Here is a 112,645-nt window from a genome sequence, read left to right on the forward strand (position 1 = left end):
GACGAAGCCATCATCACCTACGTACGCCGCAACTACGGTTCGCTGATCGGTGAAGGTACCGCTGAGCGCATCAAGCAGGAAATCGGTACTGCTTACCCGGGCGGCGAGATCCGTGAAGTCGACGTACGCGGCCGCAACCTGGCTGAAGGCGTACCGCGCAGCTTCACCCTCAACTCCAACGAGGTGCTCGAAGCGCTGCAGGAATCCCTGGCGACCATCGTCCAGGCGGTCAAGAGCGCGCTGGAGCAATCGCCACCCGAGCTGGCTTCGGACATCGCCGAGCGCGGCCTGGTGCTGACCGGTGGTGGCGCGCTGCTGCGTGACCTGGACAAGCTGCTCTCCCAGGAAACCGGCCTGCCGGTAATCGTCGCCGAAGACCCGCTGACCTGCGTCGCTCGTGGCGGCGGCAAGGCCCTGGAAATGATGGACCGCCACGCCATGGACCTGCTCTCCACCGAGTAAGGGGTTCGCTAGTGGCTCGCTGTCGTGCCGCCTTCGGGCGGCACGCGCATATTCGAGCATTGCAGTACACTCGGCCCAACCTTCGCCTGACCGGTTTGCCTTTCGCATGAATTCGCGCGCTTTCCGCCCCTGTGGCGCACGAGGAGCAGGTCATTAAGCCGCTCTTCGCCAAAGGTCCCTCGCTGGGCATTCGTCTGCTGGTATTTGCCGTACTGTCGGCGGTGCTGATGGTGGTCGATGCCCGCTTCGAGACGCTCAAGCCGCTGCGCAGCCAGATGGGGCTGGTGCTCACGCCTTTCTATTGGCTGGCCGATGTGCCCGTACGCGTCTGGGATGGGGCAACTCAGCAGATTTCCTCGCGCAGCGAACTGATGGCCGAGAACGAGAAGCTCAAGGCCGAGGCCCTGCTGCTGCAGCGCCGCCTGCAGAAGCTGGCAGCGCTGACCGAGCAGAACGTGCGTCTGCGCGAACTGCTCAATTCCGCCGCGCTGGTGGACGAGGAAGTGCTGGTCGGTGAGCTGATCGGCGTTGATCCCAACCCCTATACCCACCGCATCCTGATCGACAAGGGTGAGAAGGATGGCGTGTTCCTCGGTCAGCCGGTGCTCGATGCTCGCGGGCTGATGGGCCAGGTGGTCGAGATCATGCCCTACACCTCGCGCGTGCTGTTGCTCACCGACAACACCCACAGCATCCCGGTGCAGGTCAATCGCAACGGTCTGCGTGCCATTGCCGTCGGCACCGGCAACCCGGAGCGCCTGGAGCTGCGTCACGTCGCCGATACCGCCGATATCAAGGAGGGCGATCTGCTGGTCAGCTCCGGCATGGGCCAGCGCTTCCCGGCCGGCTACCCGGTGGCCACGGTCAAGGAAGTGATTCATGACTCCGGCCAGCCTTTCGCCATCGTCCGTGCCGTACCGACCGCTGCGCTCAATCGCAGCCGTTACCTGCTGCTGGTGTTCTCCGACCGGCGCACGCCCGAGCAGCGCGCCAACGATTCCGCCGAGGCCCAGGAAGCCGCCGACCGCGAAGCCGAGCAGGCGCGCAGTGGCGAGCCGGCCGCTGACGCACCGGCCGCTGACGCCCCTGCACAGGAGACCAACTGATGGCTGGCGTACAGCCCCGTAACGGCTGGGTGATCTGGCTGAGCCTGGCGCTCGGTTTGTTGCTCAGTGTTTCGCCGTTGCCCGAATTCATGCAGATCGGTCGCCCGCTGTGGGTCGCCTTGATTCTCACCTACTGGGTACTGGCCCTGCCGCATCGCGTCGGCATGACCACCGCCTGGATTCTTGGCCTGGCGCAGGACGTACTGTTCGGTACGCTGCTCGGGCAGAACGCCTTGATTCTCACCCTGATCACCTTTCTGGTGCTGAGCTTGCACCAGCGCCTGCGCATGTTTCCCATGTGGCAGCAGAGCATGGTGCTGATGGTGGTGTTCGGTCTCGCCCAGCTGGTTCAGCTGTGGCTCAATGCCCTGACCGGTAGTCGTCCTCCAACCCTGGCCTTCGTCCTGCCGGCACTGGTCAGCGCTCTGCTGTGGCCCTGGATCTGCGCCATCCTGCGCGGTCTGCACCTGCGCCTCAACGTCAACTGAACGCGGCCTGCCGCACGGCTGGCCGCGGTTCGCCAAGGGAGATACCCGCATGGCCGAGCTGTTTCTGGCCTCCGCCTCGCCCCGTCGCCGTGAATTGCTGGCTCAGATCGCTGTGCCTTGCGTCACGCAAATCGCTTCGATAGACGAAACCCCATTGCCAGATGAGCCGCCAGCAGCCTATGTAGAGCGTCTGGCGCATGAGAAAGCGCGCGCCGGTCTGCTCGCCTTGGGCGGGCGTGACGATGCCGTGGTGTTGGGCGCCGACACCGCTGTGGTGCTCGATGGACGCATTCTTGGCAAACCGGCGGACCTCAATGAGTCGCGCGCCATGCTGCAGGCCCTGTCCGGGCGCAGCCATCAGGTACTGACGGCCGTGGCGTTGGTCGGTGGTGGCCGCGAGGCGGCGCGAGTGGTCAGCAGCGACGTGAGCTTTCGTCCTATCAGCGAGGCGGAAATCGAGGCCTACTGGGCCAGCGGCGAACCATGTGACAAAGCGGGCAGTTATGGTATCCAGGGGTTGGCGGCCGTGTTCGTCAACCAATTGCAGGGCAGCTATTCGGCAGTGGTCGGTCTACCGCTGTGCGAAACTGCAGAGCTGCTTGGCGAATTCGGTATTGCCTGCTGGCAGTTGCCGACGCAAGGGCCGCGTTAAACCCCAGGCGGTGGCAGCATAGGTAGTTTTTTGGACGTGCCCGAAAGCTTGAGTCCGCGGGGCGGTGCAGTGGCCCGGCCGGCATGATCACCAGGATGGATGCATGAGCGAAGAGATTCTGATCAATATCACGCCGATGGAGTCGCGCGTGGCGGTGGTGGAAAACGGCGTGCTGCAGGAAGTGCACGTCGAGCGCACGCAAAAGCGCGGCATCGTCGGCAACATCTACAAGGGCAAGGTGGTGCGCGTGCTGCCCGGCATGCAGGCGGCCTTCGTCGATATTGGCCTGGAGCGTGCGGCCTTCATTCATGCTTCCGAGATTTCTACCCGCGAGGGCACTGCGGTGGAGCCGATCAGCGCCCTGGTGCACGAAGGGCAGAGCCTGGTGGTGCAGGTCACCAAGGACCCCATCGGCAGCAAGGGGGCGCGTCTGACCACTCAGTTGTCGATCCCTTCGCGTTATCTGGTGTACATGCCACGCACCAGTCATGTTGGTATTTCCCTGAAGATCGAAGACGAAGCAGAGCGCGAGCGCCTCAAGCAGGTGGTCGCCGATTGCGTCGCCGCCGAAGGCATCGAGGAGGCCGGCGGCTTCATCCTGCGCACCGCTGCCGAGGGTGCAGGTGCTGATGAAATCCTGATCGACATCCGTTATCTGCGCCGCCTCTGGGACCAGATCGGTGCGCAGATCCAGAACTGCAAGGCGCCCACGGTGATCTACGAGGATCTGTCCCTGGCGCTGCGCACCCTGCGTGACCTGGTCAGCCCGCGGACCGAGAAGATTCGCGTGGACTCGCGGGAAACCTTCCAGAAAATCACCCAGTTCGTCGCCGAATTGATGCCGGAGATCGCTGATCGTCTCGAGCACTATCCTGGCGAGCGGCCGATATTCGACCTGTACGGTGTCGAGGACGAAATCCAGCGCGCACTGGAGCGCAAGGTGCCGCTGAAGTCCGGCGGTTACCTAGTGGTCGATCCCGCCGAGGCGATGAGTACCATCGACGTCAACACCGGTGCCTTCGTTGGTCATCGCACCCTCGAAGAAACCATCTTCAAGACCAATCTCGAGGCAGCCACGGCCATTGCCCGCCAGCTGCGTCTGCGCAACCTGGGCGGCATCATCATCATCGACTTCATCGACATGGAAGACGAAGAGCACCAGCGCCAGGTACTGCGTACCCTGGAGAAGCAGCTCGAGCGTGATCATGCCAAGACCAACATCATCGGCATCACCGAACTCGGCCTGGTGCAGATGACCCGCAAGCGCACGCGCGAAAGCCTCGAACAGATTCTCTGCGAGCCCTGCAGTGCCTGCCAGGGGCGCGGCAAGTTGAAGACGCCGGAGACCATCTGCTACGAGATCTTCCGCGAAATTCTGCGTGAAGCCCGCGCCTACCAGGCGGAAAGCTATCGCGTGCTGGCCAACCAGAAGGTGGTCGATCGCCTGCTCGATGAAGAGTCGGGCAACGTCGCCGATCTGGAGGCCTTTATCGGACGTACCATCAAGTTCCAGGTGGAAACCATGTATTCCCAGGAACAGTACGACGTGGTGCTGCTCTGAGCACGGGGGCTGTCGAGGTGAACGCCCTGGCGCGCCTGTTTACGGCGCTGCTGCGCTGGGGCCTGGGTCTTTGTGCCGCCTTGCTGGTGCTGGCTGCGCTGTATGTCAGCCTGGGCCGAGAGCTGGTGCCGCTGGTGGCTGAATATCGGCTCGAACTGGAAGATCGTGCCACGGCGCAGCTGGGTGTACCGGTGCGGATCGGTCGCCTCGAAGGTCGCTGGCAGGGCTTTGCCCCGGTGCTGGAGGCGCATGACGTGCGCCTGGGTAGCGAAGAGGACGGCCTGAGCCTGGAGCGCGTACGACTGGTGCCGGATGTGGGCGGCAGCCTGCTGGCCCGCCAGCCGCGTATCGCTCACCTGCAGTTCGACGGTCTGCAGCTGAATGTGCAGCAGAACGCCGATGGCGGCTGGCAGCTGCAAGGGGTGCCACAGCGCAGCGGTCCCGAGTTGAATGTCGAACAGTTGCTGGAGCAGTTGCAGATCGTGCACCGCATCAGTCTGCTCGACAGTCGCGTGGTGCTGCAGCCGCTCGATCAGCAGCCGCTGCTGCTCAGCTACGTCAACCTGAGCCTGCGCTATGGCAGCAACAGTCAGCGCCTCGACGGCCGCCTGCTGTTGCCTGATGGTCAGCCTGTGGCGCTGCGACTGCGCACGCGCATGCAGCCCAGGACCTGGCGCGAGGCGCAGTCCGAGCTTTATCTGAGCCTGCCGCAGAGCGACTGGGCGACCTGGCTGCCGGCATCGCTGCTCGGTGACTGGCAGCTACAGCGTCTGCAGGCAGGCGGAGAGCTGTGGCTGGAGGGCCGTGGCCTGGCCTTGGACAAGGGCGCCTTGCGTCTGCATGCCCCCGAGCTGGTCGGCGGCCAGGCCAAGCATGAGGCAGTGACGCTGAAGGACCTGGCCTTCAATGCCTTCTTCTCTCAAGACAAGCAGGGCGTGCGGGCGCAGATCGACTCCCTGGCCCTGACCCATGGTGAGCAGCGCATCGGCGAGCTACACCTGAATCTGAAGCAGAGCGATGAAGGCGAAACCGACGAGCGCTGGGCGCTGAGCGCCGATCGCCTCGATCTGGCGGCCTGGGCGCCGCTGGTGCAGGCGCTTATGCCGATGCCCGACCAGGCCCGCGATGTTCTGGTCGCGCTGGCTCCGGTGGGCGCGGTGAACAACCTGTTGCTCGACTACTACCCGCAGCGTGAAGGCGCCGAGAGCCTGCAGTTCGCCGCCAATCTGGACAGGGTGGGCGTTCAGGCCTACCACGGTGCGCCGGCTGCCGATAACGTCAGTGGCAGTGCCTCGGGCAATATGTTCCAGGGTGAGCTGCGCCTGAACAGCGAGAATTTCGCGCTGCATCTGGATCAACTGTTCCCCAAGCCCTGGCGCTATCGCCATGCCCAGGCGCGGTTGAGCTGGGACTGGAGTGAAACAGGCCTGACCCTGTACAGCCCCTACATGCGCGTCGACGGCGAGGAGGGACAGGTCGCCGGTGACATGCTGATTCGCCTGCTGCGCGACCCAGAGGCCGAGGACTACATGGACCTGCGTGTCGGCATGCGTGACGGCGATGCGGCCTACACCGAGAAGTACCTGCCGAGTCGCGCGCCGGGTATGAGCGCCGAGCTCGACCAATGGCTGAAGACTGCCATTCGTGCTGGCCATGTCGAAGAAGGCTACTTCCAGTATCAGGGCTCGCTGAACAAGGGGGCCTCGCTGGGGGCACGCAGCCTCAGCCTGTTCTTCAAGGTCAAGGATGCCGAGCTGGCCTTCCAGCCCGGTTGGCCGTCGCTGCGCGAGGGCATGGGTGAGGTGCTGATCGAGGATGATGCAGTGCGCGTGCGTCTGCAGAGCGGGCGCTTGCAGGAAAGCACAGTCAGTAATGTCGTGGCCAATATTCCGCTGTTGCACGACGGCAAGCCGCCGCGCCTGCAGCTCGATGGTGAGGTGCAGAGCAGCCTGAGTGGTGCCATCAAGCTGTTGCAAGAGGCACCACTGGGAACAGCGGAAATCTTCGACGGCTGGCAGGGCGAGGGGCCTCTGGCCGGGCGCCTGCAGTTGGATATTCCGTTACAGAAAGGACAGCCGCCCGGTGTGGTGGTGGACTTCGCCACCGAGGGTGCCAACCTCAAACTGGCCAATCCCGACCTGCAACTGAGCAAGGTGCAGGGGGCGTTTCGCTTCGACAGCGCTGCCGGGCTCAGCGCGCCGGACGTTCGCGCCGAGGTCTTCGGGCGCCAGGTGCGCGGCAATATCCGCGCCGAGGGCGCACGTGGGCAGGCGCGTACGTTGTTCGATCTACGTGGGCAGGTTCAGGTCGATACCCTCAGCCAGTGGCTGGGTGGGCCGGCGAAACTACCGGCCAGCGGACTATTGCCTTATCGCCTGCGCCTGACCCTGGATGGCGATGACAGCAAGCTGCGCGTCGATTCCAACCTGCGCGGTGTGGCGATCGATCTGCCGGCGCCCTTCGGCAAGGCGGCGCAGCAGGAGCGTGATACCGATTGGCGCATGACCCTTGCCGGGCGCGAGCGTCGTTACTGGGCGAATTATGGCGAGCTGGTCAGCCTGAGTCTGGCCGCGCCCCCGGGGGCGCTGGCAGATGGCCGCGGTGAACTGGTGCTTGGTGGCGGCGCTGCCGGCTTGCCGCCCGGCCAGGGGCTGCGAGTGCGTGGGCGTCTGGACGAGCTGGACCTGGATGCCTGGAAGCAGCTGGGCACCGATCATCCGGTCAAGGTGGACGCTGACAGCCAGCGTCTGCTGCGTAGTGCGCGGCTGGATATCGGGCGTTTCCGCGGCTTTGGTCAGGAGGTCGAGCAACTGACGCTTGGCCTGGAACGAGAAGCTCAGGGCTGGGCCTTGCAGCTCGACAGCGAGCTGGCGACGGGGCGTGTGCTGCTGGCTGATGCCGAGGGAGCGCCTATTCGTATCGATCTGCAGCATGTGCGCTTGCCGGCGCCGGACCCCGAGGCGGCGAAGGCCAGCGATGCGCCCGATCCCTTGACCGATTTCGACCCCAGTCAGATTCCGGCGCTGGATATCGCCATCGCGCGCGTGCAGCGCGGTGACAAGGTGCTGGGCGCCTGGTCGCTGAAGGTGCGTCCGGAGGAGCAGGGCGTGCGCTTCGAGGAGCTCGACCTCGACCTGCAAGGGCTGAAGATCGGCGGTAGTGCCGGTTGGCGTGGTACGCCGGGCAACACCAGCAGTTGGTACAAGGGGCGCCTGCAGGGCAAGGATCTCAGCGATATTCTCAAGGCTTGGGATTTCGCCCCCAGCGTCACCAGTGAAAGTTTCCGGGTGGACGCCGACGGTAACTGGCCCGGTTCGCCTGCCTGGTTCTCGCTCAAGCGCTTCTCCGGCAATCTCGATGCCTCGCTGCGCAAAGGTCAGTTCGTCGAAGTGCAGGGCTCGGCTCAGGCGCTGCGCGTGTTTGGCCTGCTCAACTTCAACTCCATTGGCCGCCGCCTGCGTCTGGATTTCTCCGACCTGCTGGGCAAGGGGCTGAGTTACGACCGGGTCAAGGGTAACCTGCAGGCGACCAATGGCCTGTTCGTGACGCATGAGCCAATCACCCTGAGTGGGCCTTCGAGCAACCTGGAGCTCAATGGCAATCTCGACATGCGCAACGAGCGCATCGATGCCAAGCTGCTGGTGACCCTGCCGGTGACCAACAACCTGCCGCTGGCGGCGCTGATCGTCGGCGCCCCGGCGGTTGGTGGGGCGCTGTTCGTGGTGGATAAATTGCTCGGTGACAAGGTCGCCCGCTTCGCCAGTGTGCAGTACGACGTCAAGGGCCCGATGCAGGACCCGGAGATCAGCTTCGACAAACCCTTCGAAAAACCGCAATGAGGTTGCGTCTTGGCGTAGGCTGTTACACCAAGCCGCAAAGAGTGCCGCCATGAATCTCGCTGTAATCCAGATGGTCAGCCAGGACGACGTGCAAACCAATCTGCGCCTGGCTCGCCGTATGCTGGAGCGTGCCGCACAGGGTGGTGCGCGCCTCGCCGTGCTGCCCGAGAATTTCGCTGCCATGGGCCGCCGCGACCTGGCTGCCATCGGTCGCGCCGAGGCCTTGGGCGAGGGACCGATCCTGCCCTGGTTGAAACGCGCTGCTCGTGACCTCAGTTTATGGATAGTGGCCGGCACCTTGCCGCTGCCTCCAGACGATGATGCTGACGGCAAACCGCACGCCTGCTCACTGCTGATCGACGATCAGGGCGAGCGTGTGGCCCGTTACGACAAGCTGCACCTGTTCGATGTTGACGTGGCCGACAACCGTGGCCGTTATCGCGAGTCCGATGATTTTGCCCATGGTCAGCGCGTCGTGGTGGCAGATACACCGGTGGGGCGCCTGGGCCTGACGGTCTGCTACGACCTGCGCTTCCCTGAGCTGTTCGGTGCACTGCGCGAAGCCGGCGCCGAGCTGATCAGCGTACCGGCAGCCTTCACCGCCGTGACCGGTGCCGCGCATTGGCAGGTCCTGACCCGTGCCCGCGCCATCGAAACCCAGTGCTATGTCCTGGCGGCCGGGCAGGGTGGTGAGCACCCCGGTCAGCGTCTGACGTTCGGTCACTCGGCGATCATCGACCCCTGGGGTCAGGTGCTGGTCGAGCAGGATCAGGGGGAGGGGGCCTTGCTGGCCCCCCGCGATGCCGCCGAGCAGGCGAACATTCGCCAACGCATGCCGGTGCAGCAGCACCGCCGATTCTTTTCATCGGACGTACCGCGTCCGATCGTTGTGGAGTGACCATGAATACGATGTTGCAATCCGTCAGCGAGCATCTGCTTGCGCCCGGTAACCTGACGTTCGACAGCCTCAGCAGCGTACTGGGCGAAGTCGCAGGTCCCGGCATCGATGCCGCCGACCTGTACTTTCAAAGCCAGGTTTCGGAAACCTGGGTATTGGAGGATGGCATCGTCAAGGAAGGCAGTTTCAACCTTGATCAGGGCGTCGGTGTGCGTGCCCAGTCCGGCGAGAAAACCGGTTTCGCGTACAGCAACGCCATCAGCCTCGATGCGCTGACGCAAGCTGCCCAGGCCGCACGTTCGATCTCGCGTGCCGGCCAGCAGGGCCGCGTGCAGGCTTTCGTCAGCCCGCAGGTGACCCAGTTGTATGCCGAGGGCAACCCGCTGGACGTGATGGGCCGCGCCGAGAAGGTCGAATTGCTGCAGCGTATCGATCGTGCCACGCGCGCGCTCGACCCGCGCATCAAGCAGGTCACCGTGAGCCTGGCCGGGGTCTGGGATCGCATTCTGGTGGCGGCCCACGACGGCAGCCTCAGCGCCGATATCCGCCCGCTGGTGCGCTTCAATGTCAGCGTCATCGTCGAGCAGAACGGCCGCCGCGAGCGCGGTGGCCATGGCGGCGGCGGACGTACCGACTACCGCTATTTCCTCGATGAAGACCGCGCCATGGGCTACGCCCGCGAGGCGCTGCGCCAGGCGCTGGTCAACCTCGAAGCCATCGCAGCACCCGCAGGTAGCATGCCGGTGGTGATGGGCGCCGGCTGGTCCGGCGTGCTGCTGCACGAGGCGGTCGGCCACGGCCTGGAAGGCGACTTCAACCGCAAGGGCAGTTCGGCCTACAGCGGTCAGGTCGGGCAGAAGGTCGCTTCCAGCCTGTGCACCATCGTCGATGACGGCACCCTGGCTGGCCGTCGCGGCTCGCTCAGCGTCGACGACGAAGGTACGCCGACCCAATGCACCACGCTGATCGAGAACGGTGTGCTCAAGGGCTACATGCAGGACAAGCTCAACGCCCGCCTGATGGGTGTGGCCGCCACCGGCAACGGTCGTCGTGAATCCTATGCGCACCTGCCGATGCCGCGCATGACCAATACCTACATGCTGGCGGGCGAGAGTGACCCGGAGGAAATCATCCGTTCAGTGAAGAAGGGTATCTACTGCGCCAACCTTGGCGGCGGCCAGGTGGACATCACCAGCGGCAAGTTCGTCTTTTCCACCAGTGAGGCCTACCTGATCGAGGACGGCAAGATCACTGCGCCGGTCAAAGGCGCCACCTTGATCGGCAATGGCCCGGAGGCCATGAGCCGCGTATCCATGGTCGGCAATGACCTGGCCCTGGACAGCGGCGTCGGCACCTGCGGCAAAGACGGTCAGTCGGTGCCGGTGGGCGTCGGCCAGCCGACGCTGAAGATCGACGCGATCACCGTTGGCGGCACCGGTGCGTAAAGCGAAGCAGGTTCAGCGCAGGCCGCGCTGGATTTCGTCGAGCTCGCGGATGTACTTGAACACCTTGCGCGCGGCAGCCGGTGGCTTGTTACGCGCGGCTTCGTGCTGAGCATGACGGACCAGGCCGCGCAGGTGCTGGACGTCAGCCTCGGGGTAGAGCTCGACGAAGCTTTCCAGCGCGCTGTCGCCTTCGGCGATCAGGCGGTCACGCCAGCGTTCGAGGGCATGGAAGCGTTCGTTGTACTCGCGGGTGGAGCTGTCCACCTGGTCGAGCATGGCGACGATCGCGTCGACATCCTGTTCACGCATCAGCTTGCCGATGAACTGGATGTGACGTTTGCGCGCGGCATTGGCGGTATGTTTCGGCGCTTCGGCGAGCGCGCGGCGTAGGGCATCGGTCAGCGGCATCTTGGCCAGCAGATCCGCCTTGAGTGCGGTCAGTCGCTCGCCAAGGTCCTGCAGGGCATGCAGTTCGCGTTTGACCTGGGATTTGCTCTTCTCCAGGGAGAAGTCGTCGTAGGAATCAGACATGGGGTGGGTCCAGAGGGAAACGCCGCCATGATAGCAGTAACCGTGACTGCCGGCCCGCGGGCGGGCAGTCGAGAGCAGGCCTTGGATTTCGTATAAAGAGTGCCTGCGCCAAGAGAATCGGGAGTGGTTATGAGTGAAGTAGAACGCATCGGGCCGCAGGCCTTGCCTGTGCTGCAGGAGCAGGTCGAGGCCATTCTCGCCGAAGCCAGGCGCCAGGGTGCCAGTGCCTGTGAAGTGGCGGTATCGGCTGGTCAGGGTCTGTCCACCACGGTGCGGCAGGGCGAAGTGGAGACCGTCGAATTCAATCGCGACCAGGGTTTCGGCATCACCCTGTACGTGGGTCAGCGCAAGGGCTCGGCCAGCACCTCGGCCACCGGTAGCGAAGCCATTCGCGAGACCGTGGCGGCAGCCCTGGCGATTGCCAAACATACCAGCGAGGACGAGTGCGCCGGCCTGGCCGATGCCGCGCTGATGGCCCGTGAGCTGCCTGAGCTCGATCTCTATCACCCCTGGTCGATCACCCCGGAACAGGCGGTGGAGCAGGCGCTGGCCTGCGAAGCCGCGGCTTTCGCGGCTGACACGCGGATCAAGAACGCCGATGGCACCAGCCTCAACACCCATCAAGGTTGCCGCGTATATGGCAACAGCCACGGCTTCGTCGGCGGTTACGCCAGCACCCGCCACAGCCTGAGTTGCGTGATGATCGCCGAAGGTGAAGGGCAGATGCAGCGCGACTACTGGTATGACGTCAATCGTCAGGGCGAACTGCTGGCCGATGCCAAGGGTATCGGCCAGCGCGCCGCCGAGCGTGCGGTCAGCCGTCTGGGGGCACGCCCAGTGCCGACCTGCGAAGTGCCGGTGCTGTTCGCCGCCGAGCTGGCTGGTGGGCTGTTCAGCCACCTGCTGGCGGCGATTTCGGGTGGCAACCTGTATCGCCAGTCCTCCTTCCTCGAAGGAGCCCTCGGCCAGCGCCTGTTTCCCGAGTGGTTGACCCTTGACGAGCGCCCGCACCTGCCACGTGCGCTCGGCAGTGCCACCTTCGATGGCGATGGCCTGGCCACCTACGCCAAGCCGTTCGTGGAAAAGGGCGAGCTGGTGTCCTACGTGCTCGGCACCTATTCCGGGCGCAAACTGGGCCTGCCGAGCACCGCCAACTCTGGTGGCGTACACAACCTGTTCGTCACCCATGGTGACGAGGATCAGCAGGCGCTGATTCGTCGCATGGGCCGCGGTTTGCTGGTCACCGAGCTGATGGGCCAGGGGCTGAATCTGGTGACGGGCGATTACTCGCGTGGCGCGGCGGGCTTCTGGGTCGAGAACGGCGAGATCCAGTTCCCGGTGCAGGAGGTAACCATCGCCGGCAATCTGCGCGACATGTTCCGTCAGGTCCTTGCAGTCGGTCGTGATCTCGAGCGTCGCGGCAATATCTGCACGGGCTCGGTGCTGATCGAGAAGATGACTGTCGCCGGTAGCTGAGTGCCGCCATTCTCTGACAGTAAGTAACGCGCGGCCTTGCGGGCCGCGCGTATCCCGCAAGCTGCGGTCCGACTCAGGTGAGAGCGGACCAGCTTCCGAATGAAAGTCCACATATTCTGTGTATTGATTATTTTTCTCAAAAGAGAATAAATATCATTTCATTGATAGGTGGACACCCATGTTCTATCCCTTCTTCACGCCTTGCTTGAACTGCTGGCATTGGCAGGGCTTTCTCGTGCGCTGCGCTCTGCGCCCCGATGAACCCCGCCTGCTCGATTTCCACGAATGGCACGGGCGGCAACTGGTGGAGCGCGGCCTGCTGGATGCCTGGCGGGTCTCGCGCATCACGCTGGCGCTGTTACTCGACACCGCCTCTGACCCGGCATTGCCCTGGCATTGGCGTGCCCTCTGCCTGGATCGTGCCTACCGGCCCCTGCGGGTCATGCAGCAACAGGCCAACGATATTCCTCGTCAGCGCAGCCTGAACCTCCTGCTCAATCGTCTGGCGACCCTGCGCCTGCAACCCTCCCTCTCATTCCATGAATCGGCACAAGGACATTCCTATGAGTGACACCCGCGGTGACTTCCGTATCGAGCGCGACAGCATGGGCGAACTGCAGGTGCCGAGCACGGCGCTCTATGGTGCGCAGACCCAGCGCGCAGTCAACAACTTCCCGGTGTCCGGGCAGCGCATGCCGGCACCCTTCATCCGTGCGCTGATTCTGGCCAAGGCCGCTGCCGCGCGGGCCAACGTCGAGTTGCAGCAACTCGACCCAGCCATGGGCGATGCCATCGTTGCGGCCTGCCAGCAGCTGCTCGAAGGCGACTTCATGGCGCATTTCCCGGTGGACGTGTTCCAGACCGGCTCCGGCACCAGTTCCAACATGAACGCCAACGAGGTGATCGCCACCCTGGCCAGCCGCATTCTTGGTGACCAGGTCAGCGCCAACGATCATGTCAATTGCGGCCAGAGCAGCAATGACATCATCCCCACCACCATTCACGTCAGTGCCGCCATCGAGTTGCATGAACGCCTGCTGCCGGCGCTCGGTCATCTGCTCAAGGTGCTGTGCGACAAGTCGCTGGAGGTTCAGCCCTACATCAAGACCGGCCGCACCCACCTGATGGATGCCATGCCGGTGCGCATGAGCCAGGTGCTGGACGGTTGGGGGCAGCAGATCCAGGCCAATATCGAGCATCTGCGCGCGCTGCAGCCGAGCCTCCAAGCGCTGGCGCAGGGCGGCACCGCCGTGGGTACCGGAGTCAACGCCCATCCTCGCTTCGCTGAGCAGTTCTGCCGTGAGCTGGGCGGCCTGACCGGCGTGAACTTCACCACCGCGGGCAACTTCTTCGCGCTGATCGGCTCGCAGGACACCGCTGTGGCCGTCTCTGGGCAGCTCAAGACCACGGCTGTTTCGCTGATGAAGGTCGCCAACGACCTGCGCTGGATGAACTCGGGGCCACTGGCGGGGCTGGCGGAGATCGAACTGGAGGCCCTCCAGCCCGGCTCCTCGATCATGCCGGGCAAGGTCAATCCGGTGATCCCCGAGGCGGCGGCCATGGTCGCGGCGCAGGTGATTGGCAACGACGCGGCCATCGCCATCGCCGGACAGTCCGGCAACTTCGAACTGAACGTGATGCTGCCGCTGATCGCCGACAACCTGCTCTACAGCATGCAACTGCTGAGCAACGTCAGTCACCTGTTGGCCGACCGCGCCATCGCCAGCTTCAAGGTCAACCAGCCCAAGCTCAGGGAGGCGCTGGAGCGCAATCCGATCCTGGTCACGGCGCTGAATCCGCTGATCGGCTATCTCAAGGCCGCCGACATCGCCAAGCAGGCCTACCGCGAGGGCAGGCCGATCATCGAGGTGGCACTGGAGCACACCGATCTGTCGCGAGCGCAACTCGAGCAACTGCTTAATCCGGAAAAACTCACCGAAGGCGGCCTCTGAGCCGCTTTCTTTTCGGCGTCTGTTCACGCGCCAGGTTCGGCCATGCAGTCAGTGCACGTTATTGGCACGTGCAGGTCGAGACGGCAGAGCGTGGAAAGGCTCTCATCAGGAGGTCTGTCATGGAGCACTGGAAAACCACCATCGAAGCCGGTAACCGCTGTTTCTCCGAGGGCGACTGGGTACGGGCTCGCGAGCTCTACCTGCAGGCGCTGGCAGAGGCTCAGGTGATGTTCGGGCGCTGGCCTGATCACAACATGGCGGTGGCGGCCTTTGTGATTTCCCATCACAACCTGGCCGATCTGCACCTGGCGCTGGGGCAACCGGAGGAGGCCGCGGAAAACCTCTGCGCCAGCCACGAGCGCCTGCTCCAGACCCTGGCTGACAGCCAGCGGCCGCAGGCGCTGCGCGAGATCGCCCTGCATCACAGCCGCCGTACCTACGTGGAGCTGTTGCAGTTCATCAGCGAGCACGGCGCCTTCCCGCGCACCGATCGCTTGCTAGGAGCCACGCAGCGTCATGCCTGGCAAGGTCCCACCGTCAAACCTGCCAGTCATGGCCGCTACTATCACTGAAGGAGAACGCTCATGCCTCATCGCCTGCCGCCACTGCCTTACGCCTACGATGCCCTGGAGCCGCATATCGATGCGCAGACCATGGAAATCCATTACAGCAAGCACCATCAGACCTACATAAACAATCTGAACACGGCACTGGAGGGAACGTCCTATGCAGAAGTACCGGTGGCAGAGCTGCTGATTCGCCTGGACGAGATGCCGCCAAGCCTGCACGGGGCATTGATCAACCAGGGCGGGGGGCATGCCAACCACGCGCTGTTCTGGACGGTCATGTCGCCTTCCGGAGGGGGCAAGCCTGCTGGCGAACTGGCGGCGGCGATCGATGCCGAGCTGGGTGGTTTCGCGGCGTTCAAGGAGGCCTTTACCAAGGCCGCGCTGAGCCGTTTCGGCAGCGGCTGGGCATGGCTGAGCGTAACGCCGCAGAGGACACTGGTAGTGGAAAGCAGCGCCAATCAGGACAGCCCGTTGATGCACGGCAACACGCCGATTCTGGGGCTGGACGTCTGGGAGCATGCCTACTACCTGCGCTACCAGAACCGTCGGCCGGAATACATCGGCGCCTTTTACAACGTCATCGACTGGGACGAAGTGGCGCACCGATACCGACAGGCCCTGAGCTGAACAGGCGGATAGCGAACACGATGCGAACCTTGCTCACTTCCTTACCCGACCTCAATGGCCGGGCTTTGCGCTATCTGCTCGGCGGCGTGATTCTGCTGTGTGGCAGTCTGCTGCTGTTCATCCAGGTTGCCGTGCTGATCGACCAGACGGTTCAGCCACAATTGCTACGGGCGTTGCAGGGCGGCGTGCTGTGCGCCACCGGCACGGCGGTCGGCGCCTTGCCGGTGCTGTTCATGGGCGAGCTGTCCGGGCGCTGGCGCGACAGGCTGCTGGGCTTCGGTGGCGGTGTAATGCTGGCGGCGACGGTGTTCTCGCTGCTGGTACCGGCGCTCGAGGTTGCCGGCGATCAGGGTTTCACGTCCTGGGGGGCTGGGGCTCTGGCCAGCATTGGCCTGCTGCTGGGCGCCGCGGCCCTGCTGGGATTGGGCCGCGTGCTGGCGCAACGGCAGAGCATCGGCGCGGCCGAACTGCAACGGGGCGTTCTGGCGCCTGGCACACTGCTGTTCGTCATCGCCATCATGTTGCACAACGTACCCGAGGGCATGGCGGTTGGCGTGGCAGCGGGAGCGGGCTTGAGTGGCGCCGATGGCCTGGCGATCGGCATCGCCCTGCAGGACGTACCGGAGGGCCTGATCGTCGCCCTGGTGCTGGCCAGTGCCGGGATGGGACGTGGCAAGGCGGTACTGATCGGTGCGGCGTCAGGCCTGGTCGAACCGCTGTTCGCGGTGCTCTGCGCCTGGCTGGTCGGCGTTTCGCACATGCTGTTGCCCTGGGGCCTGGCATTGGCTGCGGGGGCGATGCTGTTCGCGGTGATCCACGAAATCATTCCCGAAGCGCATGGCAATGGTCATGCAGGCGATGCCAGTCTGGCGCTGGTGCTGGGCTTTTGTCTAATGATGGTGCTGGATACGGCCTTGGCGTAGCGGGAGGCGTGCACACTGCCCTCCAAGACTTTCTACTCACCTTCGTCGAAGTAATTTTCGATCAGGCCGACCAGTGCAGCGAGCGCCTCGTGCTCCTGTTCGCCTTCGGTCAGCAGGTGCACATTGGTGCCCTTGCCGGCAGCCAGCATCATCACCGCCATGATGCTCTTGCCGTCTACCAGGCTTTCGGCACTGCGGCCGATGCGCACCTGGCAAGGGTAGGTGCTCGCTACACCGACGAACTTGGCTGCAGCACGGGCATGCAGACCAAGTTTGTTGATGATGGTGATTTCACGTGCTGGCATCGCGGCAGGATTCCTTAGCTGAGGTCGCGGTGACGCACCTGGACGTTCTTCAGCGAGTCTTTGAGTGCCTGGCTCAGGCGGTTGGCCAGGTACACCGAGCGGTGGTGACCACCGGTGCAGCCAATGGCGATGGTCACATAGGCGCGGTTGCTGGCGGCGAAGCGTGGCAGCCATTTTTCCAGGTAGGCGAGGATGTCCTGATACATCTCCTCGACCTCCGGTTGCGCGGCCAGGTAGTCGATCACCGGTTGATCCAGCCCGGAGTGGTCGCGCAGTTCCGGCTTCCAGTAGGGATTGGGCAGGCAGCGCGCATCGAACACCAGGTCGGCGTCCACCGGCATGCCACGTTTGAAACCGAAGGATTCGACGAGAAAGGCGGTACCGGTCTGCGTCTGGCCCAGCAGGCGTAGCTTGAGCGTGTCGCGCAGCTGGTAGAGATTCAGGCGGGTGGTGTCGATCTTCAGATCGGCCCGGTCGGTGATCGGTGCCAGCAGCTGGCTTTCGTAAGAAATGGCCTCGGCCAGCGAGCGGTTGTCGTTGGTCAGCGGGTGGCGTCTACGGGTTTCGGAAAAGCGCTTGAGCAGGGTTTCGTCTTCGGCGTCGAGATACAGCACGTCGCAGCGGATGTTGCGCTTGCGCACTTCGTCGAGCAGTTCCGGGAAGCGCTGGAGCTGGCTCAGCAGGTTGCGCGCATCGATGGAGACCGCCACCTGTGGCAGCAGCATGTCGCTATGCGGCAGGAAACGCTCGGCAAGATCCGGCAGCAGGCCGGCCGGCAGGTTGTCGATGCAGTAGAAGCCGTTGTCCTCAAGTACATCGAGGGCGGTGCTCTTGCCCGAGCCCGAGCGACCGCTGACGATGATCAGGCGCATGTTTATTGACCGTTCTGAATGTCCACGACGACCTGATAGAGATCTTCGCCGCTGTTGGCCTGGCGCAGACGTTCACGTACATCCTGGCGATCGAGCATGCTGGCGATCTGGCGCAGCAGTTCGAGGTGGGCATCGGTGGCCGCCTCCGGCACCAGAAGCACGAACAGCAGATCGACCGGCACGCCGTCGATGGCGTCGAAATCGACTGCCGTCTCCAGGTGCAGGACTGCACTGATCGGGGCACTGCAGCCAGCCAGGCGGCAGTGGGGAATGGCAATGCCGTTGCCGAAGCCGGTAGAGCCGAGCTTCTCGCGGGCGATGAGGCTTTCGAATATGTCCTGGGCATCCAGGTCGGGCAGATCGCGCGCAACCAGGTTGGCGATCTGTTCGAGCACGCGTTTCTTGCTGCCGCCCGGCACGTTCACCAGGGAACGGCCGGGGGTCAGGATATTTTCAAGTCGGATCATGGATAGGGAATGTTAGCGGGCCGTGGCGCCTTGCAGGCGTTCGAGCTGCTTTTCCTTGTGCTTGATGAGTTGACGGTCGAGTTTATCGGCCAACAGGTCGATGGCAGCGTACATATCCTGGTGTTCGGCGTTGGCGACGACTTCGCCGCCGGCGATGTGCAGGGTGGCTTCGATCTTCTGCTTGAGTTTTTCGACCTCCATGGTCACCTGTACGTTGGTGATCTTGTCGAAGTGGCGTTCCAGTCGGCCCAGTTTCTCGCCGATATAGTCACGCAGGGCGTCGGTCACATCCAGCTGATGTCCACTGATGTTGACTTGCATACCGCTTTCTCCTTGTTGCCTTGTGTAAGAGACGGGTCTGGTTCGACCCGCCGCCGGAACACGTTGGCCTGAAGGCCTGAGGCCTTCAGTCGATCTGGCCTACATCAGTCGCTTGCGCTCACTGGAGGGCGCTATGCCGAGGGACTCGCGATACTTGGCGACCGTCCGACGGGCGACTTGGATGCCTTGTGCCTCCAGTAAACCAGCGATCTTGCTGTCGCTCAACGGCTTTTTCGCGTTTTCTGCTGCAACCAGTTTTTTGATGATCGCGCGGATCGCGGTGGACGAGCATTCGCCGCCTTCGGAGGTGCTGACGTGGCTGGAGAAGAAATATTTCAGCTCGTAAATGCCACGTGGGGTGTGCATAAATTTCTGCGTGGTAACGCGTGAAATCGTCGACTCGTGCATACCCACCGCTTCGGCGATGTCGTGCAGCACCAGGGGCTTCATCGCCTCGTCGCCGTAGTCGAGGAAGCCGCGCTGGTGCTCAACGATCTGCGTGGCCACTTTCATCAGCGTTTCGTTACGGCTCTGCAGGCTCTTGATGAACCAGCGTGCCTCCTGCAGCTGATTGCGCATGAAGGTGTTATCAGCACTGGAGTCGGCGCGTTTGACGAAGCCGGCGTACTGCGGGTTGACCCTCAGACGCGGCATTGCCTCCTGGTTCAGTTCCACCAGCCAGCGTTCGTTGTGCTTGCGCACGATCACGTCAGGCACGACATATTCCGGCTCGCTGGATTCGATCTGCGAACCCGGGCGTGGATTGAGGCGCTGGATCAGGTCGATGACTTGGCGCAGTTCGTCTTCCTTGAGCTTGGTGCGGCGCATCAGCTGGGCGTAATCGCGGCTGCCGAGCAGCTCCAGATAGTCGCCGACCACGCGCTGGGTCTCGCTCAGCCAGGCTGTGCCGGCAGGCAGCTGGCGCAGTTGCAGCAGCAGGCATTCGCGCAGGTCGCGGGCGCCGATACCCGCCGGTTCGAACTGCTGGATGCGGTGCAGTACCACTTCCACTTCGTCCAGTTCGACATCCAGCTCGGGGTCGAAGGATTCGGTCACTTCCTCGAGTGTTTCTTCGAGGTAACCGTCGTTGTTGATGCAGTCGATCAGGGTGGCGGCGATCAGCCGGTCTTTGTCCGACATGGGCGCCAGGTTCAGTTGCCACAGCAGGTGGCTGTGCAGGCTCTCGCCGCTGGACGTGCGGGTGGTGAAGTCCCACTCGTCATCATCGTTGCTGGGCAGGCTGCTGGCGCTGGTCTGGTAGATGTCTTCCCAGGCCGTGTCGACTGGCAACTCGTTGGGAATGCGCTCGCCCCACTCGCCTTCTTCCAGGTTGTCCACCGTAGGGGCGGTTTCCTGGTAGCTCTCTTCCTTGCTCGGAGTCGGGGTGGCGCTTTCGGCGCCATCAGCCATCGGATCGCTGTTGTCGAAGTCGTCGCCGTCTTCCTGGCGCTCGAGCATGGGATTGGATTCCAGTGCCTCCTGGATTTCCTGTTGCAGGTCCAGGGTAGACAGTTGGAGGAGGCGGATAGCCTGTTGCAGCTGCGGGGTCATCGTCAGCTGCTGGCCCATCTTGAGGACTAGCGATGGTTTCATTGCAGACCTTAATTTACTGGCGAGTTACGCCTTCCACATCAGGGCGCCGAAGCGCCGCCAGGAAGCAAATTATATGCCTGAATTTCTCGTTTTTGCCTAGGGGTTGCAATATTTCTGTAGCGAAATAGTGGGCGACCTACAGGCGGAATTCGTGGCCCAGATATACCTCTTTCACCGTCTGGTTGGCGAGGATGGTCTCGGCGTTACCTTCGGCGATCAGCTGCCCATCGTTGACGATGTAAGCGGTCTCGCAGATATCCAGGGTTTCGCGCACGTTGTGATCGGTGATCAGGATGCCGATGCCCTTGGTCTTGAGGTGATGGATGATTTGCTTGATATCGCCCACCGAGATCGGGTCCACCCCGGCAAAGGGTTCGTCGAGCAGGATGAACTTGGGGTTGGTCGCCAGAGCCCGTGCAATCTCCACGCGGCGTCTTTCACCGCCGGACAGGCTCATGCCGAGGCTGTCGGCGATATGGTGGATATGGAATTCCTGCAGCAGGCTTTCCAGTTCCGCCTGACGCCCGGCGCGGTCCAGGTCCTTGCGCGTTTCCAGGATGGCCATGATGTTGTCGGTCACCGACAGCTTGCGGAAGATAGAGGCTTCCTGCGGCAGGTAACCGATGCCAGCGCGCGCGCGACCGTGCATGGGCTGATGACTGACGTCGAGGTCGTCGATCAGCACGCGGCCCTGGTCGGCGCGTACCAGGCCGACGATCATGTAGAAGCAGGTGGTCTTGCCTGCGCCGTTGGGGCCGAGCAGGCCAACGATCTGACCGCTTTCGATGCTCAGGCTGACGTCACGCACGACCTGGCGGCTCTTGTAACTTTTCGCCAGGTGTTGGGCTTTGAGAATGGCCATTACTGCTGCTGATCCGCGGGTTTGTTCTTCGGTTGGATGACCATGTCGATACGCGGGCGCGGCGTGCTGACGTTGCCGCCTGTTGCGCGGCCGGCGTTGACGATCTGGCGGCGGGTGTCATAGACGATCTTCTCGCCTTCGAAGGTATTGCCTTCCTGAATCACCTTGGCCTGGTCGATCAGTACGATGCGCTCATTGCTGGCGAAGTACTGGATGGTCTTGCCGTAGGCCTTGACGATGTCCTTGTCCACGGCCGGCTTCTGCTCGTAATAAGCCAGGTTGCCCACCGAGGTGAAAACGTCGATATCGCCACTGGCGGTCTGGGTGATGGTGACGGTGTCACCCGTGATCTTCAGGGTGCCCTGAGTGATGATCACGTCGCCGCGGTAGACGGCTACACCTTGCCGGTCATCCAGTTCGGCGCTGTCGGCCTGGATGCGGATCGGTTGATCACGATCCGATGGCAGTGCCCAGGCAGCCGCGCTTCCCAATGCGGCGCCGAGGCTGAGAATCAGGGGGAGGGTATTAACGAACCTCATGCTGGCCTCTTACGTTGGACTGCAGGAGCATCCTGCCGTCATTCAAGTACGCTTTCATTCCTTGTGCCGTGGTCACCCCGTTGGCCGCGACGATTCTAACGGCTTGCTCGGTCTGCGCATATTCCTTGTCAGGAATAACGGTCATACGACTGCTGGTGATAACGGTGGGGCGGTTCTTGGCGTCGGTGCGGGCGATGCGCACGTCGTCGATCAGTTCTACCTCGACGCCGCCAGGCGAGACTTCGGCGCGCTGGCTGGTGACTTCCCAGGGCAGTTCGGTGCCGCGATAGAGCTCCAGCTTGGGGGCGTCGATCAGGGTGATGTCGGTGCTTTTGATGTGCTCGAGCTTGTCCGCGGTCATGCGGTAGTGCAGTTTGCCGTCATCCTGGAACTGCACGGTGCGCGCGCCGACCGCATAGAAGTCAACGACGTTGTCGTCGCTGGCCCGCTGGGCTTGGCGTGCGCTGTCCGGGGCAAGGTTCCAGTAACCGAGTGCGGCCACGACGACTGCAATCAGAGCAAAGATCAGGGTGTTGAGGATTTTACGCGGCATGCTGTTCTCTACAGGTAGGCGGCCTGGGCCGCATCCAGTGTGCCCTGGGCACGCATGATCAGTTCGCAGAATTCCCGTGCCGCACCGTCGCCGCCGCGTGCCTGGGTTACGCCATGGGCGTGCTGGCGGACGAAGCTGTCGGCGCTGGCCACGGCCATGCCCAATCCGACCCGGCGAATGACCGGAAGGTCCGGCAAGTCGTCGCCAAGATAAGCGACCTGTTCATAGCTTAGGCCGAGTTCGGCAAGCAGGCCGTCGAGTACCACGAGTTTGTCCTCGCGGCCCTGGAACAGGTGCTGGATGCCCAGGTTGTTGGCACGGCGCTCGACCACCGGGGTTTTGCGCCCGCTGATGATGGCGGTGCGCACGCCCGAGTTGATCAGCATCTTGATGCCGTGGCCGTCGAGGGTGTTGAAGGTCTTGAATTCGCTGCCGTCTTCGAGGAAGTACAGGCGGCCGTCGGTAAGCACGCCGTCGACGTCGAAGATCGCCAGTTTGATGGCGCGGGCGCGTTGCAGCAGGTCGTTCATCACATCACTCCGGCGCGCAGCAGGTCATGCATGTTGAGGGCGCCGACCGGGTTGTCCAGGTCGTCGACCACCACCAGCGCATTGATCTTGTGGTCTTCCATGATCTTCAGGGCCTCGGCTGCGAGCATCTCGGCACGAGCGGTCTTGCCGTGCGGAGTCATGACCTCGTCGATCATGGCCTGGCGCACGTCGATGCCCTTGTCCAGGGTGCGGCGCAGGTCGCCGTCGGTGAAGATGCCGGCGAGGCGGCCGTCTTCTTCCAGTACAACGGTCATGCCCAGGCCTTTCTGAGTCATTTCCAGCAGAGCGTCGCGCAGGCTGGTGCCGCGGCGCACGCGTGGCAGTGCATCGCCTGCGTGCATGACGTTCTCTACCTTGAGCAGCAGGCGCCGGCCAAGGGCGCCGCCCGGATGGGAGAAGGCGAAGTCTTCGGCAGTGAAGCCGCGCGCTTCCAGCAGGGCGATGGCCAGTGCGTCACCCAGCACCAGGCTGGCGGTGGTCGAGGAGGTCGGCGCCAGGTTCAGTGGGCAGGCCTCCTGCGAGACGCGAGCATCGAGATTGACCTCGGCGGCCTTGGCCAACGGAGAATCGGGATTGCCAGTCATGCTGATCAGGCGGATGCCGAGGCGTTTGATCAGTGGCAGCAGGGTGACGATCTCGGCGGTCGAGCCCGAGTTCGAGAGCGCCAGGACGATGTCGTCCTTGGTGATCATGCCCATGTCGCCATGGCTGGCTTCTGCCGGATGGACGAAGAAAGATGTGGTGCCGGTGCTGGCCAGGGTCGCAGCAATCTTGTTGCCGATATGCCCGGATTTGCCCATGCCGACCACGACCACACGTCCCTTGCAACTGAGAATCAGCTCGCAGGCCTTGATGAAATCGGCATCGATGCGGGGCAATAGCTCCTGTACCGCTTCAAGTTCGAGGCGGATGGTGCGCTGCGCGGAATCAATCAGGTCGCGGGTCTGGTTCATGCTGGGCAAGGCTGTCGGGCGAAAAAAGACGAGGATTATAAACGGAAAAGCTTGTCGTGCTCACCTTTGCCGTATGCAGGGTAGTGCCGAAGCTGTCGCAAGTCTGAACGCTGCGCCGTGGTGCTATTGGGCGGCATGTTCGGCAACTGCTATAGTTTGCGGCCATTTTGGCCCCTCTGGCTGGCGCGTGTCCTCGCTTCTGGAGGCGGCGTCTGCCAGGAAGGCCTGATTTTCAAGGAGTTCAGATGAGCGCCGAGCACGAGTACGCGATCGAGTTGCAGGGCGTCAGCTTTCAGCGCGGCGCGCGGTCGATCTTCGACAGGGTCGATATTCGCATACCGCGCGGTAAAGTTACCGGCATCATGGGGCCTTCCGGCTGCGGCAAGACGACGCTGCTGCGCCTGATTGCCGCCGAGCTGCGCCCGTCCGCTGGCGACGTTCGCGTTTCCGGCGTCAGCCTGCCGAAGCTCTCGCGCGACGAACTGTTCGACATGCGTAAGCAGATGGGCGTGCTGTTCCAGAGTGGCGCCCTGTTCACCGATCTCGACGTCTTCGAGAACGTGGCGTTCCCGTTGCGCGTACACACCAAACTCCCTGAAGAGATGATTCGCGACATCGTCCTGATGAAGCTGCAGGCCGTTGGGTTGCGTGGGGCGCTGGAGTTGATGCCGGACGAACTGTCCGGTGGCATGAAGCGCCGCGTGGCGCTGGCCCGTGCCATTGCCCTCGATCCGCAGATTCTGCTGTATGACGAACCGTTCGTCGGTCAGGACCCCATCGCCATGGGCGTGCTGGTACGCCTGATCCGCCTGCTCAACGACGCACTGGGTATCACCAGCGTGGTGGTCTCTCACGACCTTGCGGAAACCGCGAGTATCGCCGATTACATCTATGTCGTCGGTGATGCGCAGGTCCTGGGGCAGGGCACGCCGGCCGAACTGATGGAGTCGGATAATCCACGCATTCGTCAGTTCATGAAGGGTATTCCGGATGGCCCGGTGCCGTTCCATTTTCCAGCGCCGGACTATCGCGAAGATCTGTTGGGGAGAGGTTGATGCGCAGAATTTCACCGCTCGAGCGGCTGCGGCTGTTCGGTCGTGCGGGTATCGATGTAGTGGCGACGCTGGGGCGCTCGGTGCTGTTTCTGGTCGGGGCGCTGTTCGGCCGTAGCCGCGCCGGTAAGCCTTTGCAGCTGCTGATCAAGCAACTGTTCGCGGTCGGCGTGATGTCGCTGGCGATCATCGTCGTCTCCGGCATTTTCATCGGCATGGTGCTGGCGCTGCAGGGCTACAACATCCTGGTCAGTTATGGCTCCGAGCAGGCCGTGGGGCAGATGGTCGCCCTGACCTTGCTGCGTGAGCTGGGCCCGGTAGTCACCGCGCTGCTGTTCGCCGGGCGTGCCGGTTCGGCGCTCACCGCCGAAATCGGCAACATGAAATCCACCGAGCAGCTCTCCAGCCTGGAGATGATCGGCGTCGATCCGCTCAAGTACATCGTTGCGCCGCGTCTGTGGGCCGGCTTCATCTCCATGCCGCTGCTGGCGATGATCTTCAGTGTCGTCGGCATCTGGGGTGGGGCGATGGTCGCGGTCGATTGGTTGGGCGTTTACGAGGGCTCGTTCTGGGCCAACATGCAGAACAGTGTTTCCTTTTATGACGATGTGCTCAACGGCGTCATCAAGAGCATCGTCTTCGCCTTCGTGGTGACCTGGATCGCCGTGTTCCAGGGCTACGACTGCGAGCCCACGTCCGAGGGCATCAGTCGCGCGACCACGCGCACCGTGGTGTATGCCTCGTTGGCCGTGCTTGGCCTGGATTTCATTCTGACCGCTTTGATGTTTGGAGACTTCTGATGCAAAACCGCACGCTGGAGATTGGTGTCGGCCTGTTCCTCATGGCCGGCGTGCTGGCCCTGCTGCTGCTGGCCCTGCGCGTCAGCGGCCTGAGCGTCGGCAGCGCGGGCGATACCTACAAGGTCTATGCCTATTTCGACAACATCGCCGGGCTTACCGTACGTGCCAAGGTGACCATGGCCGGGGTGAGCATCGGCAAGGTCACTGCAATCGATCTGGATCGTGATAGTTACATGGGGCGGGTGACCCTGGAGCTCGATGGCGGCGTCAATAACCTGCCTGAGGATTCCACTGCGTCGATCCTGACCGCAGGGCTGCTCGGCGAGAAGTACATCGGCATCAGCGTTGGTGGTGACGAGGAGGTGCTCAAGGACGGCAGCACCATCCACGACACGCAGTCCTCGCTGGTGTTGGAAGACCTGATTGGCAAATTCCTGCTCAATTCGGTCAATAAAGATGAAGCCAATTGATGAGGGCTCCTGACATGTTCAAGACCGTGCGTAATTCCCTGCTGGTATTGCTGGCTGCCATGCCGCTATTGGCCGTCGCTGCGCCAAGCGCCCATGAAGTGGTGCAGCAGACCACCGACACCCTGTTGGCTGATCTCAAGGCCAACAAGGACCGCTACCGCAGCGATCCCAATGCGTTCTACGAGTCGCTCAACGAGATCCTCGGCCCGGTGGTCGATGTCGATGGCGTTGCCCGTGGCGTGATGACCGTGCGTTACTCGCGCCAGGCCTCGCCCGAGCAGATGACGCGCTTTCAGGAAAACTTCAAGCGCAGCCTGATGCAGTTCTATGGCAATGCCCTGCTCGAGTACGACAATCAGGACATTCGTGTGCTGCCGGCCAGCGGCAAGGCTGAGGGCGAGCGCGCTTCGGTCGGTATGGAAATCCGTGATGGCAAGGGCGTGGTTTATCCACTGTCCTACACCATGGTGTCTCAGGACGGCACCTGGAAACTGCGCAACGTGGTGATCAACGGGATCAACGTGGGCAAGCTGTTCCGCGATCAGTTCGCTCAATCGATGCAGAACAACCGCAACGATCTGGACAAGGTCATCGATACCTGGGCCGATACCGTGGCTCGTGCTCGCCAGGCCCGAGGCGAGTCGTGAGTCAGGCGAGCATCACCGAACGCGCCGCTGGGCAATTGCAGCTCAGCGGTGTGCTCGATTACAGCACCGGGCCGCTGCTGCGCGAGCAGGGTGCGCGCCTGATTGCCGCCAGCAGCGTGACGCGTCTGGCGCTCGATTGCAGCGCAGTGGAAAAGTCCAGCAGCGTCGGTCTGGCGCTGTTGCTGGCGTTCATGCGCGATGCACGCAAGGCCGGGCGTGAGCTGACCATCAGCGCGCTGCCCGACGACATGCGCGAGATCGCTCAGGTCAGTGGTCTGTTGGAGTTGCTGCCGCTGCAACAGTGAACCCTTTTCCGTCGTTCCGTCAGTGCCGCCACTGGCGGGGTTCGCAGGCGGGAGGCTTTTTTGTATGATGGCCGACCCGCGGGCTCAGGTGCCCGAATGCGTCAGTCGAGGTCGAGCATGCAGGCTGCAGAAGTAAAAAGCCTCCTAGAGGAAAAACTCCCGAATACCCAGGTGGAAGTCGAAGGCGAAGGCTGCAACTTCCAGCTCAACCTGATCAGCGACGAACTGGCCGCCCTCAGCCCGGTCAAGCGTCAGCAGCAGATCTATGCCCACCTCAATGCCTGGATCGCTGATGGCAGCATCCACGCCGTGACCATGAAATTCTTCAGCCAGGCCGATTGGGCCGCGCGTTCCTGAGCCTACGGGCGACGAGATTCCTATGGATAAACTGATCATTACCGGCGGCGCTCGCCTCGATGGCGAAATCCGCATTTCCGGTGCGAAGAACTCTGCTCTGCCGATTCTGGCGGCCACCCTGCTGGGCGACGCCCCCGTCACCATCTGCAACCTGCCGCACCTGCACGACATCACCACCATGATCGAGCTGTTCGGTCGCATGGGCATCGAGCCGGTGATCGACGAGAAGCTGGCGGTGGAAGTCGACGCCCGTGCGATCAAGACGCTGGTCGCGCCTTACGAGCTGGTAAAAACCATGCGCGCCTCGATTCTGGTGCTCGGCCCCATGGTCGCGCGCTTCGGTGAGGCGGAAGTAGCGCTACCGGGCGGTTGTGCCATCGGTTCGCGTCCGGTCGATCTGCACATCCGTGGCCTCGAGGCCATGGGCGCGATCATCGATGTCGAAGGTGGCTACATCAAGGCCAAGGCGCCGGAAGGCGGCCTGCGCGGTGCGCACTTCTTCTTCGATGTGGTCAGCGTGACCGGCACCGAGAACATCATGATGGCCGCGACCCTGGCCAAGGGCCGCAGCGTGCTGGAAAACGCCGCGCGTGAGCCTGAGGTGGTCGACCTGGCCAACTGCCTGATCGCCATGGGCGCGAAGATCCAGGGCGCCGGCACTGACACCATCATCATCGACGGCGTCGAGCGCCTGCATGGCGCGCGCTTCAACGTCATGCCCGACCGTATCGAGACTGGCACCTACCTGGTCGCCGCAGCCGTTACCGGTGGTCGGGTCAAGGTCAAGGACGCCGACCCTTCGACCCTGGAGGCCGTGCTGGCCAAGCTGCAGGAAGCGGGTGCTGAAATCACCACCGGTCCGGACTGGATCGAGCTGGACATGAAGGGCAAGCGCCCCAAGGCCGTCAACCTGCGTACTGCTCCATATCCGGCGTTCCCCACTGACATGCAGGCGCAGTTCATCGCCCTGAACGCGGTGGCCGAAGGCACCGGCACCATCATCGAAACCGTGTTCGAAAACCGCTTCATGCATGTCTACGAGATGCTGCGCATGGGCGCCAGCATCCTCGTCGAAGGCAACACGGCCGTGGTTACCGGTGTCGACAAGCTCAAGGGCGCGCCAGTGATGGCCACCGATCTGCGTGCATCGGCGAGCCTGGTGCTGGCCGCGCTGGTGGCCGAGGGCGATACGCTGATCGACCGCATCTACCACATCGACCGTGGGTACGAGTGCATCGAAGAGAAGCTGCAGCTGCTCGGCGCCAAGATCCGCCGCGTGCCGGGTTGATGGCGATCTGCTGCGCGTCGGTCCTGCTGCGTTAAAAACAGGCTCGGAATGCTCATTTACAACTTGTAAACTCCGCTTCCTCGCCTGTTTTTGCCTTGCATGACTCTAGCTCGCGAGATCGCAGATAGTGTGGCCACCCCTCTCGGGAGGCCGCTTCCGCTCAAGGAAACCGTTCCATGCTGACCATCGCCCTGTCCAAAGGCCGCATTCTCGATGACACCCTGCCGTTGCTGGCGGCGGCGGGTATCGAGCCGACCGAGAACCCGGACAAGAGCCGCAAGCTGATCATCCCGACTACTCAGGATGACGTGCGCCTGCTGATCGTGCGTGCTACCGACGTGCCGACCTATGTCGAGCATGGCGCGGCCGACCTCGGTGTCGCCGGCAAGGACGTGCTGATGGAATATGGCGGCCAGGGCATCTACGAGCCGCTGGATCTGCAGATCGCCAAGTGCAAGCTGATGACGGCTGGCAAGGTCGGTGCGCCGGAGCCGAAAGGCCGCCTGCGCGTGGCCACCAAGTTCGTCAACGTCGCCAAGCGCTACTACGCCGAGCAGGGTCGTCAGGTCGACATCATCAAGCTGTACGGCTCGATGGAACTGGCGCCGTTGGTGGGCCTGGCTGACAAGATCATCGATGTGGTCGACACCGGCAACACCCTGCGTGCCAACGGCCTGGAACCGCAGGAGCTGATCGCCACCATCAGCTCGCGCCTGATCGTCAACAAGGCCTCGATGAAGATGCAGCACGCGCGCATCCAGTCCTTGATCGATACCCTGCGTGGCGCCATCGAGGCGCGACACCAAGGCTGATTCCTCACCGCGACTTCTGGTCGCGGCAGCCTATCCGTGTCATAGCCATTTTTCTTGGGTGCCCGCACGGTGGGCTTGCTACATTACGGGCGCCCGAGAAAACGCCATTTAGATGAGGCTTTCGCTATGACCGCACCCGTTGCCATCCGCCGACTCAACGCTGCCGACACGGACTTCGCGCGTCATCTGGATCATCTGCTGTCCTGGGAAAGCGTCTCCGACGATGGCGTCAACCAGCGCGTGCTGGAAATCATCCAGGCCGTGCGTGAGCGCGGCGATGCCGCCCTGGTCGAGTACACCCAGCGCTTCGATGGCCTGGAGGTCGCCGCCATGGCCGACCTGATCCTGCCGCGTGAGCGTCTGGAACTGGCCCTGACCCGTATCAGCGCCGAGCAGCGTCAGGCTCTCGAAGTGGCCGCCGAGCGCGTGCGCAGCTACCACGAGAAGCAGAAGCAGGATTCCTGGCGCTACAGCGAAGCCGACGGCACCGTGTTGGGGCAGAAGGTCACCCCGCTGGATCGCGCCGGCCTCTACGTGCCGGGCGGCAAGGCGTCCTATCCGTCCTCGGTATTGATGAACGCGATTCCTGCCAAGGTCGCCGGCGTACCCGAGGTAGTGATGGTGGTGCCGACCCCGCGCGGCGAGATCAATGAGATCGTCCTCGCCGCTGCCGCCATCGCCGGTGTCGACCGCGTGTTCACCATCGGCGGCGCCCAGGCCGTGGCTGCACTGGCCTATGGCACCGAGAGCGTGCCGCCAGTGGACAAGATCGTCGGCCCCGGCAATATCTACGTCGCCACCGCCAAGCGCCACGTGTTCGGCAAGGTCGGTATCGATATGATCGCTGGCCCGTCCGAAATCCTGGTGGTGTGCGATGGCCAGACCGATCCGGACTGGATCGCCATGGACCTGTTCTCCCAGGCCGAGCACGATGAGGACGCCCAGTCGATCCTGGTCAGCCCGGATGCTGACTTCCTCGATCGCGTCGCCGAGAGCATCGCCAAGCTGCTGCCGACCATGGAGCGTGCAGAGATCATCAGCACTTCGCTGGAGGGCCGTGGTGCGCTGATCCAGGTGGCTGACATGGAGCAGGCCATCGAGGTGGCCAACCGTATCGCGCCCGAGCACCTGGAGCTTTCGGTCGCCGACCCAGAGGCCTGGCTGCCCGAGATTCGCCATGCTGGTGCGATCTTCATGGGCCGTTATACCGCAGAAGCTTTGGGTGATTACGTGGCTGGCCCGAATCACGTGCTGCCCACTTCCGGTACCGCTCGTTTTTCCTCGCCGCTGGGGGTGTACGACTTCCAGAAGCGCTCGTCGATCATCTTCTGCTCGCCGGATGGTGCGTCGGAGCTGGGCAAAAGCGCTTCGGTGCTGGCCCGTGGCGAGTCGCTGACCGCGCATGCGCGCAGCGCCGAGTACCGCATCAAGCCCTGAGGGTGGGGTGCGCCGTACGCACCTTGTGAATGTTTTGGTGCGCACTGCGCACCCTACGGGATCACGCTTCGCAGGTTGAACGAAGCGATATCCATCGCCCATGCAACGTATTTCGAGGAGAGAAGGGCAGATGAGCAAATTCTGGAGCCCCTTCGTCAAGGACCTGGTGCCTTACGTGCCGGGTGAGCAGCCCAAGCTGAGCAAGCTGGTCAAGCTCAACACCAACGAGAACCCCTACGGCCCGTCGCCCAAAGCCATCGCCGCCATGCAGGCCGAGGTCAATGACAACCTGCGCCTGTACCCGGACCCCAACAGCGACCGCCTGAAGCAGGCGGTGGCTGAGTATTACGGCGTGCAGCCGACTCAGGTGTTCGTCGGCAACGGCTCCGACGAGGTGCTGGCGCACGCTTTCTACGGCCTGTTCCAGCATGAGGCGCCGCTGCTGTTCCCGGATATCAGCTACAGCTTCTATCCGGTGTACTGCGGCCTATACGGCATCGAGTACCAGCAGGTGCCGCTGGACGAGCAGTTCCAGATTCGCGTCGAGGACTATGCCCGGCCCAATGGCGGCATCATCTTCCCCAACCCCAATGCGCCGACCGGCTGCCTGCTGCCGCTCGAGGCCATCGAGCGTCTGCTGCAGAACAGCCCGGACAGCGTGGTGCTGGTAGACGAGGCGTATATCGACTTCGGCGGCCAGACGGCCATCGCCCTGGTCGACAAGTATCCGAACCTGCTGGTCACCCAGACCCTGTCCAAGTCGCGCTCTCTGGCGGGCTTGCGCGTGGGTATCGCGGTCGGTCATCCGGACCTGATCGAGGCGCTGGAGCGGATCAAGAACAGCTTCAACTCCTATCCGCTTGATCGCATGGCCATCGCGGGTGCTGCGGCGGCGTTCGAGGACCGCGCTTATTTCGAGAAAACCTGCCAGCAGGTGATCGAGAGCCGTGAGGCGGTGGTCGCCGGTCTACAGGGGCTGGGCTTTGAGGTGTTGCCTTCGGCAGCGAACTTCGTCTTCACCCGTCATCCGGACAAGGATGCCGCGACTCTGGCAGCCGGGCTGCGTGAGCAGGGGGTGATCGTGCGTCACTTCAAGCAACAGCGCATCGCTCAGTTCCTGCGTATCACCATCGGTACCCCGGAGCAGAACCAGGCCCTGCTGGACGCCCTGCAAAGCCTTTGATCCAGGCGGCTCTGAAGAGAGCCGGTGACGCGTCAGCGTCACCGGCTTTTTTCATGGTGCAGAGGGGGATTACTCGTGGTGCGGTTGGCCAAGGAAGGTCAGCGAGGTGAACAGGCCGCGGCTCTCGATATTCGGGTCGTTCTCCACCGGTACATAGACCGAGGTGCTGATGATGTTCAGTGCCTCGTTGCGCACCGTTACCTGGGCGCGGCCCTCGGCATCGGTTACCGCGTTGACCTGATGCGGTGCGCCGCGATAGTCGCCGACCAGCTCGACGCCTGCCATCGGCTTGCCGTCCACCAGCACGCGCACCGGCAGCGGCTTGCCGGGGCCGACCTTGAGCGGATCGACTTGCGGAACGATGACCAGTTTCAGCGGCTCGAGGTCGGGCAGCTTGGCGCCCTCGCTGTAGATCGCCAGGCTGTACTTGTAGGTGTGCAGCGACTGGGTCGAGTTCGTCACCTGGCTGCGGCCCTGGTTGATCCATTGGCCTTCCGGGGTCTTCGACCAGGCGCCATTGTCCAGGGCCACGCCGAGCACCGCGGGTTTCTTCAAAGGTTGCAGGCGGGCATGGTCAGACAGGCGTTCGACTGTCACCGGAATCATTCGACCTGCCGCGTCATAGGCCCAGGCGCCACTGATCTTCTCCGCCTTGAAGGCATCGTCCTCGGCGCCATGGCCGTAGACGACTTCGATATTGCCGCGGCGCTCTTCGGTCCAGAGACCGTGGGCGAGAGCGCTGCTGCTGGCGAACAGGCCGGCGAGAAGCAGGTAGGCAGGAATACGCATGTGAATCTCCGATTCAAAGGTTGAGGGTCAGGCTGACGCTGAGATTGCGAGGGTCGCCGGGCATTACCCAGACGTTGTTGAACGAGCGTTCGTAGTACTTGCGGTTGAACAGGTTGTTGAGGTTCAGGCCCAGGTTCAGGTCCTTGGTGGCTTGCCAGCGCGCCAGCAGATCGACCGTGGTGTAGGCCGGCAGCTCGAAGTTGCTGCCGGTCTGCCCGGAACGGTCGCCGACGTAGTTGACTGCGGCGCCGAGTTCCGAGCCCTGCAGCGAGCCACCCTGGAACTGGTAGACGCTCATCAAACTGGCGCTGTTGCGGGCGATGCCGAGCAGATCGCTACCCTCGGGGATGCTGTTGTCCTTGGTTACCTCGGCGTCGATGTAGGCGTAGGCGCCGATCACCCGTAGGGCATCGGTGAGCTGGCCGCTGACCTGCAGGTCCACGCCCTGGCTGCGCGCCTTGCCGGCGGCGATGCTGTCGCCCGGATTGTTCGGGTCGGCGGTCAGCACGTTTTCCTTGTCGATATGGAACAGAGCCACAGTGGCGCCGAGGCGGCTATCGAGCAGGTTGAGCTTGAGGCCGGTTTCGTAGCCGAGGCCCTTCTCCGGTTTGAACACCTGCCCCTGGGCGCCGATGGCATTGGGTTTGAACGACATCGACGCATTGGCGAACACGCCGACCTCTGGCGTCAGCTGATAGAGCACGCCCGCGCGCGGGGTGGCGACATCCTTGCTTTGCTCGTTGCTGACGCGGCTACTGCGGTTCAGTGCGGTCTGCTCGAAACGCTCCAGGCGCACGCCGAGCAGGCCGCTCCAGCGGTCATTGAAGCTGATCTGATCCTGCAGGTTGAGGGCGTAGCTTTCGGTGTGCTCGTGGAAGTCGTTGGGATTGACGATGGGGGGCTTGGGCTGACCATAGATCGGGTTATAGATGTCCTGGCCATAGCCCAGCCCGGTGACGCTTTGCGGATACTTCTGGCTGTTGCGGTAGTTCTCGTACTCCAGGCCCAGCAGCGTGTGGTGCTGCCAGCCGGCCAGCTCGAACTGCCCATGCAGCTCGGCCTGGGTGATGCTGTCGTTCCATTCGAAGCTGCGCTCACGATAGAAGCGCGTGACCTGATCGCCAATCAGGCGCGAAGGCTCGGAGCTGTTGCCATCCAGCGTGCCCTGGCTGTAATGGCTGGCCAGACGCAGTTTCCAGGCGTCGTTCAGGTAGTGCTCGAGGCTGACCTGCAGCAGTTGGTTGTCGTTGCGGATCTTGCCGTCGTTGGGTTCGCCGAGAAAGGTCGAGCGCTTGACCGAGCCCATGTTGCCGTCGACGGCGGGAATGCCACGGTCGAAAACCGAGTCGGTGCGCGAGAGCTCGCTGTCGATCATCAGCAGGGTGTCGGGCGACAGCTGCCAGCTGAAGGTCGGGTTGATGATCTGTCGCTGGTTGCCGACGTGGTCGCGAAAACTGCCGTTGTCTTCGACTGCCAGGTTGACCCGCGAAAGCAGGGTGCCGTCCTCGTTCAGCGGCGTATTGACGTCGAGGCTGCTGCGGTAGCGATCCCAGCGTCCGGCGCTGGCCTTGAACTGGGTGAAGGGTTCCAGTTGCGGGCGCTTGGTGACGATATTGACCAGCCCGCCTGGGTCGCCGCGGCCGTAGAGGGCTGCCGCCGGCCCCTTGAGCACTTCCAGGCGCTCGATGGCCGATGCGTCCGGCGAGCTGTAGCTGCCGCGGTTGATGGCAAAACCATTGCGGTACAGCTCGCCGGTAGTGAAACCGCGCACGCTGTAGTTGAGGAAGGTCAGGCCGCCGAAGTTGTTCTGCCGCGAGACGCCGCCAGCGAAATCCAGGGCGCGGTCGATACGGCTGCTGCCGAGATCGTCCAGCACCTGGGCGGGGACCACGCTGATGGCCTGGGGAATTTCGCTGATCGGCGTGTCGGTGCGGGTGGCGCTGGATGAGCGTTTGGCGCGGTAGCCCTGCACAGGGCCATCGGCTTGTTCACTGGGGGCGCTGATGATGCTGTCAGCCAGTTGGGCCGGAGATTCGGCGGCAAGAGCGCAGGGTGTTAACAGGCTGCCGGCAAGCAAGGCGGTAGTGACGCGCAAAGGGGGAGTCTCCGGATGGTTGGTATTAATGTAATAACATTACAATAACCTCAATCGAGAAAAGTTCCCACTTGAAATTGCTCGCCGATCAGTTGCCGTTAACGGGAGGGCGAATACCGATCTCGGCGGTCAGCTGCAGCGGTTTGCCGTTGCGTAACACGTCGATGCGGATCTTGTCGCCCGGTTTGGTACGCGCAACCTGATTCATCGAGCGGCGACCGTCGCTGGCCGGCTCACCATCGATGCTGAGAATCAGGTCGCCAGGCTGCAGGCCGGCTTTCTGCGCCGGGCCGTCGCGATAGACACCGGCGACAACGATGCCGGGGCGACCATCGAGGCCGAAGGACTCGGCCAGCTCTGGCGTCAGTGGTTGCACCTCGACACCGAGGTAGCCGCGAATCACCTGGCCGTGCTCGATGATCGCCTGCATCACTTCCATGGCCAGTTTCACCGGGATGGCGAAGCCGATGCCCTGCGAGCCGCCGGACTTGGAAAAGATCGCCGTGTTGATGCCCACCAGGTTGCCGTGCGCATCGACCAGCGCGCCGCCAGAGTTGCCCGGGTTGATCGCCGCATCGGTCTGGATGAAGTCTTCGTAGGTGTTGAGGCCCAGTTGGTTGCGCCCGGTGGCGCTGATGATACCCATGGTCACGGTCTGGCCGACGCCGAAAGGGTTGCCGATGGCCAGGGTCACATCACCGATGCGAATGCTGTCGGAGCGCCCCAGGGTGATCGCCGGGAGATTGGGCAGGTCGATCTTCAATACGGCCAGGTCGGTTTCCGGGTCGCTGCCGATCACCCGTGCCAGGGTTTCGCGGCCGTCCTTGAGGGCGACGACGATCTGGTCGGCGCCGCTGACCACGTGATTGTTGGTCAGCAGATAGCCTTCACGGCTCAGGAGTACGGCCGAGCCGAGGCTCGACTCCATGCGCTGCTGGCGTGGCAGGTTGTCGCCGAAGAAACGGCGGAAGGTCGGGTCTTCGAACAGCGGATGAGCCGGTTTGCTCACCAGCTTGGTGGTGTACAGGTTGGCCACTGCTGGCGATGCGGTATCGACTGCCTCGGAGTAGGACACCGGACCTTCCTGCAGGCGGCTGTAGAGCGGAGCCTGTACCAGCTGCACTTCCTGGCGTGGCAAGCCGACCCATTCCGGGTAGCGCTGGATCAGCAGCAGTGCGAACAACACACCGACCAGCAGGGGCCAACCGAGAAAACGCAGTGCCTGGGGCATCGAGACAATCCTGAGGGTTGCGGGGGCCAAATTCGGCCCTTAAGGTGGCGCATTATAGTGAGGTGCTCGCCAATTAGGCAGCGGCCCGCAACAGCTTGTGAGGAATCTTCATGGCCATTGCCCTGTCCACGCTAGTGGAAGAAGCTGACGCCTTTCTTAACGCGTCGCGTATCAATGATTACTGCCCCAATGGCCTTCAGGTCGAGGGTCGTCCGCAGGTCAGCCGCATCGTCAGCGGCGTCACCGCGAGTCAGGCGCTGATCGAGGCGGCCATCGAGGCCGAGGCTGATGTGCTGCTGGTGCATCATGGCTATTTCTGGAAGGGTGAGAACCCCTGTGTCACCGGCATGAAACAGCGTCGCCTGAAAGCGCTGCTGGCCAACGACATCAGCCTGCTGGCCTATCACCTGCCGCTGGATGTGCACCCCGAGGTGGGCAACAACGTGCAGCTCGCACGGCAGTTGGGCATCGTCGTCGAGGGCCCGCTCGAACCGGAGAATCCGCGCACCGTTGGCCTCGTTGGCTCGCTGGAGGAGCCGATGAGCGCGGCCGACTTCGCCCGGCACGTGCAGCAAGCGCTGGGGCGTGAGCCGCTGCTGGTCGAGGGCGACGGGCTGATCCGTCGCGTCGGCTGGTGCACGGGTGGCGGGCAGGGCTATATCGACCAGGCGATTGCTGCCGGTGTCGACCTTTACCTGACCGGCGAGGCCTCCGAGCAGACTTTCCATAGTGCGCGTGAGAATGGCGTGAGCTTCATCGCTGCTGGCCATCATGCCACCGAGCGCTACGGCGTGCAGGCGCTGGGGGATTATCTGGCACGGCGTTTCGCCCTCGAACACCTGTTCATCGACTGCCCCAACCCGATCTGAATCGCCCGTACGGGCAGGTATAACGCTAGATCGTTTCGGTCTAACCGGCGTCCTGAGTATAAGCAGACGCTGTGGTAGAGTGCGCGCTCGTCCACGGCCCGCCGGCCCCATAACAGCAAACCGTGAGTAGCCATGCTCGACAAATTGACCCATCTGAAGCAGCTGGAGGCGGAAAGCATCCACATCATTCGTGAAGTGGCCGCCGAATTCGACAACCCGGTGATGCTCTATTCCATCGGCAAGGATTCAGCCGTGATGCTGCACCTGGCCCGCAAGGCGTTCTTCCCTGGCAAGTTGCCGTTCCCGGTACTGCACGTCGACACGCGCTGGAAATTCCAGGAGATGTATCGCTTTCGCGAAAAGATGGTCAGTGAATATGGCCTGGAACTGCTGACCCACATCAACCCCGATGGTGTGGCGCAGGACATGAACCCCTTCACCTACGGCAGTGCCAAGCACACCGACGTGATGAAGACCGAAGGCCTCAAGCAGGCGTTGGACAAGTACGGTTTCGATGCCGCCTTCGGTGGTGCGCGCCGCGACGAAGAGAAGTCGCGCGCCAAGGAGCGCGTGTATTCCTTCCGCGACAGCAAGCACCGCTGGGACCCGAAGAACCAGCGCCCCGAGCTGTGGAACGTGTACAACGGCAAGGTCAAGAAGGGCGAGTCGATCCGCGTCTTCCCGCTGTCGAACTGGACCGAGCTTGATATCTGGCAATACATCTACCTGGAGCAGATTCCAATCGTGCCGCTGTACTTCGCCGCCGAACGCGAAGTGATCGAGAAGAACGGCACGCTGATCATGATCGATGACGAGCGCATCCTCGAGCACCTGTCCGATGAAGAGAAGGCGCGTATCACCAGGAAGATGGTGCGTTTCCGTACCCTCGGCTGCTACCCGCTGACCGGTGCGGTGGAGTCCACGGCGCTGACCCTGCCTGAAATCATCCAGGAGATGCTCCTGACCCGTACTTCCGAGCGCCAGGGCCGCGTGATCGATCACGATGCCGCCGGGTCGATGGAAGAAAAGAAACGTCAGGGCTATTTCTGAGGATCGCGCACCATGAGTCACCAATCCGATTTGATCGGCCAGGACATTCTCGCTTACCTGGCCCAGCACGAGCGCAAGGAACTGCTGCGCTTTCTTACCTGCGGCAACGTCGACGATGGCAAGAGCACGCTGATCGGCCGCCTGCTGCATGACTCCAAGATGATCTACGAAGATCATCTGGAAGCCATCACCAAGGATTCGAAGAAAGTCGGCACCACCGGCGATGACATCGACCTGGCACTGCTGGTCGACGGCCTGCAGGCCGAGCGCGAGCAGGGCATCACCATCGATGTGGCCTATCGCTATTTCTCCACCGCCAAGCGCAAGTTCATCATCGCCGACACCCCCGGCCATGAGCAGTACACGCGCAACATGGCCACCGGCGCTTCGACCTGCGACCTGGCGATCATCCTGATCGACGCCCGCTACGGCGTGCAGACCCAGACCAAGCGCCACAGCTTCATTGCCTCCCTGTTGGGCATCAAGCACATCGTCGTGGCCGTCAACAAGATGGATCTGAAGGACTTCGATCAGGGCGTGTTCGAGCAGATCAAGGCCGACTACCTGGCCTTCGCCGAGAAGATCAACCTGCGCCCGACCACCCTCGAGTTCGTGCCCATGTCGGCGCTCAAGGGCGACAACGTGGTCAACAAGTCTGAGCGCTCGCCCTGGTATAGCGGCCAGTCGCTGATGGAGATTCTCGAGACCGTCGAAGTCGCTGGCGACCGCAACTTCGATGACCTGCGCTTCCCGGTGCAGTACGTCAACCGTCCGAACCTGAACTTCCGCGGTTTCGCCGGCACCCTGGCCAGCGGCGTCGTGCGCAAGGGCGACGAGGTCATGGCGCTGCCTTCGGGCAAGACCAGCAAGGTCAAGTCCATCGTCACCTTCGAGGGCGAACTGGAACATGCCGGGCCGGGCCAGGCCATCACCCTGACCCTGGAAGACGAGATCGACGTGTCGCGCGGCGACATGCTGGTGCATGCCGACAACCGTCCGCAGGTCACCGACAGCTTCGAGGCCATGCTGGTATGGATGGGCGAAGAGCCGATGTTGCCGGGCAAGAAGTACGACATCAAACGTGCGACCAGCTACGTGCCGGGCTCGATCCCGAGCATCGTGCATCGCGTCGACGTGAATACCCTGGAGCAGGGGGCTGCCAGCGAGCTGAGGCTCAACGAGATCGGTCGGGTCAAGGTGGCGCTGGATGCATCGATCGCCCTGGACGGCTACGAGTACAATCGCACCACCGGTGCCTTCATCGTCGTCGACCGCCTGACCAATGGCACCGTCGGTGCCGGCATGATCATCGCCGACCCGGTCGCCCATGGCGGCGGTCAGCACGGCCGCCTGGCGCATGTATCGACCGAGGAGCGTGCTTCGCGCTTCGGTCAGCAGCCGGCCACCGTGCTGTTCAGCGGCCTGTCTGGCGCGGGCAAGAGCACCCTGGCCTACGCCGTGGAGCGCAAGCTGTTCGACATGGGCCGCGCCGTGTACGTGCTCGATGGCCAGAACCTGCGCCATGACCTGAACAAGGGCCTGCCGCAGGATCGTGCCGGCCGTGCCGAGAACTGGCGCCGCGCCGCCCATGTGGCGCGTCAGTTCAACGAGGCCGGCATGATCGCCCTGGCCGCCTTTGTCGCTCCGGATGCCGAAGGTCGCGAGCAGGCCAAGGCGCTGATCGGTGCCGAACGCATGGTTACCGTCTACGTCCAGGCCTCGCCGCAGATCTGCCGCGAGCGTGACCCGCAGGGGCTGTACGCCGCTGGTGGTGACAATATCCCCGGCGAAGGCTTCCCCTACGACGTGCCGCTGGATGCCGATCTGGTGATCGACACCCAGGCGCAGTCGGTCGAAGAGGGCGTCAAGGCAGTGCTGGATCTGCTGCGCAGCCGCGGCTCGATCTGACGTTCTTGCGCTGAACGAGAAGCCCTGCAGTGATGCGGGGCTTTTTCATTCCTGGCCACGCGCGGAGCCGGCGATCTTTACCTAATAAAAAGGTTCTTCGCATTTTCGCGAGGAGGATACGCTTGACACCGGGCTGGCAATTACGTGTGAGCTTTCGATGACTTGACACTCTCCATTCACACGCCGCCTGGCCTGATGGGTGGCGCCCGTAAGGGGCGCAACCCAAACGTTCAGGCGACGCGGTAATGGATAGTGCTAAGTCAGTAAGTGATACGCACACAAACTTGCCAGTCCGGTGTGTCAACCCGCACTGCCTCCAAACTATGCGAAGAACCATAAAAAAGCCCCGCAATCGCGGGGCTCGGTATTTCTGGCTGGCAGGTTACTTCTTCAGCCCGTAGCTCTCGTCGAGCATGCCAGGGCCGTCGCTTTTCGGCGCATAGTCCTTGGGCATCTCGTGGTTCTTCGGTGGAGTCAGGCGCTCGCGCTTTTCGCCGGCTTCTGTGCTGTTCAGGGTGGCCAGCAGGCGCTGACGGGTCAGCTCGTCCAGGGCCAGGCGGTTGGCTCCGTCGGACAGGTGCTCCTGCACGTCCTGGTAGCTCTGGGTGAGTTTCTTCACCAGGCTGGCGGTGGTGTTGAAGTGGGTCACCACTTCGTTCTGGTAGGCCTCGAAGCGTGCCTGCATTTCATCCATCTGCCGCTGCGTACGGCCCGGTGCAGCATTGGGGGCCAGGCGGGCGAGCAGAAAGCCCACGGCGATGCCGACCACCAGGGTCAGGGCGGGTATCAACCAGGCTGTAACGGTCTGTTCCACGAGTCCTTCCTCTCAAAACGGCTTTGCTTTACGTTAGCGGCTCGAACCTGCGCTGTATACGTTTACCTCGCAGGCAGTTTGCTAGACGAGTCGACCCGTTGCGGGGTCACGGAGTTCAGTGTTGCTCAGTCGCGAAACCCCTCTTTTCATTCAAGGCCCGGTGGGTCAACTCGAAGCCCTTCTGCTGGAAGTACCGGACGCCCGAGGCGTGGCGCTGGTCTGTCATCCCAACCCGGTACAGGGCGGCACCATGCTCAACAAGGTGGTGAGCACCCTGCAGCGCACCGCGCGTGACTGTGGTTATCACACATTGCGTTTCAATTATCGCGGCGTCGGCGCCAGTGCCGGCAGCCACGATATGGGTACCGGCGAGGTGGACGACGCAGAAGCAGTGGCCGCTTGGCTGCAGGAGGAATATCCGAACCTGCCCGTCACGCTGCTGGGCTTTTCCTTCGGCGGTTTCGTCGCCGCGGCGCTGGGTGCGCGCTTGGAAGCGCAGGGGCAGGTACCGAGCAAGCTGTTCATGGTGGCGCCGGCGGTGCATCGCCTGACTGCCGAGACGCCGCCGGCCAGCCAGTGCCCGCTGGTGGTGATCCAGCCCGATGCCGACGAAGTGGTTGAGCCACAGGCCGTATATGACTGGTCGGCCAATCTCGGGCGTGCCCATGAGCTGCTGAAAGTGGCAGAATGCGGTCACTTTTTTCACGGCAAGCTGACGGATCTGAAGGATCTTCTTCTGCCGCGTTTATAAAACCGTCATTCCTGCGTAGGCGGGAACCCAGAGGGCCGCAGCACCCAGGCTCCCGCCTTCGCGGGAGTGACGGCAAATGAAGGCCTGCCACGTCATTGCAGCAAGACAAGCGAATTACTATGACCACCCGTATCCTTACCGGTATCACCACCACCGGCACACCGCACCTGGGCAACTACGCTGGTGCTATCCGCCCGGCCATCGTTGCCAGCCGCGACCCGCAGATGGACTCTTTCTACTTCCTCGCCGACTACCACGCGCTGATCAAGTGCGATGATCCGGCGCGCATTCAGCGCTCGCGCCTGGAAATCGCAGCCACCTGGCTGGCGCTGGGCCTGGATACCGACAAGGCGACCTTCTACCGCCAGTCCGACATCCCCGAGATTCCCGAACTGTGCTGGCTGCTCACCTGCGTTGCCGGCAAGGGCCTGCTCAACCGTGCCCACGCCTACAAGGCTTCGGTGGACAAGAACGTCGAACAGGGCGAAGACCCGGATGCCGGCGTGACCATGGGCCTGTTCAGCTACCCGGTGCTGATGGCGGCAGACATCCTGATGTTCAACGCGCAGAAGGTGCCGGTCGGTCGTGATCAGATCCAGCACGTGGAGATGGCGCGTGATATCGGTCAGCGCTTCAACCATCTGTTCGGCAAGGGCAAGGACCTGTTCGTCCTGCCCGAGGTGGTGATCGAGGAAGAGGTGGCTACGCTGCCCGGCCTCGACGGGCGCAAGATGAGCAAGAGCTACGACAACACCATCCCGCTGTTCGGCACTGGCAAGCAGCTCAAGGACGCCGTGGCGCGCATCGTCACCGACTCCAGGTTGCCGGGTGAGCCCAAGGATGCCGAGGGTTCGCACCTGTTCACCCTGTACCAGGCCTTCGCCAGCCACGCGCAACAGGCCGAGTTCCGCGCCGAGCTGGAAGGTGGCCTGGCCTGGGGCGAGGCAAAAAACCGTCTGTACCAGTTGCTCGAAGACACCCTGGGCGAGGCGCGCGAGCGTTACAACGCGCTGATCGCCAAGCCGGCCGATCTGGAGGACATTCTCCTTGCTGGTGCAGCCAAGGCGCGCAAGATCGCCACGCCGTTCCTCGGCGAGTTGCGCGAGGCGGTGGGCCTGCGCTCGTTCCGTGAGCAGGTGCAGGTTGCTACTGGCGAGAAGAAGAAATCCGCCAAGAGTGCACGCTTCGTCAGCTTCCGCGATGAAGACGGCAGCTTCCGCTTCCGTCTGCTGGATGCCGATGGTGAACAACTGCTGCTGTCGAAATCCTTCGCCGATGGTAAGTCGGCCGGCATGGTCAACAAGCGCCTGCAATCCGGCGAGCCGCTGGATGTGCGCGCTGAAGGCCGGGTGTTCTCGGTCTGGGTCGACGGTGAAAGCGTGGCGAGCAGCCCAGAGTTCGCCGATGGCCAGGCGCTGGAAGATGCCATCGTCCGTCTGCGTGAGGCGCTGGCGCCGCAGGAATGAAGAGGCTTTTGCTCCCCTCTCCCGGTTCCGGGGGGCTGGGGGTAGGGTTGTCCGGTGCGCCGCGTCGTCGGCCTGCCCTCTCCCCGACCCTCTCCCATAAATGGGAGAGGGAGTGTGCCTAGCTTGCACCGATTGCCAATCAACGGGGGCGTCGCTAAAGTGACGCCCCCGTTTTTACTTGCCCGGCTAACGAATCATGACCCCCTTAGAGCGTTATCAGGCCGATCTCAAGCGGCCCGACTTCTTCCATGATGCGGCCCAGGAAAATGCCGTCCGCCATCTGCAGCGTCTGTACGACGATCTGATCGCGCGCGACCAGAGCAAATCCGGGCTGATGGGCAAGCTGTTCGGCAAGAAGCCGCAGGGGCCGGTCAAGGGCCTGTATTTCTGGGGTGGTGTCGGGCGCGGCAAGACCTACCTGGTCGATACCTTCTTCGATGCGCTGCCGTTCGAGCAGAAGATGCGCACTCACTTCCACCGCTTCATGAAGCGCGTGCATGAGGAAATGAAGACCCTCAAGGGCGAAAAGAACCCGCTGACCATCATCGGCAAGCGTTTCGCCGACGAGGCGCGGGTGATCTGCTTCGACGAGTTCTTCGTCAGCGATATCACCGATGCCATGATTCTCGCCACGCTGATGGAAGAGCTGTTCAAGAACGGTGTTTCTCTGGTAGCCACTTCCAACATCGTGCCGGACGGCCTGTACAAGGACGGCCTGCAACGCGCGCGCTTCCTGCCGGCCATCGCCCTGCTCAAGGAGCACACCGATATCGTCAACGTCGACAGCGGCGTCGACTATCGCCTGCGCGCGCTGGAGCAGGCCGAGCTGTTCCACTTCCCGCTTGGGCAGGCAGCTGAAGACAGCCTGCGCAAGAGCTTCCAGAGCCTGCTGCCGGACTGCACCCATATGGTGGAGAACGAGGCGCTGATGATCGAGAACCGCGCGATCCATGCCGTGCGGGTGTGCGAGGACGTGGCCTGGTTCGAGTTTCGCGAGCTCTGCGATGGCCCGCGCAGCCAGAACGACTACATCGAGCTGGGCAAGATCTTCCATGCGGTGATCCTGGCCAATGTCGAGCAGATGAGCGTGGCCAAGGACGACATGGCGCGGCGCTTCATCAACCTGGTGGACGAGTTCTACGACCGTAACGTCAAGCTGATCATCTCCGCCGAGGTGGAACTCAAGGACCTCTACACCGGCGGCCGCCTGAGCTTCGAGTTCCAGCGCACGCTGAGCCGCTTGCTGGAAATGCAGTCGCACGAGTTCCTCAGCCGTCCGCACCGCCCCTGAGCGAAACCGCCCACCCCGTTCGGGGTGGGCATGGCTTGATCACTGTGGCAACCAGCTCCGCCCTACCTCCAGCGTCTGCGCACCGTGCTGGACGATCAGTTCACCGCCATAGGTGACGATCAGCAGTGCCACGATCATCACCGTCATCGGCAGGATCCAGCGCTCATAGCGGTAGTAGAAACCCTTGTCGCGCACCTCTTCATTGGCGGCGGCGATTTCCGCCTCGCCCACCACCTGTCTGGCCAGCAGGTGGTTCAGCGCCACGGGCGGTGACAGGTAGGCCAGTTCCATGGCCGTCAGAGCGATCATCCAGAAATGCACCGGGTGAATGCCGTTGGCATAGGCGATCGGCGCAATGGTGGCCGATACCAAGATCACCACGCCAAAGGCGTCCATCACCATGCCGATCAGGAACAGCACGACCATCAACGCGGTCAGTGCCAGCCAGATGCTCTGGAAGTCCTGCGGGATCAGTTCCATGAGACCGGAACGTTCGATCACTCCGCCAGTGGATACCGACAAGGCCATCAACAGGGTCAGCGCACCGATATGGCCAACGGTGTCGTAAGTGGCGGCGCCCACGGCCTGGCTGAAGTTGCGCTGACTGTTGCCCTGATCGTTCTCGAGGGGGCGGGCGCTTGGAGCTTCTACCAGTGATTCGCCGCGCAGCTTGTCGAAGATCAGCACCACCAGCAGGATGACCGGCAGCATCACCGGTGCGGTGAACTCGTTCAGGCGGGTGTCGAGCAGGTAGCTGTACATCCAGACCACCACGATGGCGATGAGAATGTAGGGTGCCACCGGCACCACAGCGCGGGCCATGGCGGGTATGGCGTCACGTGGGTGGGCGATGTTGATTGGCTGCTGGCGCAGCACCTGCGAGGCGATGAAGAACAGCGACGAGGTCAGGACGAAAACGGCGATCCCCCAGTTGTACAGTTCGGCCGTGGTCACCTGCTTGTTCAGTGCTGCGACCACCACGATCAGCAGGCAGGGGCGTAGTACCACGCCGAGCGAGCCGGACATTGCCGAGACGGCCAGGGCGAATTGACGGCGGCCCCCGGAGAGCAGCACTTCGCGGTAGATGATGGCCCCGGCGGCGATGACGAAGATGCCCGAGGCGCCCGTGTAGGCTGTCGGCACGGCGGCGCCGATCAGCAGGATCCAGGTCAGCAGCTCCGGCGACAGACGCCAGGGGCGGACCAGATCGAGGAAGCGGTCGACCACATTGGTCTGCTTGAGCAGCATGCCGGCCCAGATGAACAGGGCCAGGTTGAGAAAGATGCCCGACAGCTCGACGAGCTGGCCCAGGTAGATGGCGATGCCGCCATAGTGACCCTGCAGCGAGAACGAGGTGAAGGAGCTGATCGCCATGATGGCGTAGAGCGGTGTGGCGAGCAGTGCCAGCCCCAGGTTGCCGCCAGGTTTGGCGTCTGCCGGTGGTTTCAGCAGGTGGTAGGCGCTGATCAGGCACAGACAGCTGAATAGCGCGATCCACAAGCCGTTGAGATAGGGCCTGCTCAGTGGCAGGTCGGCGTTGAGCAGGGTATGCAGGTAATGGCTGCAGGAATACACCAGCAAGGCGTTGGCGATGACCATACCGGCAGCCGAGACGCGATGATCGAGCCGGGTCTTGGCGGGGCGCAGCGAGATGTGATGACGGCGCAGGGTGGTGGTGACGCCGGCGATGCTTATGAGCAGCAGCAGGAGCAGGGCGCGGTTGTCGGTGCCGAAGCGGAAGATGCCGAAGAACGAGGTCTCCAGGCTGCGGAACAGTTTCAGTTCAGGCGTCATGTGCGCGACGACGGCCGCGTGCAGCGTATGCCGCTGCGCGCAAAGTTGAGCGGCACGTTCCAGGGCGCTGCGCTGCGCTTGCGGATCGACCTCGGCAGCATCGAACAGGTCGTCGATATCGCTGCTGGGTTGGGCCGATTGTCTGGCCAGCAGCGCATCGATGTCGGGGGCGGGGTCGCAGGTCGGGGTGATCGGGTCGGCGCGCAGCATGAAGTACTGCACGCCGGCAGCCGGATCACCGAACAGACGCTCGCCCATGCGCAGAAGTTGGCCATGGAGCATTTCCCCGGTGCCTATGACCAGGGTGAGGGTCAGCAGGAGAAAGACCGGCAGGGTGGCAAGCCATCGGCCAAACAGAGGCCGTCTGAACGTCTGGGTTGGTGCAGGCTGATCATCGCTGGTCATGGTCGAGGCAATAGGCATGGCAGGCTCTACGGTCAAGGCGGAGTACGGGGCGTGCACGCCCCGTTTCGTTATTGTTATTCGAGGTTCTGGGCGCACTCGGCATCGGCCGAGTCGATCTGGCAGCGCACGCGTTTCATCACCGCCATCATGCGTTTGTCATAGATGCCTTCCTCGGTCAGCGAAATGCGCGCCTCACGTAGCATCACGCTGTACTTCTCCATGTCCTCGGGCGGAATGTCGATCCAGTAGTGTTTGTCGATCTCGCTTTCCGATTGCGTGATGATGCTCATGGCGCGGCTGTACTGGCTGAGGGCGAACTCGCGTGATTGTTGCCCAAAGCCTTCGGGGAAGCGGTCAGGACGGATGACCAGTTGATAGGTCAGTTGCAGCACCGGGAAGCGCGCCACGCCGCCGCGTTCACCCATGCCCTTCTGCAGTTCCAGCGGTTTGTAGGCGGCCGCAGGCGCTCCGACCACATCCACCGAGCCGTTATTGAATTTGCCGGCGAAGTTGGTGACATCGGAGGCGACTGGCTGGGCGCCGATGCGTTGCACCATCTTCGCCTGTGCATTGTCGTAGTCCATGATCGCGAACTTCTTGCCCGACAGTTTGCTGATGTTGTCGATGGTGCGGTCGTTGACGAACAGGTAGGCCGCGCCCATGGGCACGATGCCTGCCACTTCGTAGGGGCCGCTGGTCATGAACTTGCTGGCCTTGGGCGAGCTCAGGGTGGTGATCACCGTTTCCAGCGCCTGGTAGCTGGGCAGGGCGCCCAGTGCTTCCAGGCTGCCGGTAAAACCGTTGAACTGACGGGCGCGCAAGCCCATGATCATCACGCCATCGCACTGCCCGGCCTTGAAGTCTTCTGCAGCGATTTTCTCGTCGGTGTAGGGCTTGAGCTCGAGGCTGGCGCCGAAATTGTTGGCAGCCAGTTGGTAGTCCTTCATCAGGCTGTAGATGTCGCCCTGGGCGCCAAGGATGTCGAACACGCAGATCCTCTGGGCGAAGGCCTGGGGGGCGGCGCCCAGTGCCAGGCAGAGCAGAGCGGGGGCGGCGAGGTTGGAACACTTCATGGCGGATACTCCGGGTCATGCCGCTGAGGCGGGAAGGCTTGTGACGAGCTGACTAGAGCAGGTCGTCGATCTCGATGGCGGTATCGACCGGCTGCTGCTTCTCGTCCCAGAAACGCAGCAGGCCACCGATTGGCGTGCGTGTGCCGGCATTGGTCGTCCAGTAGCGATCGGCATTGTTCATGACGGTGCTGCTGCTGATGGCATCGACCTGGGCATACGACTCGTTGAGGGTGAAGCTGCTGTTCCCCGCCTGGGTCGAGCCGAAGGCCCTCAGCGCGCTGCGCAGGTGCTGCTCATCGTTCTTCGCCGTGGCGGAGATCACGTAGAGGGCGTGGGCCAGGCGTACGCCGCGACGCTCACCGATCTGTCGCGACTGCTCGAGCACCTGCCAGGGATTCTGCCCCTCACCGCTGCCCGGCAGCATGTTCCAGACCAGAGCGCGCGCCGCCATCGGGGCACCCCACCACTTCTCGTTGTCCAGGCAGGTCATGGCGCGCTCGGTCTTGGCCGCGATGTCCTTGGGCACGCCGACGGCGTTCTGCGAGTTGATGTCGTTCTGGATGGCTTGCAGGCCCTGGATCAGGCCCAGCAGGTAGATCAGTTCGTCGATGTCCTGGTCGAAAGTCGGGCAGCTGTCGCCGATGCGGATGTCGAAGCGCTGCTCGTAGTAGTTGGCGAAGTTCCGGTACGACTGGTATTGGCGGCGTGCTGCCAGCTCGGCATAGCGCTTCTGGGTGATGCGTGCATCCTGTGCCTCTTCGACCTGCTTGCTGCGTGAGGCGCGCAGGTAGCGCAGCTCCTGCTCGAAGGCGGTCTGCTCGGCACAGGTAGCGGCGGTGAGGTAGAGCAGGGTCAGCAACTGCTGGTTGTCGGCACCCATGCCGCTGGTGGACTGGATGAGGGGGGCGACGGACGCGCCGGAATAACAGGCCATGTCGGCGTCATGGCTTTCGAGCATGGGGCCGACCAGGTTGTTTTCCATGAAACGCAGCGATTGGTTGGCGCCGAAGCGTTTGATCGGGGTGCAGGCTGTCAGTAGCACCAGCGATGCAATGGCGCACAGGCGCAGCGCACGAGAGATTCCCATGGCGTTCTCCATCGTTATTGTTGTTGTAGAGGCGCATCCAGCGCACGGTCTTGCGTGTCTGCCACGCGTAGGCGGGCCGACCACGTAAGCACTCTACTGGCAGCGGGTTGGGCTGATACCCAATCTTCTGGTGGGTGTGGCGGGTTGGTAGACAGATCGTCTAGTGCAAGGCGTTACCGAATCGCCGCAGGCGCGGCGAACGGCGCCTGCGCGATTTCACTGGGGCTGCTGCTGGAACTGACGGCGGTAGTGGTTGGGGGACAGCCCCGTGTGCTGGCGGAACAGGCGTGCGAAGAAGCTGGCATCGTCGTAGCCGATCTCGTAGCTGACGGTCTTGATGCTCTTGCGGGTGGAGGACAGCAGGCTCTTGGCGGTTTCGATGCGCAGGCGCTGCAGGTAGTGCAGGGGCTTGTCGCCGGTGGCGCTCTGGAAGCGACGCATGAAATTGCGGATGCTCATACCGTGCTCGCGGGCCACGTCCTCGAAACGGAACTTGTCGGCATAGTGCTCCTCCAGCCAATGCTGGATCTGCAGCACGGTGACGTCCTGGTGCAGTTTCTGCCCGCCGAAGCCGATGCGCCCCGGCGTATAGCTGCGCTGTACCTCGTAGAGAATGTCGCGTGCCACGCCCTGGGCCACGCCGGCGCCGCAATAACGCTCGATCAGATAGATATAGAGGTCGCAGGCCGAGGTGACGCCGCCTGCGCAGTACAGGTTGTCGGCATCGGACAGGTGCTTGTCCTGATTGAGCAACACCTTGGGGAAGCGCTCGGCAAACTCGCGGAAGAAGCGCCAGTAAGTGGTCGCCTCCTTGCCGTCGAGTAGTCCCGCTTCGGCCATCCAGAACACCCCGCTGGCCTCGCCGCAGATCGCCGTACCGCTGGCATGTTGGCGTTTGAGCCAGTCCAGTACCTGTGGATAACGACGACTGAGTGCGTCGAAATCGTCCCAGAAGGCAGGCAGGATGATCACGTCGCAGCTGTCCAGACCGCCATCTACCGGCACCTTGACCTTGCTGAAGCTGTTTACGGGCAGTCCATCCGGGCTGACCAGATGGATGTCGAACGGTGGCTCAAAGCCCAGGCCCTGCTGCTTGGCATAGCGAATGCCTGCCATGTGGAAGAAGTCCTTGGCTTGCATCAGGGTGGAGGCGAAGACGCCGTCGGTGGCGAGAATGCTGACACGGCGCAACGCCGTGCGCGGCTCTGGAATAACCATAAGTATTTATTCTTGTTCAAGGCTAAGTGGTCATGTAGCGGCTGGATCGTCTTATTTTTTGGCGCTTGTGTCCAGTGCGACCAAGCGTTTGCTTGGCTAAAGTCGAGGCCATGCTTTTCCTCCCGCCCCAGACACAGGTAGCGCCATGATTCCCAGAACCCTATTCAGCTCCGACCATGAACTGTTTCGTGACAGCGTGCGCAAGTTTCTCGAGCAGGAAGCCGTGCCTTATCACCATCAGTGGGAAAAGGACGGGCATATCGACCGTGCGCTATGGAACAAGGCAGGCGAGGCGGGAATGTTGTGTTCGCATATCCCCGAAGAATATGGCGGCATGGCGGCTGACTTTCTCTACAGTACCGTGGTGATCGAAGAGATCGGGCGCCTGGGGCTGACCGGCATCGGTTTCTCGCTGCATTCGGACATCGTCGCGCCCTACATCCTGCATTACGGCAGCGAGGCGCAGAAGCAGCACTACCTGCCCAAGCTGGTCAGCGGTGAAATGGTCACGGCCATTGCCATGACCGAGCCGGGCGCGGGCTCCGATCTGCAGGGCGTGAAGACCACCGCCGTGCTCGATGGCGACGAATACGTCATCAACGGCTCGAAGACCTTCATCACCAATGGCTGGCTGGCCGATCTGGTGATCGTGGTGGCCAAGACCGATCCCAAGGCGGGTGCCAAGGGCACCAGCCTGTTCCTGGTAGAAGCCAGCACGCCGGGCTTCTCCAAGGGCAAGCGCCTGGAGAAAGTGGGCATGAAGGCGCAGGACACCTCCGAGCTATTCTTCCAGGACGTGCGCGTGCCCAAGGAGAATCTGCTGGGGCAGCCGGGCATGGGCTTCGCCTACCTCATGCAGGAGCTGCCGCAGGAGCGCCTGACCGTTGGCATCGGCGCCCTGGCTTCGGCGGAGGCCGCGCTGCAGTGGACGCTGGATTACACCCGTGAGCGCAAGGCGTTCGGCAAGGCCGTGGCGGACTTCCAGAACACCCGCTTCAAGCTCGCCGAGATGGCGACGGAGATTCAGGTCGGTCGGGTGTTCATCGACCGTTGTCTGGAGCTGCACCTGCAAGGCAAGCTCGATGTGCCGACGGCGGCGATGCTCAAGTACTGGACCACCGATTTGCAGTGCAAGGTGCTCGACGAGTGCGTGCAGCTGCACGGCGGCTACGGCTACATGTGGGAATATCCGGTGGCGCGCGCCTGGGCCGATGCGCGGGTGCAGCGCATCTACGCCGGTACCAACGAGATCATGAAGGAGATCATTTCCCGCTCGCTGGTGTAATTCGCGGGGCGAACTCAGACGTCGTCCTGCGGCTCCAAGGCAGAAATGTCTGGAGAGCTTCATGACCCGATTGAGCGATCTGGCTGCATCCCCGTTCGCGGACTGGGATGGCAGCCCGGCGGCTGCCCGTGAGTTGCAGACGCAACTGGCCCGGCAAGTACGACTAGAAGACGATCATCCGCCGCTACATCACCTGGCGGGCGTGGATGTCGGGTTCGAGGAGGGCGGCGCCATCACTCGCGCTGCCGCGGTGCTATTGGACGCCGATACTCTGGAACCGCTGGCCGAATGCGTGGTGCGCATCCCCACCAGCATGCCCTACGTGCCAGGGCTGCTGTCCTTTCGCGAACTGCCGGCCTTGCTGCAGGCCTTGGCTGGCTTGCCGCAGGAGCCGGATCTGATCTTCGTCGACGGCCATGGCATCGCCCACCCGCGCGGCCTGGGCATCGCCGCGCATTTGGGGGTGGTCAGCGGCTTGCCGACCATTGGTGTGGCCAAGAAGATTCTCACGGGGCATCACGCCGAGCTGGCCGAGGCGCGTGGTGCTTGTGTCGAGCTGCTGAGCAGTAGGGGCGAGCAGATCGGTTGGGTGTTGCGCAGCAAGGACCGCGTGCGGCCGCTGATCGTCTCGCCGGGCAATCGGGTCAGCCTCGAGCGAGTGCCCGAACTGGTGATGTCCTGCGTCAGGCGTCACCGTTTGCCCGAGCCGACTCGCCTGGCTGATCGCCTGGCTTCGCGACGCGATGCCAGGCGCGATCAGCCTTCCCTCTTTTAAGGTGCGGGGCTGGGTTGCGCCTTGTGGATCGCTTCGATACCCGCGAGCACTTCCTCGGAGAGCTTCAGCTCTGCACTGGCCAGATTGCTATCCAGTTGCGCCAGGCTGGTGGCGCCGATGATGTTGCTGGTCACGAATGGCTGCGCGGTGACGAAGGCCAGGGCCATCTGCGCAGGGTCCAGGCCGTGCTCGCGGGCCAGGGCCACGTAGCGTGAGCAGGCCGCTTCCGATTGCGGGTTGGTGTAGCGGGCGAAGCGGCTGAACAGGCTGATGCGTGCGCCAGCCGGACGGGCACCACCTTCGTATTTGCCGCTGAGCATGCCGAAGGCCAGCGGTGAGTAGGCCAGCAGGCCGCACTGCTCGCGAATCGCCACTTCCGCCAGACCCACTTCGAAGCTGCGATTGAGCAGGTTGTAAGGGTTCTGGATCGACACCGCGCGCGGCCAGCCACGGCTTTCGGCCAACTGCAGGAATTTCATGGTGCCCCACGGGGTTTCGTTGGACAGGCCGATATGGCGGATCTTTCCGGCCTTGACCTGTTCGTCGAGCACCTCCAGGGTTTCTTCCAGTGGTGTGAATTCAACGTCCTTGTGCTTGTAGTCGAGTTGGCCGAAGAAGTTGGTCGGGCGTTCCGGCCAGTGCAGTTGGTACAGGTCGATCCAGTCGGTTTGCAGGCGCTTGAGGCTAGCATCCAGGGCGGCGACGATGTGCTGGCGATTGAATTTCAGCTGGCCGTCGCGGATATGGCTGATGCCGTTGCCGGGGCCGGCGATCTTGCTGGCCAGAATCCAGTCAGCGCGGTCGCCGCGCTGCTTGAAATAGCTGCCGATGATCTGCTCGGTCTTGCTGTAGGTTTCGGCGCGCGGCGGCACCGGGTACATCTCGGCGGTATCGATGAAGTTGATGCCGCTGGCCTTGGCTCGTTCGATCTGAGCATGGCCTTCGCTCTCGCTGTTCTGCTCGCCCCAGGTCATGGTGCCCAGGCACAGTGCGCTGACATCGAGATCGGTTCGGCCCAGCTTGCGGTATTCCATGGAGTACTCCCTTGGCAAAAGAGTCATACAAGCAGGTTGAAATTTTTTTCGCAATCAGGATAATCCGGCACCTCTTTCTGCGGTGGAAGTGATGCGCCGCCTGCCGAAGAATCTTGCCGTATTGTGGACGCGCTGACCCGAGCCCCCGATAGCGTCCGTATGCGGCTGCCTTTGACTTGTCAAAGTACGCACTATCCAGTAAGATCCGCCGTCTATTTTTGCTGGGCGGCCCCTGAGGCTATAAAGAATGAAAACTTTTACTGCTAAACCGGAAACAGTAAAACGCGACTGGTTCGTCGTTGATGCTGCTGGCAAGACCCTGGGTCGTCTGGCCACCGAAATCGCGAGCCGTCTGCGTGGCAAGCACAAGCCTGAGTACACCCCGCACGTTGATACCGGCGACTACATCGTCGTGATCAATGCCGAGCAGGTGCGTGTAACTGGTGCCAAAGCCAGCGACAAGAAGTACTACTCCCACTCCGGTTTCCCGGGCGGCATCAAAGAGATCAACTTCGAGAAGCTGATCGCTCGTGCTCCTGAGCGCGTGATCGAGACTGCGGTCAAAGGCATGCTGCCGAAGAACCCGCTGGGTCGCGACATGTACCGTAAGCTGAAGGTGTACAAGGGTGCAGTTCACCCGCACACCGCTCAGCAGCCCCAAGAACTGAAGATTTAACGGAATAGTTCATTATGTCGGCGACTCAAAACTACGGCACTGGCCGTCGCAAGACCGCAACCGCGCGCGTTTTCCTGCGTCCGGGTACTGGTAACATCTCGATCAATAATCGCACCTTGGATACCTTCTTCGGTCGCGAAACCGCTCGCATGGTCGTGCGTCAGCCGCTGGAGCTGACCGAGACTGTCGAGAAGTTCGACATCTTCGTCACCGTTGCTGGTGGTGGTGTCAGTGGTCAAGCTGGTGCCATCCGTCACGGCATCACCCGCGCTCTGATCGAGTACGACGAAACCCTGCGCAGCCCGCTGCGTAAAGCTGGTTACGTTACTCGCGACGCCCGTGAAGTCGAGCGTAAGAAAGTCGGTCTGCGTAAAGCGCGTAAGCGTCCGCAGTACTCGAAGCGTTAATCGCGACTACGCTTCCAAAAGCGCCCAGTTTCCTTACGGAGCTGGGCGTTTTTTATGGGCGTGGCAAAGTGCTGCGACAACGTGCCGCAGACGCGCAAGCCGCACGCGTCAAGGCTTTCGCCAGTCTCTTCGGGGGTAATTACCTTGTCAGAAAAGGGGCTTTTCTTTACCATTTGGCGAATTTTTTGCGCGGCCCGATTTTTACTTAGTAGAGGCCTGAACAACAGGCCACAAAGCTGATGGGAGACGACTGAATGAGCAATGACGGCGTGAATGCAGGCCGGCGTCGCTTCCTGGTTGCAGCCACCTCCGTGGTGGGTGCAGCAGGAGCGGTAGGTGCTGCGACTCCGTTCGTGGGGTCATGGTTCCCCAGTGCCAAGGCCAAGGCGGCCGGTGCACCGGTGAAGGTGAACGTCAGCAAGATCGAGGCAGGTCAGCAGATGGTTGCTGAGTGGCGCGGTCAGCCGGTGTTCATCGTGCGCCGTACCGAGGAGATCCTGGCCAATCTGACCAAGATCGAAGGCAGCGTCGCCGATCCCGAGTCCGCTGCCTCCGTGCAGCCGGAATACGTGGACAAGAAAACCCGCTCGATCAAACCAGAGCTGCTGATTCTGGTAGGCCTGTGCACCCACCTGGGTTGTGCGCCGTCCTTCCGCCCGGAAGTAGCCCCGGCAGACTTGGGCCCGGACTGGGTGGGTGGTTATTTCTGCCCTTGCCACGGTTCGCGTTACGACCTCGCCGGTCGCGTGTACAAGGCACAGCCTGCACCGCTGAACCTGCCAGTGCCGCCGCACACCTACGAAACGGATGATGTGATCATCATCGGTGTGGACCAGGAGAACGCGTGATGAGCAAATTCATGGAATGGGTGGATGCGCGCTTCCCCGCCACCAAGATGTGGGAAGACCATCTCTCCAAGTACTACGCCCCGAAGAACTTCAACTTCTTCTATTTCTTCGGCTCGCTGGCGCTGCTGGTGCTGGTCAACCAGATCGTTACCGGTATCTGGCTGACCATGAGCTTCGAACCTTCGGCTGAAGGCGCGTTCGCCTCCGTCGAATACATCATGCGTGACGTCGAGTACGGCTGGATCCTGCGCTACCTGCACTCCACCGGCGCCTCGGCGTTCTTCGTGGTGGTCTACCTGCACATGTTCCGCGGTCTGCTCTACGGCTCCTACCAGAAGCCGCGCGAGCTGGTGTGGATCTTCGGCATGTTGATCTACCTGGTGCTGATGGCCGAGGCCTTCATGGGCTACCTGCTGCCCTGGGGCCAGATGTCCTACTGGGGCGCCCAGGTGATCATCTCGCTGTTCGGTGCCATTCCGGTGATCGGCGACGACCTGACCCAGTGGATCCGTGGTGACTACCTGATCTCCGGTATCACCCTGAACCGCTTCTTCGCCCTGCACGTGATCGCACTGCCGATCGTTCTGCTTGGCCTGGTCGTGCTGCACATCCTGGCGTTGCACGAAGTCGGTTCGAACAACCCGGACGGCGTCGACATCAAGAAGCACAAGGACGAGAACGGTGTGCCGCTCGATGGCATCGCCTTCCACCCTTACTACACCGTGAAAGATATCGTCGGCGTAGTGGTGTTCCTGTTCGTGTTCTGCTTCGTGGTGTTCTTCTTCCCGGAGATGGGCGGTTACTTCCTCGAGAAACCGAACTTCGAAGCGGCGAACCCGTTCAAGACACCTGAGCACATCGCCCCGGTTTGGTACTTCACGCCGTTCTACGCGATTCTGCGTGCGGTGCCGGACAAGCTGCTCGGCGTAATCGCCATGGGTGCAGCCATCGCCGTTCTGTTCGTGCTGCCCTGGCTCGACCGTAGCCCGGTCAAATCCATGCGCTACAAGGGGTGGATGAGCAAGATCTGGCTGGTGGTGTTCTGCATCTCCTTCGTCATCCTGGGTGTGCTGGGTGTATTGGCACCGACCCCGGGTCGTACCCTGCTGTCGCAGGTGTGCACCTTCCTGTACTTCGCGTACTTCATCCTGATGCCGTTCTACACCAGGATGGAGAAGACCAAACCGGTTCCGGAAAGGGTGACTGGCTGATGAAAAAGCTCTTCGCTGCATTTGTTTTCGCTGCGCTGCCGGCTCTGGCCATGGGCGCTTCCAGCAACTACCCGCTGGACAAGGTCGATATCGATCTGGCCGACAAGGCTGCCATGCAGGACGGCGCGCGTACCTTCGCCAACTACTGCATGGGCTGCCACTCGGCTCAGTACCAGCGTTACGAGCGTGTTGCCGACGACCTCGGCATCCCGCACGAAATCATGCTGGACAACCTGGTGTTCAACGACGCCAAGATCGGTGACCACATGAAGATCGGCATGAAGCCGGATGATGCCAAGGCCTGGTTCGGTGCAGCGCCGCCTGATCTGACTCTGGTCGCTCGTGTGCGTGGCAACGACTGGCTGTACACCTACCTGCGCACCTTCTACGCAGATCCGAGCCGTCCGCTGGGCGCCAACAACAAGGTGTTCCCGAACGTGGGTATGCCCAATGTGCTGGTCAGCCTGCAGGGCAATCAGGTGATCGGCTGCAAGCAGGTTCAGGTCGTCACTGATGGCAAGAAGCAGTTCGACCCGCTGACTGGCGCGCCGATCACTCACGAAGCCTGCGATCAGCTGACCGTAGAGCCGAATACCGGCAAGCTGAGCGAGGCCGAGTTCGACGAGAAGATCAAGAACCTGGTGACCTTCCTGGCTTACTCGGCCAACCCGGTCAAGCTGAAGTCCCAGCGCATCGGCACCTATGTGCTGTTGTACCTGGCGTTCTTCTTCGTGTTCGCCTACCTGCTCAAGCGTGAGTACTGGAAGGACGTGCATTAAGCCGTTGCAGTTCTCTGCATACACCTGCGCGCCCTTATGGGCGCGCAGGTTTTTGTGCTCCGCCATTCCAGGTGGCCACCTTGCGGTGTGGTCACGTGCAACTTCAAGAATTGCCTTGGGCAATTCTTCGTGTTTCTGCAAAATCAAAAAAAGCGAGGAGGATCGCCATGGCGGTGACCAATAGGTTGACCTGCTACTCCGACCCCGCCGACCACTATTCCCATCGCGTGCGTCTGGTGCTCGCCGAGAAAGGTGTCAGCGTCGAGATCATCGATGTCGAGCAGGGCCGTTGTCCGCCCAAGCTTGCCGAGGTCAATCCCTACGGCAGTGTGCCAACGCTGGTCGATCGTGACCTGGCGCTGTACGAATCGTCCGTGGTGATGGAGTATCTGGACGAGCGTTACCCGCATCCACCATTGCTGCCGGTCTATCCGGTTGCTCGCGCCAACAGTCGTCTGCTGATGCACCGTATCCAGCGTGACTGGTGCGTGCTGGTCGACCGTATTCTCGACAAGCGCAGCAAGGAGGCCGAGCGCCAACTGGCGCGCAAGGAGTTGCGCGAGAGCCTGACCGGCGTCTCGCCGCTGTTCGCGGACAAGGCATTCTTCCTCAGCGACGAGCTGAGTCTGGTGGATTGCTGCCTGCTGCCCATTCTCTGGCGTTTGCCGGTTCTGGGTATCGAGTTGCCGCGTCCGGCCAAGCCGCTGCTCGACTATATGGAGCGTCAGTTCGTCCGTGAGGCCTTTCAGGCCAGTCTTTCTGCTGCCGAGCGCGCGATGCGCTGAGAAGGAGGAAACCATGAATTCCAGTCGTCCCTATCTGGTTCGCGCCCTCTACGAATGGATCGTCGATAACGATTGCACGCCACATTTGCTGGTCAGTGCCGAGTATCCGGGCGTGCAGGTGCCACCAGGCTTCGCCAGCGATGGTCAGATCGTGCTCAATGCCTCGCCCAGTGCTGTGCGACACCTGCATATGGACAATCAGGCGGTGAGCTTCGAAGGGCGCTTCGGTGGCGTCGCGCACAGCCTGTACATTCCGGTTGCGGCGATCCTGGCGATCTACGCGCGGGAGAACGGTCAAGGTATGGTCTTCGATATGGAGCCGTCGGTTGCGGGTGGTCCGGAAGAGCCAGAGCCGGATGATGATGGGCCGTCCGGCGGCGAGCCATCGCGTCCCAGTGGCCGGCCAAGTCTGAAAGTGGTCAAGTGAGCAATGAAAAGGGCGCCCATGGGCGCCCTTGTCGTTTCTGCGTTCGAATCAGTTGGTATATTCGAACAGGCGCACAACCCGCTGCACCCCCGATACGCTCTGTACCACGCGGGTAGCGGCGTTGGCTTCTTCGCGGGTGACCAGGCCGAGCAGGTAGACGATGCCGTTCTCGGTCACGACCTTGACCCGTGCACTCGGTACGCTGCTGTCAGCCAGCATTTGCGTCTTGATCTTGGTGGTCAGCAGCGAATCGTTGCTGCGTGCCAGCAGGGATGCCGGTTGCTGTACCTGCAACTCGTTGTAGACCTTCTTCACGCCCTGTACGCCACGGGCGGTCTGAGCGGCGCGATCCTTGAGCTCGCTGCGCGGGGTTTGTCCGGCGAGCAGCACCACGCCGTTATAGCTGGTAACCACGATGCGCGAGGTCGGGCTGGACAGGTCGGCGTGTGCATTGCTGATGCGCGATGCGACTTCCGGGCCCAGGAACTGGTCATCGATCTTGTTGCCGATGCTGCGGCTGCCACAGCCTGCCAGGGTCAGGGTAACGGCCAGGGCGGCCAGAATCAGGGCGGAACGCTTCATTCTTCACTCCCAAACAATTGACTGTCGATCAGGTCGCAGAGGCAGTGGATAGTCAGCAGATGGACTTCCTGAATGCGTGCGGTGACTTTGGCTGGAACGCGGATTTCGACGTCTTCCGGCAGCAGCAGCGAGGCCATGCCGCCGCCGTCGCGGCCGGTGAGGGCGACGACGGTCATCTCACGATCATGTGCAGCTTGAATGGCCTGGATGACATTCGCGGAGTTGCCGCTGGTGGAAATCGCCAACAGTACATCGCCCGGTTGGCCGAGTGCGCGGATCTGCTTGGAGAAGATCTCGTTGTAGCTGTAGTCGTTGGCGATGGAGGTGATGGTCGAGCTGTCGGTGGTCAGCGCGATGGCCGGCAGGCTGGGGCGCTCGCGCTCGAAACGGTTGAGCAGCTCGGAGGAGAAATGCTGGGCATCACCGGCGGAGCCGCCGTTGCCGCAGGAAAGGATCTTGCCCTCGTTGAGCAGGGCCTGGACCATCACCAGGCTGGCGTGCTCGATGTATGGAGTCAGAACCTCCATGGCCTGCTGCTTGGTGTCAATGCTGGCTTGGAAGAGCTGGCGGATTCGGGATTGCATGTCCATCGGTTAAACCTTGAATTTACGGCCGTCAGGCATCGAAGGCGTTCTTGATCCAGTCGAGGCGAGTGGCACCGTCGGTACTGATGGCGACCACGTCGAAGCGGCAGGGGTAGCGGGCCCAGCGTGACTGTTGCTGTAGGAAGAGTTCTGCGGCGATGACCAACTTGCCACGCTTGCGCGCATCGATGCTCTCCAGGGCGCCGCCCCAGGCACTGTGGCGACGGGCGCGGACCTCGACGAATACTACTGTATCGCCGTCGAGCATGACCAGATCGAGCTCGCCACGCCGACAGCTCCAGTTCTGTTCGATCAGGCGCAGGCCGTTACGTTCCAGATGCTGGCGAGCCGCCTGTTCGGCGGCTCGCCCCAGATCGTTGTGTGCACTCAATTGATGCTGTCAGGAAGGCGCTGAACCTGGCCACCACGGAACTCGGCCCAGGGCAGTTGGCGCTCGATGCGCTGCGTGGCATTGAGGCTGAGGCTGCCCGACAGGCCGTCGATGCGCGAGTCAGGCAGGGCCTTGAGCTGGCCCAGGCGTGGCGCCAGGCGGTAGGCGTCGACTCCCATGGCATACAGACGGCCGAGGCTGCCGCCGGCCTGCGGCCACTGATTGCTGACTTCCTGGCGCAATGGCGCGTGGGCGTCGAGTAGCCAGGGCGTTTCGCAGAAGCGGATGCCTTCCAGGTCCTGGTACTGGGCCTGGCTATGGGCACCGGTGAACAGATGCGAGGTGGCGTAGACCGGCACGTCGCCGGCGTACTGGAAGGCCAGGGTCGGTTTGATCTGCTGAGCCTGTTGCGGGGTGGCCGCAAGGAAGATGAAGTCGATGTCCTGACGGCGCGCCGGTTGGGCATCCAGGCTGGTGCCCAAGGTATTCTGCAGGCGGCGCGCGCGCGCTTCGCTTTCGCGCAGCTGGAACAGGTCGGCGATCTGCCGGGCCAGTTCCACCGGTTGGTCGACATGTTCGGCGGCGATCAGGGTGCCGCCCTGGGCCTGCCAGCTCTGGCGGAAGGCATCCAGTACGCGGTCGCCCCAGTCGCCGCGCGGCACCAGGGCCACGGCGCGGCGCATGCCGTCATTCCAGGCGCGGCGAGCCACTTCGCGGGCTTCGTCCTCGGCGGCCAGGCCGAACTGGAACAGTTGCGCCGGGCCTTCCTGACCTGCGTCGCTGTAATTCAGGGCGAGGGTGGTGATTGGCAGTTGCTCGCGGTCGCTGAGTTGCTTGACCAGTGGTTTTTCCAGCGGACCGACCACCAGTTGTACGCCATCGGCTTGTGCCTGTTGGTAGAAGGCATCCAGCGAGCCAATCCGGGAGCTGTCGTAGAGCTTGATTTCCGGTGGGTTCTGCCCGGCCTGCTGAGCTTCGTAATGAGCGGCGAGGAAGCCGTCACGCAGGGCGCGGGCGACACTGGCCAGCTGGCCTTCCTGGGGGAGCAGCAGGGCGACGCGGGTCAGCGGCTGGCTGGCCAGTTCGCGCAGTTTTCTCAGTGCTTCGGGCAACTGCTCGGCGGCCGGGTGTTGCGGATTCTGTGCGACCCACTGGTCGATGGCTGCTTGTTGCTGTTCGAGGGTGGCACCGCTTTTGGTCACTCGCGCCAATTCCAGCCAGCCGGCCAGGTCGCTGTCGGCGCCGGCAGAGGTTTGCGGCGGCAGGCTGGAGACCAGCTCCCAGATGTTCTCGTGGTTGTCGGTCGCGACCTGGCCGCTCAGCAGCGGTGCGATGAATACGCGTTCGCGGGCGGCGGCCAGGGTCTGGCCGTCGGCTTCCAGGGCGCGCGCGCGGACCAGTTGGGTGCGAATCTGCTGCTCGACCGGCAGCTCAGCCAAGCGCTCGAGACTAGGGTGCTGCAACGCTTTCAGCGCGCTCTTGGGTTGTTTGCGGGCCATGGCCAGCTCGGCCTTGAGGGTGCTGGCGAAGATCTGTTGCGCGGGTTGCAGGCTGGCAATGTCGATCTGCTCGAGAATGCGGGTGGCGCGGGCTACATCGTTCTGCTGATAGCTCTGGTCGGCAGCGGACAGGCGCAGCAGGGCAGCCTGTTCCGGCTTGCTCTCGTCAGCTTGCTGGAGCATCTGCTCGATGCTGGCTTGTGGCGTGCGTGGCAGCTGGCCCAGGTTGTTGGAGGGCGAGCTGGCGCAGGCGGCGAGCAGGCCGGCCAGGAAAAGAGCAGAAAGAGGGCGCAGGCTAGCGATCATCGGGTCATCCTGATACTTGAGCAAAACGAGCGGCGATTGTACCCAAGGGGCGACATCCGTGCGATGCCGCAGGGGCGGAACCGGCTAGAATGAGCGCTCTTTCAATTAACGAGGTGTTTCCAGTGAGTCAGCCCGCCGTCTCAAGCGTCCAGCCAGGCAGCCTATATGTGGTCGCCACGCCCATTGGCAATCTGGATGACATCAGCGCGCGGGCGTTGCGGATCTTGCGCGAGGTGGCGCTGATCGCCGCTGAAGACACCAGGCATTCGGTGCGCCTGCTGCAGCATTTTGGAATCGAGACGCCGCTGGCTGCCTGTCACGAACACAATGAGCGCGACCAGGGCGGGCGCTTTCTGGCGCGCCTTCAGGCCGGTGAGGATGTTGCGCTGATTTCCGATGCGGGCACGCCGCTGATTTCCGACCCGGGTTACCACCTGGTGCGCCAGGCGCGCGCTGCAGGGATTGCGGTGGTGCCGGTGCCGGGCGCCTGCGCGCTGATCGCCGCGCTGTCGGCAGCTGGTCTACCCTCGGATCGCTTCATCTTCGAAGGTTTTCTGCCGGCCAAGGCGGTGGGACGCCGTACGCGTCTGGAGCAGGTGCGCGAAGAGCCACGCACGCTGATCTTCTATGAGGCGCCACATCGTATTCTCGAGTGCTTGCAGGATATGCGAGATGTGTTTGGCGGTGATCGCCCTGCATTGCTGGCGCGTGAGCTGACCAAGACCTTCGAGACTCTGCAGGGGTTGCCGCTGGCCGAACTATGCGAATGGGTGGGCGCAGACAGCAATCAGCAGCGCGGCGAGTGCGTGGTGCTGGTGGCAGGCTGGCAGGCGCCGGAAGGCGAGGACGCAGTCAGTGCCGAAGCCCTGCGTGTGCTCGATCTGTTGATGGCGGAAATGCCGCTCAAGCGCGCAGCGGCGCTGGCGGCGGAGATTACCGGGGTGCGCAAGAATCTGCTCTATCAGGTCGCTCTGGAGCGTAAGGCTTGATTCACCCGCTATCAGTCTGGCTTGCAGCTTGCCATCACGCCCGGTACCCTTGCCGGCGGAGAGTCGATCGGACAGTCGCTGCCTTCGCAAGAAGGGGGAGGAAAGTCCGGGCTCCATAGGGCGGAGTGCCAGGTAACGCCTGGGAGGCGTGAGCCTACGGAAAGTGCCACAGAAAATAACCGCCTAAGCGTTTCGGCGCCGGTAAGGGTGAAAAGGTGCGGTAAGAGCGCACCGCACGGCTGGCAACAGTCCGTGGCTAGGTAAACCCCACTCGGAGCAAGACCAAATAGGGTTCCATCGGCGTGGCCCGCGCTGGAACCGGGTAGGTTGCTAAAGGCGTGCAGTGATGTACGCCGTAGAGGAATGACTGTCCTCGACAGAACCCGGCTTACAGATCGACTCTCCTCCTTCCTTTCTCGCGTTGTGCTTCTATCTCCCTCCTGTCTGATACCGAAAAATTCTTACTCTTAACAAATTACTTTAAGTTCGAATTTCAGCTGGCTGGAATGGTTGAGATTTGTCTGTCAAAAGCCGGTTCCGGCATCCCTTTTCCCCTCGCTTTTGTTCGCTAAATCTCCGTCCTGTAAGGATTTTTCCCTTCTGGAGCGCCTTGACGGTGGGGCGTGCGCGTTCCTATAGTGTGCGCAAGTGGTAAGAAGTGGCACGAAGTGGGTTTTTTTGGGCATGGAAAGCTAATTACAGGGGAAGCGCAGCCGTGTTTCGCGGAGCTAACGCCATCAGTCTCGACGCCAAAGGGCGCCTCGCGATGCCGAGTCGGTATCGTGACGAGCTCGTTGCGCGTTGCAGTGGCCAGCTCATCGTGACCATCGACGCCGTCGACCCCTGTCTTTGCGTTTATCCCCTGGCCGAGTGGGAGCTGATCGAGAACAAGCTGCGCGAGCTGGCCTCCTTCCGTGAAGAGAACCGCCGCCTGCAGCGTCTGCTGATCGGTAATGCTGTCGATCTCGAGCTGGACGCCAGTGGCCGCTTCCTGGTGCCGCCGCGTTTGCGCGAATACGCCAAGCTGGACAAGCGAGCGATGCTCGTCGGCCAGCTGAACAAGTTTCAACTCTGGGATGAAGATTCCTGGAATGCCGTAGCCGAAGCCGACCTCGCTGCCATCAAGCAGCCCGGTGCCCTTTCCGATGACCTGCGTGACCTGATCCTGTGACCATGACCGATAGCAACTTCCGCCATATCACCGTGCTGCTCGACGAAGCTGTCGAGGGGCTGGCTGTGCGCGGTGATGGTCGTTATATGGACGGCACCTTCGGGCGTGGCGGACACAGTCGGCTGATCCTGCAGAAGCTCGGGCCAGACGGACGGCTCTTGGGGTTCGACAAGGATCCCCTGGCGATAGCCACCGGGGAAGCATTGGCGGCCGAAGACGGCCGCTTTGTCGTTGTGCAGCGCAGTTTTGCGGAACTTGGCGACGAAGCTGTTGTCCGCGGCATTTCCGGTCAGGTTTCCGGCATTCTGCTGGATCTCGGCGTGTCGTCGCCGCAGCTGGACGATCCCGAGCGTGGTTTCAGCTTCCTCAATGACGGCCCGCTGGACATGCGCATGAATCCGGATGTCGGCGTCAGTGCCGCTGACTGGATTGCCACGGCGGGTGAAGACGAAATCGCCCGCGTGCTCAAGGACTACGGCGAAGAGCGTTTCGCCAAGCGCATGGCGCGCGCCGTGGTGCAGCGCCGCGCCGAGCAGCCGTTCACCCGCACTGCCGATCTGGCCCAAGTGCTGACCGTGGCCAATCCGGCCTGGGAAAAGGGCAAGAACCCGGCGACGCGTGCCTTCCAGGGCATCCGCATCCACGTCAACAACGAACTCGGTGATCTCGAGCGCGGTCTCGAAGCGGCGCTGGAAACGCTTGAGGTCGGTGGCCGCCTGGTGGTGATCAGCTTCCACTCGCTGGAAGACCGTATCGTCAAACAGTTCATGAAGCGTCAGGCCAAGGGCGAGGCGGACAAGCTGCCGCGTGATCTGCCGATCATTCCAAAAGCCTTCGAACCGCGTCTGAAACTGATCGGCAAACCGGTCTACGCCGCTGAGGCCGAACTCAAGGCCAATCCGCGCTCGCGCAGCGCGGTGATGCGCATCGCGGAGAAATTGCGGTGAGCCGCCGGCTGATCAAATCCATGCCCAGCGGCAGCTTCCTGATGCTGCTGCTGTTCATCGCCATCCTGATTTCCGCTGTGGCGGTGTCTTACAGCGCGCACTGGAATCGTCTGTTGCTCAATGAGCTGTACGGCGAGCTGAGCGTGCGTGACAAGGCGCAGGCCGAGTGGGGACGACTGATTCTCGAGCAAAGTACCTGGACCGCGCACAACCGCATCGAAGCGTTGGCCACTGAACAGCTGAAAATGCACATCCCTGACCCTGCCGCCGTGCGCATGGTGCGTCCATGATCGGGCTCGAAGGCGCACTCTATCCCTGGCGCTTCCGCCTGGTGCTGGTGCTGCTGGCGCTGATGGTAGGCGCCATCGCCTGGCGCATGCTCGACCTGCAGGTGCTCGACCATGACTTCCTCAAGGCCCATGGCGATGCTCGCAGCGTGCGGCATATCCCGATCCCGGCGCATCGTGGTCTGATCACCGACCGCAATGGCGAGCCGCTGGCCGTCAGTACCCCTGTTACCACGCTGTGGGCCAACGGCAAGGAGCTGCAGGCCGGTCGTGAGCAGTGGCCGGCGCTGGCTGCCGCACTCGGCCAGGATCCCGTCAACTTCGCCGCGCGTCTTGAGCAGAACAAGGAGCGCGAGTTCATGTATCTGGTGCGTGGCCTGACCCCGGAGAACGGTCAGCGTGTGCTGGACCTGAAAGTCCCGGGCGTTTATGCCATCGAAGAATTCCGCCGCTTCTATCCGGCTGGCGAAGTGGCGGCTCATGTCGTCGGCTTCACCGATATCGACGACCGGGGTCGTGAGGGCATGGAGCTGGCCTACGAAGACTGGCTGGCCGGTGTGCCGGGCAAGCGCCAGGTGCTCAAGGACCGGCGTGGCAAGTTGATCAAGGACGTTCAGGTCGCGCAGAACGCCAAGGCTGGCAAGGCCTTGGCGTTGTCCATTGATCTGCGCCTGCAGTACCTGGCCCATCGCGAGCTGCGCAATGCGTTGCTGGAGAACGATGCCAAGGCCGGCAGCCTGGTGATGGTCGACGTGAAGACCGGTGAAGTGCTGGCGATGGTCAACCATCCCACCTACAACCCGAACAACCGTCGCAACCTGACCCCGGCAGCCATGCGCAACCGCGCCATGATCGACGTGTTCGAGCCTGGTTCGACCATCAAGCCGCTGTCGATGTCCGCTGCGCTGGAGACCGGTCGCTGGAAACCCAGCGACATCGTTCAGGTCGGCAACGGCACTCTGCAGATCGGCCGCTACAGCATTCGCGACGTTTCCCGCACGCAAGGTCCGGCGTTGGATCTGACCGGTATCCTGATCAACTCAAGCAACGTTGGCATGAGCAAGATCGCCTTCGACGTGGGCGGAGAGAATATCTATCACGTGCTGAGTAACCTGGGTTTCGGTCGCGATACCGGCCTCGGGTTCCCGGGTGAGCGGGTTGGCAATCTGCCCAATCACCGCCAGTGGCGGCAGGCGGAGACCGCCACGCTGTCCTACGGCTATGGCCTCTCGGTGACTGCGGTGCAACTGGCGCATGCCTATGCCGCACTGGCCAACGGTGGCGGCATGACGCCGCTGTCGATGATTCGCGTGGACAGCAAGCCGGGCGCCATGCAGGTCATGTCGCCCGACGTGGCCAAGACCCTGCAGGGCATGTTGCAGCAGGTGGTCGAGGCGCCGCGAGGCGTGTTCCGTGCCCAGGTTCCGGGTTACCACGTCGCGGGCAAGAGTGGCACCGCGCGCAAGACCAATGCTGGCGCCAAGGGCTACCAGACCAACTCCTACCGCTCTCTGTTTGCCGGTTTCGCCCCGGCGCAGGACCCGCGCATCGCGCTGGTGGTGGTGATCGACGAGCCCGGCAAGGGTGCCTACTACGGCGGCCTGATTTCCGCACCGGTGTTCAGCCGGGTGATGGCAGGTTCGCTGCGCTTGATGAACATTGCGCCAGACAATCTGCCGCCGCCCGAGCAGAAGATGGCCGCCGTTGGCCAGGGAGGGCGTAACTGATGCCCATGCCACTCAATCAACTGTTGCCAGCTGCCGAAAGCAGCGTGCTGATTCGGGAACTGACTCTGGACAGCCGCAAGGTGCGTCCGGGTGATCTGTTCCTGGCCGTGCCGGGTACCCAGCAGGATGGCCGTGTGCATATCGCCGATGCCATTGCGCGCGGCGCTGCGGCAGTGGCCTTCGAGGCCGAAGGCGCTGCACCCATGCATGCTGAAAGTGCTGTGCTGGTGCCGGTCAAGGGGCTGGCCGGCCAGCTTTCGGCCATTGCCGGGCGCTTCTACGGTGAGCCGGGCCGCGCTTTGCACCTGATCGGTGTTACGGGTACCAACGGCAAGACCAGCGTCAGCCAGTTGCTGGCTCAGGCACTGGATCTGCTCGGTCAGCGTTGTGGCATCGTCGGTACCCTGGGCACCGGTTTCCATGGCGCGCTGGAGCAGGGCAAGCACACCACCCCCGATCCGGTCGGGGTGCAGGCCACCCTGGCGTCGCTCAAGCAGGCCGGTGCGCGCGCCGTGGCGATGGAGGTTTCCTCCCATGGTCTGGATCAGGGCCGCGTCGCGGCTCTGGAGTTCGACGTGGCGGTGTTCACCAACCTGTCGCGCGATCACCTCGATTACCACGGCAGCATGGAGGCCTATGGCGCAGCCAAGGCCAAGCTGTTCGCCTGGCCGAACCTGCGTTGCCGAGTGATCAATCTTGATGACGCCTTTGGTCGTGAGCTGGCCGCGCAAACGCACGAGTCACGCCTGATCGGCTACAGCCTCAGCGATGCCAGCGCCTTCCTTTATTGCAGCGAAGCGCACTTCGACGATCACGGTGTGCGTGCACGCCTGGTGACGCCGCGTGGCGAAGGCATGCTGCGCAGCAATCTGCTCGGTCGTTTCAACCTGAGCAACCTGCTGGCGGTGGTCGGCGCGCTGCTGGGGCTGGACTATGCCCTGGACGAGATTCTCAAGGTCCTACCGCAACTGCAGGGGCCAGCGGGCCGCATGCAGCGTCTCGGTGGCGGCGACAAGCCGCTGGTGGTGGTCGACTACGCGCACACCCCGGATGCCCTGGAGAAAGTTCTCGAAGCCATGCGTCCACACGTCGAAGGGCGTCTGGTCTGCCTGTTCGGTTGCGGCGGCGATCGTGACCGTGGCAAGCGCCCGCTGATGGCCGCGGTTGCCGAACGGCTGGCCGATGCGGTGTGGGTGACCGATGACAATCCGCGTACGGAAGAGCCGGCACAGATCGTTGCCGATATCCGCGCTGGCTTCAAAGCGCCGGAGCAGGTGCAGTTCATTCACGGCCGTGGCGATGCCATCGCGCGGCTGATTGCCCAGGCTGAAGCCGCCGATGTGCTGGTACTGGCTGGCAAGGGCCATGAGGATTACCAGGAAATCATGGGCGTGCGTCAGCCGTTCTCCGATCTGATCGAAGCGAACAAGGCCCTGGCGGCCTGGGAGGCAGCGCATGCTTAAGCCATGGTTGCTCAGCGACGTCGCTACCGACCTGAACGCTCGCGTGATTGGTGCCGATGTGGCGTTCTCCGCGGTTGGCACCGACAGCCGCACCATCGCTGCAGGTCAGCTTTTCGTGGCGCTGACCGGCCCACGCTTCGATGGTCATGATTATCTGGCCGACGTTGCCGCCAAGGGGGCGGTCGCCGCGTTGGTCGAGCGTGAGGTGGAGAATGCACCGTTGCCGCAATTGCTGGTGGCCGACACGCGTCTGGCGCTCGGTCAACTAGGTGCGCTGAATCGACAGGCCTATACCGGCCCGCTGGCTGCGGTAACCGGTTCCAGCGGCAAGACCAGCGTCAAGGAGATGCTCGCGTCCATTCTGCGCGCCGGTCTGAACGGTGCGGTGCTGGCCACTCGCGGCAACCTCAACAATGATCTGGGCGCGCCGCTGACCCTACTCGAATTGGCGCCGGAGCACCGCGCCGGGGTGATCGAGCTGGGCGCCAACCATGTCGGCGAGATCGCCTACACCGTCAGCCTGACCCGGCCGCAGGTGGCGATCATCACCAATGCCGGCAATGCCCATGTGGGTGAGTTCGGCGGTCCGGAAAAGATCGTCGAGGCCAAGGGCGAGATTCTCGAAGGCCTGCCGAACGATGGCGTGGCCGTGCTCAATCTGGATGACAAGGCTTTCATCACCTGGCAGCGCCGTGCTGCCGGACGCAAGGTGCTGAGCTTTGCCTTGCGCGACACTCGCGCCGACTTCCACGGCAGCGACCTGGCCCGCGACGAGCGCGGTTGCCAGGGCTTCACCCTGCGCAGCCCGGTCGGTAGCGCGCGCATTCAGCTCAACCTGCTCGGCGAACACAACGTGGCCAACGCCCTGGCGGCCTGCGCCGCTGCTCATGCCCTGGGCATGCCGTTGGTCGCCATGGTTCAGGGGCTGGAAAGCCTGCAACCGGTCAAGGGCCGCGCCGTAGCGCAGCTGGCGCCTAACGGCGTGCGAGTCATCGATGACAGTTACAACGCCAACCCGGTGTCCATGTGTGCGGCGGTGGATATACTCGCCGCCTTCTCCGGTCGCACCGTCCTGGTGCTGGGAGACATGGGCGAGCTGGGCGAGTGGGCTGAACAGGGCCATCGCGATGTCGGCCGCCATGCCGCGGGCAAGGTCGATGCGCTGTATGCCGTTGGCCCGCTGATGCGTTTTGCGGTCGAGGAGTTTGGCTCAAAAGGCCGTCACTTCGTCGATCAAGCCGAGCTGATCGAAGCGCTTCGCGCCGAACAGGCCGGCAGCACACTACTAATCAAGGGTTCACGCAGCGCAGCCATGGACAAGGTCGTGGCGGCGCTGTGTGGCGTATCTGGGGAGATTCACTAAATGCTGCTGCTGCTGGCGGAGTACCTGCAACAGTTTCACAAGGGCTTCGCGGTCTTTCAGTACCTGACCCTGCGCGGCATCCTCGGCGTGCTCACCGCCCTGGCGCTGTCGCTGTGGCTCGGCCCGTGGATGATCCGTACCCTGCAGGTGCGGCAGATCGGCCAGGCGGTGCGCCACGATGGCCCGCAATCGCACCTGTCGAAGAAAGGCACGCCGACCATGGGCGGTGCGCTGATTCTCAGCGCCATCACCGTGAGCACCTTGCTCTGGGCCGACCTGTCCAACCGCTACGTCTGGGTGGTGCTGGCCGTGACGCTGCTGTTCGGTGCCATCGGTTGGGTCGATGACTACCGCAAGGTGATCGAGAAGAACTCGCGCGGGCTGCCGAGCCGCTGGAAGTATTTCTGGCAGTCGGTGTTCGGCCTCGCTGCCGCCGTCTTCCTTTATATGACTGCGCAGAGCCCGGTGGAGACCACCCTGATCCTGCCGCTGCTGAAAGACGTCGCCATTCCTCTGGGCGCCGGCTTCGTGGTGCTGACCTACTTCGTGATCGTCGGCACCAGCAATGCGGTGAACCTCACCGACGGCCTCGACGGCCTGGCCATCCTGCCCACCGTGATGGTGGCCGGTGCGCTGGCGATCTTCTGCTACCTGTCGGGCAACGTGAACTTCGCCGAGTACCTGCTGATTCCTTACGTGCCGGGCGCCGGTGAGCTGATCGTGTTCTGCGCCGCGCTGGTTGGTGCCGGCCTGGGCTTTCTGTGGTTCAACACTTACCCGGCGCAGGTGTTCATGGGCGACGTCGGTGCGCTGGCGCTCGGCGCCGCACTGGGCACCATCGCCGTGATCGTGCGCCAGGAAGTCGTGCTGTTCATCATGGGCGGGGTGTTCGTCATGGAAACCCTGTCGGTGATCATCCAGGTCGCCAGCTTCAAGCTGACCGGCAAGCGCGTGTTCCGCATGGCGCCGATTCACCACCATTTCGAACTCAAGGGCTGGCCTGAGCCGCGCGTGATCGTCCGTTTCTGGATCATCACCGTGATTCTCGTGCTGATCGGCCTGGCCACCCTGAAACTGAGGTAATAGAGCGTGTCATTGATCGCTTCCGACCAGTTCCGCATCGTTGTCGGCCTCGGCAAGAGCGGCATGTCCCTGGTGCGCTTCCTGGCGCAGCAGGGCGTGCGCTTTGCCGTGGCCGATACGCGCGCGAACCCGCCGGAGCTGGAGACGCTCAAGCGTGACTACCCGCAGGTGGAAGTACGTTGCGGCGAGCTGGACGTGGACTTCCTCTGCCGCGCCTCGGAGCTCTACGTGAGCCCGGGCCTGGCGGTATCGACACCGGCGCTGGCCGAGGCGGCGGCGCGCGGCGTCAAGCTGTCCGGCGATATCGACCTGTTCGCCCGCCATGCCAAGGCGCCCATCGTTGCCATCACCGGCTCCAACGCCAAGAGCACCGTCACCACCCTGGTCGGCGAGATGGCCGCTGCCGCCGGCAAGCGTGTCGCCGTGGGCGGCAACCTCGGTACGCCGGCGCTGGATCTGTTGGCCGACGATGTCGAGCTGTACGTGCTGGAGCTGTCCAGCTTCCAGCTGGAGACCACCGATCAGCTCAATGCCGAAGTGGCCACCTGCCTGAATATCAGCGAAGACCACATGGACCGTTACAGCGGTCTGCCGGCCTATCACCTGGCCAAGCATCGGATCTTCCGTGGTGCCCGTCAGGTGGTGATCAACCGTGACGACGCCCTGTCACGCCCGCTGATCGCCGACCAGGTGACCTGCTGGGAATTCGGCCTGGGCAAGCCGGACTTCAAGCGCTTTGGCCTGCTCGAGGAAAACGGCGAGAAGTCTCTGGCGTTTCGCTTCGAAGCGCTGCTGCCGGTGAGTGAGCTGAAAATTCGTGGCGCGCATAACCAGTCCAACGCCCTGGCGGCGCTGGCGCTCGGTCATGCCGTGGGCCTGCCGATGGAGGCCATGCTCGCGACCCTGCGCCTGTTCACCGGTTTGCCGCACCGCTGCCAATGGGTTGGCGAGCGTGCTGGGGTGAATTATTACGACGACTCCAAGGCCACCAATGTCGGTGCCGCGCTGGCGGCCATCGAAGGTCTCGGTGCCGATATCGCCGGCAAGCTGGTGCTGATCGCCGGTGGCGATGGCAAGGGCGCCGACTTCTCCGCACTGAAGGCTCCGGTCGCACGTTTCTGCCGTGCGGTGGTGCTACTGGGGCGTGATGCTCAGCGTCTGGCCGACACCCTGGGTGACGCCGTACCGCAGGTGCGAGTAGCGAGCCTGGAAGAAGCCGTGCAGCGCTGCAGCGATCTGGCCGAGGCCGGTGATGCCGTGCTGCTGTCGCCGGCCTGCGCCAGCCTGGACATGTTCAAGAACTTCGAAGAGCGCGGGCGCCTGTTCGCCCAGGCTGTGGAGGGACTCGTCTGATGTTGTCCTTCCTGCAGATTCGTCCCTCGCCGTTACTGGGTCGTGGCCTCGATCTGGACTTCCCGCTGCTGGCCGGTTGCCTGGGCCTGCTCGGCCTCGGCCTGGTTATGATCGCTTCGGCGTCTTCGGAAGTGGCCGCGGCGCAGACCGGTAGCCCGCTCTATCACATGATTCGCCATCTGATTTATCTGGTGATCGGTCTTGGTGCCGCGGGCGTGGTGCTGATGGTGCCGATGAACATCTGGCAGCGCTACGGCTGGATCATGCTGCTGGTGGCCTTCGCCCTGTTGGTGCTGGTGCTGGTGCCGGGCATCGGCCGCGAGGTCAACGGTGCGCGGCGCTGGATCGGCTTCGGCGCCTTCAACGTGCAGCCGTCGGAGATCGCCAAGGTGTTTGTGGTGGTCTACCTGGCCGGTTACCTGGTGCGCCGTCAGGAAGAGGTACGCGAGAGCTGGGCCGGTTTCTTCAAGCCTTTCGTCGTGCTGCTGCCAATGGCAGGCCTGTTGCTGCTGGAGCCTGACTTCGGCGCCACCGTGGTGATGATGGGCTCGGCCATGGCCATGCTGTTTTTGGGGGGCGTCGGCCTGCTGCGCTTCGGCCTGATGGTGGCCCTGGCTGTCGGTGCGGTGTTCGTCCTGGTGCAGACCCAGGAGTACCGTCTGCAGCGTCTGATCACCTTTACCGACCCCTGGGCCGACCAGTATGGCGCAGGTTACCAACTCACCCAGGCGCTGATCGCTTTCGGCCGCGGCGAGTGGTTCGGTGTCGGTCTGGGTAACAGCATTCAGAAGCAGTTCTACCTGCCGGAAGCGCACACCGACTTCGTCTTTTCGGTACTGGCAGAGGAGCTGGGCTTCGTCGGCGCGCTGGCGACCCTAGGGCTGTTCGTCTTCGTCTGTGTGCGCGGCCTGTACATCGGTCTGTGGGCCGAGAAGGCCAAGCAGTTCTTCTCCGCCTACGTGGCCTACGGTCTGTCCTTCCTGTGGATCGGTCAGTTCCTGATCAATATCGGCGTGAATACCGGTCTGTTGCCGACCAAGGGGCTGACCCTGCCATTCCTCAGCTACGGCGGCTCGTCGCTGGTGATCTGCTGCGTCAGTCTGGCGCTGCTGCTGCGTATCGAGTGGGAGCGACGCAACGTGCTGGGTAACGAGGACGTGGACTTCACCGAAGCGGATTTTGCCGAGGAGGTCAGCCATGCGCGGTAACGTGCTGATCATGGCCGGCGGCACCGGTGGTCACGTATTCCCGGCGCTGGCCTGCGCACGCGAGTTCCAGGCCCGTGGTTATGCCGTGCACTGGCTGGGCACGCCGCGTGGCATCGAGAACGAGCTGGTGCCACAGGCCGGCCTGCCGCTGCACCTGATCAACGTCAGCGGTCTGCGCGGCAAGGGCAAGCTGTCGCTGCTCAAGGCGCCGTTCCAGCTGCTGCGCTCTCTGCTGCAGGCGCGTCGCATCGTGCGTGAGCTGCAGCCGGTGTGCGTGCTTGGCATGGGCGGTTATGTCACCGGTCCCGGCGGTCTGGCCGCGCGTATGGCTGGCGTGCCGCTGGTGATTCACGAGCAGAACGCCGTGGCCGGTACCGCCAATCGTCTGCTGTCGCGTATCGCCACGCGCATTTGCGAGGCCTTCCCGAACACCTTCGGTGCTTCCGACAAGCGCCGCACCACCGGTAACCCGGTGCGTGAAGAGCTTTTCCTGGAAACGCCGCGCGAGCCGCTGGTCGGGCGCAAGCCGAAATTGCTGGTGCTGGGCGGCAGCCTGGGCGCCGAGCCGCTGAACAAATTGCTGCCGGCCGCGCTGGAGAAAATTCCTGCCGACCTACGTCCGCAGGTGTTCCACCAGGCCGGTAAGCAACATGCCGAAATCACTGCGGAGCGTTATCGCGATGCCGCGGTCGAAGCCGAGGTCGCGCCTTTCATCAAGGACATGGCGCGTGCTTATGGTTGGGCCGATCTGGTGGTTTGCCGCGCCGGTGCGCTGACCGTCAGCGAGCTGGCCGCAGCGGGGCTGCCGTCGTTTCTCGTGCCACTGCCGCACGCCATCGACGACCACCAGAGCCGCAATGCCGAATATCTGGCGAAGGAGGGCGCGGCCGTCCTTCTTGCGCAACATGCCACTGACGCGGCCCAGCTTGCCGCGCAGCTCACCGAGGTTCTGATGCACCTGGAAAAACTCAATGTCATGGGCGCCACCGCGCGTCGCCTGGCCAAGCCCGATGCCACCCGCACGGTGGTCGATATCTGCCAGGAGGTGATGCGTGGCTAAGTCTCCCGCTGCGGTCAAGGCCGAAGTGCGGCGCATGCGCCGTATCCGCCGTATCCACTTCGTCGGTATCGGCGGCGTGGGCATGTGCGGTATCGCCGAGGTGCTGCTGAACCTGGGCTACGAAGTGTCAGGCTCCGACCTCAAGGCCTCGGCCGTTACCGAGCGTCTGGAAAGCTTCGGCGCGCAGATCTTCATTGGTCACGCTGCCGAGAATGCCGAGCAAGCCGACGTGCTGGTGGTCTCCAGTGCCGTCAACACCAGCAACCCGGAAGTCGCCACCGCGCTGGAGCGGCGTATCCCGGTGGTGCCGCGTGCGGAGATGCTCGCCGAGCTGATGCGCTACCGTCACGGCATCGCGGTGGCCGGCACCCATGGCAAGACCACCACCACCAGCCTGCTGGCCTCGGTGTTCGCTGCTGGTGGCCTGGACCCGACTTTCGTCATCGGTGGCCGCCTGAACGCTGCTGGCACCAATGCTCAGCTGGGCTCCAGCCGTTTTCTGATCGCCGAGGCGGACGAGAGCGACGCCAGCTTCCTGCATCTGCAGCCGATGGTTTCGGTGGTCACCAACATCGACGCCGACCATATGAGCACCTATGGCGGTGACTTCAACCGGCTAAAGAAGACCTTCATCGAGTTTCTGCACAACCTGCCGTTCTACGGCCTCGCCGTGCTCTGCGTGGACGATCCGGTGGTGCGCGAGCTGCTGCCGCAGGTTGGCCGTCCGACCGTGACCTACGGCTTTGCCGAAGACGCCGACGTGCGCGCGATCAACGTGCGCCAGGAAGGCATGCGTACCTACTTCACCGTGCTGCGCCCGGACTGCGAGCCGCTCGACGTGTCGGTGAACATGCCGGGCAACCACAACGTCCTCAATGCTTTGGCCACCATCGCCATCGCCACCGACGAAGGCATCGACGATGCCGCCATCGTCGCCGGGCTGTCGGGCTTTCAGGGTGTAGGCCGGCGCTTCCAGGTCTACGGCGAACTGCCGGTCGACGGTGGCAGCGTGATGCTGGTGGACGACTATGGTCATCACCCGCGTGAAGTGGCCGCAGTGGTCAAGGCCGTGCGTGGCGGCTGGCCGGAGCGCCGTTTGGTGATGGTCTACCAGCCGCACCGCTACAGCCGTACCCGTGATCTGTACGACGACTTCGTACAGGTGCTCGGCGAAGCCAATGTGCTGCTGTTGGTGGAGGTCTACCCGGCTGGCGAAGAGCCGATTCCCGGTGCCGACAGCCGCCAGCTGTGTCACAGCATCCGTCAGCGTGGCCAGCTCGATCCGATCTACGTCGAGCGTGGCGCCGACCTGGCGCTGCTGCTCAAACCGCTGCTGCGTGCCGGCGACATCCTGCTGTGCCAGGGCGCGGGCGATATCGGCGCGGTGGCACCGCAACTGATCAAACACCCGCTGTTCGTGGGGGAGTCGAAATGAGTTTGCACAGTACCCTCGATCCCAAGGGCTTCGGCCGCGTCGCCGTGCTGTTCGGCGGTAAGAGCGCCGAGCGCGAGGTGTCGCTGAAATCCGGCAATGCCGTGCTCAGCGCCCTGCAGGCCGCAGGCGTGGACGCTTTCGGCATCGATGTGGGCGATGATTTCCTGGCTCGTTTGAACAGCGAGAAGATCGACCGCGCCTTTATCGTGCTGCACGGTCGTGGTGGCGAAGATGGCTCCATGCAGGGGCTGCTCGAGTGCGCCGGCATCCCCTACACCGGCAGCGGCATCCTCGCTTCGGCGCTGGCGATGGACAAGCTGCGCACCAAACAGGTCTGGCACAGCCTTGGCCTGCCGACGCCGCGCCACGCCGTGCTCACTTCGCAGGCCGACTGCGAAGCGGCAGCTGCCGAACTGGGCTTCCCGCTGATCGTCAAACCGGCCCATGAAGGTTCCAGCATCGGCATGGCCAAGGTCGACAGCGTCGAGACGCTGACCGCTGCCTGGCAGGACGCCGCGCGCTATGACAGCCAGGTGCTGGTCGAGCAGTGGATCGCCGGTCCCGAATACACCATCGCCGTGCTGCGTGGCGAAGTGCTGCCGCCCATTGGCCTGGGCACGCCGCACACCTTCTACGACTACGACGCCAAGTACCTGGCCGATGACACCCAGTACCGCATTCCCTGCGGCCTGTCGGCCGAGAAAGAGGCGGAACTGAAAGAGCTGACCGCGCGTGCCTGCGAGGCAGTGGGGACTCAGGGCTGGGCGCGTGCCGACGTGATGCAGGATGCCAGCGGCCAGTTCTGGCTGCTGGAAGTGAACACCGTGCCGGGCATGACCGACCACAGCCTGGTGCCAATGGCCGCGCGTGCTGCCGGTCTGGATTTCCAGCAACTGGTGATGGCGATCCTGGCTGACAGCGTCGCGGCGAGGGGTTAAGCGATGAGCATCGCTCTGCGTCATCAGGACTCGCTGAGGGCTCCGCAACGCGGCAAGGCCGCGCCGCGTGGCGCCAGCCGTCTGGTGGCCAAGGAGCCGATGCGCCTGCGCATGCCCAAGGCGGATTTCTCCTGGGTGGGACGGCTGCTCTGGCCGCTGCTGCTGGTTGGTCTGGGCTTTGGCGCCTACGAGGGCGCGTTGCGTCTGCTGCCCTACGCCGACCGCCCGATCGCCCGCATCAGCGTGCAGGGTGATCTGGCTTATGTCAGTCAGCAGGCGGTGCAGCGGCGGATCGCGCCGTATATCGAGGCGAGCTTCTTCAGCGCCGACCTGCGCGGCATGCGCGAGGAGCTCGAGCGCATGCCCTGGATCGCCCATGCCGAAGTGCGTCGTGTCTGGCCGGATCAGATCGACGTGCGTCTGGAGGAACAACTGCCCATCGCCCGTTGGGGTGACGAGGCGCTGCTCAACAACCAGGGTCAGGCCTTCGCGCCACAGGAGCTGGACAACTACCAGCATCTGCCGCAGCTGTCCGGCCCGAAGCGGGCGCAGCCGAAGGTGATGCAGCAGTACCAGATGCTCAGCCAACTGCTGCGGCCGATGGGCTTCACCGTGGTCGGGCTGCAGTTGCGCGAACGCGGCAGCTGGTTTCTCTCGGCTACCGAGAACGCCAGCGGCCAGCGCATCGACATCCTGCTGGGACGTGATCACGTGGTGGAAAAAATGCGTCGTTTCGCCGCCATCTATGAGCGGGAACTGAAAGAACAGAGCGCGAACATCGCGCGCATCGACCTGCGTTATGCCAACGGCCTGGCCGTGGCCTGGCGTGAGCCGGTGGAGCCGGCCGCGGCCGAGCAGAAAGTGAATTGAGGAGAGGCTGGACTAATGAATAGCGCGCAGAGCGGCAAGATGATCGTTGGCCTGGACATCGGCACCTCCAAGGTGGTGGCGCTGGTGGGCGAGGTGACGGCCGACGGCCAGCTGGAAATCGTCGGTATCGGCACCCATCCGTCGCGCGGGCTGAAGAAGGGCGTGGTGGTCAATATCGAGTCCACCGTGGCCTCGATCCAGCGCGCGGTGGAAGAGGCGCAGCTAATGGCCGGCTGCCGCATTCACTCCGCGTTCGTCGGTGTGGCCGGCAATCACATCCGCAGCCTCAACAGCCACGGTATCGTCGCCATCCGTGATCGTGAAGTGAGCCCGGCCGACATCGAGCGCGTGCTCGACGCCGCGCAGGCTGTGGCCATCCCGGCGGATCAGCGCGTGCTGCACACCCTGGCCCAGGATTACGTGATCGATAACCAGGAAGGCGTGCGCGAGCCGCTGGGCATGTCCGGCGTGCGCCTGGAGGCCAAGGTGCACGTGGTCACCTGCGCCGTGAATGCCGCGCAGAACATCGAGAAGTGCGTGCGCCGCTGCGGCCTGGAAGTCGACGACATCATCCTCGAGCAGCTTGCATCCGCTTATTCGGTACTGACCGAGGACGAGAAGGAGCTGGGCGTGTGCCTGGTGGACATCGGCGGTGGCACCACCGATATCGCCATCTTCACCGAAGGCGCGATTCGCCACACCGCGGTGATCCCGATTGCCGGTGACCAGGTCACCAACGACATCGCCATGGCCCTGCGTACGCCGACCCAGTACGCCGAGGAAATCAAGATCCGCTACGCCTGCGCCCTGGCCAAGCTGGCCGGTGCCGGCGAAACCATCAAGGTGCCGAGCGTCGGTGATCGCCCGCCGCGTGATCTCTCGCGCCAGTCTCTGGCCGAAGTGGTCGAGCCGCGTTACGACGAGCTGTTCACCCTGGTGCAGGCCGAGCTGCGCCGCAGCGGTTACGAAGACCTGATCCCGGCCGGCATCGTCATGACCGGCGGCACGGCGAAGATGGAAGGCGCGGTCGAACTGGCCGAAGAAATTTTCCACATGCCGGTTCGACTGGGCGTACCGCACAGCGTCAAGGGCATGGGCGACGTGGTGCGCAACCCGATTTATTCCACCGGTGTGGGTTTGCTGTTGTACGGGCTGCAGAAGCAGAACGACGGCATTTCCATGTCGGTGGGCAGTCCTTACCAGGACGAAAACAAAACCCCGGTACTCGAACGCATCAAGCGTTGGGTGCAAGGCAATTTCTAAATTTGCAGTAGGCGTTACAACTAGAAAGGAAGGAGAGGGATCATGTTCGAACTAGTAGATAACATTCCGCAAAGCGCGGTAATCAAAGTAATCGGTGTCGGTGGTGGCGGCGGCAACGCAGTCAATCACATGGCCGTCAGCAACATCGAGGGCGTCGAGTTCATCTGCGCCAACACCGATGCGCAGGCGCTGAAGAACATCGGCGCACGTACCGTGCTGCAGCTCGGCCCGGGCGTGACCAAGGGCCTGGGTGCCGGTGCCAATCCGGAAGTCGGTCGTCAGGCCGCGCTGGAAGATCGCGAGCGCATCGCCGAAGTGCTGCAAGGCACTGACATGGTGTTCATCACCACCGGCATGGGTGGCGGTACCGGCACCGGCGCTGCGCCGGTGATCGCTGAGGTGGCCAAGGAACTGGGCATTCTCACCGTGGCAGTGGTGACCCGTCCGTTCCCGTTCGAGGGCAAGAAGCGCATGGTCATCGCCGACGAGGGCATCCGCGCGCTGTCCGAGAGCGTCGACTCGCTGATCACCATTCCCAACGAAAAGCTGCTGACCATCCTCGGCAAGGACGCCAGCCTGCTGTCCGCCTTCGCCAAGGCTGACGACGTGCTGGCCGGCGCCGTGCGCGGTATCTCCGACATCATCAAGCGTCCGGGGATGATCAACGTCGACTTCGCCGACGTGAAAACCGTGATGAGCGAAATGGGCATGGCCATGATGGGCACCGGCTGCGCCAGCGGTCCGAACCGTGCGCGCGAAGCCACCGAAGCGGCGATCCGCAACCCGCTGCTGGAAGACGTCAACCTGCAGGGTGCGCGCGGCATTCTGGTGAACATCACTGCCGGTCCGGACCTGTCGCTGGGTGAGTATTCCGACGTGGGTAACATCATCGAGCAGTTCGCTTCCGAGCACGCCACCGTCAAGGTCGGCACCGTGATCGACGCCGACATGCGCGACGAGCTGCACGTTACCGTGGTCGCTACCGGCCTCGGCGCGCGCATGGAGAAGCCGGTGAAGGTGGTCGACAACACCGTTCAGGTCGCCGTCAGCCAGCCGGTTGCCCAGCAGCCTGCCGCGCAGCCGCGCAGCGAGCAGTCGGTCAACTACAAGGACTACGAGCGTCCCACCGTGCAGCGCCAGAGTCATGGCGGTGCGGCCACTGCAGCCAAGCTCAATACCCAGGACGACCTCGATTACCTGGATATTCCGGCTTTCCTGCGTCGCCAGGCTGATTGATGGAATTTATCAGGAGTATATGGGTGATTGGTGTTCAGCAAAGGTCGGTTCTGCTATCATTCCCGACCATTGTTGAAAACAGTTCGCAACTAGCGATATAGCGGCCAAGCCATGATCAGACAACGCACCCTGAAGAACATCATCCGTGCCACCGGCGTTGGCCTGCATTCGGGGGAGAAGGTTTACCTGACCCTGAAGCCGGCACCGGTGGATACCGGTATCGTGTTTCGTCGTACCGACCTCGACCCCGTCGTGGAAATCCGCGCGCTGGCCGGGAATGTCGGTGAAACCACCATGTCGACCACGTTGATCAATGGTGATGTCAAGGTGGATACGGTAGAGCACCTGCTTTCGGCCATGGCAGGCCTGGGCATCGATAACGCCTACGTCGAGCTCTCCGCGTCCGAAGTACCTATCATGGATGGTAGCGCTGGTCCCTTTGTATTCCTGATTCAATCCGCTGGCCTGCAGGAGCAGGAAGCGCCGAAGAAGTTCATCCGCATCCTGCGTGAGGTGACGGTGGAGGAGGGCGACAAGCGCGCCACCTTCGTACCTTTCGACGGCTTCAAGGTGAGCTTCGAGATCGACTTCGATCACCCCGTGTTCCGCAATCGTACGCAGAGCGCCAGTGTGGATTTCTCCAGCACGTCTTTCGTCAAGGAAGTCAGCCGGGCCCGCACCTTCGGCTTCATGCGTGACATCGAGTTCCTGCGTTCGCAGAACCTGGCACTCGGTGGCAGTGTGGAAAACGCCATCGTGGTCGACGAATATCGTGTGCTCAACGAAGACGGCCTGCGTTACGAGGACGAATTCGTCAAACACAAGATTCTCGATGCCATCGGCGATCTGTACCTGCTGGGCAACAGCCTGATCGGCGAGTTCAAGGGCTTCAAGTCTGGTCACGCGCTGAACAATCGTTTGCTGCGTACGTTGATCGAACAGACCGATGCCTGGGAAATGGTGACCTTCGAGGACGCCAAGCTCGCACCGATCTCTTACATGCGCCCGGTTGCGGCGGTGTAAACCAACTCTCTTTTCCAGCTTTATTTGAGGCCACCTTCGGGTGGCCTTTTTTATGGCCGGTCACTCTGTGGAGTGGGACTTTGGGGAGAGGGTCTCTGGCGCCATTTGTCTGGCGCCTGCCTCGAAACGAGTTTTACCGACGAGCGGAGCGGGGGCTTATTGGTCTTTCTGCGTGTGGCTGGCCAGGCGCTCGAGTGCCGCGCGTAGCCTGGGGTCGCTGATACCTTCGGCCGTTGCCTGGATGCTTTGTGCGGCGCTATTCGACAAGTGCAAGGTGCGACCGGTTCCACGATTCTGGCCGCCTTGAGGTTGCACCTTGAACATGATTTTCGTTAAGGTCGCGAATTCTTCAAGTGCCTGCAGTTGTCGTTGCAGTCTTCTTTGCTGATAACGCAGGCGTGTTGCCCAGTGGCCATCGGTCACGATCAATAACAAGCAGCCGTCGCGCCAGGACGCTACATGACAGTGTTCCCGGGCAGCAGGCTGCAGCTGGCTATCGACAAGACGCTGCAGGTGGGTAAGGCGTTGCGCCTGACCGAACAGCGCTTTCAGGGGCTTGGCTTCGCGTAACAGCTTAGCGGGTGCCTGGGCCGGCAAGGGACGAAACGTCATGGCAGGAAGCCTTAAGTTGCAGAGCCGTCATGGTAGCAGAGCGTGCTACCGGCCTGTGTTCTGCGAAAAGGGGAAGCCATTGCATATCATCTTGCTCAATAGCCGTCACGGTTCGGCGCGAACGATCAATCTGGACCTGCGCTGGTTGCTGCTCTCGGTCGTCCTGCTCCTGGTCCTGAGCCTTGCTGCCGGTGCTGCGATGGGCGCCAAGTGGTTGACCGCCGAACCTGTGGTCGACACCTCGCTGGTCGAAGCCCTCGACCAGCAGCGCGAGCAGGTCGGCGCCGTGCGCCAGGACGCGCAACGTCAGCTCGACGCCTTCGCTGTGCATGTTGCCGAGCTGCAGGCGCGTCTCACCCGGCTCGATGCCCTGGGTGAGCGCCTCACCGAACTGGCGGAACTGGACGCCGGTGAGTTCGACTTCTCCCTCAGTGTCGGTCAGGGCGGCGCGGAAGATCCACTGGGGGCTTCGGCCTATGCGCCGCCGCCTTTCATGAACGCCCTGGATGAGCTGGCGCTGCGCGTGGAGAGTCGTGAGCAGCAGTTGGAAGTGCTGGAGCAACTGCTTGGCGAGCGCCGCCTGAGTGAAGCGGAAACACTGTCCGGTCGCCCGGTCTTGCAAGGTTATGTATCGTCACCTTTCGGCCGTCGTGTGCATCCGCTGACCGGCCGCGCCAGTGTCCACAAGGGCATCGATTTCGCGGCCAAGCCTGGCAGTGACGTGGTTTCGGTGGCGGCGGGTGTGGTGACTTTTTCCGGCAGGAAGAATGGTTACGGCAATACCGTGGAAATCAGTCACACGGATGGTTACGTCACGCTCTATGCCCACAACCAGAGCAATACCGTGCAGATCGGCGATCTGGTGCAGCGCGGCCAGACCATCGCCAAGGTCGGCCGCAGTGGTCGCTCCACCGGTTATCACGTGCACTTCGAAGTCAGCAAGGATGGCCGACAGGTCAATCCCGCCCTCTATATCGCACGAGCCAACGGCGTCGAGTGAGTCAACGGCGATGGCTGGCCTTGAATTGCCAGCATTCATCCCCATATAAAGTTTCACGCCGCGCCCCTGGCTGACCGGGGATGCGTGGCCTGCGCCATCACACGGCAGCAACGGGCTGACAACGTCACTTTCCTCCCTGAGTTTTCCGGGTAGAATGCCCCCTTCGCCCGCAGCCATGCTGGCTGCCAGGTCGCGATTTGCGCCGACCTCCATCCATTCGCCGGAAGATCCTGTCGATATGTTTGCGCCTCTGTTTAAAAAACTTTTCGGAAGCAAGAATGAGCGTGAAGTCAAACGCTTGCTCAAGGCGGTGCAGTCCGTCAACGTCCTCGAAGAGCAGATGATCGCCCTCTCGGACGAGCAACTGCGTGGCAAGACCGAAGAGTTCAAGGGCCGTCTGGCTCAGGGCGAAACCCTCGACAAGCTGCTTCCCGAAGCCTTTGCCGTGGCCCGTGAGGCCGGTAAGCGAGTGATGGGCATGCGCCACTTCGATGTGCAGCTGATCGGCGGCATGACCCTGCATGAAGGCAAGATCGCCGAGATGCGTACCGGTGAGGGCAAGACCCTGGTAGGTACCCTGGCGGTTTACCTCAACGCGCTGTCCGGCAAGGGCGTGCACGTGGTCACGGTCAACGAATACCTGGCCCGCCGCGACGCCAATTGGATGCGTCCGCTGTACGAGTTCCTCGGCCTGACCGTGGGTATCGTCACCCCCTTCCAGCCGCCGGAAGAGAAGCGCGCCGCTTACGCCGCTGACATCACCTACGGCACCAACAACGAATTCGGTTTCGACTACCTGCGCGACAACATGGCCTTCAGCCTGGAAGACAAGTTCCAGCGCGAGCTGAATTTCGCCGTGATCGACGAAGTCGACTCCATCCTCATCGACGAAGCGCGTACCCCGCTGATCATCTCCGGTCAGGCCGAGGACAGCTCCAAGCTGTACATCGAGATCAACAAGCTGATCCCGCGCCTCAAGCAGCACATCGAGGAAGAGGAAGGCGTGGTGACTCAGGAAGGTCACTACAAGGTCGACGAGAAATCGCGCCAGGTCGAACTCAACGAGGCCGGCCACCAGTACGTCGAAGAGATGCTCACCGCTGCAGGCCTGCTGGCCGAGGGTGAGAGCCTGTATTCCGCGCACAACCTCGGTCTGCTGACTCACGTTTACGCCGGCCTGCGTGCGCACAAGCTGTTCAATCGCAATGTCGAGTACATCGTGCAGAACGGTCAGGTGATCCTGATCGACGAGCACACCGGCCGTACCATGCCAGGTCGCCGCCTCTCCGAGGGCCTGCATCAGGCCATCGAAGCGAAGGAAGGGGTGAACATTCAGGCCGAGAGCCAGACCCTCGCCTCGACCACCTTCCAGAACTACTTCCGTCTCTACAACAAACTGTCCGGCATGACCGGTACCGCCGACACCGAGGCTTTCGAGTTCCGCCAGATCTACGGTCTGGACGTGATGGTGATCCCGACCAACAAGCCGGTCGCGCGCAAGGACTTCAACGACCTGGTCTACCTGACCCAGGAAGAGAAGTACCAGGCGATCATCGCCGACATCAAGGACTGCCAGGCCCAGGGCCGGCCGATCCTGGTTGGTACCGCCACTATCGAAACCTCCGAGTACGTCAGCCAGTTGCTGAATCAGGAAGGTATCGAGCACAAGGTGCTCAACGCCAAGTTCCACGACAAGGAAGCCGAGATCATCGCCCAGGCCGGTCGTCCGGGCGCGCTGACCATCGCCACCAACATGGCCGGTCGTGGTACCGACATCCTTCTCGGTGGCAACTGGGAAGTGGAAGTCGCGGCGCTGGAAAACCCGACCGACGAGCAGATCGCGCAGATCAAGAGCGAGTGGCAGAAGCGTCACCAGCAGGTGATCGAAGCCGGCGGCCTGCATGTGATCGCTTCCGAGCGCCACGAATCGCGTCGTATCGACAATCAGCTGCGCGGTCGTGCCGGCCGTCAGGGTGACCCGGGTTCCAGCCGCTTCTACCTGTCGCTGGAAGACAACCTGATGCGCATCTTCGCCTCGGATCGGGTGAAGAACTTCATGAAGGCTCTTGGTATGCAGTCCGGCGAGGCCATCGAGCACCGCATGGTCACCAACGCCATCGAGAAGGCCCAGCGCAAGGTCGAGGGCCGCAACTTCGACATGCGCAAGCAACTGCTCGAATTCGATGACGTGGCCAACGAGCAGCGCAAGGTGATCTACCACATGCGCAACAGCCTGCTGGCTGCCGAGAGCGTTGGCGACACCATCGCCGAGTTCCGCGAGGAAGTGCTGACCGCTGCGGTCAACAACCACATCCCGCCGCAGTCGATGCCAGAGCAGTGGGACGTGGCTGGCCTGGAGTCGACGCTGCAGAGCGACTTCGGCATCAAGCTGCCGATCCAGCAGTGGCTGGATGAAGACGACAAGCTGTACGAGGAAACCCTGCGTGAGCGCATCCTGGCCGAGCTGCTGAGCGCGTACAACGAAAAGGAAACCCAGGCCAGTGCCGAGGCCCTGCGTACCTTCGAGAAGCAGATTCTGCTGCGCGTGCTGGATGACCTGTGGAAAGACCACCTGTCGACCATGGACCACCTGCGTCACGGTATTCACCTGCGCGGTTACGCGCAGAAGAACCCGAAACAGGAATACAAGCGCGAGTCCTTCGCCCTGTTCCAGGAGCTGCTGGAGTCGATCAAGCGCGACACCATTCGCGTGCTCAGCCACGTTCAGGTACGTCGCGAAGATCCGGCCGAAGAAGAAGCCCGACTGCGTCGCGAGGCTGAAGCGATGGCCGAGCGCATGCAGTTCCAGCACGCTGACGCTTCGGCCCTGGCGGCTGAAGAGAGCAATGGCGAAGAGGGCGACGTCGCTGTGGCTGCAGCGCCAGTACGCGCCGAGCCGAAGGTCGGCCGCAACGAACCGTGCCCTTGTGGCTCGGGCAAGAAGTACAAGCACTGCCACGGTCAGATCGGCTGATCATGGCAGCTGCGCGCCGCTAAAGGCGCTTGCAGTAGAGAGGGCTTCGGCTATGCTGTCGCCGCCCTCGATGACGCCGCGACGGCTCTGCCGCTCGCGGCGTTTTACCATCTTTCAGACCGCCTGGCGGTCGGCAACGTCTCACAAGGAGCTCACCTTATGGCTGTTGGTCTTGGCCCGCTGTCTACCCTGCACCCGGTTCCTGGTTTCGAGCTGGGCATCGCCTCAGCCGGCATCAAGCGTCCCGGGCGCAAGGATGTGGTGGTGATGCGCTGTGCCGAAGGTTCGCGTATTGCCGGGGTGACAACCACCAACGCCTTCTGTGCGGCGCCGGTACTGATCACTCGCGAGCGCCTGGGTGGTGAAGTGCGTTATCTGCTGACCAATACCGGCAATGCCAATGCCGGTACCGGCGCCGATGGCTTGGCCCGTGCGCGCCGTGCCTGTGCACGCCTGGCCGAGCTGACCGGTGTAACCGAAAGCGCCGTACTGCCGTTCTCCACCGGTGTGATCGGCGAGCCGCTGCCGGTGGAGAAGATCGAGTCCGCATTGCAGGCCGCGCTGGATGATCTCAAGGCCGACAACTGGGAAGCGGCTGCCACCGGCATCATGACCACCGACACCCTGCCCAAGGGCGCCAGCCGGCAGTTCCAGCATGATGGCGTGACCATCACCGTGACCGGCATCTCCAAGGGCGCCGGCATGATCCGGCCGAACATGGCGACCATGCTCGGCTACATCGCCACTGACGCCAAGGTCGCTCAGGGCGTGCTGCAGGATCTGGTGCGCGACGCGGCGAACAAGTCGTTCAACCGCATCACCATCGACGGTGATACCTCCACCAACGACTGCTGCATGCTGATCGCCACCGGCCAGGCGGCCCTGGCGGAAATCACCGAGGCCTCCGGCGAGTTGTTCGCCAAGCTCAAGCAGGCCGTGTTCGAGGTGTTCATGGAGGTGGCGCAGGCCATCGTCCGTGACGGCGAAGGTGCGACCAAGTTCGTCACTGTTCAGGTCAATGCTGGTGGCACCCATCAGGAGTGCCTGGACGTGGCTTACACGGTGGCCCACTCGCCGCTGATCAAGACCGCACTGTTCGCCTCCGACCCGAACTGGGGACGCATCCTCGCTGCTGTCGGCTATGCCGGCGTACCGCAACTGGATGTGAGCAAGATCGACGTGTTCCTCGGCGAAGTCTGCATCGCCAGCAAGGGTTGCCGTGCAACCACCTACACCGAAGAGCAGGGAGCGGCGGTGATGGCCCGTGAGGAAATCACCATCCGTATCGAGCTGGGACGCGGCACCTGCAGCGAGACCATCTGGACCACCGACCTGTCCCACGAGTACGTCAAGATCAACGCCGAATACCGCACCTGATCGCGTCCTGCTCGTCCGTATTCCCGCGCCTCATGACCCCATGACGCGCGGGAATTTGCTATTCGGGAGGCAGGCTTTTAACGTCGAGTGACTTCATTCCCGAGGACGCGCGAGATGGCACTGAAACTGGTGATTGGCGACAAGAACTATTCCTCCTGGTCGTTGCGCGCCGCGCTGACTGTCGAGCTGGCTGGAGTGGAATGTGAAGAAGTGCTGGTGCGCCTGTATCAGCCCGACAGCCGCGCGCAATTGCAGCGTCATTCGCCCACCGGCAAGGTGCCTGTGCTGCTCACCGAGCAGGGACCGGTGTGGGATTCGCTGGCGATAGCCGAATATCTGGCCGAGTGCTACCCCGAGGTGCAGCTATGGCCGCAGGATCGCCAGGCCCGCGCCTTGGCGCGTAGTGTCTGTGCGGAGATGCACAGTGGCTTCAGCGCTCTGCGCAGCCACCTGCCGATGGATCTGGCGCGTGACAAGGCGCTGACCGAGCTGCCGGACGCGGCGCAGGCCGATATCGATCGTATTTGCGCGATCTGGGCCGATTGCCGCGAGCGCTTCGCCACTTCAGGCAACTATCTGTTCGGTCAGGCCAGCATTGCCGATGCCTTCTATGCGCCGGTCGCCGCGCGTCTGCGCAGTTATCATGTGGCGCTACCGACAACGGCAGCAGCCTATGTCGAAACCATCTACCGCTGGCCGGCGTTCCGGCGCTGGTATCAGGCAGCATTGCAGGAGGTAAGGGGGTGAAGCGCGTTCATGTCGCAGCAGCGTTGATTCGGGGTGTCGATGGACGCATCCTGATCGCCAGGCGACCCGATGACAAACACCAGGGCGGTCTGTGGGAGTTTCCCGGCGGCAAGGTGGAGGACGGTGAGGCGGTGCGGATCGCCCTTGATCGTGAACTGCAGGAGGAACTGGGGATTCGTCCGCAGGCTGCGCGCCCGCTGATCCAGATTCGCCACGACTACCCGGACAAGCAGGTGTTGCTGGACGTCTGGGAAGTCTCGGCCTTCAGTGGCGAGCCGCATGGTGCCGAGGGCCAGCCATTGGCCTGGGTCAACGAACGGCAGTTGCTGGAATACGAATTCCCCGCCGCCAACAAACCCATAGTCGCTGCCGCGCGCTTGCCGGAGCGCTACCTGATCACCCCGGATGGCCTGCAGTCGAGTGAGCTGCTTGCCGGCATCCGCAGTGCTCTGGCGCAGGGGGTAAGGCTGATACAGCTGCGCGCGCCGAACATGTTCGACCCGCAATACCGCGATCTGGCTGTCGACGTGCAAGGGCTGTGTGCCGGCAAGGCGCAACTGATGCTCAAGGGACCGCTGGAGTGGTTGGGCGATTTTCCCGCGGCTGGCTGGCACCTGACGGCTGAACAGCTGCGCAAGTATGCCGCTGGCGGCCGCCCTTTCCCTGAGGGTCGCTGGCTGGCGGCGTCCTGCCACAATGCCGAGGAGCTGTCGCTGGCCATGCAGATGGGCGTGGATTTCGTCACCCTATCCGCCGTGCAGGCGACCGCGACTCATCCCGAGGCGCAGCCGCTGGGCTGGGACGCTGCAAGCGAGATGCTGACTCATTTCAACCTGCCGGCTTATCTGCTGGGCGGCGTAGGCCCGGCGGATATCGAGCGCGCCTGGCAGATCGGCGCCCAAGGCGTGGCCGGAATCCGCGCGTTCTGGCCGTAGTAGGGTGCGCCGTGCGCACCGAGCAGCTATCGCAGTATTTCAGGTGCTCACGGCGCACCCTACGCTCAAGTTTCTGGTTTTAGGGTTTGTCTGCCGCCTTCCACAGCACCTCGGCGATGCCCTGGCGTTTGGCGATCAGGCGGGCCGCGACGAACAGCAGGTCGGAGAGGCGGTTGACGTAGGCGAGGCCCTCACCACGTAGCGGTTCCACGGCGTTGAGGTGCTGACAGCGGCGCTCGCTGCTGCGCGCGAGGCTGCGGCAGACGTGGGCTTGGGCTATCAGCCTGGAGCCGCCGGGCAGGATGAAGTTTTCCAGTGGGCCGACCTCTTCGTTCCAGTTGTCGATGGCCGTCTCCAGGCGCTGCACTTCTACCTGCTGCAAGGCCTGGTACTCGGGCATCGCCAGTTCTCCACCGAGGTCGAACAGGCGGTGTTGGCAGGGGCTCAGCACCTCGCTGATCTCCTTGAGTGCCGGCCAGGTCGTGGCGGCATCATCCAGTTCGGCAAGCAGCAGGCCGAGCTGGCTGTTGAGCGTGTCCAACTCGCCTATGGCTTCGATGCGTGGGTGGTCTTTGCCGACCCGTCGGCCGTCGGCCAACCCGGTTTCGCCTTTGTCGCCAGTGCGGGTGTAGATCTTCGAGAGGCGAAAGCCCATGTCTCAGAGTCCTGTGTGATCGGGCAGCGAGGCCAACGGCAGGCGCAGGGTGAAACAGGTGCCCTGGCCCGGCGTGGAGTGCACTTCCATCTGCCCTTTATGATTGTTGGTGATGATGAAGTAGGAGACCGCCAGGCCGAGTCCGGTGCCCTGGCCCACCTCCTTGGTGGTGAAGAAGGGTTCGAAGATGCGTTTGCGCACCGCCTCGCTCATGCCGGTGCCGTTGTCTTCCACCTGGACCTCTGCCCAACTACCGGCCTGCCGAGTGCGCAGGATGATGCGGCCGGGCTCGGTATCCTCGTCGCGCTGGTGAATGGCCTGGGCGGCGTTCTTCAGCAGGTTGAGCAGCACCTGCTCCAGTTCGTTGGCGGTGCCGGCCACTGGGCCCAGCAGCGGATCGAACTGGCGCACGATCTCCAGGGTCTTGAAGTCGAAACTGTCGGTCAGGTCGAAGTCGTTACCGGCGATCTCCAGAGCTTGGTCGATCAGCGCCGGCAGATCGCAGGGCGATAGCTGGCGGTCGCTGCGGCGACTGAAGCTGAGCATGTGGCTGACGATCTTGGCGGCGCGCTGGCCGGCCTGCTGGATGCCGTCGAGCAGGCGCGGTACCTCACGGGCCTCCATATAGTGCTCAATGGCAGGCAGGCTGACGCCGGCCTGTTCGGCCTGTTCGATATTCTTTTCCAGGCCCGGCGACAGGCGCCGGCGGATGTTCTGTACGTTGTGCAGGATGGCACCGAGCGGGTTGTTGATTTCATGCGCCATGCCCGCCGCCAGGCCGCCGACCGAGAGCATCTTCTCCGATTGCACCATCATTTCCTCCAGGGCCAGGCGCTGGGTGATGTCGTCGATACGGATCACCACGCCCCGTCCGGCGCTGCCCATCAGCGGGTAGAAGGTCAGGGCGTAGTGGTGGGGCTCTTCGTCCTTGTGCCAGGTCACGCGCTCGATCTTTTCCACCTTGTGCTGTTCGGCGGTGCGCTTGAGTTGGGGTAGGAACGGCTTGAGTGGCGGGAAGGCGAGAAACACCGGCTGATTCAGCGCCTCCTCCAGGCGCGTCCCGGACAGGGCGCTGGCCTCCTGATTCCACTGCGTCACATAGAGCTGTTCGTCGAGGGCGATCAGCGCTGAGGGCATGGAGTCGATGATACTGTTGAGGTAGTTCTGAAAGCCGGTGAGTTTCTTCTCGATCTTGCTGCGGACCTGCACTTCCAGCTCCAACTTGCGGTTGGAGTGGCGGGTTTCCTCGGCCAGGCTCTGCGCCTGATCGAAGGCCTGCTGGGCGTCGTCGCGGGCACGCTTGAGCTGCTGCTCGCGGGCCTCCATGCGCATCAGCATGGTATTGAACGCATCGGCCAGGCTGCCGATCTCGTCCTGATTGCCGCGATTGGCGCGCAGCGCATAGTTCTCTTCGCGGGTGACCTGGCGTGACAACTCTTCCAGGCGGCGAATGGGTTTGGTCACCAGGCGTTTGATCTGCCTGGCCACCAGCATCCACAGCAGCACGCTGAACGCCAGAATCACCAGGCTCGCGGTCAGGGTGCCGGTATAGAAGGCACCAGGCAATTCGCTGGAAGCCACCAGCAGCAGGGCGCCGGGGCGACCGCTGGGATGGGGCAGGTCGACCAGTAGGTTGGTGCGAAAGGCCGTTTCGCGCCAGTTCTGCAGATGGCTCAGTTGCTGCGGTAGCTGCAGTTTTTCACCGCGTTGCAGTTGTGCCAGGCTGTTGCCATTGCTGTCGTAGATAACCGCTGCACGCAGGGGCGCGTAATCGTCCAGGCGTTTGAGCAGGGCTTCGGCCGAGGCGGACGAGTGCAAGGCTTCCTTGCTCAGCGTCGGGCTGGCAATGAGCCGGCCGAGGGTGTGCAGGGCCTGTGGCGCCATGCTTTCCTGGGTGATCCAGTAGGCTGCGCTGATGAAAGCCAGATTGGCCACCAGCATCACGGCGGCGAGCAACACCAGCAGTGCGGCGAGCAGTTTGCGGCCCACCGGCAGGTTTTCGAGGCGCTGACGCAGTCTCATGAGGTTATCGTTGTGGCGAGTGAGGACGGCAGGTTAGCGCGCCAGGGCAGTCATTGCCACGGCTCGGGCCGCTAGTTCAAGGGCAAGCCACGGTCGTCGAGATGCCTGAGCAGGCGCTGCTGCAGATGCTGCAGGTGCGGCACATGCAGTTGATGACGCTGCGCCGCGGCGCAGGCGTAGCCAAGCAGATAGCTGATCTCGGTGCGACGCCCCTGTGCAACGTCCTGATGCATGGAGGAGTAGTTCGCCGCCGTGGCGCTGATCACGCGTTGTACCTCTTCATGCAGATTCTCTGCGGCTGCGGGCTGGCCGCAGCGTTGCAGCAGCTCGTCGAGTTCGATGCACAGGGTGGCGACTTCGGCAGGGTGCTCGATCAGGCCGCCATTGCGACAGTCATGCAGTACGGTGAGCGGGTTGATCGCGCAGTTCAGCGCCAGCTTGCGCCACAGGCGCGTGAGGATATCCGGGCTCCACTGGTGAACGATGCCCGCGCGCTGCAGTTCGTGCAGCCAGGTTGGTGGCTGGGGATCGCTGGGGTCACCCAGCCAGTTGTGGCCATTGCCGGCGAACACCACCTGAAAATCGGCTGGACGAAAAGCCCCTTCGGTGCTGGAGACGAACAGGCAACGTTGCTTGGGTAGGCGTTGGGCAACTTCATCCTGGCTGCCCAGGCCATTTTGCAACAGCAGCAGCTCGGCGCCAGGCGCCAGGCGCTTAGCGACGGTCGCCACCGCGCTTGGCGCGTCATAGGCCTTGCAGGCCAGCAGCAGGCGATAGATGGGCGTATCGGCTTGCGGCAACTCCGCGGCAATGGCGTATTGCTGAGCCTGGCCTGATTCGATAAGCGTCAGGCCGCCTGCCTGCTGATAGGCTTCGAGGCGTTGCCGGTTGCGCAGGATGAGCCTGACCGGCATGCCTGCACGGGCCAGGCGTGCGGCCCAGAGGCTGCCGAGGCTGCCAGCGCCGAGGATGTGCCAGGTCACGGCAGAGGCAGGCGCATGGCTGCTACCCGGCCGCTGGCGTAAGACTCTGGCAGCAGATTTTGCGCATGCTGAATCAGTTGTTCGGGGTCGGTGGGCAGCGCCTTGGCGTCCAGACCGACCAGGCTGATGCCGGCTTTCAGCGTAATGAACCCTTCGCTGGTCTTGAACGCTTTGTAGTTGAGGCCTTCGTGCAGGCGCTTGAAGCTGCTCGGCGAGCACTCGTGCAGGTCGTCGAGCAGGGTGATCAGGCCGAAGTGGTTGTCGTCCAGGCGCGTCAACACGTCCAGTGGCCTGACGAGCTGCTGCAGGCGCCGTGCAACGCCATGCAGCAGCTCGTTGAAGAAGCGGTCACCGTACTGGTGGCGCAGCTGACCGGCGTCCTGCAGGCCGATCAGCAGGTAGCACACGGCGCCGCCGCGCGACTCGATCTGGCGCAGGCTGTCGGTGAGCTTCTGGCGCAGATAGCGCGGGTTGCCCAGGCCGGTGAGCGGATCGACCAGATTGCGCCGCTCCAGGCTGGCGATGTTCTGCGTGAGCATGCGGTTCTCGTGCAGCAGGCGCTGCAGGGTGTTGCACAGGCGATCCGCGGCGTACACGCGTGGCACCAGTTGTTCGTTCATTGCCGCCTTGCTGATGAAGTCATCGACGCCACGGTCGAAGGCTTCGCCCAGGACGTTTTCGCCTTCCTTGCCGGTCAGCAGGATGATGTAGGTGTAGTGGTCGGCGGTCTCGTCCAGCTGGCGCACCCGCGCGGTCAGCTCCAGGCCGTCGATCTCGGGCATCAGCCAGTCGGCCAGAAGCACGCTGGCGGGACGCTGTTCGAGCAACTGCAGCGCTTCGCTGGCGCTGCTGGCGAAACGCACGTCCTGATAGCCGGCCTGGCTCAGTGCACGACCGATCATGGCGCTGGAGAACTTGGCGTCGTCCACCACCAGGATGCTGAGATGGGGGTTGGGCATGTGGCTGGCTCGCAGACAGAGAGGAAGGACGCCAAACGGCGCGTATCAGTCTGGATATAATGGGCCCGCCATAGTTATCGTCAAGTCAGGCGCGTTCACTCCGTGAAGAGGATCGCGCCGTCCATCAGGAGCCCACTCATGCCTTCGTTCGACATCGTGTCTGAACTGGACAAACACGAACTGACCAATGCGGTCGACAATGCTATCAAGGAGCTCGACCGCCGTTTCGACCTGCGTGGCAAATGCAGCATCGAGAGCAAGGACAAGGCACTGACCTTGACCGCCGAAGCCGAGTTCATGCTCGAGCAGATGCTCGATATCGTGCGCAGCAGCCTGATCAAGCGCAAGATCGACTGCCAGTGCATGGAAACCAAGGAGCCCTACGCCTCGGGCAAGGTGATGAAGCAGGAAGTCACCTTCCGTGAAGGTATCGACAAGGAGCTGGCGAAGAAGATCGTCGCCCACATCAAGGACGCCAAGCTCAAGGTGCAGGCCGCCATCCAGGGCGAGCAGGTGCGCGTCACCGGCAAGAAGCGTGACGACCTGCAGGAAGCCATCGCCCTGCTGCGTGGCCATGACTTCGGCATGCCGCTGCAGTACAACAACTTCCGCGATTGAACCTTTGCGGCGCTGCGGCGTCGCAGGCTAGGTTGATAGCATTTTGACCGCCATGGCATGCCATGGCGGTTTCGTTTCATGCACAGGAAAACGGGAGTACCCCTATGGAGATGAACGTCGACGAACTGGTCAAGCTGTCCGAGGCCTGGCTGCCGGTGGTGCTTGAGTACAGTGGCAAGCTGACCCTGGCCGTGATCACGTTGCTGGTAGGCTGGTGGCTGATCAGTCGGCTGACGTCGAGCATCGGGCGCATGCTCGAAGCGCGCAAGGTCGATCGCGCGCTGAGCAGCTTTATCAGCAGTCTGGTCAGCATCGTGCTGCGCATTCTGCTGCTGATCAGCGTGGCGTCGATGATCGGTGTGGAGACCACTTCGTTCATCGCCATGATCGGTGCGGCGGGTCTGGCCATCGGCCTGGCGTTGCAGGGCAGCCTGGCCAACTTCGCAGGCGGCGTGCTGATCATGCTGTTTCGTCCCTTCCGCGCGGGTGACTGGATCGAGGCGCAGGGGGTGTCCGGCAGCGTCGATAGCATCCAGATCTTTCATACCACGTTGAAGACGGCGGACAACAAGGTGGTGATCGTGCCCAATGGTGCGCTGTCCAACGGCCACATCACCAACTACTCGCGCGAGCCGCGTCGGCGTGCCGACATCAATATCGGTATCGATTACTCCAGCGACATCAAAAAAGCGCGCGAGGTGCTGCTGGAAATTGCCCAAGACCCACGCGTGCATGTCGAGCCGGCGCCGGTGGTATTCGTCACTGGGCTGGGTGACAGTGCGGTGAACCTGTCGCTGCGCGTGTGGGTGGCGACTGGCGACTTCTGGCCGGTGACCTTCTCTTTTACCGAGCTGGCCAAGGAGCGTCTGACCGAGGCGGGTATCGGCATTCCGTTCCCGCAGCGCGTGGTGCATCTGGCCAAAGCGGAGTAAGGCCGCTGAAATGAAAAGCCCCGGTCGATCCGGGGCTTTTTTCTGTCTGCCAATCAGGCCTTGTCGAGCGCAGGTGGAGTCGCATCCGGCAGTGGCTGGCGTTTGTCGCGGCGCCACTGGATAACGATAAGCAGCAGTGTCGGTATACCCATCAGCGCCGTGGCGAGGAAGAAGTGGGCGTAGCCGAGGCTTTCCACCATCACGCCGGAATAGCCACCGATCAGGCGCGGCAGCAGCAGCATGATGGAGCTGAGCAGGGCGTACTGGGTGGCGGAGAATTTCAGGTTGGTCAGGCTCGACAGATAGGCGACGAACGCCGAGGTGGCCAGGCCGGCGCTGAAGTTATCGCAACTGATGGTGACGATCAGCATGTTCAGGTGCGGGCCCATGCCCACCAACAGCATGAACATCAGGTTGGTGGCCGCCGATGCGGCTGCACCGATCAGCAGAATCGGCATGATGCCGAAGCGCACGATCAACAGGCCGCCGACCCCGGCGCCGAGCAACGTCATCACCAGGCCGAATACCTTGCTGACACTGGCGATCTGCTCCTTGGTGAAACCCTGGTCGATGTAGAAAACGTTGGCCATCACGCCCATCACGGTATCGGACAGGCGATAAGTGGCGATCAGACTCAGCAGCAGCAGTGCCTGCCAGCGGTAGCGCACGATGAAATCGTTGATCGGCGTGAGCACCGGGGCCATACCGCCCCAGAACAGGCTGGAGATCGACAGGCTGGTGAGCAGGGTATAGAGCAGCGCACGCAGGAAGGCGCGGTCGTAGTAGAGCAATTCCTGCAGGCTTATCTGGCCCTGGAACAGCAGCATCAGGTCACTTTCGTAGAATTGGGTGACCATGGCCGGGATGGCGATCAGCAGGATGATAAGCAGCAGCACGGAAAGTAACTGGTGGAAGAACCCGTACCTCGCTGCCGCGGTTTTCAGCACCGGTGCCAGCCCGCCCCAGAACAGCCCGGATGCACAGACGCAGGCCAGGGTGCTGTAGAGCATGGCGCGGAGGAAGGCGCGGTCGTTGTAGAGCAGCTCCTGCATGCCGACGTCGCCGAGCAGCATCGGCACCAGATCGCTCTGGTAGAACTGGATGAACATGGTCGGCACGGCGATGATCAGCATGATGACCGCGCTGATTGCCAGCAACTGGTGGAAAAATCCGTGCTTGGGCGGCGCGACATGGATGTGCGGCGGTGCTGGCGGCTCGCGCATCCAGATGGAGGTGAGCAGGCCTGGCAGCATCAGCAGGGCGAAAAGCATATAGGTACCGGTCCAGGCGCTGAACTGGTAGTCCTTGGCGGTCGAGCCGAAGCCTTCGGCGAAATACAGCGCGCCGGCGGTGGCCAGCAGCGCGGCCACCCGGTAACCGGTCATGTAGGCGGCAGCCAGCGCGGCCTGATGTTCGTCGCCGAGAATTTCCAGTCGGTAGGCGTCGACGGCGATATCCTGAGTGGCCGAGGCGAAGGCCACCAGTACGGCGAGGGCGATCAGCGAGGACAGGTGCGTTTGCGGGTCGTAATTGGCCATGCCGATCAGGCCGATGGCTACCAGACCTTGCGACAGCACCAGCCAGGAGCGGCGCCGGCCAAGCTTGCCCAGCAATGGCAGGCGCCACTGGTCGAGCATGGGCGCCCACACCCATTTGAAGGCGTAGGCCAGGCCGATGAGGCTGGCGAAACCGATGGTTTCACGCGCCACTCCGGCTTCGCGCAGCCATACCGACAGGGTGGAGAACACCAGCATGTAGGGCAGGCCGGCGGCGAAGCCCAGAAGCAGCAGCGCCAGTGTGGCGGGGTTGGCGTAGGTCGCGAGGGCTTCTCGCCAGGATTTGCGTGGCATCAGGCTCGAATCTGGGCTGGGGGGAGTCTTGGTAGGGCGCACTCTAACTGCTGTGCTCCATCGGACGCCAGCCGTGACGGCGCATATCCACCCGTTCGTTCAGGATGCTGATGCCCTCCGCACGCAGGCGCGCCCGTTGTTCGGCCCCGGAAGGATTGCCGGCAGCCAGGCTGAGGCGTCCGCCAGCGGCAATCACCCGATGCCAGGGCAGCGTGGTGCCGTTCGGTAATTGGCTCAGCGTACGACCAACCCAGCGTGCAGCGCGGCCAAGACCGGCCAACTGGGCCAGTTCGCCATAGCTGACGACCTTGCCTTCCGGTACCTGTGCCAATACCAGATACAGCGCTTCGCGACGCGCCTCGACGCTTGCCGGTGGTGGTGCCTGCCATGCAGACTCTGGCGGTTTCGTCTTGCCCATAGGGTTCGTCCTTATCATGCGCGTACTGATCGCCTTGTTCCTTTTTACCCTGGCAGCCCCGCTCTGGGCCGATACCGTTTGGCTGGACAACGGTGATCGACTCAGTGGTGAGATCATCCTCCTCGACGGCGGCAAGCTGGCGCTCAAGACCAAATATGCCGGCCAGGTGCTGATCGACTGGAAGGATATCGATACCCTCAGTTCGGACAAGCCCCTGCTGGTGCGCCTTAGCGGCTTCGACAACGAACGCAGCGAAAGGTTGTCGGCTGCTGGTAGCGGTATGGTAAGGGTGCAAGGCGAGCGCGAGTACACCCTGCCGCTGGCGCAGATCAAACGCCTGGTGCCGCCGCGGCCGCTGCTGGAGGACCGTCTCTGGGAAGGCAACCTCGATGCCAAGCTGGACATGAAGCGCAACCAGAACGATGTCGATGAATGGAAGCTCAAGGGCAATACCCGTGTCGAGCACGGGCGCTGGCGCCATGTGCTCAGTGGCGAGCTGGAGCGTGAAACCAAGAACGACAGAAAGGTCGAGGACAACTGGGAACTGGAGTACGACCTCGATCGCTTTTTCACCGAGCACTGGTTCTGGCGGGTGGGCGTGGAGCAGGCCGAGGACGAATTCGAGACTGTCGATCGCCAGCGCATCGTCGGTACCGGCCCCGGTTATCGCTTCTGGGATGACGAACTCGGGCGTTTCGACCTGATCGGCCAGTTCAATCGCGTGCGTCTGGAGTCGGACGTTGCCGATCTGGCGTTCAATACCACTTCGCTGGAGCTGGATTACAAGCGCCTGCTGTGGGGCACGCGGCTGGAGTTCTATGCCAATGCCCAGCTGCAGATCCCGCATATCGAAGAAATCGACTACGTGCTCGATAGCGAATTCGGCCTGCGCTACCGCCTCAACCAATGGGCGCGCTTATCGCTTTTGTACGAGCTGGATCAGTTGCGAGCCCCAGGGCAGACGGTTTCGGATCGGCATTATCTGATCGGTATCGGCGTGGGGTGGTGATGCCGTCGGGCGGCACGCCGCCCGACGGAAAAAGCTGAACTCTGCGTATTCGGCCCGGTCAGCTGTTGCTCTGGCGCCGGGGTTGCGGATAATGCCCGGCTTTCGCCCACCAACGCCATTACCCAACTTATGTCGCGCTCTACATCGCTGTCCCTGCTAGGCCTGAGCATCGCTCTGTGCAGTTCCGCCACTTTCGCCGATACCGTCTGGTTGAAGAACGGTGACCGTCTCTCCGGCACCATCCGCTTCTTCGACGGCAGCAAACTGCTGCTGGAAACCGACTACGGTGGCTCCATCCCGCTGGACTGGAAGAAAATCGCCACCCTGGAAAGTGATCACGAACTGCTGGTCAAGCTCGGGCCGGTAGATGGCGAGCGTGCCAAGTCGCTGCTGGCGGCTGAGCCGGGCAAGGTCACCCTGGCCAATGGCGAGTCGCCGAAGACCATCGAGCTGTCGCAGATCGAACAGATCATGAAGCCCAAGCCGCTGGTGGAGGATTTCACCTGGAAGGGCAACATCGACCTTGGTCTCGACTACAAGCGCGGCGAGCGCGACTCTGATGATTACGACGTCGATATCAAGACCCAGGCCCGCCACGGTCTCTGGCGGCACAATGCGCTTGCCGACTACAACCGCGAGCTGAAAGACGACGTTGTCAGTACCGACAACTGGAGCGCCGAGTACGCGCTCGATCGCTTCCTCACGGAAAAATGGTTCTGGCAGGGGCGCTTCGAGTACAAGCGCGACCGTATCGAAGAGGTGGAGCGTCAGCGCACTCTCGGTACCGGCCCGGGTTACCAGTTCTGGGATGACGAGCTGGGTGCGTTCTCCATTGCTACCCTGGCCAACCGCAGCGATTACCGCTACAGCAATGGCGAGCAGGATCGCTTCTACGCCATGAGCGTGAAGTGGGACTACAACCGCTACCTGATCGGCAAGACCGTCGAGCTGTTCAGTGTCGGTGAGCTCGGGCGTCCGCTCAGTGGGGCGGCGGACTACAGCCTGGATGCCGAGGTCGGTCTGCGCTACAAGGTGACCGACTGGGCGTCGCTGAACATGAAGGCCGAGAAGGATATCGTCAGTGGTGCCGAGGGCGATCTGGACGAAACCCGCTATACCCTTGGCTTCGGTGTCGGCTGGTAGGTTCTGGCATTGCAAACGAAAAGCCCGCGATCTGCTCGCGGGCTTTTTATTGGGCGGCGGAGTCAGGCTTCTTCCGGTTCCCGTTGTTTCCAGCCAGCGCCACCGGGCAGCACCAGATTGAGCAGCAGCGCAGTGATCGCGCACAGGGAAATCCCTGACAGGGCGAATTCCTTGCCGCCGATGACCATGCCGCCGATGCCGAACACCAGGGTCACCGAGACAATGATCAGGTTGCGCGCTTCGGAGAGGTCGACCTGGTGGCGAATCAGGGTGTTGAGGCCGACCACGGCGATGGAGCCGAACAGCAGGCAGAGAATGCCGCCCATCACCGGGACCGGAATACTCTGCAGGGCCACACCGAACTTGCCGATGAAGGCCAGGGCGATGGCGAATACCGCAGCCCAGGTCATGATCTTCGGGTTGTAGCTCTTGGTCAGCATCACCGCGCCGGTGACTTCGGCGTAGGTGGTGTTGGGTGGACCACCGAACAGGCCGGCTGCCGAGGTGGCGAGGCCGTCACCGAGCAGGGTGCGGTGCAGGCCTGGCTTCTTGACGAAGTTCTTGCCGGTGACGTTACCGATCGCCACCACGCCGCCGATGTGCTCGATGGCTGGCGCCAGGGCGACCGGGACCATGTACAGAATGGCGCCCCAGTGCAGCTCCGGGGTGACGAAGTTGGGTATGGCGAGCCAGGCGGCTTGTTCAACGGCACTGGTGTCGATCACGCCGAGCACCGCGGCGATGGCGCAGCCAACGGCGATGCCGGCGAGGATCGGCACCAGGCGGAAGATGCCGCGCCCTAGCACTGCCACCAGCAGGGTGGTGATCAGCGCCGGCATCGAAATCATCATCGCCGTGCTGTACGGCACCAGTTCGATGCTGCCATCACCGGCCTTGCCCATGGCCATGTTCACCGCTACCGGCGACAGCGCCAGGCCGATGGAGATGATCACCGGAGCGATCACCACTGGTGGCAGCAGGCGGTCGATGAAGCTCGGGCCGCGCAGTTTGACCAGCGCCGAGAGCAGGATGTAGACCACACCGGCCGCGATCACGCCGCCCATCACCGCCGGCAGGCCGAACTCGCCTTTGGCCGCCAGAATCGGTGCGATGAAGGCGAAGCTGGAGGCCAGGAAAACCGGCACCTGGCGCTTGGTCACCAATTGGAACAGCAGGGTACCGATGCCGGCGGTGAACAGCGCGACGTTGGGGTCCATGCCGGTGATAAGCGGCATCAGCACCAGGGCGCCGAAGGCCACGAACAGCATCTGTGCGCCGGAAATGCCCTGGCGCCACAGCGGATCGTTGAATTCCGTTTGCGACATGTCAGGCGTCCTTCTGCTTGGTGCCGAAGATCTTGTCACCGGCATCGCCCAGGCCCGGAATGATGTAGCCGTGTTCGTTCAGACGCTGATCGATGGAGGCGGTGAAGATGGTCACGTCCGGGTGAGCCTTCTCGACCGCCTTGATGCCTTCTGGCGCGGCGACCAGGACCATGGCGCGAATGTCCTTGCAGCCAGCTTTCTTCAGCAGGTCGATGGTGGCGACCATCGAGCCGCCAGTGGCCAGCATCGGGTCGATGATCAGCGCCAGGCGCGAGTCGATTTCCGGCGCGAGCTTTTCTAGGTAGGTGTGCGCTTCCAGGGTTTCCTCGTTGCGTGCCACACCCACGGCGCTGACCTTGGCGCCGGGGATCAGACTGAGCACGCCATCGAGCATGCCGATGCCGGCGCGCAGGATCGGAACCACGGTGATTTTCTTGCCGGCGATCTTCTCGACTTGCACGGTGCCCGCCCAGCCTTCGATGTCGTAGGCTTCCAGCGGTAGGTCGTTGGTGGCTTCATAAGTCAGCAGGGCGCCCACTTCCTGGGCCAGCTCACGGAAATTCTTGGTGCTGATATCGGCGCGGCGCATCAGGCCGATCTTGTGACGGATCAGCGGGTGGCGGATCTCGCGAGTGGGCATGGGCTGGGATCTCCAACGGGGCTCTGGGAAAAATCGCGTTAGATTAAAGCATTGCTCATGCCAAGTGGTGGGTGACTGATGAGTCACGCCAACCTGCGCCGTGCATCGGCTACGCTGGTCAGTCGATACTTGGCAAGCGTTGCCCGGGTCTGTACCTTTGCCCGCTTTTATTTGACGGCTCGATCAGCTTTCAGGCTGTTCGCCGCCATTCATCAGCCCGATCAAGAGAGAACACATCATGTCCGCCGATCTCGCGCACATTCGCCAAATCATGGCGGAAGCCGACTGCCTGTTCACCGAAGCCGAGGTGGAAGCGGCCATCGACAAGGTCGCCAGCCAGATCAACGCCGAGCTGGCTGAGCGCAACCCGGTGGTGTTCTGCGTGATGAATGGCGGGCTGATCTTCTCCGGCAAGCTGCTGACCAAACTGAACTTCCCGTTGGAAGCGTCTTACCTGCACGCCACCCGTTATCGCAACGAAACCAGCGGTGGCGAGCTGTTCTGGAAGGCCAAGCCGGAAGTGTCGTTCATCGACCGCGACGTGCTGATCATCGACGACATCCTCGACGAAGGGCATACCCTCGGCGCGATCATCGATTTCTGCCGCCATGCCGGCGCGCGTGCCGTGTACACGGCGGTGCTGATCGACAAGGAGCACGAGCGCAAGGCGCGCCCCGACCTGAAGGCCAACTACGTGGGCCTGCAGTGCATCGACCGTTATATCTTCGGTTACGGCATGGACTACAAGGGCTACTGGCGTAACGCCGCCGGCATCTACGCGGTCAAGGGGCTGTAAGCGGTCTTAACGCGTAGGGTGCGCTGCACCTTTCCCCCGGTGCGCACGGCGCACCCTACGTGACGTGCTGCGTGTCGTGGCTCGCCTCGAGCCAGCGCAAGGCCTTTTCCCGCGCCTGCGCCAGATCCCGCACATATGCCAGCTCGCCTTCGCGGCGCTGCACGCCGGCACGCCGCAGTTGCAGGCGTACCTGGGCAGTGGGGCCGCTGAGGATCAGCGCCAGGCCCTGCTGGCGATAGTCGCGCAGCACGTTGTCCAGCGCCGCCAGGGCGGTCATGTCCAGCAGCGGCACTGCGCTGATATCGACCACTACCACTTTCACGCCGGGCGTGAAGCGGCGTAGCACGCTGAGGGCCTTCTCTGCCGCGCCGAAGAACAGCGGGCCGCGAATGGCGTAAGCCAGCACGTGCTCGGGCAGATCCTGCAGGGCCTGACGTTGCTGCCGGCTCAGCGCAGCGGTATCGGTCAACTCGCTCATGCGCTTGATGAACAGCCCGGCTGCCAGCAGCAGGCCGACGCCAACGGCCAGCACCATATCGAACAGCACCGTCAGCACCAGGCAGGTCAGCAGCACCAGCACATCGCTGCGCGGGGCGATGCGCAGGGTGTGGGCAACATGGTGGGGTTCGCTCATGTTCCACGCCACCATCAGCAGTAGCGCCGCCAGAGCCGCCATCGGCAGGTAGCTGAACAGCGGTGCGAGCAGCAGAATGGCCGCCAGCACCACGCCGGCATGGATCAGTGCTGCTATCGGGGAAAACGCACCTGCTCGCACGTTGGCTGCCGTGCGGGCGATGGCAGCGGTGGCGGTGATGCCGCCAAAGAAGGGCGCGGCCAGATTACCCAGGCCCTGGCCGATCAGTTCGGCGTTGGGGTCATGCTTGCTGCCGGTCATGCCGTCGGCCACCACCGCGCACAATAGTGACTCGATGGCGCCGAGCATGGCGATGGCGAATGCCGGGGCAAGCAACTGGCGGATCAGTTCGAAGGACAATACCAGCGGCTGGCCGTCAGGACCTGGCAGGTTCCAGGGTAGCGCGAGGTCCGGCAGGAAAGGCGGAATGCCGGGATGATCGATACCGTCGAGCTGATAGCTGAAGCGCTCGCCCAGTGTCGCCACAGGCAGCCCGAGCCGTTCCAGAGCCAGCGCCAGCAGCGCGCCAACCGCCAGGGCAACGAGGTGGGCGGGAATCTTCGGCGCCAGGCGTGGCCAGATCAGCAGTGTCGCCAGGCAAGCGACGCCAACCAGAGTATCGCCGGGTTGCAGGCTGGGCAGGGCGCGCACCAGCAGGTTCACCTGTTCCAGCAGATGTTGTGGCGCGCCGGCCAGGTGCAGGCCGAACAAGTCCTTGATCTGCAGGACGGCGATGACGATACCGATGCCGGCGGTAAAGCCCAGTGTTACCGGGTAGGGCACGAACTCGATCAGGCGGCCGGCGCGCAGCAGGCCCAGAGAGATCAGGATGACGCCGGCCATCAGCGTGCACAGCAGCAGGCCGCCGAGTCCGTACTGCTGGGTAATCGGCAGCAGGATCACCACGAAGGCGGCGGTGGGGCCGGAAATATTGAAGCGCGAGCCGCCGCACAGGGCGATCAGCGGCGCGGCGATCAGCACGGTGTAGAGTCCATGCTGCGGCGCAACGCCCACCGCTATGGCCAGTGCCATGGCCAGCGGAATGGCGATGATGCCCACCGTCAGGCCAGCGCTCAGGTCTCCGCGCAGGGCCTTCCACGAGTAGCCGGCGCGCAGTGTCTGGCGCCAGGCGGCGAACAGCGGTAACGATGGACGTGACATGCTGGCTCCCTAGTGGCTTGGCGCATTATAGGAGGCAGTTCACTGGGCGCGGCATGACCTAGGTCGGCTGTCGTGTCGATTGTTCGCGTGCTAGCCTGCCCGGCTGCGCGTTGAGCCGCGCGCGGCTCGGCGGTACACTGCCGGCCCTCTGTAATGCTGGCGGGAGCGGGCGATGCGTAAAGACAAGAAGCAGGTGATTGGCGAAGAAATCAGCGATGACTCGATCAAGCTGTTCCTTGCAGTGGAACCAGCGGACGCCACACCGCCTTCGCTGCACAAGCTGATCAAGGCTTATCGCGGTCTGCGTATCGATGACTTCGAGCGCTTCGTGGGTTTCTTCGTTGCTGCAGGTTATGACCTCTCGGCCACTGATGCGCAGGGCAACGATTTCATCGCGCTGATTCAGGATCAGCGTAATGCCGAGCCCTATATCGAAGTGATCAAGGCTGCTCGCGGCTGATTCTGGTAGGCATAGGCAAAAATGCCCGCGCTCCGTTGAGGAGGCGGGCATTTTTTATGGGCTGCTGATCGTGAACTCGGGGCAATAAAAAACCGGCCTCCAGGGCCGGCTTTTCAAGAACCTGTCGCGATTAGGCGGCAGCAGCTTCGCCCAGCGCCTTGATGTGCGCGTTCAGGCGGCTCTTGTGACGAGCGGCTTTGTTCTTGTGGATGATGCCTTTGTCAGCCATGCGGTCGATGACCGGAACGGCTGCGGTGTAAGCGGTCTTGGCAAGCTCGAGATCTTTGGCAGCAATAGCCTTGACCACGTTCTTGATGTAGGTACGAACCATCGAGCGCAGGCTGGCGTTATGGCTACGGCGCTTCTCAGCCTGTTTGGCGCGTTTTTTGGCAGAAGGTGAGTTGGCCACCGTCAAGCTCCTCGAAAACTGGGGGGTTACGACAAATAAGGCCGCGAATCATGCCGATCCATCTGCCTGCTGTCAAGTCTGATGACGCTTTCCTGTGCTGGCCTGACCAGTGGTGGCTCGCTACACTCGACGCCTTCGTTGGGCGGCGGATTGTCCGCTACTGCACCTCTTTATGGAAGCCGAAATACCCCATGAATCTGCTCAAGTCCCTGGCTGCCGTCAGTTCACTGACCATGGTTTCGCGCGTGCTGGGGTTCGTGCGCGACACCATCATCGCCCGCACCTTCGGTGCCGGGGTGGCGTCGGATGCCTTCGTGGTGGCGTTCAAGCTGCCCAATCTGCTGCGCCGTATTTTTGCCGAAGGGGCATTCTCGCAGGCCTTCGTGCCGATCCTGGCCGAGTACAAGATGCAGCAGGGCGAGGAGGCCACGCGCACTTTCGTTGCCTACGTCTCCGGTTTGCTGACCCTGGTGCTGGCGCTGGTCACGGCCATCGGCGTGCTCGCAGCGCCCTGGATTGTCTGGGCCACAGCTCCGGGTTTTGCCGATGAGGCCGAGCGTTTCGAGCTGACGGTCGATCTGCTGCGGGTGACCTTTCCTTATATATTGCTGATCTCCCTGTCATCGCTGGCCGGGGCCGTGCTCAATACCTGGAACCGTTTTTCGGTACCGGCATTCGTGCCGACCTTGCTCAATGTCAGCATGATCGTCTTCTCGCTGTTTCTGACGCCCTATTTCGACCCGCCAATCATGGCCCTGGGCTGGGCGGTGCTGGTCGGCGGGCTGGCACAGTTGCTCTGGCAGCTGCCGCATCTGAGGAAGGTCGGCATGCTGGTGCTGCCGCGCCTGAGTTTCGGTGACATGGGCGTCTGGCGCGTGCTCAAGCAGATGGGGCCGGCCATCTTCGGCGTCTCGGTCAGCCAGATTTCTCTGATCATCAATACCATCTTCGCCTCCTTCCTGGTGGCCGGCTCGGTATCCTGGATGTACTACGCCGACCGCCTGATGGAGCTTCCCTCGGGCGTGCTGGGCGTGGCGCTGGGCACCATCCTGCTGCCGGCGCTATCGAAAACCTATGCGAGCAAGAATCGCGACGAGTACCGCCGCCTGCTCGATTGGGGTCTGCGTTTGTGCTTTCTGCTGGTGCTGCCCTGCACCCTGGCGCTGGCGATTCTCGCCGAGCCGCTGGTGGTGTCGCTGTTCCAGTACGGCAAGTTCGGTGTAGAGGACGCGCTGATGACCCAGCGGGCACTGGTGGCTTACTCGGTCGGCCTGCTGGCGTTGATTCTGATCAAGATCCTCGCGCCCGGCTTCTACGCCCAGCAGAACATCAAGACGCCGGTGAAAATCGCTGTGGTCAGCCTGCTGGCGACCCAGGCGATGAACGCGCTGTTCGTCTTTGGTCTGAATATGGCGCACGTCGGCCTGGCGCTGGCGATCAGCCTGGCGGCCTGTCTGAACGCCGGCCTGCTGTACTGGCAGCTGCGCCGTGTCGATATCTTCCAGCCGCTGCCGGGCTGGGGGCTGTTTCTGCTCAAGCTGGTGGTCGCGGTGGCGGTGATGGTCGCCGTGTTACTGGGGCTGCTGCAGGTCATGCCAGCCTGGGCGGAAGGGGAAATGCTCGTGCGCCTGTTGCGTCTCGGCGCGCTGGTGGCTGCTGGGCTGGTCGCCTACTTCGGCATGCTGCTCATATTGGGCTTCCGTCCGCGCGATTTTGCCCGGCGGGCCCTGTAGCGGTTTCACGTATCGCGATGCCTGTTGTGCATGGCCTGCTGTGCGTATAATCGGCCACTTTGTGAACAAGAAGCGTGCTATGCAGCTGGTTCGAGGTCTTCATAACCTGCAGCCCCAGGCGCGGGGCTGTGTGGTCACCATCGGTAATTTCGACGGCGTTCATCGTGGGCACCAGGCCATCCTGGCGCGCTTGCGCGAGCGTGCCGCGGAATTGGCCGTGCCCAGCTGCGTGGTGATCTTCGAGCCGCAGCCGCGTGAGTTCTTCGGCCCGGACACCGCGCCGGCGCGCCTGACCCGTCTGCGTGACAAGCTCGCCCTGCTGGCCGCCGAAGGCGTCGATATGGTGCTGTGCCTGGCCTTCAACCGCCGCCTGCGCGAGTTGTCGGCCGCCGAGTTCGTCCAGCGTGTGCTGGTCGACGGTCTGGGCGTGAAGGATCTGGAGATCGGCGACGATTTCCGCTTCGGCTGCGACCGTGCCGGGGATTTCGAATTCCTCAAGGCCGCAGGCTTGCGCCATGGCTTCAGCGTCGATGCCTCGACCACAGTCGAAGTGCTCGGCGGTCGGGTCAGCAGCACGCGCGTGCGCCAGGCGCTGGCCGATGGCGATTTCGAGCTGGCCGAAGCCTTGCTCGGTCGGCCGTTTCGCATCGCCGGGCGGGTGTTGCACGGGCAGAAGCTCGGCCGCCAGCTCGATGCACCCACTGCCAACATCCAGCTCAAGCGGCGCAAGGTGCCGCTGACCGGGGTCTACCTGGTGAGCTGCGAAATCGATGGCGTGATTCAACCGGGCGTCGCCAATATCGGCGTGCGCCCCAGCGTTGCCGGTGACGGCCGCGCCCATCTGGAAGTGCACCTTCTGGATTTTGCCGGCGATCTGTATGGCCGGCGCCTCTCGGTGGCTTTCCACCACAAGCTGCGTGATGAGCAGCGTTTCGCCTCGCTCGAGGCCTTGAAGGCGGCGATTGCCGCTGATATCGCCGCTGCCCGTGAATATTGGCAGAGCCACCCGCTGATGAAGAGCCCGAAATGACCGACTACAAAGCTACGCTGAACCTGCCCGATACCCAGTTCCCGATGAAGGCCGGCCTGCCGCAGCGCGAGCCGCAGACCCTGCAGCGCTGGAACGAGATTGGCCTGTATAGCAAGCTGCGCAAGATTGGCGAAGATCGGCCGAAGTTCGTCCTGCACGACGGCCCACCCTATGCCAACGGCAGCATCCATATCGGTCATGCGGTGAACAAGATCCTCAAGGACATCATCACCCGCTCCAAGACCCTGGCCGGCTTCGACGCGCCCTACGTGCCGGGCTGGGACTGCCACGGCCTGCCGATCGAGCACAAGGTCGAAACCACCTTCGGCAAGAACCAGCCGGCGGACCTGACTCGCGAGCGCTGCCGCACCTACGCCACCGAGCAGATCGAAGGGCAGAAGGCCGACTTCATCCGCTTAGGTGTGTTGGGCGACTGGGACAACCCCTACAAGACCATGGATTTTGCCAACGAGGCCGGCGAGATCCGCGCCCTGGCCGAGATGGTCAAGCAGGGCTTCGTGTTCAAGGGCCTGAAGCCGGTGAACTGGTGCTTCGACTGCGGCTCGGCGCTGGCCGAGGCCGAGGTGGAGTATCAGGACAAGAAGTCCGATGCCATCGACGTCGCCTTCCCCATCGAGGACGCAGACAAGCTGGCCGCCGCTTTCGGTCTGAGCGAGCTGAGCAAGCCGACCGCCATCGTCATCTGGACCACCACGCCCTGGACCATCCCGGCCAACCAGGCGCTCAACGTACACCCGGAATTTACCTACGCCCTCGTCGACACCGGCGAGCGCATCCTGCTGCTGGCCGAGGAATTGGTCGAGTCCTGCCTGCAGCGCTACGACCTGCAAGGTCAGGTGATCGCCACCGCGCCGGGCGCGGCGCTGGAGCTGATCCGTTTCCGCCATCCGTTCTACGAGCGTTTCTCGCCGGTGTACCTGGCCGAGTACGTCGAGCTGGGCGCCGGTACCGGCATCGTCCACTCGTCGCCGGCCTATGGCGAGGACGACTTCCGTACCTGCAAAGCCTACGGCGTGAGCAACGACGACATCCTCAGCCCGGTGCAGAGCAATGGCGTCTACACCCCGGATCTGCCGTTCTTCGGCGGCCAGTTCATCTGGAAGGCCAACCCGGCCATCGTCGAGAAGCTGGCCGAAGTCGGTGCGCTGCTCAAGCACCAGCCGATCCAGCACAGCTACATGCATTGCTGGCGCCACAAGACGCCGCTGATCTACCGCGCCACTGCGCAATGGTTCGTCGGCATGGACACTCAGCCCAAGCAGGGCGGTACCCTGCGTGATCGCGCGCTGGCCGCCATCGAGCAGACCCAGTTCGTCCCGGCCTGGGGCCAGGCGCGCCTGCATAGCATGATCGCCGGCCGTCCCGACTGGTGCATCTCGCGTCAGCGCAACTGGGGCGTGCCGATCCCGTTCTTCCTGCACAAGGCCACCGGCGAGCTGCACCCGCGCACTGTCGAGCTGATGGAAGAGGTCGCCAAGCGTGTCGAGCAGGAAGGTATCGAAGCCTGGTTCAAGCTTGACGCTGCCGAGCTACTTGGCGCTGAAGCGGCTGACTACGACAAGATCAACGACACTCTCGACGTCTGGTTCGACTCCGGTACCACCCACTGGCATGTGCTGCGTGGCTCGCACGGCCTCGGCCACACCACCGGTCCGCGCGCCGACCTGTACCTAGAAGGCTCGGACCAGCACCGCGGCTGGTTCCATTCGTCCCTGCTGACCGGCAGTGCCATCGACGGTCACGCGCCGTACAAGGCGCTGCTGACCCATGGCTTCGTGGTCGACGAGAACGGCCGCAAGATGTCCAAGTCGCTGGGTAACGTGGTCGCGCCGCAGGAGGTCAACGACAGCCTGGGCGCCGACATCATGCGCCTGTGGGTCGCTTCCACCGACTATTCCGGTGAGATGGCCGTTTCCAAGGTGATTCTGCAGCGCAGCGCCGATGCCTACCGCCGCATCCGCAACACCGCGCGCTTCATGCTGGCCAACCTCAACGGTTTCGATCCGGCCAAGGACCTGCTGCAGCCTGAGCAGATGCTCGACCTTGACCGCTGGGCCGTCGACGCCGCCCTGCGTTTGCAGGAAGAGATCATCGAGGCCTACGCCGACTACCGCTTCTGGAACGTCTACTCCAAGGTGCACAACTTCTGCGTGCAGGAGCTGGGCGGGTTCTACCTGGACATCATCAAGGACCGCCAGTACACCACCGCTGCCGACAGCGTGGCGCGCCGCTCCTGCCAGAGCGCGCTGTTCCACATCAGCGAGGCGCTGGTGCGCTGGATCGCGCCGATCCTGGCCTTTACCGCCGAGGAAATCTGGCAGTTCCTGCCGGGCGAGCGCAACGAGTCGGTGATGCTCAACACCTGGTACGTCGGTCTGCAGCGCCTGCCGGAAGGCTTCGAACTGGATCGTGCCTATTGGGACCGTGTCATGGAGGTCAAGGCAGCGGTCAACAAGGAGCTGGAGAACCTGCGCACGGCCAAGGCCATCGGTGCCAGCCTGCAGGCCGAGGTCACCCTGTTCTGCGACGACGCCAAGCAGGCCGACCTGGCCAAGCTCGGCGACGAGCTGCGTTTCGCCCTGATCACCTCGGCGGCGCAGACCGCACCGCTGGCCGATGCGCCGGCCGATGCGGTGGTGACCGAGGTCGAAGGCCTGAAGCTGAAGATCCTCAAGTCCGCCCACGCCAAGTGCGGCCGTTGCTGGCACTTCCGCGCCGACGTCGGCAGCCATGCCGCGCATCCGGAGCTGTGCGGCCGTTGCGTGAGCAACATCGAAGGCGAGGGTGAGGTGCGCAAGCATGCCTGAGTCTTCGCGTTTCGGGCATCTGCCCTGGCTGCTGCTGAGCGTGCTGATCCTGGTCGCCGACCGGGTGACCAAGGACATCTTCGAGGGCACGCTGAGCATGTACCAGCGCATTGAGGTCATTCCGGGCTACTTCGACTGGACCCTGGCCTACAACACCGGCGCCGCATTCAGCTTCCTGGCCGATGCCGCCGGCTGGCAGCGCTGGTTCTTCGCCGCCATCGCCATCGTCGTCAGCGTCGTGCTGGTTATCTGGCTCAAGCGCCTCAAGCGCCACGAGACTCTGCTGGCCGTGGCGCTGGCCATGGTCCTGGGTGGTGCGCTGGGTAACCTGTATGACCGCGTGGTGCTTGGTCACGTGGTCGACTTCATTCTGGTGCACTGGCAGAGCCGCTGGTTCTTCCCGGCGTTCAACCTGGCCGACACCTTCATCACCATCGGCGCCATCCTGCTGGCGCTGGATATGTTCAAGAGCGACAAGTCCGCGAAGGAGGCTGCGCAATGACAGACGTACGCATCGGTCCGGACAGGGAAGTGACCCTGCATTTCGCCCTCAAACTGGAAAACGGCGATGTGGTCGACAGCACCTTTGACAAGCAGCCGGCCACCTTCAAGGTCGGCGACGGCAACCTGCTGCCTGGCTTCGAACAGGCCCTGTATGGCTTCAAGGCTGGCGACAAGCGCAGCGTGCAGGTGCAGCCGGAGCAGGGCTTCGGCCAGCCCAACCCACAGAACGTGCAGATCATGCCGCGCAGCCAGTTCGAGGGCATGGAGCTTTCCGAAGGCCTGCTGGTGATCTTCAACGACGCCGCCAATGCCGAGCTGCCGGGCGTGGTCAAGGCGTTTGACGACAAGCAGGTCACCATCGACTTCAATCATCCGTTGGCCGGCAAGGTGCTGGCCTTCGATGTGGAGATCATCGAGGTCAAGGCGCTCTAGCCCGTGCTGCCGCTCTTGTAGGAGCGGCTTCAGCCGCGAAGCTCTTGTTGCAGCCTGCGCTTATCCCGCGCAGGCTGTATCTTCCGGGATCGACCCATCGCGTCGTGCGATCCCCGATCAATACCGAGACAGCCAGCATGCATATCAAACTCGCCAATCCCCGAGGCTTCTGCGCCGGCGTCGATCGCGCCATCGAAATCGTCAACCGCGCCCTGGAAGTGTTCGGCCCGCCGATCTACGTGCGCCATGAAGTGGTGCACAACAAGTTCGTGGTCGAGGATCTGCGTGCCCGCGGCGCGGTATTCGTCGAAGAGCTGGATCAGGTGCCGGACGACGTCATCGTCATCTTCAGTGCCCACGGCGTTTCCAAGGCCGTGCGCGACGAGGCGGCCCGGCGTGGCCTCAAGGTGTTCGACGCTACCTGCCCGCTGGTGACCAAGGTGCACATGGAAGTGGTGCGCTACAGCCGCGAGGGCCGTGAGTGCATCCTGATTGGCCACGAAGGCCACCCGGAAGTCGAAGGCACCATGGGCCAGTACGACGCCAGCAACGGCGGCGCCATCTACCTGGTGGAAGACGAGACGGACGTCGCCGAACTGCAGGTGCGCAACCCCGAAAATCTGGCGTTCGTCACCCAGACTACCCTGTCGATGGACGACACCAGCAAGGTGATCGACGCCCTACGCGCCAAGTTCCCGGCCATCGGCGGTCCACGCAAGGACGATATCTGCTACGCCACGCAAAACCGTCAGGATGCGGTCAAGCAACTGGCCAGTGAGTGCGACGTGCTGCTGGTCGTTGGCAGCCCCAACAGCTCCAACTCCAACCGCCTACGCGAGCTGGCCGAGCGCATGGGCACTCCGGCTTACCTGATCGACGGGGCCGAGGATCTCAAGCCCGAGTGGTTCAATGGGGTGAATGGGATCGGCATCACTGCGGGTGCTTCCGCGCCGGAAATATTGGTACGCGGCGTGGTCGAGCAACTGCGCACCTGGGGCGCGCTAGGGGAGACTGAGCTGGATGGGCGGCCGGAGAACATTACGTTTTCGATGCCGAAGGAGCTGAGGGTGAAAGCGCTCTGACGGAAAAGAAAAAGGCGATCTGAGGATCGCCTTTTTCTTGTGTTTGGCTGCTCAGCGCCAGCACTGATCTACCGTCTTGGCATTAGAGCCGGTGGACGTCTTGCCTTTGATGCCAACGGCCGTGAGGGTCAGGTTGCCACAGAGGCCGTCGCCGATGGTCTGCTCGGCCGTCAGTGTATAACCGCCATCATTGTTGGTACGGGATACTCCTACCAAGTAATAACCATTTTCCGATCGCACCCTGGCTCCTGCAGCGTCAGCATTGATGACGCTTGCCTGATTGGAGACCAGCAGGTCCAGATCTTGAGGTGTGGTCACGTAGCGGTTGTTCTGAGCATAGAAGCGTTCCTGCCGTGCTGCCATTTCCTGCAGCAGTGCCATGCCCTCAGCCCTCTTGCTACGGGTGATGTAGTCCTGATAGTTGGGGATGGCGATGGCCGCCAGGATGCCAATGATCGCCACAGCGAGCATTAGTTCGATCAGGCTGAAGCCTTTCTGTTTATGCTGGATCATTGAAACTCCTCGGGCACGATATGCCAGCTCTGACGACCACTGCTATTGGGGTCATCGCCCACGGTGAAGGGGTTTGACGCTCCGTCACTGCCGAACACCTTGTTACCCGGCGCCAGGGTGAA

The 112,645-nt window shown here is 62.9% G+C and carries 109 protein-coding genes, 1 other RNA gene and 1 pseudogene (2 of these 111 cut by a window edge); 74 read left to right on the forward strand and 37 right to left on the reverse strand.

Translation table 11 applies throughout. From position 1 onward, the window contains the following. The 8 genes from mreB to tldD all read left to right on the forward strand — a co-directional run. A protein-coding gene (gene mreB / locus JWV26_RS15240) for a rod shape-determining protein MreB (RefSeq protein WP_013714086.1) crosses the window boundary here: on the forward strand, positions 1–462 show its 3' portion. Its footprint begins 576 nt before the window's first position; the window shows 462 of its 1,038 coding nt (coding positions 577–1,038); its start codon lies beyond the left edge, outside the window; it ends in the stop codon at positions 460–462. A gap of 188 nt (positions 463–650) precedes the next feature. After that, positions 651–1,568 (forward strand): rod shape-determining protein MreC, encoded by a 918-nt coding sequence (mreC, locus tag JWV26_RS15245; RefSeq protein WP_239690035.1) that lies wholly within the window; start codon positions 651–653, stop codon positions 1,566–1,568. After that, complete coding sequence (mreD, locus tag JWV26_RS15250) at positions 1,568–2,056, forward strand: rod shape-determining protein MreD (RefSeq protein ID WP_004424808.1); 489 nt, start codon at positions 1,568–1,570, stop codon at positions 2,054–2,056. The genes mreC and mreD overlap by 1 nt, the downstream gene beginning before the upstream one ends. A 49-nt stretch (positions 2,057–2,105) precedes the next feature. Then, positions 2,106–2,708, forward strand: coding sequence for a Maf family protein (locus tag JWV26_RS15255; RefSeq protein WP_206417242.1), 603 nt, complete (start codon positions 2,106–2,108; stop codon positions 2,706–2,708). A 103-nt stretch (positions 2,709–2,811) separates the two neighbouring features. Next, on the forward strand, positions 2,812–4,269 hold the full coding sequence (gene rng / locus JWV26_RS15260; protein WP_021488057.1) for a ribonuclease G: 1,458 nt from the start codon (positions 2,812–2,814) through the stop codon (positions 4,267–4,269). A gap of 17 nt (positions 4,270–4,286) precedes the next feature. Further along, positions 4,287–8,108 carry a YhdP family protein gene (locus tag JWV26_RS15265; protein WP_206417243.1) on the forward strand — a complete coding sequence of 1,274 codons (3,822 nt, stop codon included), beginning with the start codon at positions 4,287–4,289 and terminating at the stop codon, positions 8,106–8,108. Positions 8,109–8,157: 49 nt separating this feature from the next. After that, complete coding sequence (locus tag JWV26_RS15270) at positions 8,158–9,006, forward strand: carbon-nitrogen hydrolase family protein (protein ID WP_074675892.1); 849 nt, start codon at positions 8,158–8,160, stop codon at positions 9,004–9,006. A 2-nt stretch (positions 9,007–9,008) separates the two neighbouring features. Beyond that, positions 9,009–10,451: a metalloprotease TldD gene (gene tldD / locus JWV26_RS15275; RefSeq protein ID WP_021488060.1), complete on the forward strand. Its 1,443-nt coding sequence runs from the start codon at positions 9,009–9,011 to the stop codon at positions 10,449–10,451. A gap of 12 nt (positions 10,452–10,463) precedes the next feature. Here tldD and yjgA read toward each other — a convergent pair whose 3' ends face one another. Then, positions 10,464–10,982: a ribosome biogenesis factor YjgA gene (gene yjgA / locus JWV26_RS15280; protein ID WP_241201224.1), complete on the reverse strand. Its 519-nt coding sequence runs from the start codon at positions 10,980–10,982 to the stop codon at positions 10,464–10,466. 129 nt (positions 10,983–11,111) lie between these two features. On the opposite strand from yjgA, the gene pmbA reads away from it, so the two are divergent. The 6 genes from pmbA (at position 11,112) to JWV26_RS15310 (ending at position 16,529) form a co-directional block, all read left to right on the forward strand. Next, the gene (gene pmbA, locus JWV26_RS15285) at positions 11,112–12,458 is read left to right on the forward strand and encodes a metalloprotease PmbA (protein WP_206417244.1); all 1,347 of its coding nucleotides are present in this window, start codon (positions 11,112–11,114) and stop codon (positions 12,456–12,458) included. Between the two features lie 178 nt (positions 12,459–12,636). Then, complete coding sequence (locus JWV26_RS15290; RefSeq protein WP_206417245.1) at positions 12,637–13,029, forward strand: FagA protein; 393 nt, start codon at positions 12,637–12,639, stop codon at positions 13,027–13,029. Then, positions 13,022–14,410, forward strand: coding sequence for a class II fumarate hydratase (locus JWV26_RS15295; protein WP_206417246.1), 1,389 nt, complete (start codon positions 13,022–13,024; stop codon positions 14,408–14,410). Before JWV26_RS15290 ends, JWV26_RS15295 begins: the two co-directional genes overlap by 8 nt. 119 nt (positions 14,411–14,529) lie before the next feature. Then, complete coding sequence (locus tag JWV26_RS15300; RefSeq protein ID WP_079784557.1) at positions 14,530–14,982, forward strand: tetratricopeptide repeat protein; 453 nt, start codon at positions 14,530–14,532, stop codon at positions 14,980–14,982. Between the two features lie 12 nt (positions 14,983–14,994). Further along, positions 14,995–15,606 carry a superoxide dismutase gene (locus JWV26_RS15305; protein ID WP_206417247.1) on the forward strand — a complete coding sequence of 204 codons (612 nt, stop codon included), beginning with the start codon at positions 14,995–14,997 and terminating at the stop codon, positions 15,604–15,606. 20 nt (positions 15,607–15,626) lie between these two features. Next, complete coding sequence (locus JWV26_RS15310; protein ID WP_206417248.1) at positions 15,627–16,529, forward strand: ZIP family metal transporter; 903 nt, start codon at positions 15,627–15,629, stop codon at positions 16,527–16,529. Between the two features lie 32 nt (positions 16,530–16,561). Here JWV26_RS15310 and JWV26_RS15315 read toward each other — a convergent pair whose 3' ends face one another. From JWV26_RS15315 to JWV26_RS15360, 10 genes are all read right to left on the reverse strand, one after another. Beyond that, complete coding sequence (locus tag JWV26_RS15315; protein ID WP_072423072.1) at positions 16,562–16,834, reverse strand: HPr family phosphocarrier protein; 273 nt, start codon at positions 16,832–16,834, stop codon at positions 16,562–16,564. 14 nt (positions 16,835–16,848) lie between these two features. Further along, a complete protein-coding gene (gene rapZ, locus JWV26_RS15320; RefSeq protein ID WP_072423071.1) occupies positions 16,849–17,706 on the reverse strand; it encodes an RNase adapter RapZ in 858 nt (285 codons plus the stop codon). A gap of 2 nt (positions 17,707–17,708) precedes the next feature. Further along, positions 17,709–18,173: a PTS IIA-like nitrogen regulatory protein PtsN gene (gene ptsN / locus JWV26_RS15325; protein ID WP_021488068.1), complete on the reverse strand. Its 465-nt coding sequence runs from the start codon at positions 18,171–18,173 to the stop codon at positions 17,709–17,711. Positions 18,174–18,185: 12 nt separating this feature from the next. After that, positions 18,186–18,494, reverse strand: coding sequence for a ribosome hibernation-promoting factor, HPF/YfiA family (hpf, locus tag JWV26_RS15330; RefSeq protein ID WP_003459233.1), 309 nt, complete (start codon positions 18,492–18,494; stop codon positions 18,186–18,188). Positions 18,495–18,593: 99 nt separating this feature from the next. Continuing rightward, on the reverse strand, positions 18,594–20,087 hold the full coding sequence (locus JWV26_RS15335) for an RNA polymerase factor sigma-54 (protein ID WP_206417249.1): 1,494 nt from the start codon (positions 20,085–20,087) through the stop codon (positions 18,594–18,596). A gap of 136 nt (positions 20,088–20,223) precedes the next feature. Beyond that, the gene (gene lptB, locus JWV26_RS15340) at positions 20,224–20,949 is read right to left on the reverse strand and encodes an LPS export ABC transporter ATP-binding protein (protein ID WP_072423069.1); all 726 of its coding nucleotides are present in this window, start codon (positions 20,947–20,949) and stop codon (positions 20,224–20,226) included. Then, positions 20,949–21,488 carry a lipopolysaccharide transport periplasmic protein LptA gene (lptA, locus tag JWV26_RS15345; protein WP_021488070.1) on the reverse strand — a complete coding sequence of 180 codons (540 nt, stop codon included), beginning with the start codon at positions 21,486–21,488 and terminating at the stop codon, positions 20,949–20,951. The genes lptB and lptA overlap by 1 nt, the downstream gene beginning before the upstream one ends. Beyond that, positions 21,475–22,041, reverse strand: a complete 567-nt coding sequence (lptC, locus tag JWV26_RS15350) for an LPS export ABC transporter periplasmic protein LptC (protein WP_074918478.1) — start codon at positions 22,039–22,041, stop codon at positions 21,475–21,477. The genes lptA and lptC overlap by 14 nt, the downstream gene beginning before the upstream one ends. Positions 22,042–22,049: 8 nt before the next feature. After that, positions 22,050–22,571, reverse strand: a complete 522-nt coding sequence (locus JWV26_RS15355) for a KdsC family phosphatase (RefSeq protein ID WP_021488072.1) — start codon at positions 22,569–22,571, stop codon at positions 22,050–22,052. Beyond that, positions 22,571–23,545 (reverse strand): KpsF/GutQ family sugar-phosphate isomerase, encoded by a 975-nt coding sequence (locus tag JWV26_RS15360; protein ID WP_093048738.1) that lies wholly within the window; start codon positions 23,543–23,545, stop codon positions 22,571–22,573. Before JWV26_RS15360 ends, JWV26_RS15355 begins: the two co-directional genes overlap by 1 nt. A gap of 245 nt (positions 23,546–23,790) precedes the next feature. On the opposite strand from JWV26_RS15360, the gene JWV26_RS15365 reads away from it, so the two are divergent. The 10 genes from JWV26_RS15365 to hisC all read left to right on the forward strand — a co-directional run bounded on the left by JWV26_RS15365 (position 23,791) and on the right by hisC (position 31,896). Then, on the forward strand, positions 23,791–24,600 hold the full coding sequence (locus tag JWV26_RS15365) for an ATP-binding cassette domain-containing protein (RefSeq protein WP_206417250.1): 810 nt from the start codon (positions 23,791–23,793) through the stop codon (positions 24,598–24,600). Next, positions 24,600–25,397 (forward strand): lipid asymmetry maintenance ABC transporter permease subunit MlaE, encoded by a 798-nt coding sequence (gene mlaE / locus JWV26_RS15370; protein WP_206417251.1) that lies wholly within the window; start codon positions 24,600–24,602, stop codon positions 25,395–25,397. Before JWV26_RS15365 ends, mlaE begins: the two co-directional genes overlap by 1 nt. Continuing rightward, complete coding sequence (gene mlaD / locus JWV26_RS15375) at positions 25,397–25,867, forward strand: outer membrane lipid asymmetry maintenance protein MlaD (RefSeq protein WP_017678927.1); 471 nt, start codon at positions 25,397–25,399, stop codon at positions 25,865–25,867. The genes mlaE and mlaD overlap by 1 nt, the downstream gene beginning before the upstream one ends. Positions 25,868–25,881: 14 nt before the next feature. After that, positions 25,882–26,514 carry an MlaC/ttg2D family ABC transporter substrate-binding protein gene (locus tag JWV26_RS15380; RefSeq protein ID WP_206417252.1) on the forward strand — a complete coding sequence of 211 codons (633 nt, stop codon included), beginning with the start codon at positions 25,882–25,884 and terminating at the stop codon, positions 26,512–26,514. Beyond that, the gene (locus JWV26_RS15385; protein ID WP_072423065.1) at positions 26,511–26,819 is read left to right on the forward strand and encodes an STAS domain-containing protein; all 309 of its coding nucleotides are present in this window, start codon (positions 26,511–26,513) and stop codon (positions 26,817–26,819) included. Before JWV26_RS15380 ends, JWV26_RS15385 begins: the two co-directional genes overlap by 4 nt. 117 nt (positions 26,820–26,936) lie before the next feature. Then, a complete protein-coding gene (locus tag JWV26_RS15390; RefSeq protein WP_003459267.1) occupies positions 26,937–27,176 on the forward strand; it encodes a BolA family protein in 240 nt (79 codons plus the stop codon). 22 nt (positions 27,177–27,198) lie between these two features. Then, positions 27,199–28,464 (forward strand): UDP-N-acetylglucosamine 1-carboxyvinyltransferase, encoded by a 1,266-nt coding sequence (murA, locus tag JWV26_RS15395; protein ID WP_021488078.1) that lies wholly within the window; start codon positions 27,199–27,201, stop codon positions 28,462–28,464. A gap of 176 nt (positions 28,465–28,640) precedes the next feature. Then, complete coding sequence (gene hisG, locus JWV26_RS15400; RefSeq protein ID WP_017678932.1) at positions 28,641–29,276, forward strand: ATP phosphoribosyltransferase; 636 nt, start codon at positions 28,641–28,643, stop codon at positions 29,274–29,276. A 126-nt stretch (positions 29,277–29,402) separates the two neighbouring features. Next, on the forward strand, positions 29,403–30,713 hold the full coding sequence (gene hisD, locus JWV26_RS15405; RefSeq protein ID WP_072423064.1) for a histidinol dehydrogenase: 1,311 nt from the start codon (positions 29,403–29,405) through the stop codon (positions 30,711–30,713). Between the two features lie 130 nt (positions 30,714–30,843). After that, positions 30,844–31,896: a histidinol-phosphate transaminase gene (gene hisC, locus JWV26_RS15410; RefSeq protein WP_206417253.1), complete on the forward strand. Its 1,053-nt coding sequence runs from the start codon at positions 30,844–30,846 to the stop codon at positions 31,894–31,896. Positions 31,897–31,965: 69 nt separating this feature from the next. On the opposite strand, the gene JWV26_RS15415 is transcribed toward hisC, so the two are convergent. From JWV26_RS15415 to algW, 3 genes are all read right to left on the reverse strand, one after another. Further along, positions 31,966–32,685 (reverse strand): DUF4198 domain-containing protein, encoded by a 720-nt coding sequence (locus JWV26_RS15415; RefSeq protein ID WP_206417254.1) that lies wholly within the window; start codon positions 32,683–32,685, stop codon positions 31,966–31,968. Between the two features lie 13 nt (positions 32,686–32,698). Then, complete coding sequence (locus JWV26_RS15420) at positions 32,699–34,780, reverse strand: TonB-dependent siderophore receptor (RefSeq protein ID WP_206417255.1); 2,082 nt, start codon at positions 34,778–34,780, stop codon at positions 32,699–32,701. 88 nt (positions 34,781–34,868) lie between these two features. Continuing rightward, positions 34,869–36,011 (reverse strand): Do family serine endopeptidase AlgW, encoded by a 1,143-nt coding sequence (gene algW / locus JWV26_RS15425; RefSeq protein ID WP_017678937.1) that lies wholly within the window; start codon positions 36,009–36,011, stop codon positions 34,869–34,871. Between the two features lie 110 nt (positions 36,012–36,121). On the opposite strand from algW, the gene JWV26_RS15430 reads away from it, so the two are divergent. From JWV26_RS15430 to cysN, 3 genes are all read left to right on the forward strand, one after another. Continuing rightward, positions 36,122–36,880: a Nif3-like dinuclear metal center hexameric protein gene (locus JWV26_RS15430; RefSeq protein ID WP_206417256.1), complete on the forward strand. Its 759-nt coding sequence runs from the start codon at positions 36,122–36,124 to the stop codon at positions 36,878–36,880. 132 nt (positions 36,881–37,012) lie between these two features. Then, on the forward strand, positions 37,013–37,930 hold the full coding sequence (gene cysD, locus JWV26_RS15435; RefSeq protein WP_206417257.1) for a sulfate adenylyltransferase subunit CysD: 918 nt from the start codon (positions 37,013–37,015) through the stop codon (positions 37,928–37,930). 12 nt (positions 37,931–37,942) lie between these two features. Next, positions 37,943–39,838, forward strand: coding sequence for a sulfate adenylyltransferase subunit CysN (cysN, locus tag JWV26_RS15440; protein ID WP_206417258.1), 1,896 nt, complete (start codon positions 37,943–37,945; stop codon positions 39,836–39,838). Positions 39,839–40,220: 382 nt separating this feature from the next. Here cysN and JWV26_RS15445 read toward each other — a convergent pair whose 3' ends face one another. Then, on the reverse strand, positions 40,221–40,652 hold the full coding sequence (locus tag JWV26_RS15445; RefSeq protein ID WP_003459282.1) for a Z-ring associated ZapG family protein: 432 nt from the start codon (positions 40,650–40,652) through the stop codon (positions 40,221–40,223). Positions 40,653–40,773: 121 nt separating this feature from the next. On the opposite strand from JWV26_RS15445, the gene JWV26_RS15450 reads away from it, so the two are divergent. From JWV26_RS15450 to zapE, 3 genes are all read left to right on the forward strand, one after another. Further along, positions 40,774–41,403, forward strand: coding sequence for an alpha/beta hydrolase (locus tag JWV26_RS15450; protein ID WP_206417259.1), 630 nt, complete (start codon positions 40,774–40,776; stop codon positions 41,401–41,403). Positions 41,404–41,522: 119 nt separating this feature from the next. Beyond that, on the forward strand, positions 41,523–42,869 hold the full coding sequence (locus tag JWV26_RS15455) for a tryptophan--tRNA ligase (RefSeq protein WP_072423057.1): 1,347 nt from the start codon (positions 41,523–41,525) through the stop codon (positions 42,867–42,869). Positions 42,870–43,065: 196 nt separating this feature from the next. After that, the gene (gene zapE / locus JWV26_RS15460; protein ID WP_072423056.1) at positions 43,066–44,160 is read left to right on the forward strand and encodes a cell division protein ZapE; all 1,095 of its coding nucleotides are present in this window, start codon (positions 43,066–43,068) and stop codon (positions 44,158–44,160) included. 39 nt (positions 44,161–44,199) lie between these two features. On the opposite strand, the gene JWV26_RS15465 is transcribed toward zapE, so the two are convergent. From JWV26_RS15465 to JWV26_RS15480, 4 genes are all read right to left on the reverse strand, one after another. Next, entirely contained in the window at positions 44,200–46,377 is a 2,178-nt protein-coding gene (locus JWV26_RS15465) for a TRAP transporter large permease subunit (RefSeq protein ID WP_206417260.1), read from the reverse strand. Positions 46,378–46,433: 56 nt separating this feature from the next. Beyond that, positions 46,434–47,432, reverse strand: a complete 999-nt coding sequence (locus JWV26_RS15470; RefSeq protein WP_206417261.1) for a putative solute-binding protein — start codon at positions 47,430–47,432, stop codon at positions 46,434–46,436. A gap of 52 nt (positions 47,433–47,484) precedes the next feature. Then, positions 47,485–48,519: a hypothetical protein gene (locus JWV26_RS15475; protein WP_206417262.1), complete on the reverse strand. Its 1,035-nt coding sequence runs from the start codon at positions 48,517–48,519 to the stop codon at positions 47,485–47,487. Between the two features lie 216 nt (positions 48,520–48,735). Continuing rightward, positions 48,736–49,737, reverse strand: a complete 1,002-nt coding sequence (locus tag JWV26_RS15480) for a GlxA family transcriptional regulator (protein ID WP_017678947.1) — start codon at positions 49,735–49,737, stop codon at positions 48,736–48,738. A gap of 145 nt (positions 49,738–49,882) precedes the next feature. On the opposite strand from JWV26_RS15480, the gene JWV26_RS15485 reads away from it, so the two are divergent. Both JWV26_RS15485 and nfi read left to right on the forward strand, forming a co-directional pair. After that, positions 49,883–51,022: an acyl-CoA dehydrogenase family protein gene (locus tag JWV26_RS15485; RefSeq protein WP_017678948.1), complete on the forward strand. Its 1,140-nt coding sequence runs from the start codon at positions 49,883–49,885 to the stop codon at positions 51,020–51,022. A gap of 61 nt (positions 51,023–51,083) precedes the next feature. Beyond that, entirely contained in the window at positions 51,084–51,797 is a 714-nt protein-coding gene (gene nfi / locus JWV26_RS15490) for a deoxyribonuclease V (protein WP_093048763.1), read from the forward strand. Here nfi and JWV26_RS15495 read toward each other — a convergent pair. Then, positions 51,794–52,831 (reverse strand): NADP(H)-dependent aldo-keto reductase, encoded by a 1,038-nt coding sequence (locus JWV26_RS15495; RefSeq protein WP_206417263.1) that lies wholly within the window; start codon positions 52,829–52,831, stop codon positions 51,794–51,796. The two genes, nfi and JWV26_RS15495, sit on opposite strands and share 4 nt — an antisense overlap. A 247-nt stretch (positions 52,832–53,078) precedes the next feature. Here JWV26_RS15495 and rplM point away from each other — a divergent pair, with 247 nt between their 5' ends. The 7 genes from rplM (at position 53,079) to JWV26_RS15530 (ending at position 57,964) form a co-directional block, all read left to right on the forward strand. Then, a complete protein-coding gene (gene rplM / locus JWV26_RS15500; RefSeq protein ID WP_017678951.1) occupies positions 53,079–53,507 on the forward strand; it encodes a 50S ribosomal protein L13 in 429 nt (142 codons plus the stop codon). A 14-nt stretch (positions 53,508–53,521) separates the two neighbouring features. Further along, positions 53,522–53,914 (forward strand): 30S ribosomal protein S9, encoded by a 393-nt coding sequence (gene rpsI / locus JWV26_RS15505; protein ID WP_003459292.1) that lies wholly within the window; start codon positions 53,522–53,524, stop codon positions 53,912–53,914. A 254-nt stretch (positions 53,915–54,168) separates the two neighbouring features. Continuing rightward, on the forward strand, positions 54,169–54,762 hold the full coding sequence (petA, locus tag JWV26_RS15510) for a ubiquinol-cytochrome c reductase iron-sulfur subunit (RefSeq protein ID WP_021488093.1): 594 nt from the start codon (positions 54,169–54,171) through the stop codon (positions 54,760–54,762). After that, on the forward strand, positions 54,762–55,973 hold the full coding sequence (locus JWV26_RS15515; protein WP_072423049.1) for a cytochrome b: 1,212 nt from the start codon (positions 54,762–54,764) through the stop codon (positions 55,971–55,973). Before petA ends, JWV26_RS15515 begins: the two co-directional genes overlap by 1 nt. Next, positions 55,973–56,752 (forward strand): cytochrome c1, encoded by a 780-nt coding sequence (locus JWV26_RS15520; protein ID WP_072423048.1) that lies wholly within the window; start codon positions 55,973–55,975, stop codon positions 56,750–56,752. The genes JWV26_RS15515 and JWV26_RS15520 overlap by 1 nt, the downstream gene beginning before the upstream one ends. Positions 56,753–56,919: 167 nt before the next feature. Further along, positions 56,920–57,537, forward strand: a complete 618-nt coding sequence (locus tag JWV26_RS15525) for a glutathione S-transferase N-terminal domain-containing protein (RefSeq protein WP_021488096.1) — start codon at positions 56,920–56,922, stop codon at positions 57,535–57,537. Between the two features lie 13 nt (positions 57,538–57,550). After that, the gene (locus JWV26_RS15530) at positions 57,551–57,964 is read left to right on the forward strand and encodes a ClpXP protease specificity-enhancing factor (protein WP_072423046.1); all 414 of its coding nucleotides are present in this window, start codon (positions 57,551–57,553) and stop codon (positions 57,962–57,964) included. 48 nt (positions 57,965–58,012) lie between these two features. Here the strand turns inward: JWV26_RS15530 and JWV26_RS15535 are convergent, their stop codons facing one another. From JWV26_RS15535 to JWV26_RS15550, 4 genes are read right to left on the reverse strand one after another with little or no spacing between them, the layout of a single operon-like run. Next, entirely contained in the window at positions 58,013–58,546 is a 534-nt protein-coding gene (locus JWV26_RS15535; protein WP_072423045.1) for a BON domain-containing protein, read from the reverse strand. Next, on the reverse strand, positions 58,543–59,136 hold the full coding sequence (locus JWV26_RS15540; protein ID WP_017678957.1) for a phosphoheptose isomerase: 594 nt from the start codon (positions 59,134–59,136) through the stop codon (positions 58,543–58,545). Before JWV26_RS15540 ends, JWV26_RS15535 begins: the two co-directional genes overlap by 4 nt. Positions 59,137–59,161: 25 nt before the next feature. Beyond that, on the reverse strand, positions 59,162–59,521 hold the full coding sequence (locus tag JWV26_RS15545) for a YraN family protein (protein ID WP_074913498.1): 360 nt from the start codon (positions 59,519–59,521) through the stop codon (positions 59,162–59,164). After that, positions 59,518–61,326 (reverse strand): penicillin-binding protein activator, encoded by a 1,809-nt coding sequence (locus JWV26_RS15550; protein ID WP_206417264.1) that lies wholly within the window; start codon positions 61,324–61,326, stop codon positions 59,518–59,520. The genes JWV26_RS15545 and JWV26_RS15550 overlap by 4 nt, the downstream gene beginning before the upstream one ends. Before the next feature lie 89 nt (positions 61,327–61,415). On the opposite strand from JWV26_RS15550, the gene rsmI reads away from it, so the two are divergent. The 18 genes from rsmI (at position 61,416) to lpxC (ending at position 80,742) form a co-directional block, all read left to right on the forward strand. Next, positions 61,416–62,315, forward strand: coding sequence for a 16S rRNA (cytidine(1402)-2'-O)-methyltransferase (rsmI, locus tag JWV26_RS15555; RefSeq protein ID WP_206417265.1), 900 nt, complete (start codon positions 61,416–61,418; stop codon positions 62,313–62,315). A 59-nt stretch (positions 62,316–62,374) separates the two neighbouring features. Beyond that, positions 62,375–62,722, forward strand: an RNA gene (gene rnpB / locus JWV26_RS15560) — RNase P RNA component class A. Positions 62,723–63,030: 308 nt separating this feature from the next. Next, positions 63,031–63,486: a division/cell wall cluster transcriptional repressor MraZ gene (gene mraZ / locus JWV26_RS15565; protein ID WP_003459315.1), complete on the forward strand. Its 456-nt coding sequence runs from the start codon at positions 63,031–63,033 to the stop codon at positions 63,484–63,486. 2 nt (positions 63,487–63,488) lie between these two features. Then, the gene (rsmH, locus tag JWV26_RS15570; RefSeq protein ID WP_196456613.1) at positions 63,489–64,433 is read left to right on the forward strand and encodes a 16S rRNA (cytosine(1402)-N(4))-methyltransferase RsmH; all 945 of its coding nucleotides are present in this window, start codon (positions 63,489–63,491) and stop codon (positions 64,431–64,433) included. Positions 64,434–64,453: 20 nt separating this feature from the next. Continuing rightward, the gene (gene ftsL / locus JWV26_RS15575) at positions 64,454–64,723 is read left to right on the forward strand and encodes a cell division protein FtsL (RefSeq protein ID WP_186351489.1); all 270 of its coding nucleotides are present in this window, start codon (positions 64,454–64,456) and stop codon (positions 64,721–64,723) included. Next, complete coding sequence (locus JWV26_RS15580) at positions 64,720–66,447, forward strand: peptidoglycan D,D-transpeptidase FtsI family protein (RefSeq protein WP_206417266.1); 1,728 nt, start codon at positions 64,720–64,722, stop codon at positions 66,445–66,447. The genes ftsL and JWV26_RS15580 overlap by 4 nt, the downstream gene beginning before the upstream one ends. Continuing rightward, on the forward strand, positions 66,447–67,910 hold the full coding sequence (locus JWV26_RS15585; protein ID WP_206417267.1) for a UDP-N-acetylmuramoyl-L-alanyl-D-glutamate--2,6-diaminopimelate ligase: 1,464 nt from the start codon (positions 66,447–66,449) through the stop codon (positions 67,908–67,910). Before JWV26_RS15580 ends, JWV26_RS15585 begins: the two co-directional genes overlap by 1 nt. Continuing rightward, positions 67,903–69,273, forward strand: a complete 1,371-nt coding sequence (locus tag JWV26_RS15590; RefSeq protein ID WP_206417268.1) for a UDP-N-acetylmuramoyl-tripeptide--D-alanyl-D-alanine ligase — start codon at positions 67,903–67,905, stop codon at positions 69,271–69,273. Before JWV26_RS15585 ends, JWV26_RS15590 begins: the two co-directional genes overlap by 8 nt. Then, positions 69,274–70,356 carry a phospho-N-acetylmuramoyl-pentapeptide-transferase gene (gene mraY, locus JWV26_RS15595; protein ID WP_017678966.1) on the forward strand — a complete coding sequence of 361 codons (1,083 nt, stop codon included), beginning with the start codon at positions 69,274–69,276 and terminating at the stop codon, positions 70,354–70,356. It abuts the gene before it with no gap. A 63-nt stretch (positions 70,357–70,419) separates the two neighbouring features. Further along, positions 70,420–71,709 carry a UDP-N-acetylmuramoyl-L-alanine--D-glutamate ligase gene (gene murD / locus JWV26_RS15600; RefSeq protein WP_420890301.1) on the forward strand — a complete coding sequence of 430 codons (1,290 nt, stop codon included), beginning with the start codon at positions 70,420–70,422 and terminating at the stop codon, positions 71,707–71,709. Next, positions 71,709–72,917, forward strand: a complete 1,209-nt coding sequence (ftsW, locus tag JWV26_RS15605; RefSeq protein WP_206417270.1) for a putative lipid II flippase FtsW — start codon at positions 71,709–71,711, stop codon at positions 72,915–72,917. The genes murD and ftsW overlap by 1 nt, the downstream gene beginning before the upstream one ends. Next, a complete protein-coding gene (murG, locus tag JWV26_RS15610) occupies positions 72,907–73,977 on the forward strand; it encodes an undecaprenyldiphospho-muramoylpentapeptide beta-N-acetylglucosaminyltransferase (RefSeq protein ID WP_206417271.1) in 1,071 nt (356 codons plus the stop codon). The genes ftsW and murG overlap by 11 nt, the downstream gene beginning before the upstream one ends. Positions 73,978–74,011: 34 nt before the next feature. After that, positions 74,012–75,412 carry a UDP-N-acetylmuramate--L-alanine ligase gene (gene murC / locus JWV26_RS15615; RefSeq protein WP_241201313.1) on the forward strand — a complete coding sequence of 467 codons (1,401 nt, stop codon included), beginning with the start codon at positions 74,012–74,014 and terminating at the stop codon, positions 75,410–75,412. Next, entirely contained in the window at positions 75,409–76,350 is a 942-nt protein-coding gene (locus JWV26_RS15620; RefSeq protein ID WP_206417273.1) for a D-alanine--D-alanine ligase, read from the forward strand. The genes murC and JWV26_RS15620 overlap by 4 nt, the downstream gene beginning before the upstream one ends. Before the next feature lie 3 nt (positions 76,351–76,353). Continuing rightward, a complete protein-coding gene (locus JWV26_RS15625; protein WP_093048769.1) occupies positions 76,354–77,220 on the forward strand; it encodes a cell division protein FtsQ/DivIB in 867 nt (288 codons plus the stop codon). A 15-nt stretch (positions 77,221–77,235) separates the two neighbouring features. Beyond that, a complete protein-coding gene (ftsA, locus tag JWV26_RS15630; protein ID WP_017678973.1) occupies positions 77,236–78,483 on the forward strand; it encodes a cell division protein FtsA in 1,248 nt (415 codons plus the stop codon). Positions 78,484–78,525: 42 nt separating this feature from the next. Beyond that, complete coding sequence (ftsZ, locus tag JWV26_RS15635; protein WP_021488111.1) at positions 78,526–79,719, forward strand: cell division protein FtsZ; 1,194 nt, start codon at positions 78,526–78,528, stop codon at positions 79,717–79,719. A 111-nt stretch (positions 79,720–79,830) separates the two neighbouring features. After that, a complete protein-coding gene (gene lpxC, locus JWV26_RS15640; protein ID WP_013714156.1) occupies positions 79,831–80,742 on the forward strand; it encodes a UDP-3-O-acyl-N-acetylglucosamine deacetylase in 912 nt (303 codons plus the stop codon). 156 nt (positions 80,743–80,898) lie between these two features. On the opposite strand, the gene JWV26_RS15645 is transcribed toward lpxC, so the two are convergent. Continuing rightward, positions 80,899–81,354, reverse strand: coding sequence for a DUF721 domain-containing protein (locus JWV26_RS15645; RefSeq protein WP_021488112.1), 456 nt, complete (start codon positions 81,352–81,354; stop codon positions 80,899–80,901). A gap of 79 nt (positions 81,355–81,433) precedes the next feature. Here JWV26_RS15645 and JWV26_RS15650 point away from each other — a divergent pair, with 79 nt between their 5' ends. The 5 genes from JWV26_RS15650 (at position 81,434) to JWV26_RS15670 (ending at position 88,387) form a co-directional block, all read left to right on the forward strand. Beyond that, positions 81,434–82,354 carry a M23 family metallopeptidase gene (locus JWV26_RS15650; protein WP_045734160.1) on the forward strand — a complete coding sequence of 307 codons (921 nt, stop codon included), beginning with the start codon at positions 81,434–81,436 and terminating at the stop codon, positions 82,352–82,354. Between the two features lie 238 nt (positions 82,355–82,592). Beyond that, positions 82,593–85,328 carry a preprotein translocase subunit SecA gene (secA, locus tag JWV26_RS15655; RefSeq protein ID WP_072423032.1) on the forward strand — a complete coding sequence of 912 codons (2,736 nt, stop codon included), beginning with the start codon at positions 82,593–82,595 and terminating at the stop codon, positions 85,326–85,328. A 159-nt stretch (positions 85,329–85,487) separates the two neighbouring features. Then, positions 85,488–86,705: a bifunctional glutamate N-acetyltransferase/amino-acid acetyltransferase ArgJ gene (gene argJ / locus JWV26_RS15660; protein ID WP_206417274.1), complete on the forward strand. Its 1,218-nt coding sequence runs from the start codon at positions 85,488–85,490 to the stop codon at positions 86,703–86,705. A gap of 114 nt (positions 86,706–86,819) precedes the next feature. Continuing rightward, the gene (locus tag JWV26_RS15665) at positions 86,820–87,452 is read left to right on the forward strand and encodes a glutathione S-transferase family protein (RefSeq protein ID WP_206417275.1); all 633 of its coding nucleotides are present in this window, start codon (positions 86,820–86,822) and stop codon (positions 87,450–87,452) included. Further along, the gene (locus JWV26_RS15670; protein WP_206417276.1) at positions 87,449–88,387 is read left to right on the forward strand and encodes a Nudix family hydrolase; all 939 of its coding nucleotides are present in this window, start codon (positions 87,449–87,451) and stop codon (positions 88,385–88,387) included. Before JWV26_RS15665 ends, JWV26_RS15670 begins: the two co-directional genes overlap by 4 nt. A gap of 79 nt (positions 88,388–88,466) precedes the next feature. On the opposite strand, the gene JWV26_RS15675 is transcribed toward JWV26_RS15670, so the two are convergent. The 4 genes and pseudogenes from JWV26_RS15675 to JWV26_RS15690 form a co-directional block, all read right to left on the reverse strand. Next, entirely contained in the window at positions 88,467–89,042 is a 576-nt protein-coding gene (locus tag JWV26_RS15675; protein ID WP_003459361.1) for a cob(I)yrinic acid a,c-diamide adenosyltransferase, read from the reverse strand. Positions 89,043–89,045: 3 nt separating this feature from the next. After that, positions 89,046–91,064 (reverse strand): ATP-binding protein, encoded by a 2,019-nt coding sequence (locus JWV26_RS15680; RefSeq protein ID WP_206417277.1) that lies wholly within the window; start codon positions 91,062–91,064, stop codon positions 89,046–89,048. Between the two features lie 71 nt (positions 91,065–91,135). After that, positions 91,136–92,047 carry a putative 2-dehydropantoate 2-reductase gene (locus JWV26_RS15685; RefSeq protein ID WP_206417278.1) on the reverse strand — a complete coding sequence of 304 codons (912 nt, stop codon included), beginning with the start codon at positions 92,045–92,047 and terminating at the stop codon, positions 91,136–91,138. After that, positions 92,044–93,009: pseudogene (locus JWV26_RS15690) on the reverse strand (GGDEF domain-containing response regulator); the annotation flags it as partial. The gene JWV26_RS15685 and the pseudogene JWV26_RS15690, both read right to left, overlap by 4 nt. Before the next feature lie 135 nt (positions 93,010–93,144). Here JWV26_RS15690 and JWV26_RS15695 point away from each other — a divergent pair. Both JWV26_RS15695 and JWV26_RS15700 read left to right on the forward strand, forming a co-directional pair. Then, complete coding sequence (locus tag JWV26_RS15695) at positions 93,145–93,624, forward strand: YajQ family cyclic di-GMP-binding protein (RefSeq protein ID WP_074913486.1); 480 nt, start codon at positions 93,145–93,147, stop codon at positions 93,622–93,624. A gap of 104 nt (positions 93,625–93,728) precedes the next feature. Next, positions 93,729–94,556, forward strand: a complete 828-nt coding sequence (locus JWV26_RS15700) for a mechanosensitive ion channel family protein (protein WP_079784523.1) — start codon at positions 93,729–93,731, stop codon at positions 94,554–94,556. Positions 94,557–94,609: 53 nt separating this feature from the next. On the opposite strand, the gene JWV26_RS15705 is transcribed toward JWV26_RS15700, so the two are convergent. Continuing rightward, positions 94,610–96,406, reverse strand: a complete 1,797-nt coding sequence (locus JWV26_RS15705) for an AmpG family muropeptide MFS transporter (RefSeq protein ID WP_206417279.1) — start codon at positions 96,404–96,406, stop codon at positions 94,610–94,612. Positions 96,407–96,449: 43 nt separating this feature from the next. Continuing rightward, entirely contained in the window at positions 96,450–96,824 is a 375-nt protein-coding gene (locus JWV26_RS15710) for an MGMT family protein (protein WP_093048791.1), read from the reverse strand. Positions 96,825–96,840: 16 nt separating this feature from the next. On the opposite strand from JWV26_RS15710, the gene JWV26_RS15715 reads away from it, so the two are divergent. After that, positions 96,841–97,833 (forward strand): DUF481 domain-containing protein, encoded by a 993-nt coding sequence (locus tag JWV26_RS15715; protein WP_206417280.1) that lies wholly within the window; start codon positions 96,841–96,843, stop codon positions 97,831–97,833. A 129-nt stretch (positions 97,834–97,962) separates the two neighbouring features. Continuing rightward, positions 97,963–98,976: a DUF481 domain-containing protein gene (locus JWV26_RS15720; RefSeq protein WP_079784520.1), complete on the forward strand. Its 1,014-nt coding sequence runs from the start codon at positions 97,963–97,965 to the stop codon at positions 98,974–98,976. Positions 98,977–99,038: 62 nt separating this feature from the next. Here JWV26_RS15720 and JWV26_RS15725 read toward each other — a convergent pair whose 3' ends face one another. Next, a complete protein-coding gene (locus JWV26_RS15725) occupies positions 99,039–100,301 on the reverse strand; it encodes a uracil-xanthine permease family protein (RefSeq protein ID WP_206417281.1) in 1,263 nt (420 codons plus the stop codon). 1 nt (position 100,302) lies between these two features. After that, positions 100,303–100,941 carry a uracil phosphoribosyltransferase gene (upp, locus tag JWV26_RS15730; protein WP_021488127.1) on the reverse strand — a complete coding sequence of 213 codons (639 nt, stop codon included), beginning with the start codon at positions 100,939–100,941 and terminating at the stop codon, positions 100,303–100,305. Positions 100,942–101,179: 238 nt separating this feature from the next. Between upp and JWV26_RS15735 the strand changes: the two genes are divergently transcribed. Next, complete coding sequence (locus tag JWV26_RS15735) at positions 101,180–101,737, forward strand: hypoxanthine-guanine phosphoribosyltransferase (protein WP_206417282.1); 558 nt, start codon at positions 101,180–101,182, stop codon at positions 101,735–101,737. A gap of 55 nt (positions 101,738–101,792) precedes the next feature. Here JWV26_RS15735 and dauA read toward each other — a convergent pair whose 3' ends face one another. Next, positions 101,793–103,532: a C4-dicarboxylic acid transporter DauA gene (dauA, locus tag JWV26_RS15740; RefSeq protein WP_206417283.1), complete on the reverse strand. Its 1,740-nt coding sequence runs from the start codon at positions 103,530–103,532 to the stop codon at positions 101,793–101,795. A gap of 172 nt (positions 103,533–103,704) precedes the next feature. On the opposite strand from dauA, the gene JWV26_RS15745 reads away from it, so the two are divergent. After that, a complete protein-coding gene (locus JWV26_RS15745) occupies positions 103,705–103,992 on the forward strand; it encodes a PA4642 family protein (protein ID WP_079784517.1) in 288 nt (95 codons plus the stop codon). A gap of 130 nt (positions 103,993–104,122) precedes the next feature. On the opposite strand, the gene rpsT is transcribed toward JWV26_RS15745, so the two are convergent. Continuing rightward, positions 104,123–104,401, reverse strand: coding sequence for a 30S ribosomal protein S20 (rpsT, locus tag JWV26_RS15750; RefSeq protein WP_003243036.1), 279 nt, complete (start codon positions 104,399–104,401; stop codon positions 104,123–104,125). A gap of 191 nt (positions 104,402–104,592) precedes the next feature. Between rpsT and murJ the strand changes: the two genes are divergently transcribed. The 6 genes from murJ to ispH all read left to right on the forward strand — a co-directional run bounded on the left by murJ (position 104,593) and on the right by ispH (position 112,010). Continuing rightward, complete coding sequence (murJ, locus tag JWV26_RS15755) at positions 104,593–106,134, forward strand: murein biosynthesis integral membrane protein MurJ (RefSeq protein ID WP_206417284.1); 1,542 nt, start codon at positions 104,593–104,595, stop codon at positions 106,132–106,134. A gap of 79 nt (positions 106,135–106,213) precedes the next feature. Continuing rightward, positions 106,214–107,164 (forward strand): bifunctional riboflavin kinase/FAD synthetase, encoded by a 951-nt coding sequence (gene ribF / locus JWV26_RS15760; RefSeq protein WP_075745674.1) that lies wholly within the window; start codon positions 106,214–106,216, stop codon positions 107,162–107,164. Next, positions 107,161–109,992: an isoleucine--tRNA ligase gene (gene ileS / locus JWV26_RS15765; protein ID WP_206417285.1), complete on the forward strand. Its 2,832-nt coding sequence runs from the start codon at positions 107,161–107,163 to the stop codon at positions 109,990–109,992. The genes ribF and ileS overlap by 4 nt, the downstream gene beginning before the upstream one ends. Then, complete coding sequence (gene lspA / locus JWV26_RS15770) at positions 109,985–110,494, forward strand: signal peptidase II (RefSeq protein ID WP_059390538.1); 510 nt, start codon at positions 109,985–109,987, stop codon at positions 110,492–110,494. Before ileS ends, lspA begins: the two co-directional genes overlap by 8 nt. Further along, positions 110,491–110,928, forward strand: a complete 438-nt coding sequence (locus JWV26_RS15775) for an FKBP-type peptidyl-prolyl cis-trans isomerase (RefSeq protein ID WP_093048814.1) — start codon at positions 110,491–110,493, stop codon at positions 110,926–110,928. The genes lspA and JWV26_RS15775 overlap by 4 nt, the downstream gene beginning before the upstream one ends. Positions 110,929–111,065: 137 nt before the next feature. Then, positions 111,066–112,010: a 4-hydroxy-3-methylbut-2-enyl diphosphate reductase gene (gene ispH, locus JWV26_RS15780; protein WP_206417286.1), complete on the forward strand. Its 945-nt coding sequence runs from the start codon at positions 111,066–111,068 to the stop codon at positions 112,008–112,010. A gap of 51 nt (positions 112,011–112,061) precedes the next feature. Here ispH and JWV26_RS15785 read toward each other — a convergent pair whose 3' ends face one another. Beyond that, on the reverse strand, positions 112,062–112,523 hold the full coding sequence (locus JWV26_RS15785) for a type IV pilin protein (protein ID WP_206417287.1): 462 nt from the start codon (positions 112,521–112,523) through the stop codon (positions 112,062–112,064). Beyond that, positions 112,520–112,645, reverse strand: partial view of a pilus assembly protein gene (locus JWV26_RS15790; RefSeq protein WP_206419226.1) — the 3' end only. Its footprint extends 3,213 nt past the window's final position; only the last 126 of its 3,339 coding nucleotides appear in the window; the start codon falls outside the window, past its right edge; its stop codon occupies positions 112,520–112,522. The genes JWV26_RS15785 and JWV26_RS15790 overlap by 4 nt, the downstream gene beginning before the upstream one ends.

The sequence above is a fragment of the Ectopseudomonas toyotomiensis genome (genome assembly GCF_017167985.1).
Taxonomy (GTDB): Bacteria; Pseudomonadota; Gammaproteobacteria; order Pseudomonadales; family Pseudomonadaceae; genus Aquipseudomonas; species Aquipseudomonas toyotomiensis.

Bases quoted from the DNA above. Each gene is read 5' to 3' on its own strand.
- secA (WP_072423032.1), top strand. From the start codon at position 82,593: ATGTTTGCGCCTCTGTTTAAAAAACTTTTCGGAAGCAAGAATGAGCGT.
- JWV26_RS15390 (WP_003459267.1), top strand. From the start codon at position 26,937: ATGCAGGCTGCAGAAGTAAAAAGCCTCCTAGAGGAAAAACTCCCGAAT.
- JWV26_RS15715 (WP_206417280.1), top strand. From the start codon at position 96,841: ATGCGCGTACTGATCGCCTTGTTCCTTTTTACCCTGGCAGCCCCGCTC.
- mlaE (WP_206417251.1), top strand. From the start codon at position 24,600: ATGCGCAGAATTTCACCGCTCGAGCGGCTGCGGCTGTTCGGTCGTGCG.
- JWV26_RS15665 (WP_206417275.1), top strand. From the start codon at position 86,820: ATGGCACTGAAACTGGTGATTGGCGACAAGAACTATTCCTCCTGGTCG.
- rplM (WP_017678951.1), top strand. From the start codon at position 53,079: ATGAAAACTTTTACTGCTAAACCGGAAACAGTAAAACGCGACTGGTTC.
- JWV26_RS15775 (WP_093048814.1), top strand. From the start codon at position 110,491: ATGACAGACGTACGCATCGGTCCGGACAGGGAAGTGACCCTGCATTTC.
- JWV26_RS15530 (WP_072423046.1), top strand. From the start codon at position 57,551: ATGAATTCCAGTCGTCCCTATCTGGTTCGCGCCCTCTACGAATGGATC.
- JWV26_RS15290 (WP_206417245.1), top strand. From the start codon at position 12,637: ATGTTCTATCCCTTCTTCACGCCTTGCTTGAACTGCTGGCATTGGCAG.
- zapE (WP_072423056.1), top strand. From the start codon at position 43,066: ATGACCCCCTTAGAGCGTTATCAGGCCGATCTCAAGCGGCCCGACTTC.
- JWV26_RS15705 (WP_206417279.1), bottom strand. From the start codon at position 96,406: ATGCCACGCAAATCCTGGCGAGAAGCCCTCGCGACCTACGCCAACCCC.
- JWV26_RS15785 (WP_206417287.1), bottom strand. From the start codon at position 112,523: ATGATCCAGCATAAACAGAAAGGCTTCAGCCTGATCGAACTAATGCTC.
- JWV26_RS15675 (WP_003459361.1), bottom strand. From the start codon at position 89,042: ATGGGCTTTCGCCTCTCGAAGATCTACACCCGCACTGGCGACAAAGGC.
- lptA (WP_021488070.1), bottom strand. From the start codon at position 21,488: ATGAGGTTCGTTAATACCCTCCCCCTGATTCTCAGCCTCGGCGCCGCA.
- petA (WP_021488093.1), top strand. From the start codon at position 54,169: ATGAGCAATGACGGCGTGAATGCAGGCCGGCGTCGCTTCCTGGTTGCA.
- hpf (WP_003459233.1), bottom strand. From the start codon at position 18,494: ATGCAAGTCAACATCAGTGGACATCAGCTGGATGTGACCGACGCCCTG.
- murC (WP_241201313.1), top strand. From the start codon at position 74,012: ATGCGCCGTATCCGCCGTATCCACTTCGTCGGTATCGGCGGCGTGGGC.
- tldD (WP_021488060.1), top strand. From the start codon at position 9,009: ATGAATACGATGTTGCAATCCGTCAGCGAGCATCTGCTTGCGCCCGGT.
- JWV26_RS15735 (WP_206417282.1), top strand. From the start codon at position 101,180: ATGTCCGCCGATCTCGCGCACATTCGCCAAATCATGGCGGAAGCCGAC.
- ptsN (WP_021488068.1), bottom strand. From the start codon at position 18,173: ATGATCCGACTTGAAAATATCCTGACCCCCGGCCGTTCCCTGGTGAAC.
- JWV26_RS15585 (WP_206417267.1), top strand. From the start codon at position 66,447: ATGCCCATGCCACTCAATCAACTGTTGCCAGCTGCCGAAAGCAGCGTG.
- hisD (WP_072423064.1), top strand. From the start codon at position 29,403: ATGACCGCACCCGTTGCCATCCGCCGACTCAACGCTGCCGACACGGAC.
- JWV26_RS15580 (WP_206417266.1), top strand. From the start codon at position 64,720: ATGATCGGGCTCGAAGGCGCACTCTATCCCTGGCGCTTCCGCCTGGTG.
- JWV26_RS15720 (WP_079784520.1), top strand. From the start codon at position 97,963: ATGTCGCGCTCTACATCGCTGTCCCTGCTAGGCCTGAGCATCGCTCTG.
- JWV26_RS15455 (WP_072423057.1), top strand. From the start codon at position 41,523: ATGACCACCCGTATCCTTACCGGTATCACCACCACCGGCACACCGCAC.
- hisG (WP_017678932.1), top strand. From the start codon at position 28,641: ATGCTGACCATCGCCCTGTCCAAAGGCCGCATTCTCGATGACACCCTG.
- JWV26_RS15550 (WP_206417264.1), bottom strand. From the start codon at position 61,326: ATGATCGCTAGCCTGCGCCCTCTTTCTGCTCTTTTCCTGGCCGGCCTG.
- lptB (WP_072423069.1), bottom strand. From the start codon at position 20,949: ATGGCCATTCTCAAAGCCCAACACCTGGCGAAAAGTTACAAGAGCCGC.
- JWV26_RS15305 (WP_206417247.1), top strand. From the start codon at position 14,995: ATGCCTCATCGCCTGCCGCCACTGCCTTACGCCTACGATGCCCTGGAG.
- JWV26_RS15725 (WP_206417281.1), bottom strand. From the start codon at position 100,301: ATGTCGCAAACGGAATTCAACGATCCGCTGTGGCGCCAGGGCATTTCC.
- pmbA (WP_206417244.1), top strand. From the start codon at position 11,112: ATGAGTGAAGTAGAACGCATCGGGCCGCAGGCCTTGCCTGTGCTGCAG.
- mreD (WP_004424808.1), top strand. From the start codon at position 1,568: ATGGCTGGCGTACAGCCCCGTAACGGCTGGGTGATCTGGCTGAGCCTG.
- nfi (WP_093048763.1), top strand. From the start codon at position 51,084: ATGACCCGATTGAGCGATCTGGCTGCATCCCCGTTCGCGGACTGGGAT.
- JWV26_RS15315 (WP_072423072.1), bottom strand. From the start codon at position 16,834: ATGCCAGCACGTGAAATCACCATCATCAACAAACTTGGTCTGCATGCC.
- JWV26_RS15430 (WP_206417256.1), top strand. From the start codon at position 36,122: ATGGCCATTGCCCTGTCCACGCTAGTGGAAGAAGCTGACGCCTTTCTT.
- JWV26_RS15540 (WP_017678957.1), bottom strand. From the start codon at position 59,136: ATGGACATGCAATCCCGAATCCGCCAGCTCTTCCAAGCCAGCATTGAC.
- JWV26_RS15335 (WP_206417249.1), bottom strand. From the start codon at position 20,087: ATGAAACCATCGCTAGTCCTCAAGATGGGCCAGCAGCTGACGATGACC.
- JWV26_RS15310 (WP_206417248.1), top strand. From the start codon at position 15,627: ATGCGAACCTTGCTCACTTCCTTACCCGACCTCAATGGCCGGGCTTTG.
- rng (WP_021488057.1), top strand. From the start codon at position 2,812: ATGAGCGAAGAGATTCTGATCAATATCACGCCGATGGAGTCGCGCGTG.
- mraY (WP_017678966.1), top strand. From the start codon at position 69,274: ATGCTGCTGCTGCTGGCGGAGTACCTGCAACAGTTTCACAAGGGCTTC.
- ftsA (WP_017678973.1), top strand. From the start codon at position 77,236: ATGAATAGCGCGCAGAGCGGCAAGATGATCGTTGGCCTGGACATCGGC.
- rapZ (WP_072423071.1), bottom strand. From the start codon at position 17,706: ATGCGCCTGATCATCGTCAGCGGTCGCTCGGGCTCGGGCAAGAGCACC.
- argJ (WP_206417274.1), top strand. From the start codon at position 85,488: ATGGCTGTTGGTCTTGGCCCGCTGTCTACCCTGCACCCGGTTCCTGGT.
- murD (WP_420890301.1), top strand. From the start codon at position 70,420: ATGTCCCTGGTGCGCTTCCTGGCGCAGCAGGGCGTGCGCTTTGCCGTG.
- mlaD (WP_017678927.1), top strand. From the start codon at position 25,397: ATGCAAAACCGCACGCTGGAGATTGGTGTCGGCCTGTTCCTCATGGCC.
- yjgA (WP_241201224.1), bottom strand. From the start codon at position 10,982: ATGTCTGATTCCTACGACGACTTCTCCCTGGAGAAGAGCAAATCCCAG.
- ribF (WP_075745674.1), top strand. From the start codon at position 106,214: ATGCAGCTGGTTCGAGGTCTTCATAACCTGCAGCCCCAGGCGCGGGGC.
- JWV26_RS15625 (WP_093048769.1), top strand. From the start codon at position 76,354: ATGAGCATCGCTCTGCGTCATCAGGACTCGCTGAGGGCTCCGCAACGC.
- JWV26_RS15620 (WP_206417273.1), top strand. From the start codon at position 75,409: ATGAGTTTGCACAGTACCCTCGATCCCAAGGGCTTCGGCCGCGTCGCC.
- lpxC (WP_013714156.1), top strand. From the start codon at position 79,831: ATGATCAGACAACGCACCCTGAAGAACATCATCCGTGCCACCGGCGTT.
- JWV26_RS15710 (WP_093048791.1), bottom strand. From the start codon at position 96,824: ATGGGCAAGACGAAACCGCCAGAGTCTGCATGGCAGGCACCACCACCG.
- ftsL (WP_186351489.1), top strand. From the start codon at position 64,454: ATGCCCAGCGGCAGCTTCCTGATGCTGCTGCTGTTCATCGCCATCCTG.
- JWV26_RS15645 (WP_021488112.1), bottom strand. From the start codon at position 81,354: ATGACGTTTCGTCCCTTGCCGGCCCAGGCACCCGCTAAGCTGTTACGC.
- JWV26_RS15300 (WP_079784557.1), top strand. From the start codon at position 14,530: ATGGAGCACTGGAAAACCACCATCGAAGCCGGTAACCGCTGTTTCTCC.
- rpsI (WP_003459292.1), top strand. From the start codon at position 53,522: ATGTCGGCGACTCAAAACTACGGCACTGGCCGTCGCAAGACCGCAACC.
- JWV26_RS15480 (WP_017678947.1), bottom strand. From the start codon at position 49,737: ATGGTTATTCCAGAGCCGCGCACGGCGTTGCGCCGTGTCAGCATTCTC.
- JWV26_RS15475 (WP_206417262.1), bottom strand. From the start codon at position 48,519: ATGGGAATCTCTCGTGCGCTGCGCCTGTGCGCCATTGCATCGCTGGTG.
- JWV26_RS15525 (WP_021488096.1), top strand. From the start codon at position 56,920: ATGGCGGTGACCAATAGGTTGACCTGCTACTCCGACCCCGCCGACCAC.
- rsmI (WP_206417265.1), top strand. From the start codon at position 61,416: ATGAGCGCTCTTTCAATTAACGAGGTGTTTCCAGTGAGTCAGCCCGCC.
- ispH (WP_206417286.1), top strand. From the start codon at position 111,066: ATGCATATCAAACTCGCCAATCCCCGAGGCTTCTGCGCCGGCGTCGAT.
- murA (WP_021488078.1), top strand. From the start codon at position 27,199: ATGGATAAACTGATCATTACCGGCGGCGCTCGCCTCGATGGCGAAATC.
- JWV26_RS15470 (WP_206417261.1), bottom strand. From the start codon at position 47,432: ATGAAGTGTTCCAACCTCGCCGCCCCCGCTCTGCTCTGCCTGGCACTG.
- JWV26_RS15520 (WP_072423048.1), top strand. From the start codon at position 55,973: ATGAAAAAGCTCTTCGCTGCATTTGTTTTCGCTGCGCTGCCGGCTCTG.
- hisC (WP_206417253.1), top strand. From the start codon at position 30,844: ATGAGCAAATTCTGGAGCCCCTTCGTCAAGGACCTGGTGCCTTACGTG.
- JWV26_RS15590 (WP_206417268.1), top strand. From the start codon at position 67,903: ATGCTTAAGCCATGGTTGCTCAGCGACGTCGCTACCGACCTGAACGCT.
- dauA (WP_206417283.1), bottom strand. From the start codon at position 103,532: ATGTCACGTCCATCGTTACCGCTGTTCGCCGCCTGGCGCCAGACACTG.
- ileS (WP_206417285.1), top strand. From the start codon at position 107,161: ATGACCGACTACAAAGCTACGCTGAACCTGCCCGATACCCAGTTCCCG.
- ftsZ (WP_021488111.1), top strand. From the start codon at position 78,526: ATGTTCGAACTAGTAGATAACATTCCGCAAAGCGCGGTAATCAAAGTA.
- cysD (WP_206417257.1), top strand. From the start codon at position 37,013: ATGCTCGACAAATTGACCCATCTGAAGCAGCTGGAGGCGGAAAGCATC.
- JWV26_RS15415 (WP_206417254.1), bottom strand. From the start codon at position 32,685: ATGCGTATTCCTGCCTACCTGCTTCTCGCCGGCCTGTTCGCCAGCAGC.
- lptC (WP_074918478.1), bottom strand. From the start codon at position 22,041: ATGCCGCGTAAAATCCTCAACACCCTGATCTTTGCTCTGATTGCAGTC.
- JWV26_RS15355 (WP_021488072.1), bottom strand. From the start codon at position 22,571: ATGAACGACCTGCTGCAACGCGCCCGCGCCATCAAACTGGCGATCTTC.
- JWV26_RS15680 (WP_206417277.1), bottom strand. From the start codon at position 91,064: ATGAGACTGCGTCAGCGCCTCGAAAACCTGCCGGTGGGCCGCAAACTG.
- JWV26_RS15360 (WP_093048738.1), bottom strand. From the start codon at position 23,545: ATGAACCAGACCCGCGACCTGATTGATTCCGCGCAGCGCACCATCCGC.
- upp (WP_021488127.1), bottom strand. From the start codon at position 100,941: ATGCCCACTCGCGAGATCCGCCACCCGCTGATCCGTCACAAGATCGGC.
- JWV26_RS15465 (WP_206417260.1), bottom strand. From the start codon at position 46,377: ATGCCTATTGCCTCGACCATGACCAGCGATGATCAGCCTGCACCAACC.
- murJ (WP_206417284.1), top strand. From the start codon at position 104,593: ATGAATCTGCTCAAGTCCCTGGCTGCCGTCAGTTCACTGACCATGGTT.
- JWV26_RS15745 (WP_079784517.1), top strand. From the start codon at position 103,705: ATGCGTAAAGACAAGAAGCAGGTGATTGGCGAAGAAATCAGCGATGAC.
- JWV26_RS15365 (WP_206417250.1), top strand. From the start codon at position 23,791: ATGAGCGCCGAGCACGAGTACGCGATCGAGTTGCAGGGCGTCAGCTTT.
- JWV26_RS15255 (WP_206417242.1), top strand. From the start codon at position 2,106: ATGGCCGAGCTGTTTCTGGCCTCCGCCTCGCCCCGTCGCCGTGAATTG.
- cysN (WP_206417258.1), top strand. From the start codon at position 37,943: ATGAGTCACCAATCCGATTTGATCGGCCAGGACATTCTCGCTTACCTG.
- JWV26_RS15295 (WP_206417246.1), top strand. From the start codon at position 13,022: ATGAGTGACACCCGCGGTGACTTCCGTATCGAGCGCGACAGCATGGGC.
- JWV26_RS15515 (WP_072423049.1), top strand. From the start codon at position 54,762: ATGAGCAAATTCATGGAATGGGTGGATGCGCGCTTCCCCGCCACCAAG.
- lspA (WP_059390538.1), top strand. From the start codon at position 109,985: ATGCCTGAGTCTTCGCGTTTCGGGCATCTGCCCTGGCTGCTGCTGAGC.
- JWV26_RS15485 (WP_017678948.1), top strand. From the start codon at position 49,883: ATGATTCCCAGAACCCTATTCAGCTCCGACCATGAACTGTTTCGTGAC.
- JWV26_RS15535 (WP_072423045.1), bottom strand. From the start codon at position 58,546: ATGAAGCGTTCCGCCCTGATTCTGGCCGCCCTGGCCGTTACCCTGACC.
- JWV26_RS15695 (WP_074913486.1), top strand. From the start codon at position 93,145: ATGCCTTCGTTCGACATCGTGTCTGAACTGGACAAACACGAACTGACC.
- JWV26_RS15270 (WP_074675892.1), top strand. From the start codon at position 8,158: ATGAATCTCGCTGTAATCCAGATGGTCAGCCAGGACGACGTGCAAACC.
- algW (WP_017678937.1), bottom strand. From the start codon at position 36,011: ATGCCCCAGGCACTGCGTTTTCTCGGTTGGCCCCTGCTGGTCGGTGTG.
- JWV26_RS15495 (WP_206417263.1), bottom strand. From the start codon at position 52,831: ATGGAATACCGCAAGCTGGGCCGAACCGATCTCGATGTCAGCGCACTG.
- murG (WP_206417271.1), top strand. From the start codon at position 72,907: ATGCGCGGTAACGTGCTGATCATGGCCGGCGGCACCGGTGGTCACGTA.
- JWV26_RS15380 (WP_206417252.1), top strand. From the start codon at position 25,882: ATGTTCAAGACCGTGCGTAATTCCCTGCTGGTATTGCTGGCTGCCATG.
- ftsW (WP_206417270.1), top strand. From the start codon at position 71,709: ATGTTGTCCTTCCTGCAGATTCGTCCCTCGCCGTTACTGGGTCGTGGC.
- JWV26_RS15700 (WP_079784523.1), top strand. From the start codon at position 93,729: ATGGAGATGAACGTCGACGAACTGGTCAAGCTGTCCGAGGCCTGGCTG.
- rsmH (WP_196456613.1), top strand. From the start codon at position 63,489: ATGACCGATAGCAACTTCCGCCATATCACCGTGCTGCTCGACGAAGCT.